The organism is Mucilaginibacter sp. FW306-07-L (genome assembly GCF_058782065.1).
This window is the reverse complement of record NZ_JBYSXI010000003.1, coordinates 170,149-285,491: the sequence shown is the minus strand read 5'-3', so window position 1 is coordinate 285,491 and position 115,343 is coordinate 170,149. Positions and strand designations below refer to the sequence as shown.

Annotated in this window: 112 protein-coding genes and 1 tRNA gene (2 of these 113 only partly in view); 63 read left to right on the top strand and 50 right to left on the bottom strand. The window is 44.9% G+C overall.

Going from position 1 to position 115,343, the window contains the following annotated elements; translation table 11 throughout:
* Positions 1–92: the start of a hypothetical protein gene (locus AC3WJC_RS16405; protein ID WP_492400196.1), read on the bottom strand. The gene continues 313 nt to the left of window position 1, outside the view; only the first 92 of its 405 coding nucleotides appear in the window; it begins with the start codon at positions 90–92; its stop codon lies beyond the left edge, outside the window.
* A gap of 182 nt (positions 93–274) precedes the next feature.
* A protein-coding gene (prfB, locus tag AC3WJC_RS16400; protein ID WP_492400195.1) for a peptide chain release factor 2 occupies positions 275–1,364 on the bottom strand; the annotation gives its coding sequence in 2 pieces (ribosomal slippage) (positions 275–1,303 and positions 1,305–1,364; 1,089 coding nt in all).
* 165 nt (positions 1,365–1,529) lie between these two features.
* On the opposite strand from prfB, the gene pgi reads away from it, so the two are divergent.
* The gene (gene pgi, locus AC3WJC_RS16395; RefSeq protein WP_492400194.1) at positions 1,530–3,176 is read left to right on the top strand and encodes a glucose-6-phosphate isomerase; all 1,647 of its coding nucleotides are present in this window, start codon (positions 1,530–1,532) and stop codon (positions 3,174–3,176) included.
* 77 nt (positions 3,177–3,253) lie between these two features.
* Here pgi and lepB read toward each other — a convergent pair whose 3' ends face one another.
* From lepB to AC3WJC_RS16360, 7 genes are all read right to left on the bottom strand, one after another.
* The gene (gene lepB / locus AC3WJC_RS16390; RefSeq protein ID WP_492400193.1) at positions 3,254–4,351 is read right to left on the bottom strand and encodes a signal peptidase I; all 1,098 of its coding nucleotides are present in this window, start codon (positions 4,349–4,351) and stop codon (positions 3,254–3,256) included.
* 19 nt (positions 4,352–4,370) lie between these two features.
* Positions 4,371–5,123 (bottom strand): 4-hydroxy-tetrahydrodipicolinate reductase, encoded by a 753-nt coding sequence (dapB, locus tag AC3WJC_RS16385; protein ID WP_492400192.1) that lies wholly within the window; start codon positions 5,121–5,123, stop codon positions 4,371–4,373.
* 35 nt (positions 5,124–5,158) lie between these two features.
* Positions 5,159–5,836 (bottom strand): DUF5683 domain-containing protein, encoded by a 678-nt coding sequence (locus AC3WJC_RS16380; RefSeq protein ID WP_492400191.1) that lies wholly within the window; start codon positions 5,834–5,836, stop codon positions 5,159–5,161.
* A gap of 107 nt (positions 5,837–5,943) precedes the next feature.
* Entirely contained in the window at positions 5,944–7,038 is a 1,095-nt protein-coding gene (locus tag AC3WJC_RS16375; protein ID WP_492400190.1) for a lysylphosphatidylglycerol synthase transmembrane domain-containing protein, read from the bottom strand.
* A gap of 3 nt (positions 7,039–7,041) precedes the next feature.
* Complete coding sequence (locus AC3WJC_RS16370; RefSeq protein WP_492400189.1) at positions 7,042–8,460, bottom strand: alkaline phosphatase family protein; 1,419 nt, start codon at positions 8,458–8,460, stop codon at positions 7,042–7,044.
* Between the two features lie 145 nt (positions 8,461–8,605).
* Complete coding sequence (locus tag AC3WJC_RS16365; protein WP_492400188.1) at positions 8,606–9,526, bottom strand: ParB/RepB/Spo0J family partition protein; 921 nt, start codon at positions 9,524–9,526, stop codon at positions 8,606–8,608.
* A 3-nt stretch (positions 9,527–9,529) separates the two neighbouring features.
* Positions 9,530–10,333, bottom strand: coding sequence for a ParA family protein (locus AC3WJC_RS16360; protein WP_492400187.1), 804 nt, complete (start codon positions 10,331–10,333; stop codon positions 9,530–9,532).
* Between the two features lie 228 nt (positions 10,334–10,561).
* Between AC3WJC_RS16360 and AC3WJC_RS16355 the strand changes: the two genes are divergently transcribed.
* On the top strand, positions 10,562–11,083 hold the full coding sequence (locus AC3WJC_RS16355) for an NADPH-dependent FMN reductase (protein ID WP_492400186.1): 522 nt from the start codon (positions 10,562–10,564) through the stop codon (positions 11,081–11,083).
* Positions 11,084–11,284: 201 nt separating this feature from the next.
* On the opposite strand, the gene purD is transcribed toward AC3WJC_RS16355, so the two are convergent.
* Positions 11,285–12,559, bottom strand: a complete 1,275-nt coding sequence (gene purD / locus AC3WJC_RS16350) for a phosphoribosylamine--glycine ligase (RefSeq protein ID WP_492400844.1) — start codon at positions 12,557–12,559, stop codon at positions 11,285–11,287.
* A 134-nt stretch (positions 12,560–12,693) separates the two neighbouring features.
* On the opposite strand from purD, the gene AC3WJC_RS16345 reads away from it, so the two are divergent.
* The 8 genes from AC3WJC_RS16345 to AC3WJC_RS16310 all read left to right on the top strand — a co-directional run bounded on the left by AC3WJC_RS16345 (position 12,694) and on the right by AC3WJC_RS16310 (position 20,885).
* On the top strand, positions 12,694–13,242 hold the full coding sequence (locus tag AC3WJC_RS16345; protein ID WP_492400185.1) for a hypothetical protein: 549 nt from the start codon (positions 12,694–12,696) through the stop codon (positions 13,240–13,242).
* 142 nt (positions 13,243–13,384) lie between these two features.
* Positions 13,385–16,696: a preprotein translocase subunit SecA gene (secA, locus tag AC3WJC_RS16340; RefSeq protein WP_492400184.1), complete on the top strand. Its 3,312-nt coding sequence runs from the start codon at positions 13,385–13,387 to the stop codon at positions 16,694–16,696.
* Positions 16,697–16,910: 214 nt separating this feature from the next.
* Positions 16,911–17,360: an SPOR domain-containing protein gene (locus AC3WJC_RS16335; RefSeq protein WP_492400183.1), complete on the top strand. Its 450-nt coding sequence runs from the start codon at positions 16,911–16,913 to the stop codon at positions 17,358–17,360.
* Positions 17,353–18,537, top strand: a complete 1,185-nt coding sequence (locus tag AC3WJC_RS16330) for a M20 metallopeptidase family protein (RefSeq protein ID WP_492400182.1) — start codon at positions 17,353–17,355, stop codon at positions 18,535–18,537. Before AC3WJC_RS16335 ends, AC3WJC_RS16330 begins: the two co-directional genes overlap by 8 nt.
* 35 nt (positions 18,538–18,572) lie before the next feature.
* Positions 18,573–18,959, top strand: a complete 387-nt coding sequence (locus tag AC3WJC_RS16325) for a hypothetical protein (protein WP_492400181.1) — start codon at positions 18,573–18,575, stop codon at positions 18,957–18,959.
* Between the two features lie 22 nt (positions 18,960–18,981).
* Positions 18,982–19,917, top strand: a complete 936-nt coding sequence (locus AC3WJC_RS16320; protein ID WP_492400180.1) for a hypothetical protein — start codon at positions 18,982–18,984, stop codon at positions 19,915–19,917.
* A gap of 150 nt (positions 19,918–20,067) precedes the next feature.
* Positions 20,068–20,415, top strand: a complete 348-nt coding sequence (gene rplS, locus AC3WJC_RS16315) for a 50S ribosomal protein L19 (protein WP_492400179.1) — start codon at positions 20,068–20,070, stop codon at positions 20,413–20,415.
* Positions 20,416–20,498: 83 nt separating this feature from the next.
* A complete protein-coding gene (locus AC3WJC_RS16310) occupies positions 20,499–20,885 on the top strand; it encodes a helix-turn-helix domain-containing protein (protein ID WP_492400178.1) in 387 nt (128 codons plus the stop codon).
* Between the two features lie 25 nt (positions 20,886–20,910).
* Here the strand turns inward: AC3WJC_RS16310 and AC3WJC_RS16305 are convergent, their stop codons facing one another.
* Positions 20,911–22,215: a hypothetical protein gene (locus tag AC3WJC_RS16305; protein WP_492400177.1), complete on the bottom strand. Its 1,305-nt coding sequence runs from the start codon at positions 22,213–22,215 to the stop codon at positions 20,911–20,913.
* A 140-nt stretch (positions 22,216–22,355) separates the two neighbouring features.
* Between AC3WJC_RS16305 and AC3WJC_RS16300 the strand changes: the two genes are divergently transcribed.
* Entirely contained in the window at positions 22,356–23,117 is a 762-nt protein-coding gene (locus AC3WJC_RS16300; protein WP_492400176.1) for an SDR family NAD(P)-dependent oxidoreductase, read from the top strand.
* Between the two features lie 71 nt (positions 23,118–23,188).
* Here AC3WJC_RS16300 and AC3WJC_RS16295 read toward each other — a convergent pair whose 3' ends face one another.
* The 4 genes from AC3WJC_RS16295 to AC3WJC_RS16280 are packed head-to-tail and all read right to left on the bottom strand — an operon-like array spanning position 23,189 to position 25,868.
* Positions 23,189–23,890, bottom strand: a complete 702-nt coding sequence (locus tag AC3WJC_RS16295) for a phosphatidylserine decarboxylase family protein (RefSeq protein ID WP_492400175.1) — start codon at positions 23,888–23,890, stop codon at positions 23,189–23,191.
* Between the two features lie 33 nt (positions 23,891–23,923).
* Complete coding sequence (locus tag AC3WJC_RS16290; RefSeq protein WP_492400174.1) at positions 23,924–24,727, bottom strand: phosphatidate cytidylyltransferase; 804 nt, start codon at positions 24,725–24,727, stop codon at positions 23,924–23,926.
* On the bottom strand, positions 24,724–24,936 hold the full coding sequence (locus AC3WJC_RS16285; RefSeq protein ID WP_194103515.1) for a putative signal transducing protein: 213 nt from the start codon (positions 24,934–24,936) through the stop codon (positions 24,724–24,726). Before AC3WJC_RS16285 ends, AC3WJC_RS16290 begins: the two co-directional genes overlap by 4 nt.
* On the bottom strand, positions 24,936–25,868 hold the full coding sequence (locus AC3WJC_RS16280; protein ID WP_492400173.1) for a CPBP family intramembrane glutamic endopeptidase: 933 nt from the start codon (positions 25,866–25,868) through the stop codon (positions 24,936–24,938). The genes AC3WJC_RS16285 and AC3WJC_RS16280 overlap by 1 nt, the downstream gene beginning before the upstream one ends.
* A gap of 42 nt (positions 25,869–25,910) precedes the next feature.
* Here AC3WJC_RS16280 and dusB point away from each other — a divergent pair, with 42 nt between their 5' ends.
* On the top strand, positions 25,911–26,903 hold the full coding sequence (gene dusB / locus AC3WJC_RS16275) for a tRNA dihydrouridine synthase DusB (RefSeq protein WP_492400172.1): 993 nt from the start codon (positions 25,911–25,913) through the stop codon (positions 26,901–26,903).
* Between the two features lie 51 nt (positions 26,904–26,954).
* Positions 26,955–27,341 (top strand): Co2+/Mg2+ efflux protein ApaG, encoded by a 387-nt coding sequence (gene apaG / locus AC3WJC_RS16270; RefSeq protein ID WP_492400171.1) that lies wholly within the window; start codon positions 26,955–26,957, stop codon positions 27,339–27,341.
* Positions 27,342–27,574: 233 nt separating this feature from the next.
* On the opposite strand, the gene AC3WJC_RS16265 is transcribed toward apaG, so the two are convergent.
* Complete coding sequence (locus tag AC3WJC_RS16265) at positions 27,575–28,303, bottom strand: zinc metallopeptidase (protein ID WP_492400170.1); 729 nt, start codon at positions 28,301–28,303, stop codon at positions 27,575–27,577.
* 250 nt (positions 28,304–28,553) lie between these two features.
* Positions 28,554–28,739, bottom strand: a complete 186-nt coding sequence (locus tag AC3WJC_RS16260; RefSeq protein WP_492400169.1) for a CsbD family protein — start codon at positions 28,737–28,739, stop codon at positions 28,554–28,556.
* Positions 28,740–29,101: 362 nt separating this feature from the next.
* On the opposite strand from AC3WJC_RS16260, the gene AC3WJC_RS16255 reads away from it, so the two are divergent.
* From AC3WJC_RS16255 to AC3WJC_RS16235, 5 genes are all read left to right on the top strand, one after another.
* Positions 29,102–29,512, top strand: coding sequence for a hypothetical protein (locus AC3WJC_RS16255; RefSeq protein ID WP_492400168.1), 411 nt, complete (start codon positions 29,102–29,104; stop codon positions 29,510–29,512).
* 250 nt (positions 29,513–29,762) lie between these two features.
* Complete coding sequence (locus AC3WJC_RS16250; protein ID WP_492400167.1) at positions 29,763–30,176, top strand: hypothetical protein; 414 nt, start codon at positions 29,763–29,765, stop codon at positions 30,174–30,176.
* On the top strand, positions 30,140–30,970 hold the full coding sequence (locus AC3WJC_RS16245; protein ID WP_492400166.1) for a sensor histidine kinase: 831 nt from the start codon (positions 30,140–30,142) through the stop codon (positions 30,968–30,970). The genes AC3WJC_RS16250 and AC3WJC_RS16245 overlap by 37 nt, the downstream gene beginning before the upstream one ends.
* Positions 30,936–31,577 (top strand): response regulator transcription factor, encoded by a 642-nt coding sequence (locus AC3WJC_RS16240; protein ID WP_492400165.1) that lies wholly within the window; start codon positions 30,936–30,938, stop codon positions 31,575–31,577. The genes AC3WJC_RS16245 and AC3WJC_RS16240 overlap by 35 nt, the downstream gene beginning before the upstream one ends.
* 29 nt (positions 31,578–31,606) lie before the next feature.
* Positions 31,607–32,677, top strand: a complete 1,071-nt coding sequence (locus AC3WJC_RS16235) for a PA0069 family radical SAM protein (protein WP_492400164.1) — start codon at positions 31,607–31,609, stop codon at positions 32,675–32,677.
* A 375-nt stretch (positions 32,678–33,052) separates the two neighbouring features.
* On the opposite strand, the gene AC3WJC_RS16230 is transcribed toward AC3WJC_RS16235, so the two are convergent.
* Positions 33,053–33,796 carry a zinc ribbon domain-containing protein gene (locus AC3WJC_RS16230; protein ID WP_492400163.1) on the bottom strand — a complete coding sequence of 248 codons (744 nt, stop codon included), beginning with the start codon at positions 33,794–33,796 and terminating at the stop codon, positions 33,053–33,055.
* Positions 33,796–34,893 (bottom strand): Nif3-like dinuclear metal center hexameric protein, encoded by a 1,098-nt coding sequence (locus tag AC3WJC_RS16225; protein ID WP_492400162.1) that lies wholly within the window; start codon positions 34,891–34,893, stop codon positions 33,796–33,798. Before AC3WJC_RS16225 ends, AC3WJC_RS16230 begins: the two co-directional genes overlap by 1 nt.
* A 144-nt stretch (positions 34,894–35,037) precedes the next feature.
* On the opposite strand from AC3WJC_RS16225, the gene AC3WJC_RS16220 reads away from it, so the two are divergent.
* Positions 35,038–35,472, top strand: coding sequence for a MarR family winged helix-turn-helix transcriptional regulator (locus tag AC3WJC_RS16220; protein WP_492400161.1), 435 nt, complete (start codon positions 35,038–35,040; stop codon positions 35,470–35,472).
* Between the two features lie 30 nt (positions 35,473–35,502).
* Positions 35,503–36,768, top strand: coding sequence for an MFS transporter (locus AC3WJC_RS16215; RefSeq protein ID WP_492400160.1), 1,266 nt, complete (start codon positions 35,503–35,505; stop codon positions 36,766–36,768).
* A 103-nt stretch (positions 36,769–36,871) separates the two neighbouring features.
* Here AC3WJC_RS16215 and AC3WJC_RS16210 read toward each other — a convergent pair whose 3' ends face one another.
* Positions 36,872–37,234, bottom strand: coding sequence for a TM2 domain-containing protein (locus tag AC3WJC_RS16210; RefSeq protein WP_492400159.1), 363 nt, complete (start codon positions 37,232–37,234; stop codon positions 36,872–36,874).
* 244 nt (positions 37,235–37,478) lie between these two features.
* Here AC3WJC_RS16210 and AC3WJC_RS16205 point away from each other — a divergent pair, with 244 nt between their 5' ends.
* Entirely contained in the window at positions 37,479–38,432 is a 954-nt protein-coding gene (locus AC3WJC_RS16205; RefSeq protein WP_492400158.1) for a hypothetical protein, read from the top strand.
* A complete protein-coding gene (locus AC3WJC_RS16200; RefSeq protein ID WP_492400157.1) occupies positions 38,429–39,034 on the top strand; it encodes a hypothetical protein in 606 nt (201 codons plus the stop codon). The genes AC3WJC_RS16205 and AC3WJC_RS16200 overlap by 4 nt, the downstream gene beginning before the upstream one ends.
* A gap of 78 nt (positions 39,035–39,112) precedes the next feature.
* On the opposite strand, the gene AC3WJC_RS16195 is transcribed toward AC3WJC_RS16200, so the two are convergent.
* Entirely contained in the window at positions 39,113–39,481 is a 369-nt protein-coding gene (locus tag AC3WJC_RS16195) for a DUF1304 domain-containing protein (RefSeq protein ID WP_492400156.1), read from the bottom strand.
* Between the two features lie 122 nt (positions 39,482–39,603).
* Between AC3WJC_RS16195 and AC3WJC_RS16190 the strand changes: the two genes are divergently transcribed.
* The 4 genes from AC3WJC_RS16190 to AC3WJC_RS16175 all read left to right on the top strand — a co-directional run bounded on the left by AC3WJC_RS16190 (position 39,604) and on the right by AC3WJC_RS16175 (position 42,851).
* Positions 39,604–39,677: transfer RNA gene (locus tag AC3WJC_RS16190), tRNA-Pro, on the top strand.
* Positions 39,678–39,781: 104 nt separating this feature from the next.
* Entirely contained in the window at positions 39,782–40,264 is a 483-nt protein-coding gene (locus tag AC3WJC_RS16185) for a hypothetical protein (RefSeq protein ID WP_492400155.1), read from the top strand.
* Between the two features lie 170 nt (positions 40,265–40,434).
* Positions 40,435–41,790, top strand: coding sequence for a Gfo/Idh/MocA family protein (locus tag AC3WJC_RS16180; RefSeq protein WP_492400154.1), 1,356 nt, complete (start codon positions 40,435–40,437; stop codon positions 41,788–41,790).
* A 20-nt stretch (positions 41,791–41,810) separates the two neighbouring features.
* Complete coding sequence (locus tag AC3WJC_RS16175; RefSeq protein ID WP_492400153.1) at positions 41,811–42,851, top strand: DUF6807 domain-containing protein; 1,041 nt, start codon at positions 41,811–41,813, stop codon at positions 42,849–42,851.
* Positions 42,852–42,877: 26 nt separating this feature from the next.
* On the opposite strand, the gene AC3WJC_RS16170 is transcribed toward AC3WJC_RS16175, so the two are convergent.
* Positions 42,878–44,149, bottom strand: a complete 1,272-nt coding sequence (locus AC3WJC_RS16170) for a DUF1501 domain-containing protein (RefSeq protein ID WP_492400152.1) — start codon at positions 44,147–44,149, stop codon at positions 42,878–42,880.
* A gap of 17 nt (positions 44,150–44,166) precedes the next feature.
* The gene (locus tag AC3WJC_RS16165) at positions 44,167–46,065 is read right to left on the bottom strand and encodes a DUF1800 domain-containing protein (RefSeq protein WP_492400151.1); all 1,899 of its coding nucleotides are present in this window, start codon (positions 46,063–46,065) and stop codon (positions 44,167–44,169) included.
* Between the two features lie 152 nt (positions 46,066–46,217).
* Here AC3WJC_RS16165 and AC3WJC_RS16160 point away from each other — a divergent pair, with 152 nt between their 5' ends.
* The 4 genes from AC3WJC_RS16160 to lnt all read left to right on the top strand — a co-directional run bounded on the left by AC3WJC_RS16160 (position 46,218) and on the right by lnt (position 52,055).
* Positions 46,218–48,596, top strand: coding sequence for a TonB-dependent siderophore receptor (locus AC3WJC_RS16160; RefSeq protein WP_492400150.1), 2,379 nt, complete (start codon positions 46,218–46,220; stop codon positions 48,594–48,596).
* A gap of 157 nt (positions 48,597–48,753) precedes the next feature.
* Positions 48,754–49,479 carry a YebC/PmpR family DNA-binding transcriptional regulator gene (locus tag AC3WJC_RS16155; RefSeq protein WP_492400149.1) on the top strand — a complete coding sequence of 242 codons (726 nt, stop codon included), beginning with the start codon at positions 48,754–48,756 and terminating at the stop codon, positions 49,477–49,479.
* Between the two features lie 15 nt (positions 49,480–49,494).
* Positions 49,495–50,169: a 16S rRNA (cytidine(1402)-2'-O)-methyltransferase gene (rsmI, locus tag AC3WJC_RS16150; RefSeq protein ID WP_492400148.1), complete on the top strand. Its 675-nt coding sequence runs from the start codon at positions 49,495–49,497 to the stop codon at positions 50,167–50,169.
* Positions 50,170–50,420: 251 nt separating this feature from the next.
* A complete protein-coding gene (gene lnt / locus AC3WJC_RS16145; RefSeq protein WP_492400147.1) occupies positions 50,421–52,055 on the top strand; it encodes an apolipoprotein N-acyltransferase in 1,635 nt (544 codons plus the stop codon).
* Here lnt and AC3WJC_RS16140 read toward each other — a convergent pair.
* Genes AC3WJC_RS16140 through AC3WJC_RS16120 form a run of 5 tightly spaced genes read right to left on the bottom strand, consistent with a single transcriptional unit; the run spans position 52,036 to position 58,824 of the window.
* On the bottom strand, positions 52,036–52,890 hold the full coding sequence (locus AC3WJC_RS16140) for an N-acetylglucosamine kinase (protein WP_492400146.1): 855 nt from the start codon (positions 52,888–52,890) through the stop codon (positions 52,036–52,038). The genes lnt and AC3WJC_RS16140 overlap by 20 nt on opposite strands.
* Positions 52,887–53,267, bottom strand: coding sequence for a response regulator (locus AC3WJC_RS16135; RefSeq protein WP_492400145.1), 381 nt, complete (start codon positions 53,265–53,267; stop codon positions 52,887–52,889). The genes AC3WJC_RS16140 and AC3WJC_RS16135 overlap by 4 nt, the downstream gene beginning before the upstream one ends.
* A gap of 39 nt (positions 53,268–53,306) precedes the next feature.
* On the bottom strand, positions 53,307–54,623 hold the full coding sequence (locus AC3WJC_RS16130) for a TolC family protein (protein WP_492400144.1): 1,317 nt from the start codon (positions 54,621–54,623) through the stop codon (positions 53,307–53,309).
* Complete coding sequence (locus tag AC3WJC_RS16125; protein ID WP_492400143.1) at positions 54,623–57,751, bottom strand: efflux RND transporter permease subunit; 3,129 nt, start codon at positions 57,749–57,751, stop codon at positions 54,623–54,625. The genes AC3WJC_RS16130 and AC3WJC_RS16125 overlap by 1 nt, the downstream gene beginning before the upstream one ends.
* The gene (locus tag AC3WJC_RS16120; RefSeq protein ID WP_492400142.1) at positions 57,748–58,824 is read right to left on the bottom strand and encodes an efflux RND transporter periplasmic adaptor subunit; all 1,077 of its coding nucleotides are present in this window, start codon (positions 58,822–58,824) and stop codon (positions 57,748–57,750) included. Before AC3WJC_RS16120 ends, AC3WJC_RS16125 begins: the two co-directional genes overlap by 4 nt.
* A gap of 177 nt (positions 58,825–59,001) precedes the next feature.
* On the opposite strand from AC3WJC_RS16120, the gene AC3WJC_RS16115 reads away from it, so the two are divergent.
* Complete coding sequence (locus tag AC3WJC_RS16115) at positions 59,002–60,798, top strand: M61 family metallopeptidase (RefSeq protein ID WP_492400141.1); 1,797 nt, start codon at positions 59,002–59,004, stop codon at positions 60,796–60,798.
* A 147-nt stretch (positions 60,799–60,945) separates the two neighbouring features.
* On the top strand, positions 60,946–61,101 hold the full coding sequence (locus AC3WJC_RS16110; protein ID WP_492400140.1) for a lmo0937 family membrane protein: 156 nt from the start codon (positions 60,946–60,948) through the stop codon (positions 61,099–61,101).
* Positions 61,102–61,230: 129 nt separating this feature from the next.
* On the opposite strand, the gene AC3WJC_RS16105 is transcribed toward AC3WJC_RS16110, so the two are convergent.
* Together AC3WJC_RS16105 and ku are read right to left on the bottom strand one after the other, a co-directional pair.
* A complete protein-coding gene (locus tag AC3WJC_RS16105; protein ID WP_492400139.1) occupies positions 61,231–61,788 on the bottom strand; it encodes a YciE/YciF ferroxidase family protein in 558 nt (185 codons plus the stop codon).
* A gap of 177 nt (positions 61,789–61,965) precedes the next feature.
* Positions 61,966–62,736 carry a non-homologous end joining protein Ku gene (gene ku, locus AC3WJC_RS16100; RefSeq protein ID WP_492400138.1) on the bottom strand — a complete coding sequence of 257 codons (771 nt, stop codon included), beginning with the start codon at positions 62,734–62,736 and terminating at the stop codon, positions 61,966–61,968.
* Positions 62,737–62,871: 135 nt separating this feature from the next.
* Here ku and AC3WJC_RS16095 point away from each other — a divergent pair, with 135 nt between their 5' ends.
* Positions 62,872–63,942 (top strand): serine hydrolase domain-containing protein, encoded by a 1,071-nt coding sequence (locus tag AC3WJC_RS16095; RefSeq protein ID WP_492400137.1) that lies wholly within the window; start codon positions 62,872–62,874, stop codon positions 63,940–63,942.
* Between the two features lie 93 nt (positions 63,943–64,035).
* Positions 64,036–64,833 carry a carboxylesterase family protein gene (locus AC3WJC_RS16090; RefSeq protein WP_492400136.1) on the top strand — a complete coding sequence of 266 codons (798 nt, stop codon included), beginning with the start codon at positions 64,036–64,038 and terminating at the stop codon, positions 64,831–64,833.
* Between the two features lie 2 nt (positions 64,834–64,835).
* Here AC3WJC_RS16090 and AC3WJC_RS16085 read toward each other — a convergent pair whose 3' ends face one another.
* The gene (locus tag AC3WJC_RS16085) at positions 64,836–65,216 is read right to left on the bottom strand and encodes a VOC family protein (RefSeq protein WP_492400135.1); all 381 of its coding nucleotides are present in this window, start codon (positions 65,214–65,216) and stop codon (positions 64,836–64,838) included.
* Between the two features lie 181 nt (positions 65,217–65,397).
* Here AC3WJC_RS16085 and AC3WJC_RS16080 point away from each other — a divergent pair, with 181 nt between their 5' ends.
* The gene (locus tag AC3WJC_RS16080) at positions 65,398–68,259 is read left to right on the top strand and encodes a M16 family metallopeptidase (RefSeq protein ID WP_492400134.1); all 2,862 of its coding nucleotides are present in this window, start codon (positions 65,398–65,400) and stop codon (positions 68,257–68,259) included.
* A 56-nt stretch (positions 68,260–68,315) separates the two neighbouring features.
* Here AC3WJC_RS16080 and AC3WJC_RS16075 read toward each other — a convergent pair whose 3' ends face one another.
* Positions 68,316–68,903 (bottom strand): hypothetical protein, encoded by a 588-nt coding sequence (locus tag AC3WJC_RS16075; RefSeq protein WP_492400133.1) that lies wholly within the window; start codon positions 68,901–68,903, stop codon positions 68,316–68,318.
* 61 nt (positions 68,904–68,964) lie between these two features.
* Between AC3WJC_RS16075 and AC3WJC_RS16070 the strand changes: the two genes are divergently transcribed.
* The 4 genes from AC3WJC_RS16070 to AC3WJC_RS16055 all read left to right on the top strand — a co-directional run bounded on the left by AC3WJC_RS16070 (position 68,965) and on the right by AC3WJC_RS16055 (position 76,172).
* Positions 68,965–71,517 carry a ligase-associated DNA damage response DEXH box helicase gene (locus AC3WJC_RS16070; protein WP_492400132.1) on the top strand — a complete coding sequence of 851 codons (2,553 nt, stop codon included), beginning with the start codon at positions 68,965–68,967 and terminating at the stop codon, positions 71,515–71,517.
* Positions 71,518–71,831: 314 nt separating this feature from the next.
* Positions 71,832–74,243 carry a TonB-dependent receptor gene (locus AC3WJC_RS16065; RefSeq protein WP_492400131.1) on the top strand — a complete coding sequence of 804 codons (2,412 nt, stop codon included), beginning with the start codon at positions 71,832–71,834 and terminating at the stop codon, positions 74,241–74,243.
* Between the two features lie 212 nt (positions 74,244–74,455).
* Positions 74,456–75,073 (top strand): nicotinamide riboside transporter PnuC, encoded by a 618-nt coding sequence (pnuC, locus tag AC3WJC_RS16060; RefSeq protein WP_492400130.1) that lies wholly within the window; start codon positions 74,456–74,458, stop codon positions 75,071–75,073.
* Between the two features lie 7 nt (positions 75,074–75,080).
* Positions 75,081–76,172, top strand: coding sequence for an acyl-CoA dehydrogenase family protein (locus tag AC3WJC_RS16055; RefSeq protein WP_492400129.1), 1,092 nt, complete (start codon positions 75,081–75,083; stop codon positions 76,170–76,172).
* 3 nt (positions 76,173–76,175) lie between these two features.
* Here the strand turns inward: AC3WJC_RS16055 and bshC are convergent, their stop codons facing one another.
* The 6 genes from bshC to rpmB form a co-directional block, all read right to left on the bottom strand.
* Positions 76,176–77,777, bottom strand: coding sequence for a bacillithiol biosynthesis cysteine-adding enzyme BshC (gene bshC, locus AC3WJC_RS16050; protein WP_492400128.1), 1,602 nt, complete (start codon positions 77,775–77,777; stop codon positions 76,176–76,178).
* Positions 77,778–77,822: 45 nt separating this feature from the next.
* Positions 77,823–79,160, bottom strand: coding sequence for a 30S ribosomal protein S12 methylthiotransferase RimO (gene rimO, locus AC3WJC_RS16045; RefSeq protein ID WP_492400127.1), 1,338 nt, complete (start codon positions 79,158–79,160; stop codon positions 77,823–77,825).
* Between the two features lie 110 nt (positions 79,161–79,270).
* The gene (gene ftsY, locus AC3WJC_RS16040) at positions 79,271–80,236 is read right to left on the bottom strand and encodes a signal recognition particle-docking protein FtsY (protein WP_492400126.1); all 966 of its coding nucleotides are present in this window, start codon (positions 80,234–80,236) and stop codon (positions 79,271–79,273) included.
* 272 nt (positions 80,237–80,508) lie between these two features.
* Entirely contained in the window at positions 80,509–80,670 is a 162-nt protein-coding gene (locus AC3WJC_RS16035; RefSeq protein WP_492400125.1) for a DUF4295 domain-containing protein, read from the bottom strand.
* Between the two features lie 64 nt (positions 80,671–80,734).
* A complete protein-coding gene (gene rpmG / locus AC3WJC_RS16030) occupies positions 80,735–80,917 on the bottom strand; it encodes a 50S ribosomal protein L33 (protein ID WP_228952841.1) in 183 nt (60 codons plus the stop codon).
* Between the two features lie 70 nt (positions 80,918–80,987).
* A complete protein-coding gene (rpmB, locus tag AC3WJC_RS16025) occupies positions 80,988–81,221 on the bottom strand; it encodes a 50S ribosomal protein L28 (protein WP_194101732.1) in 234 nt (77 codons plus the stop codon).
* 201 nt (positions 81,222–81,422) lie between these two features.
* Here rpmB and acs point away from each other — a divergent pair, with 201 nt between their 5' ends.
* Positions 81,423–83,327 carry an acetate--CoA ligase gene (gene acs, locus AC3WJC_RS16020; protein ID WP_492400124.1) on the top strand — a complete coding sequence of 635 codons (1,905 nt, stop codon included), beginning with the start codon at positions 81,423–81,425 and terminating at the stop codon, positions 83,325–83,327.
* A 344-nt stretch (positions 83,328–83,671) separates the two neighbouring features.
* Here acs and AC3WJC_RS16015 read toward each other — a convergent pair whose 3' ends face one another.
* Positions 83,672–84,142 (bottom strand): DUF4293 domain-containing protein, encoded by a 471-nt coding sequence (locus AC3WJC_RS16015; protein WP_492400123.1) that lies wholly within the window; start codon positions 84,140–84,142, stop codon positions 83,672–83,674.
* A 134-nt stretch (positions 84,143–84,276) separates the two neighbouring features.
* Here AC3WJC_RS16015 and truA point away from each other — a divergent pair, with 134 nt between their 5' ends.
* Together truA and AC3WJC_RS16005 are read left to right on the top strand one after the other, a co-directional pair.
* Positions 84,277–85,029: a tRNA pseudouridine(38-40) synthase TruA gene (gene truA, locus AC3WJC_RS16010; RefSeq protein ID WP_492400122.1), complete on the top strand. Its 753-nt coding sequence runs from the start codon at positions 84,277–84,279 to the stop codon at positions 85,027–85,029.
* 108 nt (positions 85,030–85,137) lie between these two features.
* Positions 85,138–86,946 (top strand): ABC transporter ATP-binding protein, encoded by a 1,809-nt coding sequence (locus tag AC3WJC_RS16005; protein WP_492400121.1) that lies wholly within the window; start codon positions 85,138–85,140, stop codon positions 86,944–86,946.
* A 6-nt stretch (positions 86,947–86,952) separates the two neighbouring features.
* Here the strand turns inward: AC3WJC_RS16005 and AC3WJC_RS16000 are convergent, their stop codons facing one another.
* Entirely contained in the window at positions 86,953–87,189 is a 237-nt protein-coding gene (locus AC3WJC_RS16000) for a hypothetical protein (protein WP_492400120.1), read from the bottom strand.
* 225 nt (positions 87,190–87,414) lie between these two features.
* Between AC3WJC_RS16000 and AC3WJC_RS15995 the strand changes: the two genes are divergently transcribed.
* The 6 genes from AC3WJC_RS15995 (at position 87,415) to AC3WJC_RS15970 (ending at position 92,338) form a co-directional block, all read left to right on the top strand.
* Positions 87,415–88,293: a cell division protein FtsX gene (locus AC3WJC_RS15995; RefSeq protein WP_492400119.1), complete on the top strand. Its 879-nt coding sequence runs from the start codon at positions 87,415–87,417 to the stop codon at positions 88,291–88,293.
* Between the two features lie 42 nt (positions 88,294–88,335).
* On the top strand, positions 88,336–88,605 hold the full coding sequence (locus AC3WJC_RS15990; RefSeq protein WP_492400118.1) for a DUF3098 domain-containing protein: 270 nt from the start codon (positions 88,336–88,338) through the stop codon (positions 88,603–88,605).
* Positions 88,605–89,399 carry an undecaprenyl-diphosphate phosphatase gene (locus AC3WJC_RS15985; protein WP_492400843.1) on the top strand — a complete coding sequence of 265 codons (795 nt, stop codon included), beginning with the start codon at positions 88,605–88,607 and terminating at the stop codon, positions 89,397–89,399. Before AC3WJC_RS15990 ends, AC3WJC_RS15985 begins: the two co-directional genes overlap by 1 nt.
* 72 nt (positions 89,400–89,471) lie before the next feature.
* The gene (gene truB, locus AC3WJC_RS15980) at positions 89,472–90,194 is read left to right on the top strand and encodes a tRNA pseudouridine(55) synthase TruB (RefSeq protein WP_492400117.1); all 723 of its coding nucleotides are present in this window, start codon (positions 89,472–89,474) and stop codon (positions 90,192–90,194) included.
* 63 nt (positions 90,195–90,257) lie between these two features.
* The gene (locus AC3WJC_RS15975) at positions 90,258–91,184 is read left to right on the top strand and encodes a bifunctional riboflavin kinase/FAD synthetase (protein WP_492400116.1); all 927 of its coding nucleotides are present in this window, start codon (positions 90,258–90,260) and stop codon (positions 91,182–91,184) included.
* 80 nt (positions 91,185–91,264) lie between these two features.
* Positions 91,265–92,338 carry a DUF2157 domain-containing protein gene (locus AC3WJC_RS15970; RefSeq protein WP_492400115.1) on the top strand — a complete coding sequence of 358 codons (1,074 nt, stop codon included), beginning with the start codon at positions 91,265–91,267 and terminating at the stop codon, positions 92,336–92,338.
* Between the two features lie 52 nt (positions 92,339–92,390).
* Here the strand turns inward: AC3WJC_RS15970 and AC3WJC_RS15965 are convergent, their stop codons facing one another.
* Positions 92,391–92,954 (bottom strand): type 1 glutamine amidotransferase domain-containing protein, encoded by a 564-nt coding sequence (locus AC3WJC_RS15965; RefSeq protein WP_492400114.1) that lies wholly within the window; start codon positions 92,952–92,954, stop codon positions 92,391–92,393.
* A 111-nt stretch (positions 92,955–93,065) separates the two neighbouring features.
* On the opposite strand from AC3WJC_RS15965, the gene AC3WJC_RS15960 reads away from it, so the two are divergent.
* Positions 93,066–93,248: a hypothetical protein gene (locus AC3WJC_RS15960; RefSeq protein WP_492400113.1), complete on the top strand. Its 183-nt coding sequence runs from the start codon at positions 93,066–93,068 to the stop codon at positions 93,246–93,248.
* 70 nt (positions 93,249–93,318) lie between these two features.
* Here AC3WJC_RS15960 and AC3WJC_RS15955 read toward each other — a convergent pair whose 3' ends face one another.
* Positions 93,319–94,326, bottom strand: coding sequence for an aspartate-semialdehyde dehydrogenase (locus AC3WJC_RS15955; protein WP_492400112.1), 1,008 nt, complete (start codon positions 94,324–94,326; stop codon positions 93,319–93,321).
* A gap of 212 nt (positions 94,327–94,538) precedes the next feature.
* Here AC3WJC_RS15955 and AC3WJC_RS15950 point away from each other — a divergent pair, with 212 nt between their 5' ends.
* The 3 genes from AC3WJC_RS15950 to AC3WJC_RS15940 all read left to right on the top strand — a co-directional run bounded on the left by AC3WJC_RS15950 (position 94,539) and on the right by AC3WJC_RS15940 (position 99,659).
* Complete coding sequence (locus tag AC3WJC_RS15950; protein ID WP_492400111.1) at positions 94,539–95,486, top strand: NAD-dependent epimerase/dehydratase family protein; 948 nt, start codon at positions 94,539–94,541, stop codon at positions 95,484–95,486.
* 128 nt (positions 95,487–95,614) lie between these two features.
* Positions 95,615–97,414 carry a DEAD/DEAH box helicase gene (locus AC3WJC_RS15945; protein WP_492400110.1) on the top strand — a complete coding sequence of 600 codons (1,800 nt, stop codon included), beginning with the start codon at positions 95,615–95,617 and terminating at the stop codon, positions 97,412–97,414.
* Positions 97,415–97,631: 217 nt separating this feature from the next.
* A complete protein-coding gene (locus AC3WJC_RS15940; protein ID WP_492400109.1) occupies positions 97,632–99,659 on the top strand; it encodes a S8 family serine peptidase in 2,028 nt (675 codons plus the stop codon).
* Here AC3WJC_RS15940 and AC3WJC_RS15935 read toward each other — a convergent pair.
* Entirely contained in the window at positions 99,656–100,144 is a 489-nt protein-coding gene (locus AC3WJC_RS15935; protein WP_492400108.1) for a hypothetical protein, read from the bottom strand. The two genes, AC3WJC_RS15940 and AC3WJC_RS15935, sit on opposite strands and share 4 nt — an antisense overlap.
* Before the next feature lie 630 nt (positions 100,145–100,774).
* Between AC3WJC_RS15935 and AC3WJC_RS15930 the strand changes: the two genes are divergently transcribed.
* From AC3WJC_RS15930 to AC3WJC_RS15920, 3 genes are read left to right on the top strand one after another with little or no spacing between them, the layout of a single operon-like run.
* Positions 100,775–100,963: a hypothetical protein gene (locus AC3WJC_RS15930; protein WP_492400107.1), complete on the top strand. Its 189-nt coding sequence runs from the start codon at positions 100,775–100,777 to the stop codon at positions 100,961–100,963.
* 27 nt (positions 100,964–100,990) lie between these two features.
* On the top strand, positions 100,991–101,131 hold the full coding sequence (locus tag AC3WJC_RS15925; RefSeq protein WP_492400106.1) for a hypothetical protein: 141 nt from the start codon (positions 100,991–100,993) through the stop codon (positions 101,129–101,131).
* 33 nt (positions 101,132–101,164) lie between these two features.
* Positions 101,165–101,326: a hypothetical protein gene (locus AC3WJC_RS15920; RefSeq protein WP_492400105.1), complete on the top strand. Its 162-nt coding sequence runs from the start codon at positions 101,165–101,167 to the stop codon at positions 101,324–101,326.
* 79 nt (positions 101,327–101,405) lie between these two features.
* Here the strand turns inward: AC3WJC_RS15920 and lpxB are convergent, their stop codons facing one another.
* Both lpxB and surE read right to left on the bottom strand, forming a co-directional pair.
* On the bottom strand, positions 101,406–102,518 hold the full coding sequence (gene lpxB, locus AC3WJC_RS15915; RefSeq protein WP_492400104.1) for a lipid-A-disaccharide synthase: 1,113 nt from the start codon (positions 102,516–102,518) through the stop codon (positions 101,406–101,408).
* A gap of 17 nt (positions 102,519–102,535) precedes the next feature.
* Positions 102,536–103,306 carry a 5'/3'-nucleotidase SurE gene (surE, locus tag AC3WJC_RS15910; RefSeq protein WP_492400103.1) on the bottom strand — a complete coding sequence of 257 codons (771 nt, stop codon included), beginning with the start codon at positions 103,304–103,306 and terminating at the stop codon, positions 102,536–102,538.
* A gap of 89 nt (positions 103,307–103,395) precedes the next feature.
* Here surE and hisS point away from each other — a divergent pair, with 89 nt between their 5' ends.
* Positions 103,396–104,949: a histidine--tRNA ligase gene (hisS, locus tag AC3WJC_RS15905; RefSeq protein ID WP_492400102.1), complete on the top strand. Its 1,554-nt coding sequence runs from the start codon at positions 103,396–103,398 to the stop codon at positions 104,947–104,949.
* An 18-nt stretch (positions 104,950–104,967) separates the two neighbouring features.
* Here the strand turns inward: hisS and AC3WJC_RS15900 are convergent, their stop codons facing one another.
* Complete coding sequence (locus tag AC3WJC_RS15900; RefSeq protein WP_492400101.1) at positions 104,968–106,149, bottom strand: redoxin domain-containing protein; 1,182 nt, start codon at positions 106,147–106,149, stop codon at positions 104,968–104,970.
* A 35-nt stretch (positions 106,150–106,184) separates the two neighbouring features.
* Complete coding sequence (locus AC3WJC_RS15895) at positions 106,185–107,366, bottom strand: formimidoylglutamase (protein WP_492400100.1); 1,182 nt, start codon at positions 107,364–107,366, stop codon at positions 106,185–106,187.
* A 196-nt stretch (positions 107,367–107,562) separates the two neighbouring features.
* On the opposite strand from AC3WJC_RS15895, the gene AC3WJC_RS15890 reads away from it, so the two are divergent.
* Positions 107,563–108,522, top strand: coding sequence for an NAD-dependent epimerase/dehydratase family protein (locus AC3WJC_RS15890; RefSeq protein ID WP_492400099.1), 960 nt, complete (start codon positions 107,563–107,565; stop codon positions 108,520–108,522).
* Between the two features lie 61 nt (positions 108,523–108,583).
* Here the strand turns inward: AC3WJC_RS15890 and AC3WJC_RS15885 are convergent, their stop codons facing one another.
* The gene (locus AC3WJC_RS15885) at positions 108,584–109,816 is read right to left on the bottom strand and encodes a M57 family metalloprotease (protein WP_492400098.1); all 1,233 of its coding nucleotides are present in this window, start codon (positions 109,814–109,816) and stop codon (positions 108,584–108,586) included.
* Positions 109,817–110,097: 281 nt separating this feature from the next.
* Here AC3WJC_RS15885 and rpsL point away from each other — a divergent pair, with 281 nt between their 5' ends.
* The 4 genes from rpsL to rpsJ all read left to right on the top strand — a co-directional run bounded on the left by rpsL (position 110,098) and on the right by rpsJ (position 113,657).
* Positions 110,098–110,511, top strand: a complete 414-nt coding sequence (gene rpsL / locus AC3WJC_RS15880) for a 30S ribosomal protein S12 (RefSeq protein WP_079717716.1) — start codon at positions 110,098–110,100, stop codon at positions 110,509–110,511.
* An 18-nt stretch (positions 110,512–110,529) separates the two neighbouring features.
* Positions 110,530–110,997, top strand: a complete 468-nt coding sequence (gene rpsG, locus AC3WJC_RS15875; RefSeq protein WP_194101706.1) for a 30S ribosomal protein S7 — start codon at positions 110,530–110,532, stop codon at positions 110,995–110,997.
* Positions 110,998–111,092: 95 nt separating this feature from the next.
* Complete coding sequence (gene fusA, locus AC3WJC_RS15870; RefSeq protein ID WP_492400097.1) at positions 111,093–113,198, top strand: elongation factor G; 2,106 nt, start codon at positions 111,093–111,095, stop codon at positions 113,196–113,198.
* Positions 113,199–113,351: 153 nt separating this feature from the next.
* Positions 113,352–113,657 (top strand): 30S ribosomal protein S10, encoded by a 306-nt coding sequence (gene rpsJ / locus AC3WJC_RS15865; RefSeq protein ID WP_022830652.1) that lies wholly within the window; start codon positions 113,352–113,354, stop codon positions 113,655–113,657.
* A 77-nt stretch (positions 113,658–113,734) separates the two neighbouring features.
* On the opposite strand, the gene AC3WJC_RS15860 is transcribed toward rpsJ, so the two are convergent.
* Positions 113,735–113,932, bottom strand: a complete 198-nt coding sequence (locus tag AC3WJC_RS15860; RefSeq protein WP_492400096.1) for a hypothetical protein — start codon at positions 113,930–113,932, stop codon at positions 113,735–113,737.
* Positions 113,933–114,091: 159 nt separating this feature from the next.
* On the opposite strand from AC3WJC_RS15860, the gene AC3WJC_RS15855 reads away from it, so the two are divergent.
* Positions 114,092–114,253: a hypothetical protein gene (locus AC3WJC_RS15855; protein WP_492400095.1), complete on the top strand. Its 162-nt coding sequence runs from the start codon at positions 114,092–114,094 to the stop codon at positions 114,251–114,253.
* A 9-nt stretch (positions 114,254–114,262) separates the two neighbouring features.
* Here AC3WJC_RS15855 and AC3WJC_RS15850 read toward each other — a convergent pair whose 3' ends face one another.
* Positions 114,263–114,895 (bottom strand): hypothetical protein, encoded by a 633-nt coding sequence (locus AC3WJC_RS15850; protein ID WP_492400094.1) that lies wholly within the window; start codon positions 114,893–114,895, stop codon positions 114,263–114,265.
* Positions 114,896–115,028: 133 nt separating this feature from the next.
* On the opposite strand from AC3WJC_RS15850, the gene AC3WJC_RS15845 reads away from it, so the two are divergent.
* On the top strand, positions 115,029–115,343 hold the 5' end (the start) of the coding sequence (locus AC3WJC_RS15845) for a prephenate dehydrogenase/arogenate dehydrogenase family protein (protein ID WP_492400093.1). 945 nt of this gene lie beyond the right edge of the window; the window shows 315 of its 1,260 coding nt (coding positions 1–315); it begins with the start codon at positions 115,029–115,031; its stop codon lies off the right edge, out of view.

The following is a 115,343-nucleotide window of genomic DNA, read 5'->3' as shown; positions in this document are numbered from 1 at the left end:
ATATGCTTTACATAATCATATTCGGCTGCTAAACGACGGGGGCAGCTATCAGGGGCTACAAGTAATACGTTTTTAAAGCGTTGTCGTGTCATGCTCAGTTAATTAGGGACGATAAAATTAAACTGTATAAATCACAATATCAAGCATTTATTATTTAAAAGGTATTAATTCTTAAATTCATCTCATAAATGCCAAAGCTTATTAAACTAAAAAAGCCCTTAATTTATTGTTAAGGGCTTTATAATATTCAAATTTGATGCGATTAAATCGTCTGTTACTTGTCGCCGCCAAACTCCATCAGGTAGGCCTTTAAAAAGTCGTTAAGGTCGCCATCAAGCACGGCCTGGGCGTTTGATGTTTCATGGTCGGTACGTAAGTCCTTCACCAGTTTGTATGGGTGCAACACGTAGTTGCGTATCTGCGATCCCCATTCTATCTTCTTCTTATTCCCCTCAATGGCGTTGGTAGTTTCCATACGCTTGCGCATCTCAATTTCATATAATTGTGACTTCAGCAACCGGATGGCGTTTTCCTTGTTCTGCAACTGCGAGCGCGATTCCTGATTTTTGATAACAATGCCCGATGGTTTGTGATACAAACGTACGGCAGTTTCAACCTTGTTCACGTTTTGCCCGCCTGCACCGCCCGAGCGGAAGGTTTCAAACTCAATATCGGCAGGGTTAACCTCAATCTCAATGGTATCATCCACCAACGGGTATACATATACCGAAGCGAATGAGGTATGGCGCTTGGCATTGGCATCAAACGGCGATACGCGCACCAGGCGGTGCACTCCATTCTCGCCTTTAAGGTAACCATAAGCAAAATCGCCCTCAAATTGCAACGTAACGGTTTTTATGCCGGCCACATCACCCTCCTGCGAATCCTGCTCGCTAACCTTGTAGCCATTTTTTTCGCCCCACATAATATACATACGCATCAGCATGCTGGCCCAGTCGCAGCTTTCGGTACCACCGGCACCGGCGGTTATCTGCAATACCGCGTTCAACTGGTCTTCCTCGGCCGAGAGCATGTTTTTGAATTCCAGTTCCTCAATGGCTAAAACAGCCGCGTCAAACTGCTCCTTCATTTCGGCCTCGGTGGCATCCCCACTCTGTTGAAATTCGTATAATACCTGTGTATCATCAACTATAGATGCCACGCGCTGGTAAGCATCGGTCCATATTTTTTTGGTTTTGATGGATGCCAGTACCTTTTCGGCTTCTTTGGGGGCGTCCCAAAAGTGCGGGCCTATGGTAATTTCCTGTTCTTCGTTCAGTTTTTCAAGCTTGGCATCAATGTCAAAGATGCCTCCTCAGGGAAGCTGTTCTATCCCTTAAATCCTGTATCTGTTCCTTGGTCATACGGCAAATATAAAAATTTGTAAACGTGGCTAAGGCCAAAAGGGTTTTATGTTGATTTAAAAATGCGTGCTTAACATCATGCTGTTAAAAACGTGACGTGCTGTTTACTTAAAATGCTTTTATAAGAAACTCAAAAAGCTAAATTTGTCAAAAACATTAGATCATATGCTACCTTCAACTGATTTTACTACAACCAACGCGTTCAAGTATCTTACTGATCATTATATAGATATCGCCCCTAAAAGCCTCCGTGAGCTTTTTGCCGGTGATACTGAGCGTTTCAGCAAGTTCTCTATCCAATTTGAGGAGATTTTGCTTGATTACTCTAAAAACCGGATAGACGATGAGACCATTGCCTTGCTGATACAACTGGCAAAGGAATGCGGCGTTAAGGATGCCATTGAGGCCATGTTTAATGGTGAAAAAATAAACGCTACCGAAGGACGTGAGGTTTTACATACCGCCCTGCGTAACCGCAGCAATACCCCGGTTTTGGCTGGTGGTAAAGATGTAATGCCCGATGTGAACGCGGTATTGCAGCACATGAAGGAATTTAGCAACGCGGTGATCAGCGGGGAATGGAAAGGCTATACCGGCAAACCGATAACGGATATAGTGAACATCGGTATCGGCGGATCAGACCTGGGGCCGGTAATGGTTACCGAGGCTTTAAAAGCCTACAAGAACCACCTGAACCTGCACTTTGTATCAAACGTTGACGGTACGCATATTGCCGAAACTTTGAAAACAGTAGATCCGGAAACGACCTTGTTCCTGATCGCCTCAAAAACCTTTACCACGCAGGAAACCATGGCTAACGCCCATACCGCACGTAACTGGTTTTTAGAGAGCGGCGCAGTTAAGGCTGATGTTGCCAAACACTTCGCGGCGCTATCAACTAACGCCGAAGCGGTTGGCAAGTTTGGTATTGATACCGCCAACATGTTTGGTTTTTGGGATTGGGTAGGCGGCCGTTACTCGTTATGGAGCGCCATTGGCCTGTCAATTGCTCTGAGCATTGGCTTTGATAACTTTGAGGAGTTGCTTGGCGGCGCGCACGCTATGGATAACCATTTCCGCAATACGGAGTTTGAACAGAATATACCGGTGATATTAGCTTTGATAGGCATCTGGTACAATAACTTTTTTGAATCAGAAACGGAAGCTATTTTACCTTATGATCAATACATGCACCGCTTTGCCGCCTATTTTCAGCAAGGCGATATGGAAAGCAACGGCAAGTATGTTGACCGTAACGGTAAGGCGGTTGATTACTCAACCGGCCCGGTTATCTGGGGCGAGCCGGGTACAAACGGCCAGCATGCCTTTTATCAACTGATTCACCAGGGTACGAAACTGATTCCTTGCGATTTCATCGCCCCGGCACAAACCCATAACCCGGTTGGCGAGCATCATACTTTATTGTTATCAAACTTCTTCGCGCAAACCGAAGCCTTAATGAATGGCAAAACGGAAGAAGAAGTAGTAGCCGAACTAAAGGCACAAGGCAAAAGCGAGGAAGAGATAAAAGTATTGGCACCTTTCAAGGTGTTTGAAGGCAACCGCCCTACTAACTCCATACTGGTTAAAAAGATCACGCCACATACCTTAGGCGCGCTGATAGCCATGTACGAGCATAAAATATTTGTACAAGGCATCATCTGGAATATTTACAGCTTTGACCAATGGGGCGTTGAACTGGGCAAGCAGCTTGCCGGTAAAATATTACCTGAGTTGCGTACCGAAGACGAGGTTACCACACACGATGCTTCAACCAATGGTTTGATCAATCTATATAAAGCCTGGAGATAATTACAGGATTTTATCCAAAACAAAAACGGCTTGCAATTCTGAATTGCAAGCCGTTTTTGTTGTTCACTATGTCGTGTTTATTTAATGCCTCTGAACAGGCGGCTCCAGCGTATTTTGCTGAAGAACGACTCATTGCTATCCCAACTCATCCAGATGAACAGGGCCTTGCCCACAATGTGATCCTCTGGTACAAAGCCCCAGTAACGCGAGTCGGCAGAATCATGTCGGTTATCGCCCATCATCCAGTAGTAGTTCATTTTAAAAGTATAGCTATCGGCTTTTTTGCCGTTAATGGTGATCTCGTTGCCGTTGATCTGTACCTGATTACCCTCATAAACCTGGATGGCCCGTTTGTAAATAGGTATGGTTAAGCTATCCAGCTTAACGGTCCAGCCTTTTTTGGGTATGATGATGGGGCCATAGTTATCCACGTTCCACTTATAATGCGGATCATTAGGGAAAACCGGCAGAAACGGATCGTCCAGATCGCGCGGTGTAATATTAGGCGTTACCGCTTTAATGCCCGAAAATTTACTCAACCTTTTGGCGGCATCGGCAGTCATGGTTAAGTGGCCATCGCCGTTGTAATCAGAAATATGCAATTCCTTATAAACATCGGGGTTATAATCGCCGCCGCTGGTTGTGCTTACCGTATAATCGGTTTGTCCTTCCGGTGGATTTGGGGCCATTTTACCATTAATATACACCTGCGCGTTTAATAGAGCAAGCGTATCGCCCGGTTCGCCCTGGCAGCGTTTAATATAGTTCTCGCGCTTATCTACCGGGCGGTAAAACGGCGAATCGGCCTCCATCGGGTAGTTAAATACCACTACATCGCCACGCTTAACATCTTGTAAACCTGGCAAACGGTAATATGGCAGCTTAATGCCATCCCAATAAGCCTTGGTGCCCAAAATCGGCATGGTATGGTGTGCAAAGGGGAATGAGATGGGGGTAATGGGCATACGCGCGCCATAATTTACCTTGCTTACAAACAAAAAGTCGCCCACCAGCAGCGAACGCTCCATAGATGGGGTAGGTATGGTGTAAGCCTCAATAAAAAAGGTACGTATCAACGTGGCGGCAATTACCGCGAATAATATGGCATCAAACCACTCGCGGCCGGCACTTTTTTTCTCTTTGCGGTCTTTCTTCCGCCAAAATCTCCAGTTCATTATTATTATCTATAGCTGATTAAATATCAAAGTTAAACATGTCATGCACCGTATAAAAACCTTTTTTGTGCTGCAGCCACTCGGCGGCTAACACCGCGCCCAGGGCAAAGCCGTTGCGGTTATGGGCGGTGTGCTTAAACTCAATGGTATCCACCTCCGAATCGTATATCACGGTATGGGTGCCGGGCACGCTGTCAATACGGTGCGATTCGATCAGCAACTGCTCCGGTTTCAGGTTGTCATTAGCTACCGCAGGATCTTCAGAGATCAATATATTGGCCCATTCCTTTTTGCTGGCAACATTATCCAGTATCCCTTCGGCAATGGTGATGGCCGTACCGCTTGGCGAATCGAGCTTTTGGGTGTGGTGTATTTCTTCTACCTGTACATCATAATACGGGTAGTTGTTCATGATTTTGGCCAGCAATTGGTTCACCTTAAAAAACACGTTTACACCCACGCTAAAATTTGAGGCATACATTACCGAGCCATTGCCTTGCAGGCAGCTTTGTTTTACAGCGGCTATATGATCGTACCAGCCGGTTGTGCCTACTATTATGGGTACGCCCGCTGCAATACAGGTATCAATATTATGTAGTACCGAGCCGGGTGTGGTAAACTCAATGGCGGCATCGGCTTGTTGCAGGTTCTCTGCCGTAAGTTCGTGCAGGTTATCGTTATCTATCTTTAAAACAATCTCGTGATTACGGCCGGTAGCGATCTTTTCAATGATCTTACCCATTTTACCGTAGCCTAATAGCGCAATCTTCATTCTTTAGTGTGATATTTTTGCCGTTAAGTTAGCATTTAAAAGGCAAAGGTAACTTTTATAGCCGGAACAAATGCTGTGTTAAAGTTACCGGCATACATAGGCTGCCCTATAAGTCCCGGCCGCACCCTGAAAGAGAGGTTATCATCCATACTGTACGAGTGGATGAACTTGGCATCAATATAAGCATCTATCATTTGTATGCCCCAGCCGCCCAGCATACCTAATATGGCTAAATCGCGGTTACGGCGGTAGCTGTTTACGGCGTTCTCCACAAAGGTATCACTCGCGGTGCTGAAGGCCTGGTATTCGGCATAATACTTATCACCGGGATTAGGCTGCTCGCCGCGGCGGCGGTACTGCGCTATGGTTAAAAATTGGTTGTAGTAATTCTGATTAAATATGATAGCCGACCCAATGAGCCCCAGGCCGCCGTAAATAATAGGCACTTTCCACCATTTATGGTTATATACCTGCCCCCAGCCGGGTAATATTAGCGAGTGAATAACCGCCTTATGCGGACTATGCAAACTATCGGGCTGGTTTTTAAAATTATCGCGAACGGCTGATGGTTTTAACGCTATGGGTTTGGCAGGCCCCTTTTTTACTTTGTTGGTATCAGCAGATTTTGCTACCCCGGCAGTATCAGGGTTTTGCGCCCGCGTACCTACCGTTAAACCGGTAAGCAATAAAAGGATAAACAGCGTTTTATACATTATCAGTCAAATCTATAAATACTGCGGCATTATCTGAAAAAAATAAATAACCGGCCGCTATCTATCAACACTAAAAAAGACTAATTATTACAGGTACTTTAAAATTATCATTTAGCGGTTGAATACTTTACCGATTGCTTTCGCAGCAAACTGATCACCACATAAGCGCCCACCATGGCCGGGATGAATAATAAAAACGAGCGTTGCAGCAGCGTAAATATCGGGATAGCTGTTTTGGGTACTATTTTACCGAACAATACCGATATACCTACCTCGGCAAACCCACTGCCGCCGGGGCTTGGCGCAAAGTAGATCATGAACTGGATAAGTATCTGTATCGAGATAACCTGTATCAGGCTGGTATGAATACCCAGGCCTAATAATATCACATACTGCAAACAGTACTTGTTTAAATAAAGCACAGTGGTTATCAATATACTTAACGGAAACAACCACGGGTTTTGCTTGATAATCACGCTACAGGTTTGCTGATAGCGCGCTATGTTAGCGCCCGATTTTTCGGCCCACTTATATAAATTCTCTTTTTTCTTGGGGAATATCTTGGAGAGCAATACCGCGATCTGTTTAATGGCGGCACCTATCCAAGCAGGTTTCCAAAAGGCTAATAAAAAAGCCACTAAAAACAGCAGGAAGAAAATAAAGCCGTATTGCAGCATGGCCGGTACTATACCGCTTACGTAGCTGGTATCCATCAGCATAATGGCTATAAAACCTGCGGCAGGCATAAATATCAGCGTAGCGCCCATGTTGATAAGGCTTACCGCAAAGGCATCAATAAAGGTAACGCCGTTGCTGGTGTATACATAAATTTGCGCGGGCCCGGCACCGCCATGCGCGGGCGTTACCGCCCCCATAAACATGTTGGCCACATTGGCCCTGAAACTTACCCATTGTGATACACTTGGAGCCAGTTTTTGTATGTAGATATGGTTACGCCAACCACCGAGCATCAAATCAACAAACAGCATAAGCAGGCATATCACAATGTATTTGCCCGATATGTGCGACAACGCCTTTACCGTATCGCCGGTGTTGTTATAAAAAAATATGCCCGCTATGGTGATGATGGTAATGAGCGCGAACCAAAGTGTGCCTTTTATGATCAGCTTTTTGTTAAAAACAGATTCTTTTTCGGGTTCATTTTCTTCGGCGGGAGTGGGTGTGGTGGGGTTAGTTTGCATGGTTTAAAATAGCGGTTCGCCTTGAGATGATTGTGGTGTGATGCCTTTCCATTTCAAAATGGTATTGAACAGGTCGGCAGTGCGGGCCGGGTGTGTGGCCCAGTCCTTTTGATTATAAATTAGCGGCACGTGCATGTGCAGCCTGTGCAGCGAACCATGCGAGCCCACATGCTCCGGGTATTCCCAAAAGTCGCGCAGGTCATGCCCCAGGCTGGCGCTCAATACAATATCGCCCGCCCGGCGGCTTTGAAACAGTTGATGGATCTGGAACAACGCATCAGGGTATTCGCCTTCAAAGGTAGCTTCCAGCGCCGCGCGGTGGCCTGTTACCGTAACATCGCCACCCAGTTTAAGGGTGTCGGCAGTTTCGGGGCGATAGCTGTATGTTTCGCCTTCTTTTTTTATAAAGGCACGCCCATCCTGGTTTTGTACATAATACGTATTTTCGGCTTCGCCACGATAGGTAGAAAAGTCGATAGCGTTCTCGTTAAGCAGTTTATCAAAGCGCTCCTTACCCATCAGCTCAAATATCTGCTTTTCGCGCAGCACATGGTCACCCTCATGATTAAGCAGGTGTACCGCGCCAAAGGAGTTGCCCGATATCATCACCGCTGATTTTGGGTTGCTTTTCCAGATTACCGGGTAGTAAACCGATTTGAGGCCGTTGTTGGTAAACCAGTCGCCCACATCTAAATGGGTATGCGTTGGGGTAAGGCCATGGTCGGAGGTCATGATAAACAACGTATCGTCCCATTTACCTTGTTTTTCTAACAAGGCCCTTGCTTCGCCCAGACTGTTGTCAACTATTTTGTATGCCTCGATAGTACGTTCATCACGTACATGGTGATAGTGTGAATCCCAGTCAACGCTCGGAAACACCGCGAACAGAAAGTCAAAATCCTTGCCAGATTGCAGCATCTCCATCACGCGCTGATGACCTTGGTTATCTACCGGGTGGTGGCGTTTCCAAAAGTGCGCGCGGGTATATAATAAACCCTTGCCCTTTTTACCCAGGTCATACTCATCCTTTACATTACGGGTTATCATGTTGTACAGGTTGTACGATTCGCCCATCAGCTCAAACAGCGTAGGCTTATCGGCAGGCATGTCCGTATTAAAAAAGGCAGCTTCGGGCCCGCAGTATGACCGCATGGCCATTTTGTTCCAGCGAGTGCGTTTAAATTCCTGTTTATCAAACCAGCGTATGCCGGTAATACCCATAGTGCCGGGGTAATGTCCCGTTAAAAAAGGCAGGTATGCCGGCCCAGTGGTAGACGGAAAGCAACTTGTGGCCTTGCGGTAAGTGCCTTCGTCAATTATTCGTTTAATATTGGGCAGGGTGCCATTGGCAATAAGCTCAGGCATTATTTCGCTGTGAGCACCGTCAACCAGGTAAAAAAGTACCCGTTTTTTATTTGTCATAAATATTTAAGTAAAACTTAAACGACAAAAAAAGGCTGATGTTGCCATCAACCTTTGCTTTATAATCTAAACTGATTTTGTTTTAATGCAATGTGTTTAAGCGCGCTTAAATATAGCAAAATTAGTAATTCAAAATTTATATGGATTACCAATCCAGCATTTCGAGTATCCGGTTCAGGTCATCTTCAGACAGGAAAGGTATCTCGATACTGCCCTTGCCTTGTGCGCTCATTTTCAGCTTAACACGGGTACTGAATTTGGAGGCCAGCTCGTCCTGAATTTTTTGCACCTGGAAGCTTAACGGCTCCGGTTGTTTGCCTTCCTTTTTAACGGTATTGCGCTGTGCCTCGCGCACCATCTCCTCGGTTTTGCGTACGGACAGGTCGTTGTTAATGATTTGCCGGTGAAAGTACAGTTGCTGTACCGGGTCGGCCACGCTGATCAGCGCTTTAGCATGCCCCATCGATATCTCCTCATCCCGCAAGGAAGCCTGTATGGCAGGTGGCAGCTTTAACAAGCGCAGGTAGTTGGTAACGGTAGAGCGGTTTTTGCTTACACGGCCGCCCAACTCTTCCTGTTTCAGGTTAAGCTCATCCAGCATCCGCTGAAAGCTTAACGCCACCTCAATAGCATTCAGGTTTTCACGCTGAATGTTTTCGATAAGCGCCATCTCCAGCATCTGCTGGTCATTAGCGGTGCGCACATAGGCGGGTATGCTTGTAAGGCCTGCTATTTTGGAAGCACGTAAACGGCGCTCGCCCGATATAAGCTGGTAGCGGTTATGCCCCGCCTGGCGTATGGTTATGGGTTGAATAAGCCCCTGTAGCTTGATTGAATCAGCCAGTTCGGCCAGTGCCTCGCTGTCAAACTCGGTACGTGGCTGGTAGGGATTTACCTCTATCAGGTCAATATTGATTTCATTAACCGAGCCTAAACCGCCGGCCTCTGAAGGCTGGGTAGCGGAGGATGGGTTTGTTGTTCTTTTATTCGGAAGTACATCAACGGAGTCATCATTCAGCAGCGCACTTAATCCTCTGCCCAGGGCCTTTCTTTTTTCTGAACTCATGTATTATATGATCTCTGTTGTTTCCTGTAGTTTACTTTTAACCAGGCCGTTTTTGCTTACTATTTCGCGGGCGAGGTTAAGGTAGTTAATGGCTCCCTTGCAGTTGGCATCGTGCATAATTACGGATACACCAAAACTCGGTGCTTCGCTCAGGCGGGTATTGCGCTGAATAATGGTATCAAAAACCATATCCTCAAAGTGGGTACGTACCTCTTCAACCACCTGGTTTGACAGGCGCAGCCTTACATCGTACATGGTAAGCAAAATGCCTTCGATCTCTAATGTAGTATTCAGGCGGGATTGAACGATCTTGATGGTGTTCAGTAACTTACCCAAACCCTCAAGGGCGAAGTATTCGCACTGTACGGGTACAATTACCGAGTCGGCAGCGGTTAGGGCGTTTATAGTTATAAGGCCTAATGATGGTGAGCAATCAATAATAATAAAGTCATACTCATCGCGCACACTGTCAAGCACCTGTTTCATTTTGTACTCGCGGCCGGTAAGGTTTATCATTTCTATTTCGGCACCTACCAGGTCAATATGCGCGGGCAGCAGATCGAGGTTGGGCGTTTCAGTTTTCTGAATGGCATCATGCGGGTCGATCTGGTTAATAATGCATTCGTAGATGCTGGCTTTTATATTACGCGGGTCAAAGCCAATGCCCGACGTAGAGTTGGCCTGCGGGTCAGCATCAACCAGCAGGGTTTTATATTCAAGTACGGCTAAACTTGCGGCCAGGTTTATGGATGATGTGGTTTTACCCACGCCACCTTTTTGGTTGGCCAAAGCTATTATTTTACTCATGCTTTATTTTTCCTTTACAATAGACTTATAATAACGAAGAATAGCTACATAAATTCTACCTTCGCAATGGTTTTTTACCGGATGCTAAGATAAACAATAAAACTTATCCGAAATCCACAGTAAATGCCAACTTACAAACAAAAATTAACATATTAATGCTTTAAACAGGCTGATATAACCGTTAAGCCATCAGTTGTTTACAGGTGTTACAAAACAAGCAGCATTACCGTGATCACCATTATATCATCAACAAACCGCGAGGGCAGCGCCACCTTAAAACTGGCCGGGTATTATAAAAAAAGGCTGATAGAAAAAGGGGAGAAGGCCCGTGTATTCTCACTGGAGGAATTGCCGCCCAGCCTTATCGTTACTGATCTGTACGGTAAGCGCAGCGAGGCCTTTAAGCCCATCCAGGAAATGGTGACCGCCACCCAGAAATTCATCTTTATCATACCCGAATACAATGGCAGTTTCCCCGGTATATTAAAGGTATTTATTGACGCCTGCGCCTGGCCCGATAGTTTTTACGAAAAAAAGGCCGCGCTGGTAGGTGTATCATCAGGCAAGTATGGCAACATTCGCGGGGTTGACCACTTTACCGGCGTTTGCAACTACATGCACCTGCACGTGTTGCCATTAAAGCTGCACATTCCGTTAATAAGTAAGGAGTTTGATGCCGGGGGCAACCTGTTTAATACCGATACGATAAAGTATACCGAGGAACAGTTGGATAAGTTTGTAAAGTATTAAACCCCTCCTAAATCCTCCCCTTGGGGGGGAGATTTTACACTAATTTACAAAACTGTCATTTCGACCGAGGTACGAGGAGAAATCTGCCTGCGCGATATTAAAGCGACAGATTTCTCGCTACCGCTCGAAATGACAGTTTTATTTAAATAAAAATCAACGCCATCAAAAAATCAAAAACCAATCAACGGTCAAGGGCTAATTTTATACCAAATCAAAGCCGATATCTTTCCTGAAGTAAACGCCATCGTAATATATACGGCTGGCATCGGCAGTGGCTTGTTGCAGCGCGTCGAACATGTTATCCTGTAAGGTAGTTATCGCCAATACACGGCCGCCAGCAGTGCGTATATCCTCGCCAACGAGTGTAGTACCCGCGTGGAAAACAATGGAACCGCGGATGTTCTCGATGCCGGTAATGGTTTTATCTTTCAGGTACTCGCCCGGGTAGCCGCCAGCTACGCACACTATGGTAGCCGCTACTTTGTTGGATATGGTAAATTGCTTGTCGATCAGCGTACCTTCGGCAACGCCTTCCAGCAGATCAACAAGGTCGCTTTCAATACGTGGTAATACGCTCTCCGTTTCAGGGTCGCCCATGCGGCAGTTGTATTCAATTACATAAGGTTCGCCGCCGCAATTCATCAAGCCAATAAAAATAAAGCCTTTATAGGGTATGTTATCCTGCTTTAAGCCTTCAACGGTTGGGATGATAATGCGCTCCTCAACCTTTTTCAAAAACTCCTCATCGGCAAACGGCACCGGCGAAACAGAACCCATGCCACCGGTGTTCAATCCGGTATCGCCTTCGCCAATGCGCTTATAATCTTTAGCAGATGGCAGCACCTTATAGCTGTTACCATCGGTGAGCACGAATACCGAAAGTTCAATGCCCTGCAAAAACTGCTCGATAACTACCTTTGAGCTGGCCGCGCCAAATTTGGCATTGGTCAGCATTTCGGTAAGTTCCAATTGAGCTTCCTCTAAAGTAAGGCAAATTAATACGCCCTTGCCTGCGGCAAGTCCGTCGGCCTTTAACACTACGGGCAGGCCTAAAGTTGGCAGGTATTCAAATCCTTCCTGTAAAGTTTCGCGGGTAAACGTGCGCGATGCCGCTGTAGGCACCTTATGGCGCTCCATAAATTGCTTGGAGAAATCCTTGCTGCCCTCTAATTGCGCGCCTTCAGCCTGCGGGCCGATCACCGGGATGTGCTTGATCTCATCATCAGCCAAAAAGAAATCGTGAACGCCTTTTACCAGCGGCTCCTCAGGGCCTACCAATACCATATTGATGTTGTTGTCCAATACAAATTGTTTAATGGCGGCAAAATCGGTAGCCTTAATATCAACGTTGGTACCGTATTGCCCGGTGCCGGCATTGCCGGGAGCAATAAACAGCGATTCGCATTTTGAGCTTTGCGACAATTTCCAGGCGAAGGCACTTTCCCTTCCGCCCGAACCGAGGATCAGGATGTTCATGCCCGCAAAGATACTATTTTGACCTATAGATAAGTTATATACTGAAAGCAGATTGACGGGCCGGGCTATTGCCGTTATTCTGCCTGGCATTGGGTGTGTTTTTTTATTAGCCTTATACCATTACCTTTATAATTATGGAACGCAAGCCTCACAAGTTTGAAAAACTGCCCGTGTACCAAAAGGCGCAGGAGATTTTTGATTTGGTAGATATTATTGCCGAAGCCCTGAAAGAGGATGATATGAAAGAACACCTGGCTACGCAGATGCTGAGCAATGCCGCCCTGATACAAGCCAAAATAGCCGGTGCCGAAGGTGGTGGTTTGTATTCGCTGCGGATGCAGAATGCCGTATTGATCAAACTGGCTGTTCAGGATATGTTCAATGCCGTATCCTTTGCCTCCATGGTAGATATTAATGAAGAAGATTATGTGCAGCTTATGCGCGATAAGGTGGAGGAGTTCAGGCTGGTTTTTGTGGATTGGATACGCGGCTTTGACAAAGGTTATGACATCCCGGATAACTGGGCCATCCGCTTTGATACCAGCACCCCCGAACAGGAAAAGCTGGAAGAACTGATGTTTGACGAGGAAAAGTTTTTTGAAGGCTTTGATGATGAGGGGTTTGAGGACGATGACGATCAGGGCGATGATGAGGAAGATGACAAGCCCGGAGACAAAATTTAAAGGCGTGTGTTAACGGCTTTTTAAGCTTTGATGTCAATAAGCCCGGTTAATCTAAAAAATCTTACATTTGCCTGTCAAAATGGCTTTGCAATGTGCTGTGGCGCAATTGTTGAGTTTATGAATCATAGCTATTTAAAAATATATGTTAGATTTTTTCAGTAAGCTTTTTGGGAGCAAATCAGAGCGCGACGTAAAAGGCATTAATCCTATAGTTGATAAAGTAAAGGCCGAATTTGCCAAGCTTGACGCCTTGAGCAATGATGAACTTCGGGCTAAAACCATACAATTTAAACAAACCATTCAGGAAAAACTGGCCGGAATTGATGAGCAGATTTCTGCCATTAAGGAGCAGACAGATAATAACCCTGATTTAGATGTAAGCGAAAAAGTTGAGCTTTATACCCAACTGGATAAGTTGAGTAAAGACCGCGATAAAGAGCTTGAAGTAGTGCTGATGGAGATACTGCCGGAAGCATTTGCCGTGGTTAAAGAAACTGCGCGCCGCTTTTCAGGCAACCCAACCATTGAGGTTACGGCTACCCAGTTTGACCGCGACCTGGCATCCCGCAAAAAGAACGTAATTATACATGGCGATAAGGCCATTCACCACAATACCTGGATAGCCGCCGGCAACGAGGTTACCTGGAATATGGTGCATTATGATGTGCAGCTTATTGGCGGTATTGTATTGCACCAGGGTAAAATTGCCGAGATGGCCACAGGTGAGGGTAAAACATTGGTAGCTACGCTGCCTGCTTACCTGAACGCGCTGGCCGGCCAGGGTGTGCATATTGTTACCGTGAATGATTACCTGGCCCGTCGTGACTCGGAGTGGATGGGGCCGCTGTATGAATTCCATGGCCTTTCTGTTGATTGCATTGACAGGCACGAGCCAAACTCGGATGCACGCCGCCGTGCTTACCTGGCCGATATTACTTTTGGTACCAATAACGAGTTTGGTTTTGACTACCTGCGTGACAATATGACACGCAGCCCTGAAGAATTGGTACAGCGCAAGCTGCACTTTGCCATGGTAGATGAGGTTGACTCCGTATTAGTGGATGATGCCCGTACGCCGCTTATTATTTCGGGCCCTATACCGCGTGGCGATGAGCATGAATTTTATGAGTTAAAACCACGTATCGAGCGTTTGGTTAACGCGCAGCGTAACTATATTACCGGTATTTTAAATGAGGCTAAAAAGCAGATTAACGATGGTAAAACCGGCGTTGATGACGGGGGCTTGGCTTTGTTACGCGCACACCGTGGTTTGCCTAAAAATAAAGCCCTGATCAAATTTTTAAGTGAAGGTGCTAACAGGCAGGTGCTGCAAAAAACCGAAGGCCATTACATGCAGGACCAAAACAAGGAAATGCCAAAGGTGGATTCGGAGCTTTTCTTCGTTATCGACGAAAAAAGCAACTCGGTTGAGCTGGCCGAAAAAGGTATTGAACTGATCACCGCGTCTGGCGAAGACCCGCATTTCTTTGTAATGCCTGATGTAGGTACAGAGATAGCAGCCATTGAAAAATCAGACCTTGATCCGGAAGAAAAAATTGCCCGTAAGGATGCCTTGATGCGCGATTTCTCGATCAAATCAGAACGTATACACTCGGTAAATCAATTGTTGAAGGCTTATACCCTGTTTGAAAAAGATACCGAATACATTGTTGACGACGGAAAGGTTAAAATAGTTGACGAGCAAACCGGCCGTGTGCTGGATGGCCGCCGTTATTCGGATGGCTTGCACCAGGCTATTGAGGCTAAGGAGAATGTTAAGGTTGAGGATGCTACCCAAACCTTTGCTACGGTTACCCTGCAAAACTATTTCAGGATGTACCATAAGCTTTGCGGTATGACGGGTACTGCAGTTACCGAAGCCGGTGAGTTATGGCAGATCTATAAGCTGGATGTGGTTGAGATACCAACCAACACGCCAACACGCCGTGAAGACCGCCAGGATCTGGTTTACCGTACCGTACGCGAAAAATACAATGCCGTTGCCGATGAGATTGTTAAACTGACACAGGCAGGTCGCCCGGTGCTGGTAGGTACAACCTCTGTTGAAATATCTGAATTATTGAGCCGCATGCTTAAACTGCGCGGAATAAAACATAACGTACTCAACGCCAAAATGCACCAAAAGGAGGCTGATATTGTGGCCGAAGCAGGTAAGGCAGGTACCGTAACCATTGCTACCAACATGGCAGGCCGTGGTACGGATATTAAGCTGGGTGCTGGTGTTAAGGAAGCCGGAGGTTTAGCCATCATCGGTACCGAAAGGCATGAATCCCGCCGGGTTGACAGGCAGTTGCGCGGTCGTGCAGGCCGTCAGGGCGATCCGGGTTCGTCACAGTTCTTCGTTTCGCTTGAGGATAACCTGATGCGTTTGTTCGGTTCAGAGCGTATATCAAGCCTGATGGTACGCATGGGTATTGAAGAGGGCGAGGTAATTCAGCACTCCATGATCTCCAAATCCATAGAGCGTGCGCAAAAGAAAGTTGAGGAAAACAACTTTGGTATACGTAAGCGTTTGCTGGAGTATGATGATGTGATGAACTCACAGCGTACCGTTATTTACTCAAAACGCAAAAACGCCCTGTTTGGCGAACGTTTGGATGTGGATATTAACAACACCATTTTTGATGTGGTTGAAGATATTGTTACCGAATACAAAGAGGCCAACAACTACGAAGGCTTTAAGCTGGAAGTGATCCGCATTTTCTCGGTTGATGTTGAACTGAGCGAAGATGAGTTTGGCAGCATATCATTAAACAACCTGGTTGATAAAACCTTTGGTGAGGTTACTGATTTCTACAAACGTAAATCAGATGCTATTGCCGCCCAGGCATATCCTGTATTAAAGGATGTGTATGAAACCCGCGGTGCACAGGTTGAAAATATAGTAGTGCCGTTTACGGATGGCGTTCATGGTATTCAGATAGCTGTTCCGCTTAAAAAAGCGGTAGAGAACGAAGGCCACGAGGTGATCAAATCGTTTGAAAAAAACGTAGTGCTTTACCTGATCGATGATGCCTGGAAAGAGCACCTGCGCGAAATGGATGAGCTGAAACAATCTGTACAAAACGCGGTTTATGAGCAAAAGGATCCGTTGCTGGTTTACAAGTTCGAGGCTTTTGAACTGTTCCGCCAAATGCTGGCCAATGTGAATAAGGAGCTGGTGAGCTTCCTTTTCCGTGGTGGTATCCCGGTGCAACAGCAACATCCGGAAGAAATACGTGAAGCAAGGCCGCAGCCTAAAACGGATATGCGCCAGATAAAAGCCTCAAAGGCGGAAGTGGTGCAGGAAAGTAACGGCGTACCAATGGACGATACCCGCGAACTGGAAAAAGCAACCCCGGTACGCGTTGAACAGAAAATTGGCCGCAACGATCCATGCCCTTGCGGGAGCGGTAAAAAATATAAAAATTGCCATGGCATAGGCCTGGCGTAAACAAATAACAAACCTCATTGTCATCTCGACGAGGTACGAGGAGAGATCTGCCGCTTTACTATGAACGCGGATAGATTTCTCGCTATCGCTCGAAATGACAGAAATGGTGAATTTAGTTTTTAACAAATTTGTCATTTCGACGAGGTACAAGGAGAAATCTGTAAGCTATTACTATGGTAGCAGTAAGAGATATATCCGACAGAAAGCAACAAAAATGAATAACACAGCATCCACATACAAAGCAGTATTTGCCAAAGTAGCCGGGTGCTGTGTTTTTTTTATGCTGATAGCCCTTGGCGCATCCGCGCAGCGGGGCCGCGTTGAGGTGGTGAAGGATGCGCGTGTTGATACGCTGATCAACCGCTGGGCTGATCTGAACAAGGGTGGTGGTGCACGCAGCTCGAACTTTGGTTACCGTGTGCAAATATTCAACGGCTCAAACCGTAAAGAGGCGTACAAAGCTCAAAACCGCTTTCAGGATATGCATCCGGATATGCGTACCTATATCAGCTACCGCGACCCGAACTTCAGGGTTCACGCGGGCGATTTCCGGACCAGGCTCGAGGCACAGAAAATGCTTGAAGAGCTGAAGCCTTATTTCTCGGCCATGTTTGTTATCCCCGGTAAAATAAATCCCCCTAAATTAGATACTGCTAATGATTAAGGAGCAAATACAGGAATTAGCCAAAACTATTTATGATGATGTGGTAGGCAACCGCCGCCACTTGCACGCCAACCCTGAACTGTCTTTTCACGAGATACAAACATCGGCCTTTGTAGCACGAAAGCTGGAGGAGATGGGTTTGGAATATCATAAAATGGCTGATACCGGTTTGGTAGCCCTGATCAAAGGCGATAAACCATCAGACAAGGTGATTGCCCTGCGTGCCGATATGGATGCGCTGCCTATTGTGGAGGCTAATGATGTACCTTACAAATCGCAAAACCCGGGCGTAATGCACGCTTGCGGGCACGATGTGCATACTTCATCACTATTAGGTACGGCAAAAATACTTACGCAACTTAAAAGCGAGTTTGGCGGTACCGTTAAACTGATATTTCAGCCGGCGGAAGAAAAACTGCCCGGTGGTGCCAGCCTGATGATACAGGAGGGCGTATTGGAAAACCCTAAACCGGATGCGGTATTAGGCCAGCATGTTATGCCGCTGATTGATGCCGGTAAGGTAGGCTTTCGTGCGGGCAAGTACATGGCCAGTACTGATGAATTGTATGTTACGGTAAAAGGCAAAGGCGGCCATGGCGCGCAACCACAACAAAATGTTGACCCGGTAATTATTACCGCGCATATATTAACGGCCCTGCAACAGGTGGTTAGTCGCTTTGCTGATCCAAAGAGCCCGTCGGTATTGTCATTTGGCAAGGTTATCGCCAACGGTGCTACCAATGTTATCCCTAACGAGGTTTACCTGGAGGGTACCTTCCGCACCATGGATGAAACCTGGCGGCAGGAAGCCCACAAGCGCATGAAAAAGATGGCCGAAGGCATTGCTGAAAGCATGGGCGGCAGTTGCGAATTCAATATTATGAGAGGTTATCCGTTCCTGATCAATGAAGAGAAACTGACCAATAATGCCCGTTCGCATGCCGAGGATTATTTAGGTAAAGAGAACGTGCTCGACCTGGATATATGGATGGCCGCTGAAGATTTTGCCTACTACTCACAAGTAGCCAATAGCTGCTTTTACAGGTTAGGCACCCGTAACGAGGAGCGGGGCATTACCTCATCAGTACACACCCCAACCTTTGATGTTGACGAAACCGCGCTGCAAGTTAGTACAGGGCTGATGGCCTACCTGGCAGTTAAGCAGTTGGGTAATTAATAAGTGTGGTGATTATCAGAGCGTTGATGTTTATAATGTTAGTTCTGAGCATCGATGCAAAGGCTCAATATAAAGCGTCTTTCATTAATAAGATAAGGCAAACGGACCGCATAGAGTTGCATTTTATCAAACTGAAGAAGCCAATAATTTATAAAACTACTAATGCTACTCATTTATCTTTTTTCAAAGATCAGATTACAAAGGCAAAAAACAACTCAGGCTTAAACTGCGATAGCACTGTAGAAATACTTTATTTTAGTAAAGGGGTGCAAATATTTAAAGCATATTTTTCATCTCTTGCAACAGGTGGGCACGGTGGTTCAAATGTTGCCTTTTCTACATCTAACTCAAAGGTGTTATCTCAATCTACTTATAATGTAGGGATGCTTGTTGATGAAGTATATTACGAAAAAACTAAATAAGCCAAATAAATTATAATTCGCTATGGCATTTAAAGGATCAGTCGTATTTCTTCTATTCTTCTTATCCTCTTATGCCAGCGCCCAGCAAATATCCCGCTACGATCCGGATACGATAAAAACCATCGTGCTGGATTCGGTGATCAATATCAATTCGCACAAACTGAATGTGCAGGATTTTATTGATGCCGTAACTACCGATACCAGTTTTTACAAAGCCTTTCAAAGTATGCGGCAATACAGCTACATTGCCGAGAACAACATTTACACTTACGATAAAAAGGACCGGGTAAACGGCATGATCTACCGTAAGATGAATTACACCCGTGCCGGTGGCAAGCCTAAGGTTGAATACCTGGCAAAAAGCGACAGCGGCACGGTTTATAAAAAGAACGGCAAGTACCAGTTGTATACGGTCGAGATGTTTGATTATTTGTTCAGCAATACCTACAACAAGCCATTGGCCGCACCGGGCAATAATTCAAAAAGCGATGGCGGCAAAAACGCATCGTACAAAGGCAAACTTAAAACGCTCATCTTCAGGCCGGGTACCAAAGTTAGCGGCATACCATTTATCAGCGATAAAACAGAGATATTCTCGCCCGAGCTTAAACAGTTTTATTATTACCAGTTTGCGCGCGGCACTTACCTGGATAGCATACCCGTATACCGCTTTAAGGTGATCCGCAAGCCCAGTACCGCCCCCGGCGATGTGATGATCAATGAAATGACTACTATTTTTGATACACGTACCTTCCAGATCATGGGCCGGTTTATTGATATGAGTTTCAGCAATATGTTTGTGAGCTTTAAAGTGCGGATGAATATTGAAATGAATAATTTTAATGGCGAACTGCTGCCGGTAAAGGTAAGTTACCAGGGCAATTGGGATGTACCCCTGCATAAGGAGGAGCGGGCCAGTGTTTTAATTACCCACACCGGTTACCGCCGCGATAACTAAAGTGCTTAAAAACAGCCTAACAGGCTGTTTTTTGTGGATAAAACAATAATTGTTGAAATTTTTAAAATCTGTTTTTTAATAACAGAAAAATTGCCTATACTTGCAATCCAATTTTTACGGGCTAAAAATTGGATTTAACGGCTAAAAATCATGGATTTAGTAAAATTTGTAGAAGAGCAATCAGTAGTAAAAAAGCAAGTTCCTGTATTTAAAGCAGGTGATACTGTTACTGTGCATTATAAAATTAGAGAAGGTAACAAAGAGCGTGTTCAGCTTTACCAGGGTGTTGTTATTCAACGTAACAGTGTTGGCGTATCTGAAACTTTTACTGTACGTAAAGTATCAAACGGCATAGGTGTTGAGCGTATATTCCCGATCAACTCACCAAACATTGACAAAATTGAGGTTAACAGCTACGGTAAAGTACGCCGTGCTAAACTATACTACCTGCGCGCGCTTACCGGCAAGGCAGCACGTATCAAATCAAAACGCGTTTAATTATCGCCTCCGGGCAAAAACATATAAAACCTTTCTGTATTTATTGCAGAAAGGTTTTTCTATTTTAGTGTTTTACCAACGCGATGGCTACTGTACCGCTAAAATACCTCAACCGTAAGGAAGAAATTTTTCAGAACTATTTACAGCAGATAGATAAGCATATTGATGATGTGCTTGAGGGTCGCGTTGAAGAAATGTTCGAGCTGCGCGATCTGGCCGCATTGCTGTTCATCCACCCCACCCATTTAAGTAATGTAATAAAACAGCATACCGGCCTGCACCCTTGTTATTTTTACGAGCAAAAACTGGTTAATGTAGCCAAAAATATGCTGGCTGACCCTGAACTTTCTATTGCCGATGTCGCACGTAAGCTAACTTACGATCCCTCTAACTTTACCAAATGGTTCAAGTTTTTTGAGCACATTACCCCATCACAATACCGCAAACAGTTGCAGCAGCAGGCAATTTGAGTAAGTAAATAAATTATAAAGACAACTATTTCTTTACCAGATCAGCAGGGTTAACCTCATGGCTCAGTAACTGCCCGAATAGCTCCCAGCGTTTGGCCGGATTTTTAGCGGTGCCGCCATTACGTTCTATATGCTCCTTCACCAGATCCTGCCCGTAATTATAATTGATTACATAGCTGCGGTACTTTTTGATAAACTTAACCGACTTGTTGGCCGTTTCATCATCCATTAAACAATATTTGCGCAACCATTGCTGGGCCTTGCTGTCGCTCATTTCATCGCTTAAAATACCACGTGCGGCTTCATTGCGGGCATAGTTCAACTTGCCGCGTATGGCAAGGGCTTTAAAGTAAAGATCAACGTCAGCGGTATCTAAACCGGCAAGCGGCAGCAATACATTGCGTGTAAAGTTCACCTTATCGTTACCCGGAAAGGCCACTTCAATACCGTAGTTAGCACTGCCTTCCGCAATTAACGATTGCGGACTAAACAGCGGGTACAACGAGATCTCCACCCACTTTTTATCATTATACAGATTTTTCTCCAGCAGCATATTATATACATGGTGGCCGGGATAGCTCTCATGGCTGCCTACATCAATGGCGCGGTCAATATAAATATCAAGGTCGGTATTAATTTGTACATCGCTGTGATACTTGCCCTTGTACCAATTATAACCCGACCATGGTTTATCCTTCACATATTCCAGCGTAAACGCTTCACCGGCGGGTAACTTATAATGGGCGAGAGTGCGCTTGCGTGCCTCCGCAATAGCGGCTTTCATTACTGCGTCAACCTTATCTTTTGGAATAATGAATTTTTTAGCCAGGCGTTGAAAGCGGTTGCTTACGTTGCCTTTGCCGGGCAAAATACTGTCGAGTTCGTCTAACTGCGCTTTAAAATAATCTTCTTCATAAGTAGGGGCCTTAACGCCGAACAACTGTTTTGACTCTTCATCAAAAGGCAGATACTCACCTGAGAAAATGCGGATACGCTCGCCGAAGGCTATGAGTTGGTTGTACATCCAGTCGGCACGCATGCGGTTTGAATCAACCACCGCACCGCGGGACACATCCTTCAGGTCGTTCATCAAAATATTAACTGATGCCAGCAAACTATCCTTAGGGAAGGTTTCGCCAGCCGGGGTTTTTGGTTTCAGCGAATCCGGGCCGTAGTAAGCATCTACAAAATCCTCATCGTATTGGCCAATGGTCAATCCCAGTTTTACATATTGCGCGGCAAGCTGATTGAGTTTGCTGTTTTCCTGCTTTTCGCCTTGTGAGCACGAGAGCATAAACAGTACGGGAATTACGATCAAAAACTTTTTCATAGATGTTGCAAATGCCAAATAAAGGGGCAAAGATGTTAAAAAACTGAAACAGTCACCATTTAAACTGAAACTATCACCATAATTTACAACACATAAAGGGGCACTTTTGTATTAGTAATTATAAAAAAACTATCAACATTATGGAAAAAACGAATAAGATAGCCCTTGTAACCGGCGGTAGCCGCGGTTTGGGCCGTAATACAGCGCTTAAACTGGCGCAGGATGGGCATAACGTGGTGCTTACCTACCATAGCCGTAAAGAGGAAGCAGAGCAAGTTGCTGCGGAAATAGAAGCATTAGGTGTTGGCGCGGTAACCTTGCAGTTTGATGCCGGCAATACCAAAAGTTTTGAGGCCTTCAAAACCGAACTCCTTGAAACAATTAAGGCCAAGTTCGGTGCTGAGCAGATCAACTTTTTGATCAACAACGGCGGTATCGAATCATACGCCATGTTTCCGGATGCTACCGAAGAAGCATTTGATAACCTGATGAATGTGCACTTTAAAGGCGTTTACTTTTTAACGCAAAAGCTATTGCCGGTACTGGCCGATGGTGGCCGCATCGTTAACTTCTCCACTGGGTTGGCAAGATTTGTAACGCCGGGATACTCAGCTTATTCATCTATGAAAGCGGCTGTTGATAACCTTACCCGCTACCTGGCTAAAGAACTTGGCAGCCGCGGCATCACCGCCAATAGCGTAGCGCCAGGGCCAATTGAAACGGACTTTACCAAAAAGACCTTTGAGCGCCCCGGAACTAAAGATTACCTGGTATCACAAACATCATTAGGCCGTGTTGGCCAGCCGGATGATATTGGCGGCGTGGTGGCCTTTTTGTGCAGCGATGCAGCCGGTTGGGTAACCGCTCAGCGTATTGAGGCATCAGGCGGGTTGTTCATTTAATATTATTCACCGCAAAAAAAGAGCGACAAGGTTTCATCAACCTGTCGCTCTTTTTATATTTATAAGTTTGCTTATACTGCCTTAACCAAGGTAGCCCTAACCGGCTCAACTACGGCAGGCAACTCAGCCAATACGGTGCGGCCGCCTTTTACTACTTCGCCAATGCTTACGTTGATCTTTGTGCCTAATGGTAAAAACAGATCAACCCTTGAGCCGAACTTGATAAAGCCGAACTGCTGGCCCTGTTCAACTTCGTCGCCCTCTTTTACATACCATACAATACGGCGGGCAAGCGCGCCTGCAATCTGCCGAAACAATACCGGTACGCCGGCATGATTCTCAATTACAATGGTAGTACGCTCGTTTTCGGTTGATGATTTTGGATGCCAGGCCACCAGGTATTTACCCGGATGGTATTTAAAATATTTTACAACGCCCGCTATGGGGTTACGGTTAACGTGTACGTTTATAGGCGACATGAATACCGAAAGCTGTATCCGCCGGTCCTTTAAAAACTCGGTTTCCTCGGTTTCTTCAATAACTACCACTTTGCCGTCTGCCGGGCATAATACCTGGGTTTCGTCAGTAGCTATGCGTAGCGTTGGGCTGCGGAAAAATTGTAATATGATAACAAACAGCAGGAAAGATAAAATATAAATAACCCATTTTAATGCATAGGCCTGCGGAAAGTAAAACTGTATGCCGGCGTTCAACACAAAAATGAACAATATGCAAAGGGCGATAGAGGTGTAACCTTCTTTATGGATGGTCATGACGTATTATATATGGTTTATTATGGCGTAAAGCTACGCATTTGTTATGAAGTAGAGGTAAGCATAAACAATAGGCGCGGCTAACAAAAGGCCGTCAAACCTGTCAAGCAAGCCGCCGTGGCCGGGCAGTATACCACCGCTATCCTTTACGTTGATGCTACGCTTGAACATGGATTCGATCAGATCGCCCATAGTGCCGAACGTGCTGATCAATATACCTACTGATACCCATTGCTTCCAGTTATACTCGGCATAGTAATGACTTAAAATAAGGGCTACGCCCGCAGTAATAATGATGCCGCCTATAAAGCCCTCCCAGGTTTTTTTAGGTGAATGGCGCGGAAACAGCTTGATGCGGCCCAGTTGGCTGCCTACTAAATACGCACCGGTATCATTAGCCCAAAGCATCAGCAAAAAGCCTAATGGTAAATGGAAATTGAAGCTGCCGCCAATAAAGGCGATGGCGTGGAAAAAGGTAAACGGTGTAATGGTAAACAGCAAGCCTAAAAAGCAGTAAGCTATATTGTTGAACGGCGTTTCAGACTTTTTATAAAGCTCCTGTATATAGATGGAGCCCAGCAACACCGGCAGCAGAAACAATAAAAATTTTGACGAAACGTAACACTGCGCGGCAAACACTAAAAAAACAAACAGGCCATTAAGCAAGCCGGTATAGCGATTGGGGTCGGCAGTGCCTTGTTTAACCAGGCCGTTAAACTCGTGCAGGCAAAAAACGCTCAGCAATAAATAAAACAAAGTGAATACCACACTGCCAAGCAAAACAGAGCCCAGCATTACTATCACGAAAAAAAAGCCGGTAATGGCACGTAATCTCATATATTAATTTGATTGAGGATCATGATCTCAATGGCATGACTAAAATCCTCCTGATGTACATAAACCTCAATGTTGCCAAAAGCCCGGTGCGATGAGTCCTGCCGGTTAAGCAATACCGCATCTATCTGGTGCTCGGTAAGCACCTGTTTAATAATCTCCGATTGATAAAAGTTAAATGAAGTAAAAATTTTTACCCAGTTTTTTTCCATTAATACTCAGGGATGGTCCTTTTGCCCGATGCAACATTTTTAAAAATCCGGAACAAAAATAATATAATTATAAAGCTGATTATATACAGCGGATAATTAAAAATATGTTCGCTGTTAGGATCGATGTTTGATTTTTTATTCTGATAAAAATAAGTGGCTAATACCGCGGCCCCGTTATTTATAAAATGCGCCAAAACACCGGGCCAGATGCTACCGCTATAAGCTGCCATGTAGCCAAAAAGTGCGCCCAGCATTAAGCGCGGTAAAAAGCCAAAAAACTGTACGTGCATAGCGCTGAAAATAACAGCGGTTATCCATACGGCGGCGTGTTTGTTTTTCGTCCACTGCCCTAAAATGGTTTGCAGGCAACCACGAAACATAAACTCCTCGCCAATAGCGGGCAATACGGCCACTATCAGCATGGATATCATTAAATGGCCAATGGTATCAAGCTGTAAAACAGCTTCAACCATACGGTTGGTGTCATTTTCTGAGCTGCGCATCCATCGTTCAACACCTTTTAAAAATTCAGGTAATACCATTTGCTGGTTAATGTTTACCAGCAGTTCCATCACCGGGAATGAGAAAAGCATAATGCCGATAACAAGCGGTAACAGCAGCCCGTTAAAACGGGTGTCCGGCTTTATATACCCATCAACATCATAAACAATAAAGCGTGCAAAATACACGGCCGGGGCCAAAAACATACCTATGGTAGTACCTAAAGCCAAAGCTATTTTAAGCGAATTGATCACCTCCTGTGGTGAGCCTTTACCCACGCCGCCCATTTGGCTGATGGTATTGCTGCCATACAGCAGGGCTATAATAGCGAATGAGAGTAAATTGGCGAGAATGGTAAACGCAACACAAACCAGTATTAAGTAGAGTAATTGCTTTATGGGTTTTATATGATAGTCAGTGCTTTGTATCATGTTTATAAAAAATCGTATTTTTGCAGGGCTTAAAGATAAGGCATGTCTGTACGAATAGGAAATATTGATTTAGGGGAGTTCCCGCTGCTGCTGGCACCGATGGAGGATGTGAGTGATCCGCCGTTCCGTTACGTGTGCAAGCAAAACGGCGCGGATATGATGTACACGGAGTTTATTTCATCCGAGGGTTTGATACGCGATGCCGCCAAGAGCATCAAAAAGCTGGATATTTTTGAGTACGAACGCCCGATAGGTATACAGATATTCGGCAGTGATATTGACCACATGCGCGAGGCTACCGAGATTGCCACACAAGCCGGGCCCGACTTGATGGATATTAACTACGGTTGCCCGGTTAAGCAGGTGGCCTGCCGCGGTGCAGGTGCCAGTTTACTACAGGATATTGATAAAATGGTAGCCATGACCAAAGCAGTTGTTAAGGCTACCCATCTGCCCGTAACGGTTAAAACCCGCCTGGGCTGGAATGATGATACCAAAAATGTTTACGAGGTTGCTGAGCGTTTGCAGGATGTAGGTATCAAGGCGTTAACCATACACGGCCGTACCCGCGCGCAAATGTACAAGGGCGTGGCCGACTGGAGCCTCATACGTGATATTAAAAAGAACCCGCGCATACAAATCCCTATTTTTGGTAATGGGGATATAGACTCACCGAAAAAAGCTGCCGACTGGCGGTTGGAGTATGAAGTAGACGGTATGATGATCGGCAGGGCATCAATTGGTTACCCCTGGATATTCAGGGAAGTGAAACATTTTTTTAAAACCGGTGAATTGCTTGACGGACCTACCATTGCCGAGCGTGTTGAAGTTTGCCGCACACACCTGGAGAAATCAATTGAGTGGAAAGGTCTCAAAACAGGCATTTTTGAGATGCGCAGGCATTATTCAAATTATTTTAAAGGCATCAATCATTTTAAAGAATACCGTATGCGCTTGGTTACTGCGGGCACTATTGATGAGGTGCAGGATATACTTGCAGAGATAGAATTAAAATATTCGGCAGAAATGGTGTGATTTTTGCCCTATTGATTTTTTAAATTTGACAAACTCCAATAATCTTTGATCATGGTTACCACGATAACAGACGGCGTGAGGGTTTCTGTTGAAACCATATACCAACCCGAATATTCTAACCCGGCGAATGAGCACTTTATGTTTGCCTATAAAATATATATTGAAAATATGGGTGAATATGCCGTTCAATTAATGAGCAGGCATTGGCTTATATTTGATTCAAACGGAGCAAAACGCGAGGTTGAAGGCGAGGGCGTGGTAGGCCAGCAGCCGGTTATTGAGCCGGGCAGCTCGCACGAGTATGTATCAGGCTGTAACCTTAAAACAGATATGGGCAGTATGAAGGGCGAGTACAATATGGTACGCTTGCTGGACAACGCCCAGTTTGATGTTATTATTCCCGAATTTCAACTGATAGCGCCTTATAGATTGAATTGATTTTTAGAATTAAAAGTCAAGAATTAAGATGATAGCGGTGTAATAATAAGAGATACATTAAAAATTAAATAACAAAGAAAAAGCCTGGCTGATGATTTCAGTCAGGCTTTTTTCGTATTGTATATTGATTTTATTTCTAAGACTATAAAGTAGAACGCCCGATTGATAATTCAACCAGGCGTTCTACTTTATAGGTCGTAATTCTTGACTCTTAATTCTTCATTCTCAAAAAATCAATCTCTTCTTCCAAACAAAAATTGTGCATAGTAAAGCAGTGTTGCTAATGCGCTCAGCGCTGCTACCACGTAGGTCATGGCGGCCCACCAAAGGGCATCCTTGGCTTGTGCATGCTCCTCGTTGGTTTGCATTACATTGTAATTGTTATTTAACCAGGCCAGGGCGCGTTTGCTGGCATCAAACTCTACAGGCAGTGTTATAAAACTGAAGGTAGTTACCAACGCCAAAGCGGCTACGCCTATAGCCAATACCCAAGGAATTTTCGCAAAAAACAATAGTAATATGCCTATGGTAAGCGTCCATTGCGTAAGCGTTGATGCCACGTTGATGACCGGTACCATAGCTGATCGGAAGGTTAACCAGCTATAGGCCTTAGCGTGCTGCACAGCATGCCCGCACTCGTGCGCGGCAACAGCGGCGGCGGCAACACTGCGGCTGTGGTAAACATCAGGGCTCAGGTTCACTGTTTTGTCGGCGGGGTTATAGTGGTCAGTTAACTGGCCTTCAACGGATATCACGCGTACATCGCTGATACCATGATCTCGCAGCATACGCTCGGCAATCTCAGCGCCTGACAGGCCTGACAGTAATCCGATCTCCGAATACTGCTTAAACTTGCTTTTAAAGCGCCATTGTACTATAAAGCTAACAACGGCAATAGCAAGCATCAAAAATATGGCAGAGTTATAGGTTACAAATCCGGTTACTAAAGCTAAACTTATCATCTCTAAATTCTTTTATAGTAAGATATATTCAAAAAGCATTCCGCATTATTTGCTACGCCTGCCTTGTGAAACGACAACGCTGTAATTAACTTTAATTAACAAATACGGAAGCGGCGAATTCATCAAAGCGACATAAAGGCGCATAATGTAATGTCAAAATAGCAGGTTGCTAGTGCCTTGTGTGGTGTGTTATGAATAAGCAGGCATTTTAATAAACCCCGCATTTTTCTCCGGGGCCTGCTGTATGATTTTATAAGCTATTGATCCATTTTACCAGATCCTCACGGCTTTTGCCCAGCTTTTGTTGCAGGCGGCCAAGCGTTTCATCGTCTTTACCTTCTTCGTGTTTCAGGTCGTCATCGGTTAAATCACCATAGGCTTGTTTAATTTTGCCTTTCAGCTCGTTCCAGCCACCTTTTACTTCTAACTTATCCATAACAATGTTTTTTAAGATGTATATTAATAACATACGGCGCGGCACATTGTTTTTTGCATGGCTTTGTGGCCTGGTTTAAAAAAAGAAAATCCCCCATGCGGTTAAAGCACGGAGGATGATCTTTGTATAAGCAGAAAAATACCCCTATTTTTTTATATGATATGAACCGGCATGCTGTCGCATATCATACCTCTGCTGTTGCAAATATCTACCTGAAGCTCTAAACAGCCAATACCCACTTCACGGTATTTTGTATGCATTATGCCCGGTGTAAATACCGTTAAAAAACGGTATGCGTAATTTTTTAGGCGTTTGTAGCTTTACCGGCATTCAACCCCCTTTTTCAATTTAATATTATTTAGATGCCCGATTCTCCAAAACCCGATACTACGAAACAGCAGCTTGAAACATTAATAAAATCATATCAAAACACAGTTAAACGCATCCGTAAGGGAGATGATAGTGGTGTGGCGAGTGATTATGATCCGGATTTTGATTCTAAAAGCGTTTGGTTTCCGCGTAACGCTGTTGAACAGCTTTTTAATGATAACAATGCTGATGGTTTACGCGTATATTTCGGCGTGCATGATGCTGACCAAATGCCAACACCTTATGATGACAGGCTTACAGTGGTATTGGTAGCAACCAAGCTGGTAGACGGTATAAATAAGGATCAGCTTAAAGATAGCACCGCACACGCTGCTGATGATTCAGGTAGCGGAGCAGGCTACGCTTTGAATCACGCGGCCGTTTGTCCGCCAAAGTGCGTTTAAATGTAATATGATTGAATACTTATATCTTTTTTTTGAACTACTGTCCTTAGTAGTAGCAGCAATTCAATACAAAAAATTGTCAGGTACAAGGTATGCGCTTTTTTTGCCGTATTTGTTATTTATCTGCGCGTATGAGGTTTGCTCACTTTTTCACTTATTCATCATTAATCAAAACAACGCGTGGATAACTAATATAATCATCACTATAGAGTTTACCTTCTTCAGTACGTTTATAGCCAGGCTCTTACCCATGCCTTTGCAAAAAAAGGTTGTTAAAGTTATTATTGGGTTGATCGCCTTTACGACTATCAATATAGCTTTTATACAAGGGTTTTGGAATATGGCAACCATAACCATCATACTGCAATATATTATGCTTATCGTGTTAGTTTGCATATATTTTTACCACCTGATGCATCAGCATGCTGATGAAGAATTATCGCTTATACATATACCCGATTTCTGGGTGAATACCGGGTTGCTTTTCTTTTGCCTGCTCGAATTTTGTTTCTTTTGCGCCTTTTCATACATGACATCACGCAATAGTTATTATTATCTTGATTTATGGATCGTGATAGCTAATATGGCCAACTTTATTTTGTATTCTTGCCTGTCAGTATCCTTTTTATGTTTCAATCGCAAGAAAATGTCGTACTCATCATAGTTGGTACCATCCTGCTTTTGCTGATGGGGATGTTTATTGTAAGTTTTATGTTCTTTTATCAGAGAAAACATAACGCTTATATTAATGAGCGATCACTTTTGCGCCTGCAATTCAGCGAGGAACTGTTAAAAGCCCAGATAGAGATACAGGAGCAAACCCTTGCCCACATCAGCCGCGAGATACATGATAACATCGGGCAGGTGCTGTCATTCGTAAAACTGTCCCTGGCATCCTTAAAAACGCTTGATGAACAACAGCGGCATCAAAAAATTGATGATAACCGGGAACTGATTGCCCAGGCTATCAGCGATCTGCGTGACCTATCAAAAAGCCTGAGTTTTGAACGGATAACAACCATCGGTTTACAAGATTCTATAAAAGCCGAACTTGACCGCGTTAACAAGAGCGGCCTCCTCAGTACAAAGTTAACCGTTGATGGCACAGCCTATTCGCTGGGTGCGGAGCGCGAACTGGTATTGTTCCGCGTTTTTCAGGAGGCGTTAAACAATACCCTGAAATACGCCAATGCGCAAAATCTGAATATAAGTTTGAATTTTACTCCAAATCTGTTTATTTTGGCTATTGAAGACGATGGAGTGGGTTTTTTGGTAACGGACAAGTTGAATGATAACAGCGGTTCGGGACTGAAAAACATGGAAAACCGGGCGGCGATTGTTGGTGGTTTAGCCAAAATTGAGAGCATGCCCGGTAATGGTTGCAGTATTAAAATATCGCTTGACCCCTTAGCAGAACAAAAATATGTTAACCGAACCCATCCAGATAGCACTGGTTGATGACCATAGGCTCTTCAGGAGCGGTATAGTTTCATTAATAAATAATTTAGGAGGATTTCATATCCTGTTCGAGGCCGCTAACGGCGAGGAGCTTACCCGCAAAATATCGCCCAAAAACAAACCCGACGTAGTCCTGCTTGATATAAATATGCCTGTGATGGATGGTATTGAAACAGCTAAATGGCTGCGTGATCACTATCCGGAAGTATGCATTATTGTACTCTCTATGTTTGAGGATGCCGAAAAGGTGTTGGCCATGGTGCGGTTGGGCGTGAAGGGCTATCTGCTTAAAGACGCGGAGCCTGCTGAATTTGAAAGCGCCCTTAAACGTGTTGCCGAAGGCGAAGTATATTACCCTGATTTTGTTACCCGCCATTTAATTAACAGCTTTAATGAGCAGGCCGCCAATGTTAAGCTTAACAGCCGCGAGCTGGAGTTTTTACGCCTGGCCGGTACTGAGCTTACCTATAAGGAAATAGCCGACCAGATGTGTGTAAGCGCACGTACGGTTGATGGCTACCGTGATCAGCTTTTTGAAAAACTACAGATAAAGAGCCGGGTAGGGCTGGTTTTATATGCCATAAAAAATAAGATGATCGAGTTGTAATTTGCTAATTATTTTAGCAAATTTGTGCGATGGCACATGAGGATAATCCGGATTTTTTTAAGGGAAGAGGCGCACAGGTAAACACCCACAACAAATTTTTAAAGAGCAAATACGTACTGGAGCATATTGAAGGGCTGGATGAGCCCTTGCTTGAAAATACGGCTACACAACTGTATGAGGAGTCGCCCAAGAAAATTGTAAGCGAATCAAACAGCCCGGATTTGAGCCACATGCACTCTATTAACCCTTACCAGGGGTGTGAGCACGGCTGCATTTATTGCTATGCCCGCAACAGTCACGAATATTATGGCTTTAGTGCCGGGCTTGATTTTGAGCGTAAGATCATTGTAAAGCGTAACGCGCCGGAATTATTGGAGCAGTATTTTAACCGGAAGAATTATGAGCCGGTGTGCATTGTGCTTTCAGGCAATACAGATTGCTACCAGCCCATTGAACGGAGGCTGGGCATAACCCGCCGCTTGCTTGAGGTGTTTTTAAAGTACCGTAACCCGGTAAGCTTTATCACGAAGAATAACCTGATACTGCGCGATATGGATATCCTTGCCGAAATGGCCAAGCTTAACCTGGTGCATGTAAACGTATCTATCACCTCGCTTAAAGAGGATCTGCGGCAAAAGCTGGAACCCCGTACTGTTACCGCCACCGGCAGGCTGGCCGTTATTCAAAAGCTATCGCAAATTAATGTACCGGTTAGGGTAATGGCGGCACCCATCATCCCCGGCTTAAACAGTAACGAGGTGCCTAACATTATTAAAGCCGCTGCCGACCGTGGCGCCGTATCTGCCGGGTTTACCATTGTGCGGCTTAACGGCAGTATTGCCGAAATATTTACTGACTGGATAGAAAAGGCTTTTCCTGATCGTGCAGAAAAGGTGCTGAACATGATTCGCGCCTGCCATGACGGGCAATTGAATGACAGTAATTTCGGCAGGCGTATGAGCGGCGATGGTAAGATAGCCGAATCCATACACCAAATGTTCCGCATGGCCTGCAACCGCTTTATGGCCGGCCGCGAAATGCCGCCCTTTGATTACTCGCACTTTACCCCCAGGAATGGTAAGCAGACGAGTTTGTTTTGAGCCTGTTTATTATAAAACATTCATTACGATGTACGAAGCAATCCCATTGAGCAAATCATGTGGGAATGTCCTAAAGAGATTGCTTCGTACCTCGCAATGACGTTTACTATAATGTCATTCCGAACGAGGTACGAGGAGGAATCTGTCGCTTTGCTAATGAAGAGGTACAGATTTATCGCTACCGCTCGAGACGTAACTATTTAGTGTCATTCCGAACAAAGTACGAGGAGGAATCTATCGCTCGCTCTGCTAATGAAGATGTACAGATCTCTCACTATCGTTCGAGATGACAAGGCGTTTATGGTGCTACAGTAATCGGCAAAAACAAAAAAAGCGCCTTGTGGGCGCTTTCCAATTTCATATCTAAATTTCAATTTATGCTTCTTCTGATTCTAAAGCCATTTGCTCATCAACCAGGATACGGCCGCAATGCTCGCAAACGATAATTTTTTTGCGCTGACGGATATCAGACTGGCGCTGAGGCGGGATCTGGTTAAAGCAACCTGAGCATGAATCGCGCTGAATGGTTACTACGGCCAATCCGTTTTTAGCGTTTTTACGCAGGCGGTTGTAGGCGGTAAGTAAACGCTCTTCAATATTAGGAGTAGCTTTTTCTGATAGGGCAAGCAGTTCGTTCTCTTCTTTTTCAGTTTCGGCAGTAATGGTACCCAATTCTGCTTTTTTTGCTTCCAAATCAGCTTTGCGTGCTTCCAGATCAGCAAGTGCTTTTTCGTAAACCTGGGTTTTGTTGCTTATTTCAAAACCAAACTCACGAATTTTTTTCTCGCTCACCTGTATATCAAGGCCTTGTATTTCTATTTCTTTAGAGATCGCGTCATACTCACGGTTGTTCTTAACATCGTTAAGTTGCGCTTCGTATTTTTTGATGTTCGCCTGGGCATCCTTGATCAGGTTTTTGCGGTTAACAATCTCGTCTTCCACATCGTCAAGCTCGTATTTAAGCTTTTGAATGCGGGTTTCAAGACCGGCAACATCATCCTCAAGGTCGGCTACCTCTACAGGCAGTTCGCCGCGCACCTGGCGTATTCTATCAATCTTAGTATGTACTGTCTGAAGGTCGTATAAAGCTTTAAGCTTTTGTTCAACGGTTTGTTCCATTAAATAAAATATTTGACGGGGTTCGTATTTATCGTTGTTAAACGGACGGCAAAGGTAGCGAATTTTTTCTGAATAATTTCAAACAATAATTGCTGCGTAAATTGCTCACTTTCAAAATGTCCGATATCGGCTATCACTATTTTGCCATCGGCATCAAAAAACTCATGGTATTTATAATCTGCTGTCACAAAAACATCGGCTCCGGCAGCTATGGCCTGCTTTAATAAAAAGCCCCCGGCACCGCCGCAAACCGCCACCTTTTTAATTTCACGGCCTCGTAGTTCGGTATACTTTATAACGCCGGTTCTCATTCTTTCTTTAAGTAACCGTAAAAAATCAACCTCGCTCAAGGCTACATCCAGCTCGCCTATCATGCCCGAGCCTACCTGGTAGTGCTGGTTGGAGAGTGTGTACAGGTCATATGCTACCTCCTCATACGGGTGGTTTAAAACCAGCGCCATCAGTATCTTGCTTTCCAGGTTGGCCGGGTATATGGTTTCTATACGGAGTTCAGCCTCATGGTGTTGGATGCCGGGCTCGCCCACGTAAGGGTTGGTGTCATCATTTCCCTTGAATGTACCTGTACCCTCGGTGCCAAAGCTGCATTCGCTGTAATTGCCAATGTTACCGGCACCTGCGGCAAACAGGGCGTTCTTTACCCGCTCGGCATCATTAACAGGCACGTAAGCGACGAGCTTTTTAAGCAAGCCGCTTTTTGGGGCAAGGATGCGGGTGTTTTTAAGGCCCAGCATCTCTCCTATTTTAGCGTTTACGCCGCCGGTAATATTATCCAGGTTGGTATGTATAGCATAGATGGCAATATCATGCTTAATGGCTTTTTCAACCACGCGTTCTACGTAAGTTCGGCCGTTAAACTTTTTTAATCCTTTAAACACGATGGGGTGGTGCGATATAATTACCTGGCAACCGGTGCTGATAGCCTCGTCAACCACAGTCTCGGTACAATCCAGCGAGATCAATGCCTGGTGCACTTCTTTATCCGGCCGGCCAACAATGAGGCCTGCATTATCATAATCTTCCTGGTAAGCCAAGGGGGCAAGGCTTTCAAGATAGTTAGTGAGTTCCGCTAATTTCATCCAACTAAATTACTATTAAAAGCTGTTACAGGTACCTGCCGGCATAATTATTTGTATTTGGTTATGAGATGTGCATGACAGATAAAAGTAAAATGAATTGTACCTTTGTAAGGTAAACTTACAAGTTAAGTTTGTTAATACAATATGGATAGCAACACAAGGCAACTGGCATCGCAACTGCGCGAAACCACAACAAGGCTGGTAAAAAAGCTTCGTAAAAAATCAGCAACAGGTGAGGGGCTTTCGCTAACCGAACGCTCAACCATTGCCCTGCTCGATCATCACGGCCAATTGCTGCCCAGTGAGCTGGCCTCAATGGAAAAAATCACCACGCAATCCATGTCGCAAATACTGAACCACCTGTTGGAGCTGGGTTACATCAACCGTGAACCATCGCAAACGGATAAAAGGAAAGTGATTATTTCCCTGACAGACAAAGGGCGCGAAGTGCTTTACCGGGTACGCAACGAGCGTGAGGAATGGCTGCACATTGCTATAACCGACCTTTGCCCGCCAGAAGAACAGGAACTGCTTAACAATGCCCTGAGTTTACTAAAAAAAATTATTGAACACGAATAGATACAAACATACGGAGGGATAGGAAGATAGATGAACATCAGTACATTTAACGCGTTTAAGAGCCACAATTACAGGCTTTTCTTTTTTGGCCAGTCGTTTTCATTGATTGGTACCTGGATGCAAAAAACAGCGGTTAGCTGGGTGGTATACGGCCTAACCCATTCAGAGTTTATGCTGGGCGTAACGATGTTTGCCAGCTTGTTTCCATCTTTCATCCTTTCCTTTTTAGGTGGCGTTGCCGCCGACCGTTACGACAGGTACAAACTGCTGCTGGTTACCCAAATCGCCTCTATGGTGCAGGCCCTGTTGCTTACCCTGCTGGTTTACTTTAAGCAGTACGAAGTTTGGCAAATCATCTCATTAAGCGTAGTACTTGGTATCATCAATGCCTTTGATGTGCCTGCACGGCAATCGCTGGTGTACGAAATGATTGACAATAAAGAGCACCTGCCCAATGCTTTGGCGCTTAATTCATCCATGGTAAACCTGTCGCGCCTGATAGGGCCGGGCATAGCCGGTTTGCTGATTGAAAAGTTGGGCGAGGATGTGTGTTTCGGGTTAAACACGCTGAGCTTTATTGCCGTAATTGGCTCATTGCTGATGATGCGCCTGCCCAAATATGTACCCAAGCCGCATAATAAGGATGTGGTGGCCGACCTGAAAGAAGGCTTTACTTACATTAAAAATACCCCATCCATAGGTTTTATATTGCTGATGCTTTGTTTGATGAGTGTGCTGGTGCTGCCATTCAGTACTTTGATACCGGTTTACGCGCGCGATATTTTTAAAGGCACGGCATCAACCTTTGGCGTTATCGACAGCGTGATCGGACTGGGTGCTTTTGCCGGAGCTATCTTTTTAGCATCGTTAAAACCGGGGAGTAACCTGAAACTAATACTGGCTATTAACACGCTGGTATTGGGCGCGGGCCTGGCCCTGTTCTCGCACGAGGGTAATTACCCCATTGCCCTGGTGTTTGCCATGGTTAGTGGTTTCGGCATGATGTCGCAGGTTACCATCAGCAATACGGTGATCCAGACCACGGTTAGTCCGGATATGCGGGGCCGTGTGATCAGTTTTTATGCCATGGTGCTGTTTGGTTTGCAACCAATAGGCGGCTTGCTGATCGGTACCGTATCGCAATATATCAATGCTAAAAATACCCTGCTTGCCGAGGGTATTGCCGCCCTGCTGATAGGTGGTTTGCACCTGTACTTTTTACGCAGGCAAAAGCACAACAATAACACACAGCAATTGGCACCGCCGGTTAAAATGCAGCAGGCATTAAATACATAGTATTTGGTTTGCTATAAAACAGCAAAGCCGGCAAGCATAATAAGCAGGCCGGCTATTTTTATGATGGCCAAAGCAGCGGTTAAACTGCCCGGCTGTATTATATTTATTGGTACATTTTAGCCATGTGGAAACTTTCGTAAGCCATTTGCTTATTGTACTCGTTGGTGAGGTTTTTATGATTAACAAGGTCAACGATGGTGCCTATAAAGCACAACCCTGCGGTAAAGAAATATAGAAGGCCCATCCCGATCTGTCCCAGTACAAAGCGGTGAACACCGGCAAACCCAACAAAACCTAACAGGCTTAGCAACAATATATCCTGCGCGTTTTTGCGTTTGGTTGAGTAGATGCTGAAGAAGCGGTTCTTCTGCTGTTCGTCAAGCTCGGCAGTGGCTTGTTGTAAAAACATAACCTCTTCGGGCGTAATGCCTGAAAATGCGTAATATGGATCGTTCGGTGAGTACATGGCTTTCAGTTTTGAGTGATTTGATTAATTTGTTGATATAAAGGTACGTTGCAACCCTACATCAGCCAATGTAAAATAGGTTAACAGATTAAGGTAGTCGGTAAGTGTGGTTTTTTTGGCGGTGAAAAGAGGGGGGAGTTAGATACAGGCTTATAATAATAAAATAAAAATCACTAACAAAATATAATAGTTTATAAATATTTCACTAACATTACTTTATAAGACAAACCTAAATTTTTTTATCATGGCTCAAAATAATAAGGACGACATTAGTATAAATCTCAATTGCTACTTAATACGATTTCGAAAAAAGAACATAAGGGAGGTTTATTATAAAGTCAGCGAAGCCTTCTCAAATAAGGCGTTCAAAATTATAATAAGAGATTTTGTAAAGTTTCTTGAAACAAGAACTTATAAAACCGTCAATGGCGACAGAATACTTTATTTGCAACAATCCTTGTCTGCAAAGAGCACTTATTATTCAGGAATTATAAAAAAAGGATATAGTGGACAGGAAACATCTATTGATGAAATTGATGCTAACAAAGCCAAGACTGTTGGAACAATAAATGTTAACCAATACAACTCATCACCTTTTTATTTCTTACTAGCTCAGCCAGATATAAGTTCTAAGTATTTAATTTTTCTTTCCCAGAGTTATAAGCAATATGGTTTTAAAGAATTGTTTGAAGAAGCTTTTAAAGAATTCTTTAAAACAAAAGTGACAGAAGAATATGTTTGTGAATTTAGTACTCTTTCAATAGCAAGCCTATTTGATAAATATGTTAGAGAGGGAGACATAAGAAAAATTCGGTTTAAAAAACATGGATTAAATCAAAACGTCGAAAATCTTTTATCAAGTAAAGAATACAAAGAAGATTTTGACGTTGAGATATCTATTCAAGCAAAAAAAAGAGGATTTATAGGGATAAAAGAAAATATCAGAGCTAAAAGCGGTTCCTTTATTGAAACTGTTAAAATTGAAAATTTCGATTACGATCAAGTATTTGCGGATATATCTTTTGGCGGTCGAAAAAGAGTTTTAAATATTACTCGTCCCGAAGAATTTAGTGCATCATTTGACCTAACAGATTCGTGTGATATTAATCAGCTTACCAAGCATCCAAATTTTACAAAATTAGATTCTGAGGCAATATCTCTATTGAAAGAAGAAATTGTTCCTAACATAGACCAATGAAAATAATTGATAGAATCAATATTGGCTTAATAGTTAAAAAGCATAAAGAAACTTTCTATAATTATAGTGAAGCTAATGTTAGCGGGGTTTACAAGGCTACGATAGCAGACAAAATAGTTTTTGTCTGGTCTCCAATCCTCTTTTCTTTTTTGACTGTACTGTTCGGAATAAATCTCACAAGTGATTATATTAATATCATAATCACGTCTTTATCTATTTTCGTAGGCTTACTATTTAACTTGCTAGTTTTGATATTTGATGTCGCAAAAAAACAAAGAGAGAAAATAGATCAATCTGAACAACAAGAAGAAATTATTCCTCCAAGAGAATTGGCTAAATACCAATTAATAAAAGAACTTTATGCAAACATCTCTTTTTCGATAGCATTATCTATATTTTCGATAATCGCCGCAATGCTTCCAACATTAAAACCAAGTATGATAATTGAGTATTTAAAATGCTTGTGTTATTATTCCACGATCAAATTGGTGTACATAACAGTAACCAATGTCATTGCAATTGCTTTAGTTATAGAATTCATCTTAGTTTTATTGATGATATTGAAAAGATTTTTTTTACTGTTTAGCAGCGAAATGGAATAAATTGATCTTATATTTCTAAATTCTATTCGGAATTTGGCGCAATGTAATATTACGCTGTCAAAAAGCTTGGTGCTGGTTTTATTTACTCAGCCAAACGAACAACATAGCCAGCAATGCCGGCATGGCCTGCATAAAAAATATCTTTTTTGATGCGGTAAGCGCGCCGAAAATTCCTGCAACCGCAACACACCCTAAAAAAAACAAGCGGATATGAATTGCCCATTCCGCGTCGTCAATCAAAAATGACCAGGTTAACCCTGCAACCAGGAAGCCATTGTAAAGGCCTTGATTAGCTGCCAGGCCCTTGGTGGGTTTAAATAATTCCGGGGGCAATGATGTAGAAAACACCCTTTTACCCACAGTTTCCCAGGCAAACATTTCCATCCATAAAATATAACAATGCTCTATTGCTACAAACGCGGTAAACACAATTGATAAAGTAACCATTGTAATTTTTTAATGTTCCGGCTCGACTTATAAGCATTGAATTTAAGCTTTTATTTTGACAGGCCGTCTGAATGTCTCTTTATTTTAAAATTTCATCCCAACCTATATATTTGCACTCCATTCGGGATGTAGCGTAGCCCGGTATCGCGCCAGCATGGGGTGCTGGAGGTCGGAGGTTCGAATCCTCTCATCCCGACGTTTTTTGCAAGAAGCCACTTACAAACAGCAAGTGGCTTTTTTTATGCGAATAGGTTAAACTCTTCATCTTCTTTGCTGTCAATACTGCATAACGTTCAACCTATGACCATAAAGAAACTTTGCCTTTTTCTGCTGCTTTTTATTAGCGGATTGGGTGCCACTAACGCGCAAATCCGTAGTACATCAACCAATGTTAACGTTTTTGGTGATACCATAATTACTTACAGCGATGGGTCTTCCGTTAAAAAATCAACCAATATTTTTGGTGATAAAATTGTAACTTTAAACGAGAGTGATAAAAGCGTAACTGAAATCAAAACAAACGGCTTTGGTAATACCACCAAAAAAATTACTACGCCCGATGGGGAAACCACCCAATCTTATTCTTATTCAAAAGAGGTTAATGTATTTGGAGACAATGTTATTAGATATAGTGATGGAACGTCGGTCAAAACGTCAAAAGATATTTTTGGTGATAAAACTATAACGGTTACCCAAAATGGAAAAACGGTAAAAACTATAAAAGTTTCTACAGATGTTTCAGGTAATGAAATACAAACCGTTACCAAGGCTAATAGTGAATAAACCGAAGCTGCCCAAAATTCCAATTGGTATCAATTCAGCGTAACTAACCTCTCTTGTAATATTTTTATAGCGGTTGTAGCTTTTTTACTAATTTAACTGATATTTGATAATAGCTCCTATCTATCAGGGCTTTTAACCAATATTTAACCTACAATACGCAATCCTAACCTATGGAAAATTCTCGTCGTAACTTTATCAGGCAGGCATCTGTGGCCGGTGCCGGCATTTTACTCAGCAATACGGCATGGTCTGCTAAGAGCTATAAACGCATCATCGGCGCTAATGATCGTATTCGCGTGGGCGTGGTTGGCTTTGCCGACAGGCACCGCAGCTCGCACATCCCGGCTTTCATGAACCACTACAAGGAGCTGAATTTTGAGGTGGTTGCCGTGTCAGACATCTGGAACAAGCGCCGTGATGAAGGTGCCGCCATCTGGAAGCAAAAAATGCAGAATGATGTAAAGGCTTATCGTAATAACGAGGAAATGTATAACGCCAAAGTGGTTGACGCGGTGTTTATCAGCACGGCCGATTTTCAGCATGCCCGCCATACCATTGAGGCCGTAAAAGCCGGATGCGATGCTTATGTAGAAAAGCCCTTTGCCGAAACGATGGAGGATAACCGTGCCGCCCTTAAAGCGGTTAAGGAAACGGGCAAAATAGTGCAAATAGGTTCGCAGCGCCGCAGCGGTACCAATTACCACGCGGCAAACGAGTTTATCCGCTCGGGAAAGTTCGGGCCGATCACCATGGTGGAGCTTACCTGGAACGTAAACCAGCCCGGCAGGTGGCGCCGCCCTGAACTGTTGAGCCAGTTAAAGGAAGCCGACACCGATTGGAAGCGTTTTATCATGAACCGCCCTTATGAGGCATTTGACCCCCGCAAATATCTGGAATATCGCTTGTTCTGGCCATACTCGTCAGGTTTGCCCGGGCAATGGATGAGCCACCAGATTGATACCGTGCACTGGTTTACCGGCTTAAAGCATCCGCGCAGCGTGGTAGCCAACGGTGGTATTTACCAGTGGAAGGATGGCCGCCGCAATTGGGATACGCTGATGGCCGCGTTTGATTATGGGCCGCTGGATGATATGAGCAAAGGCTTTCAGGTAACGTTTGGTTCGCGCATGCACAATGGCGATGAAAACCCGGCCGAAATTTATTACTCAAACGGCGGTGAGCTTAACCTCATCACCAACAAAATATCACCTAAAGGCGGCTTGACCGAAAAAATGGCGGCTGCCATGGGCATGAAGGCGAATTTACTGCCTGATGTGGATTTGAAAAGCAGCGAAAAGGTGGTGGCATCAGCCAATACAGGCGGTGATATATTGACCTCCAACCACATCCGTAACTGGATGGAATGTGTACGCAGCCGTAAGCAGCCAAACGCGCCGGTTGAGGCTGGTTACAGCCACTCCATAGCCAATATCATGACTACCGCGGCGGCCCACACCGGCTCAAGGGCTACTTTTGATGAGGCCAAGCAGGAAGTAATGGCTAATGGCAAAGTATTTAAATTTTAATCTCGATCTATTATAGCAATATGGGAGCATTAAAAACTGCTGGATTGAGCATCTGCGCAATACTGTTATCTGTTACGGTCATGGCCCAAAACCAGCAGGTGAGCGTTGTAAAAGCGGCTACAGGCAATAAGGTTGATATTAAAATTAATGGCAAGCCCTTCACCAGCTTTCTGTATCCCGATTCACTCGAAAAGCCGGTCCTCTACCCTTTGCATACCGCCGACGGACTGGTAGTTACCCGTAGTTTTCCGCTGGATAAGCGCAAGGGCGACCCGAACGATCACCCGCATCATATCGGGTTATGGTTCAATTTTGAGAATTTGAACGGGCTCGATTTCTGGAATAACAGCTACGCTATACCGGCTGCCCGTAAAAAGCAATACGGTTGGATCCGTACCGATAAGATCATCGAAATGCAAAGCGGTAAAACCGGTGTACTGGTTTATCATGCTAACTGGACTAATCAGGCGAAGGACGTGATTGTTGAGGAGACCACTAAATTTGAATTTAGTGGCACGGCCGATCAACGTATAATTGACCGTACCACCACGTTAAAGGCGGTACAGGATGCCACGTTTAAGGATGCCAAAGATGGCTTACTTGGCCTGCGCCTGGCACACGAATTACAGATACCTACCACAGAAGATCAAAAATTTACCGATGATAAAGGCATCGAAACGGTTGTAAAAGGCGGCACAGATAAAATAGCCAACGGCAACTACCTCACCAGCGAAGGAAAAACGGGCGATGCCGCCTGGAGTACCCGAGGAGTGTGGTGCAAGGTATTTGGTAAGATCGGTGCCGACTCGGTGAGTGTGTGCATCATCGATCACCCTAAAAACGTGAATTATCCTACCTTTTGGCACGCCCGTGGCTACGGTTTATTCTCGGCCAATCCGCTTGGCGAAAAGGTATTTACCAACGGCAAGTCAGAGAAAAACCTCATGCTGAAAAAAGGCGAATCTGTAACGTTTAAGTATCGTGTGGTTATTAGCAATGGCAACAAAACACTGAGCCCGGCACAGCTTAATACATTAGCAGCGGGTTTTGCGAAGAAGTAAAATTTTTTAAGGGTGATGAAAGGCAATTAAGCATTCATCACCCCAATGCGGCTGCCTTTCCAATCCGGGAATAATATTTTGTCATTCTTTAACAGCAGATGCTTATCAGCTACTTCGCTGAATACGCTGCGGAAATCGGTAGTAACGGCAAGGTCACGGCCATCTTCCAGGTTTTCAACCGCGAGGGTATCCAACTTGCCATGTACTTTGCCGCCTGCTACATCGTTGCCTAAAATAAAGTTGCATGATGCACGGCCATGATCGGTGCCACCGGTGCCATTTTCGTGTACGGTACGGCCAAACTCGGTCATGCTCATCACCACTACATCATCCTGCAAGGCAGCCAGATCATGCCAAAAGGCCATAATGCTTTCGCTCAGATCGGTTACATTCCGGGCGAAAATACCGTTGGCTGTACCCTGGTTAAAATGGGTATCCCAGCCGTTTGATTCGGCAAAAGCTATTTCCAGTCCCACATTCATCTTGATAAGCTGCGCGATTTGCTTTAGCGAATTACCTAATGCTGAATTAGGATAAGTCACCCCATTGGCCGGTTTATAATTCTTCACATCGGTTTTTTGCAGCATTTTAACAGCCTCAAAACTTTCGCGCCCGGTTTGCTGCAACAAGCCCGATGCGGTTTGATCGTACAGATCCTCAAAGCTTTTGGCTGCCAGGTTAGCACCTGCCGGTTTGCCGCGCATCTGTATCGCAAAATCCTGCAGGCTGCTGATGGCTAAGGCCGGGTTATCACCATAAAATGAACGGGGCATTGCCGAGGTAAGGCTCACCGCAGTAAACGGCGTAGCGGCATCATGCCCTAATAGACCCGCGGCACGGTTAAGCCAGCCGCTTGATGTGCTTTTACTAAATGGCGTGCCCGATTCCATATAGTCCTGCGCGTCAAAATGCGAGCGGGTGGTGTTAGGCGAACCGATGCCATGCACTATGGCCAGTTGCTTATCCTTAAAGGATTGTTCAAAGGCTTTCATGGCCGGGTGCAGGCCAAAGTGCCCGTCCAGGTCGATCAGCGCGCCGTTGCCATTGGTTTTGGCTGCCGACATAAACAGGTTGGGCCTCGCTTTTTGCAGGTATGTATCGGTAAACGGCGTAACAGCCATCAGGCCATCCATCGCGCCCCGCTGAAAAATGCAGACCAGTATTTTTTTATTTTTATACAGGGGCGATCGCTTTTCACTGGCCGCAGCTTCGGCAATAAATGCCGGTATGCCGCCCATCAGGCCAACACCAAAAAGCGACAGGCCGCCCGCTTTTAAAAATCCTCTGCGTGTTAACATCGTTTATCCTCCATCAATTATCGCCGCTGGTACTCGGGCGAACCAATTATAATGCCCGCAACTTGGGCCAGCATGGCGCTGTTGCCATTAGCCTGGATTGCGGCGCGGGTTTGTTTTTTTGTATCGCGTTTTATGGTACTATCGGCACCGGTAAGCGCGTCAGTAGCTTTAGGGGCTACTTTAGCCGAAGCGTTGTTTACCTTCTCAACCAGTTCAGGGTCGTTTAATAGTGGGGTAAGGCGCTTAATGGTGGCTGCCGGGTCGCGTTCGGGCATAATCAGGTTGCAATAAGCGGCAAGTGCTGCCTTGGTACTTTCGGGCTCATGGTTATTGTTTAAAGCTTTTAAATTAACCTTTACACCCGGTATGCGGCCTGACGTTAATGCCAGCCCGAAATTCATGCGACTAAGCAGTGAGCCGGTGTTGATCCAGAACTGCCCCTTATCCGGAAAGCCAGTAGGTGCCTGGTAGTAGTACATTTTTTCACCCATTTTATTTATCCAGTTATATAGCTGGTAGGGTTGTGTTATGGTAGCATTCAATCCGCGCACCGCGCCTGTAGCCAGTTCAAACGGTGATTTTGTTTTTTCTCTCACCGCATCCTTCGCCCAAAATTCGGGCGCGTTCACCATAGTAATCAGCACCTCTTTTATGTTTCCGTTAGATGACTGAAAGGTTTTGGCCATTTTATCGATCAACGTTTGCGGCGGGTTATCGCTCACAAAGCGTACCGCCAGCTTGCGCGAAATAAATTTTGCAGTAGATGGATGATGCGCCAGCATATCCAGCAGTTCAACACCCTCAGCATATCCGCCTGCTTTGAATTGCTTGCCTAACACTGTTTTGGTACCGCCATCGTGCCGGTTGGCGGCAAATAAAAAATCACCATCGTGTACATAGCCACGTTTTTGCAATTGCTCCGGGCTTAAATTGGTAACACCGTTTTTAGCCTGATCGGCATATTGCCCCAGAGGGTAGATAGTCCAGCCGGTAAGCACGCGCGCGGCTTCGGTAACATCGTGCTGGGTATAGCCGCCATCAACACCCAGTGTATGCAGTTCCATTACCTCACGGGCATAGTTCTCGTTCAGGCCGCGGGTATTTTTCTTTTTTGGGGGAGCCGTCATCATGGTACTATCACCGCTCATACGTTTCGGGCGTGTGTTGGTTATGCCCCCGGCTTTTTCGCCCACACTGCTAAAGTTATCCAGGTAGTACAGCATGGCCGGCGCTTTGGCTGTCGCCAGTAATAGATTGCCGAACTTGCCTAAAGCGTTTGGCCTGATCGCATCCCGCTCGTAAGCGGGAATAAACTGGGCGCAATTGCCTTTATTAATAGATACGTTAAAATGATTGAACCAAAACGAGGTCATTACCTCCTGCAACTGGTTGTTACTGTAGGCCGCCCGTAAAATCTTTTGGTTGATGAACGCTCTGAAAAGCTCCTTTTCGGGTTTCAGGCCGTTCTTTTTCATGTACTCGTCAATAGCTGCCTGGTATTTTTTGCGGTCGGTTTTTACGGAGTCCTTGTTAACCGCGCCGTCTTTAACGGCCATACGTAACAATTGCCCGTTTTTGGGATATTGCTTAACCACTTCGGCATTGCTTAATTCCAGAGTATTGTAAGCTTTAAGCATTTGGTTTAGCGAGTCGTCAGGCAGCGAGGCGTTAAGTTGGTCGGCAAACCATTTTTCAAGCCCCTCATCGGCAACGCGATTAATCTGGCCTGGGGTAGCGCCATAAGTAAACCGGCTTAATAAATGCGCCGCGGCCTGCTGTTTGGTGAGGCCCGCTTTGGCATAGGGGAATTTAATATCAGCATAAGGGCCAACCTCTTTTATAAAAAAGGCAGATAGGAGTATTAAAATAAACGAAAGCAATACTCCTGTCGACAGGTATTTCACCGATTTTTTCATAGGCTATGATACGATAACGTTTATGACTGTCTGATTATCATATGGTTTAATATAAATTATTAGTATCTATTTAGATTATTTCTAAATAACTCTTGACGTTGTTATGATATTTCCTTTTCTTTGCGGCTGATTTAGACTAATTACAAATAATAATGAAAAAACTTTTTACTCTTTTTACAATATTGCTTGCCGTTGCGTCGGCCTATGCCCAGCAGCAGTTTGGCAGTGTAAGCGGCACGGTAACTACCAGAGACGGGAGCCCGGCAGTTTACGTATCCGTCGGCATTAAAGACCACAGCAATGGTAACATGACCAATGATAAAGGCCAGTTTCGCATAGGCCGTTTACGTGCGGGTACTTATACGTTGGTGGTATCGGCCATTAACTTGGGCAGGCAGGAAAAAGAAATTGTTATTAAAGCGGGAGAGAACACGACCGAAAACTTTGTGCTTGATATAAACAACGCGCAATTACAAGAGGTAGAGATCAAAGAGAAAAATAATAAGATCAAGATTGATAACCCTTCACAATCTTTGCGTTTAAATGAGCCAGTGCTTGAAGCCGCTCAGAATATCCAGATCGTATCAAACACCGCTATCCGCGATCAGCAGATCATCAGCATGAGTGATGGCTTGATCCGTAACGTGAGTGGTGCCGTACGCCTGGAACACTGGGGCGATCTGTATACCAATATCACCATGCGTGGTTCACAAATCCAGGCTTTCCGTAATGGTTTTAACGTGGTGAACTCCTACTGGGGCCCACTTACCGAGGATATGAGCTTTGTTGACCATATCGAGTTTGTTAAAGGCCCGGCTGGTTTCATGGTATCAAACGGCGACCCTGCCGGTTTGTATAACGTGGTAACTAAAAAGCCTACCGGCCAAACCAAGGGCGAGTTTAGCCTGACCAGCGGGAGCTTCGGCCTTTACCGTGCAACGCTTGACCTGGATGGTAAATTGAGCAAGGATGGCAAGTTTTTATATCGTTTAAATCTTGCGGGCCAAAAAAGAGGCTCACACCGCCCGTATGAAGATAATAACCGTATAGTTATCGCGCCGGTAGTATCATATCAGTTTGATGATAAAACTAAATTGACCGCTGAATATACATACCAAAATGCCCGCATGACCAACGTAGGTTCATATTATGTATTCGGATCTGAGTATGCCAAATACCCGGTGGATTTTACCCAATACCAGCCAGGCTTGCCACTTACCAATATTAACGATCACAGTTTATTCCTGAAATTGGATCATAAACTTAGTGATAACTGGACCTTCGCGGCCGAAGCATCGTACTTTAACTATACTCAAAATGGTGCCTCAATGTGGCCCGACTCTATAAAAGGAGATAAAATTTATCGTTATGTAGGCCTTTGGGATGCTAAAAGCGAAATGACCATGGCCCGCGGTACATTAACCGGCGATATAACTACCGGTGCTGTACGTCACCGTATTTTGGGCGGTATTGATGTAGGTACTAAAACTTATTTTGCCGATTGGGGTCAATCACATTCGCTTGATACATTAAGCGCTCCCTTTGATAACCTGAACCCTAACTATGGCCCGCCATCAAACGGTTTCCCTGTTTGGGATCGTACACAAAACCTGGAAGCCCGCGCGGTTAAGGCAGGCGGTACACAAACCCAGGAATATGCCGGCTTTTACGCGCAGGACGAATTAGGCTTTTTAGATAACATGATCCGTTTAACGATAGCCGGCCGTTACACTTATGTTAAACAGAGTTATGGCGGGGCTTTCGTAGATGCGAAAAAGGTAACTCCACGCTTGGGTTTAAGCGTATCAGTTGATAAGCAAACTTCAGTGTATGGTTTGTATGACCAGGCATTTGTACCACAAGCCGGTGCAAGGCTTATTAACGGGGGTACGGTAAAACCAATAACCGGCAGCAATATAGAGTTTGGTATCAAGCGTGATTGGTTTGGCGGACAGTGGAATACCACCTTCGCTATCTATCAGATCACTAAAAACAACGAAGCTACGCCAACTTCAAACAGCACTCCGGGTAATCCAATCAGTATGTTGTTAGGGCAGCGCCGTGCTAAAGGTATTGAGTTTGATTTGAGAGGCGAAATAGTATCCGGCTTAACCCTTACGGCCAACTATGCGTTAACAGATTCAAAAGTAACAAGCGTTGGCGATGCTACAGATGGATCTGTAAAAGTTGGCGATATTGTACCGGGCTATTCAAAACATACCATTAACGGTTGGTTAAATTACAAATTGCAAAGCGGCCCGTTAAAAGGTTCAGGTGTATCTGCCGGGTTTACCGGTTTGCTTGACCGCGCTACCGATATCTGGAGCCCGTCAACCGTGCGCCTGCCTGATTACTTTAAAATTGATGCCGGCCTGTTTTGGGAAGGAAGCAAAATGCGTATCAGCGGTAACGTGTTTAACGTGGCTAACAAATACCTGTACAGTGGCTCGTACTACAGTTGGCTAAATGCCTACTACTGGCAAACAGAGGCACCGCGTAATTACCGCCTCTCTGTTTCATACCGTTTTTAATTTGATTTGATTTTTTAGCAAAACCCCGGCACAACGCCCGGGGTTTTGTTGTTTATATATGTGGCCTGGTAGTGCAAAGCGGTGAATACAAACCCACATAAATAATTATATTTGCACGCAAAAAACTCCTGTATAACAGCAGGCTTTTATATATACCATGGGAAGAGCATTTGAATTCCGTAAAGAAAGAAAATTTAAGCGCTGGGCCAAAATGGCGGTGCAGTTTACCCGCCTGGGCAAAGAGATAGTAATGGCCGTTAAGTCTGGCGGGCCAAACGTTGAAACTAACTCGCGCCTGCGTACCGCGGTACAAAATGCCAAAGCGGTTAATATGCCTAAGGATAGGGTGGAGGCCGCCATTAAACGCGCCTCAAGCCGTGATGAAAAAGATTATGATGAGTTGGTATATGAAGGTTATGCCCCGCACGGTATTGCCATACTGGTTGAAACCGCTACCGATAACACTAACCGTACCGTTGCTAACGTACGCAGCTACTTTACCAAATTTGGCGGCACCTTGGGTAAAACCGGTTCCCTGGATTTTGTGTTCAACCGTAAATCGGTATTTACGTTTGAGCCCGGCGACCGCGACCTGGAAGAACTGGAATTTGAATTGATAGATGCCGGTTTGGAAGATCTTTTTGTGGAAGCTGACGAAGAGGGTAAAGACATTGCCGTAATACATACCGCTTTTGAAGATTTTGGCAAGATGCAAAAGGCTCTTGAGGAACTGGGCATCGAAGTGAAATCGGCCAAGTTAGAGCGTATACCGGTTACCACTGTTGATGTAACCGAAGAGCAGGCCGTTGAAGCCCTTAAAATAGTAGATAAGCTGGAAGAGGACGACGACGTACAAGCTGTTTACCATAACATAGCAGGCTAAGCCCGCATCCCTAATATGGCAGGTAAGCTTTTTTTGGTACCCACACCCATAGGTAACCTGGAGGATATCACCCTCCGGGCTTTACGCGTGCTTAAAGAAGCTGACCTGCTGCTTGCTGAGGACACCCGTACTTCGGCACCCATGCTCAAGCATTTTGATATTCATCAAAAGGTTTTCGCGCACCATCAGCACAACGAGCACCAATCGTCCAGCGAGATCATTCGTTTTTTAAAGGAGGGTAAAAACATCGCCCTAATCTCGGATGCCGGAACGCCCGCCATATCTGATCCTGGTTTTTATCTGGTGCGCGAGGCCTTAAAACACGATATTGATATTGAATGCCTGCCCGGCGCTACGGCTTTTGTGCCCGCGCTGGTTAATTCAGGCTTCCCAACAGACCGATTTTGCTTTGAGGGCTTTTTACCATTAAAAAAAGGCCGCCAAACCCGTTATAAAAATTTAGCCGACGAAGAGCGTACCATTATACTGTATGAGTCGCCGCACCGTTTAATAAAAACGCTGGATGAAATGGCCCTGCATTTTGGTGCGGACAGGCTGATTTCCGTATCGCGCGAGCTGACCAAAATGTTTGAGGAAACCGTGCGCGGCACAGTAGCTGAAGTAAAAACGTATTTTGAAACGCACCCGGTAAAGGGAGAGTTTGTGATATGTGTTAAGGGGAAGGAGTAATACCTCTCCTAAATATATATTCCTTGTCATATCGAACGAGGTACGAGGAGATATCCGTCGCTTTGTTAAGAACGCTTGCAGATTTCTCGCTATCGCTCAAAATGACAAGAAAATAAGATAAGAGCGTCATTGCGAGGTACGAAGCAATTCTTGCGCGATTTGTCTTACAGAATGTCCTTAAAGAGATTGCTTCGTACCTCACAATGACGAAATATCAATAAAAAAGCTAACCTACCGTGTAGCATCTCAAAATGAAAAAAAACATATTCCTATCCATATTATCAGGCCTGTTGCTTTGGATAGCCTGGCCGCCTACGCAATATACCTCATTTTTGCTGTTTATTGGCCTGGTGCCTATGCTGCTGGCTATGGAGAACATTATTCAGTCGGCTGCTACTGAAAAGGGTAAAAAGCTATATTGGACCACCTTTATCGGCTTTTTTATATGGAACACGCTGTCTATTTACTGGGTATATAATTCCTTAAAGGATGCAGGTACCGTGGCTGCCATATTTATCAGTTTGGTTCCATATTCTTTAGGCCCGTTGCTGATGTCGCTGTCTTGCTGGATGTATTACCGGTTGCGGTTAAAAATATCGCGCTGGCGTGCGCTGGTAGGTTTAGTTATATTTTGGATGGGCTATGAATACCTGCACCAAAACTGGGATCTGAACTTTCCGTGGATGACGCTGGGTAACGGTTTCGCCGTATCGCATAGTTGGATACAATGGTATGAATACACCGGCGTTTATGGCGGTACCATTTGGATTTGGGCAGTGAATATCCTGGCGTTTCAGCTCTACATCGGCCTTGCCGAAAATAGTAAACGTACTGCCCGTATAAAACTTGGCGGCGCGTTGGCAGCCGTTGTTGTAGTGCCTTTGTGTTTATCACTCTATCAATATTATAGTTATGAGGAGCAGCCCAACCCCTCAAATATAGTGGTGGTGCAGCCTAATATTGACCCTTACGGCAAATCAGGTTCTATACCTCATGCGGAGCAGTTAAGAATACTCACCCATCTGTCCGACTCGCTGGGGCAACCCAATACCGAATATTTTATATGGCCCGAAACCGCTTTATCCGCCGAGATGGATGAGGACGGCATACGGAGCAATGCGCAATTTCAGCAGGTACAGCAATTCATCAGCAAATACAAAAACGGCAACGTACTTACCGGTGCCGAAACCTACAAGCTATATACTACGCGCAAAACCACTTCGGCCCGCCCCGCGGATGCCAGCGGAAAAATGTTTTATGATAGCTTTAATACAGCATTAAACATCGAGAACTCGGCAGAGGTGCAAACCTATCACAAATCAAAACTGGTACCCGGCGCAGAGGAGTTGCCCTTTGGCGATTACCTGTCTTTCCTGAAACCGGTGTTTGAGCACCTGGGCGGCAGTACAGGCGGGTATGGCAAGCAAGCCGAGGCAGGTGTGTTTTACTCGCAAAGCGGTATCGGTGCCGACCCGGTGATCTGTTACGAATCCATCTGGGGCGAGTATGTGGCGCAATCGGTTAAAAAGGGAGCACAGTTTATCGCTATTATAACCAATGACGGCTGGTGGGAAAACACCTCCGGAAAAGATCAGCACCTGGATTATGCCAAACTACGCGCTATTGAAACAAGGCGTTGGGTGGCACGGTCGGCCAATACAGGTATATCCGCATTTATTAACCAGCGTGGCGACATTGTTCAGCATACCGGCTGGTGGGTGCAGGCGGCCATTAAACAGGATATCAATTTAAATTCAGACCTTACCCTTTATACCCGCCTGGGCGATTATCTGCCTAAAGCGGCAAGCGTGTTAACGGTTTTGGGGATATTTTATATTGTATTTAATCTGCGACTGCGCAAAAGGGTTAAGCCTGCTCGCGGTTAAGCACAAACTCCACCAGATCGTTAATAGGCTGGCGTATAATTTTACCCGGTTTAATGTTGTTCTCTGCCAGCAAGGCTTTGAGTTCATCAGCAAAAACATAAGCTACCGAACCTACAAAGTGGCATTTGTATTTATGATGCTGTGGGTAAGGCTTAATGTTGGTTTCAATAAAATCAAACAGCAGGCGCTTTATTAAGGCCTGCGCGTAATCGCTTTGGCGCACCCGGTGCAAAAACTTAGTGAATGATGCCAGGTATGAATTTGCCTTGGGCATACGGTACACATTTTTTATAAGGCTTTCTTTAGTGAGCTTGTACGTTTCTTTAAACTGCGCCTGTATGTCAGCAGGCATGTTGCCGTACAAATAATCAGTAACCAGGGCTTTGCCAAAGGCTGTGCCCGAGCCTTCGTCGCCCAGTACAAAGCCAAGGCCATGCTGCCCTTCGTGAATGTCGGTACCATCAAAAAAGGAGATGTTTGAGCCGGTACCTAATACGCAGCACAAGCCTTTTTCATGCCCACAGGTAGCATACGCCGATCCAAGCAGATCACTATCCACACTAACAAAGGCGTTAACAAACAACTGGCTTAACGCGTTTGATACGATCTCGTGCCTGTCAGGACTGGAGCAGCCCGCGCCAAAAAAATAAACTTCCTTAACGTTGGCGGCATGGGCTAACAGATCACCGGCCTGGCTTTGAATGATCTTAACGATCTCTTTTTCCGATAAAAAGTAGGGGTTTAATCCGTCGGTTTTAAAAGCGTTTGGTTCTGAACCGGAAACGGCCAATAGCCAATCCGTTTTTGATGAACCGCTATCAGCAACTAATATCATGTACAAATATCCTCGAGTACCTGGAAGGTAAGCGGCTTATGAATAAATTGGGTAATGTATTTATTATCAGATGATTTGCGCATATCGGTAGGGTCAAGCGATGAGGAAAGCATATAAACTTTTATATTCTCCTTATCAATCTCCAGCTTATCATACTCCTGCAAAAACTCAAACCCGCTCATTACAGGCATGCGTATATCCAAAAATATAACATCAGGTTGCACTTTACCATCACGCAGCGCGTCAATAGCTTCAGCCGGCGATTGGTAAACCACAATCTTTTCGGCAAAGTTGGCTGACTCTAAAATCCGGCTCGTGACAAAGTTATCAATGTAATTGTCATCAATCAGCAAGCAAAATTTAAAAGAGGGATGCATTATTCAAAACTAATGTTTTAAATAACATCTTCCACATTTTTATTTAATATCTATTTTATTAGTAAGCTGTTTTAAAGTTACTTCGGCCAGTTTAGATTGATATTGCGCTGCTGAGAACCTTGATTGCGCATCAAGGTAAACCCGTTGCGCTTCGCGTATTTCGAGCGGGGTTATATTGCCCAGCCGGTACTTTTCCAGCGAGAGGTCAAGGTTGCGTTTGGCCAGTTCGGTATTGACCTGCCCTAATTTTATCAATTCCAGCCCGGAGGTATAGCTGATGTAAAAATTGCTTATGGTAGCCTCGATATCCTGCTGGATCTGCTTATAATTTAACTCGGCATTCTGTATCTGCAATTTGGCATTTCGCTCGCGCCGCCATTGGTTAAAGCCATCAAAAATATTCAGAGACGCGGTTACGCCGTAGTTAAAGCCACGCGCGTTTTGTACACGTGCAAAGCCCGCGGGGTTTTTACTATCGCTGATGGTATAGCCGGAGGTAACCGCGATCTGCGGATAGCGTGTCGCCTTTACCTGCCGTAAATTGATCTCGGCGAGGCGTTTGTTGATCTGTCCGGATAATATGGCCGGGTTTTGCACCTGTGCCTGGTTAATAATATCGCCCAGTTTAAGGCTTTCATCTACAATAATGGTATCGGCAACTACAAAATCAGTTTGTACATCGCGCATCAGCAATTGGTTTAACTGAATTTTGGTATACCTGAACTGCTGGATCTGATTAATCAGGTTGGCCGTATCCAGGTTGGCATTTACCAGCGCGGTATTAACCTCAAGCTTTGAGGCGCTGCCTACCAGGTACCTGTCGTTAGCGTAACGGGCCTGCGTGCGCGAGGTAGCCAATACGCCGTTAAGCGCCCTGATCTGCGCATCCTGACTGATCAGGCTATAGTAAGTAGTTATTACATTAGCTACCATGCTCTGCACCGTATCGCGCAAACTAAGCTGGCCAAGTTTGTTCTGCTCTTTAAGCTGATCGTAGTTGGCAAACATGGCAAAGCCATCAAAAATGGTCCAGTCCAGGTTTACGCCGTAGGTAATGCCGGTGTTACGGGCGTTGGTAATATTGTTCACGGTACCATCTGCACGGGTTTGCCGGGTGGTTTGAATGCTGTTGCTCGATGTTACATCGCCGGTTACATAGGGCAGTATACCCGCGTTGCCAAGGCTTACATTATTTTTAGCTATAGCCGCGTTGTTTTGTGAAATTTTAATGCTGAAGTTGTTTTTAAGCGCCAATTCAACCGCCTCCTGCAAGGTCAATTTTGGCGGGGTTTGCTGCGCGCGCAGGCCGCATACCCATACTATCATTAATAAAAATATAACTAATCTCTTCGTCATTACAGGTTCTCTATCAGTTTGGGTTGATGTATGGGTTCTTCTGCTTCGGGTTCATGATCCGGGTCGCGGCGTTTTTTAGGAGCCATCAGCAGGTACATGGTTGGTATAACATACAGCGTAAGCACAAGCGAAAACAACATGCCACCCATAATAACTATACCTAACGATACCCGGCTTTTAGCACCCGCGCCAAGCGCGAAAGCGATAGGCACAACACCTAATACTACGGCAAGGCTCGTCATTAAAATAGGGCGCAGGCGTGATGTAGCAGCTTCAACAATGGCCTCATATTTTGATATGCCGTGCTCCATACGCTGGTTAGCGAACTCCACGATCAGGATACCATTTTTTGTAACCAAACCCACAAGCGTAATAATGCCGATTTGCCCGAAGATGTTATACGTTTGGTTAAACAGCCAGAGGCAAAGCATAGCACCTGCCAGGGCCATTGGTACGGTGAACATCACAATCAGCGGATCAAGGAAACTTTCAAACTGCGCAGCAAGCACCAGGTAAATAAGCACCAGCGCGAAACCAAAGGCGAATATGATGCCCGAGCCGCCCTCGGCATAATCTCGTGACGGGCCTGTAAGCGCTGTACTGAATGATGGGTCGAGATATTTTTTGGCAATGCGGTCCATCTCTTCCAGTCCATCGCCAATAGTTTTACCCGGTGCGAGGCCTGCCTGTACCGTAGCCGATTTATAACGGTTAAAGTGGTACATGGCGGGCGGGGCAGAGCTTTCAGCTACTTTAACCACGTTATCTAACTGTACCAGATTACCGCGTGAGCCGCGTACATAAATTGATTTCATGTCCAGCGGCTGATCGCGGTTGGCGCGGTCAACCTGGGCTATGATCTCGTATTGCTTGCCGTTCATCAAAAAGTAATCGAGCCGGCCGGCGCTGTAATACATTTGCAAAGTCTGTGCTATATCAGCTACCGATACGCCCAGGTCGCGGGCGCGGTCGCGGTCAGTAGTTACTCGCAGTTCAGGCTTGGTAAATTTGAGGTTAACATCGGTACCCTGAAAAACCGGGCTGCGCTGTACTTCACTAAAAAAATCAGGCAGCACTTTGCGGATCTTATCAAAATCCTGGTTCTGGATAACATACTGCACCGGCAAAGAGTTACGGGCACCGCTACCGCCGCCGCTTATGGTTTGCTCCTGCGATACCAGTGCACGGGCATCAGGCATTTTGGCAAGCTTGGCGTTGAGCCAGTCGGCAATTTCCTGTTGCGAGCGTTCACGTTCATCAGGCAGCACAAGGCCTATACGCCCAAAACCGGAGTTGGCCGAACCCGCGCCGCCGCGTGATGGCGATATGATCTCCAGGTTTACATTGGCTTCGGGTATCGAGTCGGTAATCAGTTGTGCCAGGTTATCCATGTACTTGGTCATGTACTCATACGTAGCACCCTCAACACCGGTAACGTTATAACGCAGCATGCTGCGGTCATCCAGCGGAGCAAGTTCTGACGGGATAGCTTTAGAAGTAAAAAAGAACACCGCTATACCTACCGATACCACCAGGATGGTTACGGCAACCCATTTACGCTTCATAAAATTGGTAAGCGTTTGGGTGTAACTGCTGGTCATATTCACAAAAAACGGCTCGGTTTTTAAATAAAAGTTTGATTTCTTTTGGTCCTTGCGGATCATGATCACGCTTAGCATCGGTGTTAAGGATAACGATACAAAGGCCGATATCAGCACCGCGCAGGCCACCACTACGGCAAACTCACGGAACAAGCGCCCGGTAAATCCCTGCAAAAATATGATGGGTAAGAAAACGGCTGCCAACGTAATAGAGGTTGAAATAACCGCGAACAGGATCTCAGCCGATCCCTCAAAGGCGGCTTTGCGTACGGCCATGCCTTCTTCTATCTTTTTAAAGATGTTTTCAGTTACCACGATACCATCATCAACCACCAAACCTGTGGCCAGTACAATGCCCAGCAGGGTAAGAATGTTTACCGAGTAGCCCAGCATGTACATCACAAAAAAGGTACCCACCAGTGATACAGGGATATCGATCAGCGGACGGAAAGCGATAAGCCAGTCGCGGAAGAAAAGGTAAATGATGATGACCACCAGCACAAACGACAAGATCAGGGTTTCCTCAACCTCCTTGATAGATTGTTTGATGAACTTGGTATTATCCATCGTAACCTTGAGCTGAATATCAGGCGGTACATCTTTTTTGATCTGCTCCAGGCGGCGGTAAAACTCATCGGCGATCTCTACATAGTTAGCCCCCGGTTGCGGCACCAGGCCAAGGCCTACTTTAGGCACACCATCCTCTTTAAGGGCGGTTTGCTCATTAGATGAACCTAATATGGCATACCCCACATCGCGCAGGCGTATCACCCGGTTGCTATCGCTGCGGATGATCATGTTATTAAAATCATCCTGCGTGCGCAGCTTGCCAATGGCGCGTATGGTTACTTCGGTATTGTTGCCTTCCAGCTTACCGGCAGGCAGTTCCACGTTCTCCTGTGCCAGGGCGGCGCTGATGTCTGTTGCGGCAAGCCCCATAGCGGTTAATTTGTTCGGATCGATCCATAAACGCATGGCATACTGGCGCTGGCCTAATATATTGATGGAACTTACACCGGGTATGGTTTGCAAGGCTTCCTGTAAATCGTTCTCGGCGTAATCATTGATCTGCATAATGTTACGCGTGTTGCTGCTCACAATCAGCGTAATAATATTATCGGCATTAGCATCAGCCTTGGTAACCACCGGCGGGGCATTAATATCCTGCGGTAATTGCCGCTGCGCTTGCGATACCTTGTCGCGAACATCATTAGCGGCGGTCTCCAGGTCGGCATCCAGCTCAAACTCAACGGTAATGTTGCTTGAGCCAACCGAACTGGTTGATGATATGTTGCGGATACCCTGCACCCCGTTGATCGCTTTTTCAAGCGGCTCGGTGATCTGCGATTCAATTACATCGGAGTTGGCACCCGAGTAGGAGGTAGATACGGATATGATCGGCGGATCAACCGACGGAAAATCACGTACACCCAGGTATTGGTACCCCACAATACCAAATATTACAATGGTTACCGACATTACAGCCGCCAGTACGGGCCTTTTGATACTTATTGACGATAAACTCATTTCGTGCTCACCTTTTGAACTTTAACCGGCGCTTTTTGCCTCAACTGTATAATGCCCGATATAATTACGCTGTCGCCATTTTTCAGCCCTTTGGTTATCTCGATCTGGGTATCGGTACGCAGTCCGGTTTGTACTTCGCGCTGTACGGCCATGCCGCTATCCACTACAAAAACATAATTGGTTTTAATATCAGGTATTACGCTTTGTGTAGGTACCATAATGGTTTTGGGTATCTGATCGAGCGCGAGGCTTATTTTGGCAAAGCTACCCGCGGTGAGCGCGCCATCCGGATTGGCGGCACGGGCACGCACGGTAATGGTGCGCGAGTTTACATCAACCGATGGCTCAATAGCGTATACCGTGGCGCTGAATGTTTTGGCCGAACTTTCGGTGGTGAAATTCACCTTGCCGCCAGCCTTGATCAGCGGTAAATATTTTTCGGGAACGGAGAAGGTAAGCTTAGCCGGATCAATATTAACCAGCGTAGCAATAGGTGTTTGCGGCGATATATAGCCCCCCGGACTAATATTACGCAAACCAATAGTACCCGAAAACGGTGCCCGGACTTCGGTACGGGTTATTTGCGCCTTAACGGCATTGCTTTGTGCCTTTAGCGCGTTGTACGATGCCAGCGAGGTTTGGTACTCCTGTTTGCTGATGGCTTCCTTCTCTAATAGTTGGCGGTTACGGTTCTCGTTCTCTTTGGCTAAGGCTACATTGTATTCATTTTGCGCCAGGGAAGCCTGCAGATCCTGGTTATAAATTTTTACCAGCAACTGCCCTTTTTTTACACGGCTACCCTCTTTAAAATAAATGCCGGTAACATCGCCCGAGGCCTGGCTTACCAGGTTAACCTGCTCATTGGCGCTAATGGTGCCGGTAATATCAATAACGGTATTCAGTGTGGTATCATGCGCAAGCAATACGTTAACCGGTACGGGGCCACCCTTGCGGCTTTTACCCCCGCCTGCCGCACCCTGTGTTTTAGCGGCACCCTCGCCAAAAAACTTGTTATATAACAGGTAACCCAACAGCAGTATCAGTAGGGTATAAATAAAATATCTGATCTTCATAAATTTACAATATGCCTCAAGGCTTAGCGAAGTTGTTACCGGGTGTTTTTTAACCGGTAATATCTGTAGCAAAATAATCGCAATTGGCTTACAAAAGGTTTTATGTATCAACCATTTTACATCTTATTTGTGTTACAAAAACTTTATAGGGCAGGGCAAAAATTTATAAATTGCCGGATGAAAAATATTCTGTCGTTTATTTATAGTTTTTTAATACTGAATTTAATGAGCATTACTGCCGATGCGGCACCTGCGGCTAAGATCAGCTATACGGTTACTTTTCCGGAAGCACAAGCCCACTACGTTGATATTGAGATGAAACTAAGCGGACTGGCGCAAAAAACCACTAACCTTAAAATGCCCGTTTGGACTCCCGGATCATACCTGGTGCGTGAGTTTGCCAAAAACGTGGAGGGCTTCACCGCCTGGAACGCGGGTAAGGAGATAGCCTCAGGCAAAGTGAACAAAAACACGTGGCGTATTAATACCACCGGTATGAGCGAGCTTACCGTTAAGTACCGGGTTTACGCTAATGAAATATCGGTACGTACCGCTTTTATCGATGCCTCGCACGCGTTCCTGTCAACATCCGGCTTGTTTTTATATCCTCAGGGGATGCTGGATCAGCCATCAACCATTAAAATAGTGCCTTATAAAGGTTGGACAACCGTTTCAACCAGCCTGAGCCCGGTAGGTGCCGACCAGTTTACGGTAACTGCCCCTAACTACGATATCCTGTTCGATTCGCCGATAGAGGTAGGTACACAGGATGTGTTTGGCTTTAAAGCGGCAGGGGTAAACTACGAGGTAGCCATGTACGGCGGCGGTAATTACGATAAGGAGCGCCTTAAAGTTGATATGGCCAAGGTGATCGAGCAGCATACCAAAATATTTGGCGAAAACCCTAACAAACGTTATGTATTCATTGTACACAACTTTCAGCGCGGCGGCGGCGGGTTGGAGCATTTAAGTTCGACCGTATTGGGTGCTTCGCGCGATGGTTACAGCACCGAGCGGGGTTACCTGGGCTTTTTAGAACTGGTATCGCACGAGCATTTTCACCTGTGGAATGTAAAACGCCTGCGCCCGATAGCCCTTGGCCCGTTTGATTATGAGAACGAAAATTATACCACTAACCTGTGGATAGCCGAAGGTTTTACCGCCTACTATGAGTCAAAAGCTACCCGCCATGCCGGACTAAAAACCGGTGAGGCTTACCTGGCCACATTGGCTACTAGCCTGAGCAATCACGATAACCAGCCGGGCAGCAAGATACAATCAGCAGCCGAATCGAGCTTTGATGCCTGGATCAAGTTTTATCGCCCCAACGAAAACTCCAACAACTCAACCATATCTTACTATGGCAAGGGTGCTATAATTGCTTATATGCTCGATCTGGAAATACTGAACAGCTCAAACGGACAATACTCGCTTGATGATGTGATGAAGTATATGTACAACGAGTATTACAAGCTAAAAAAACGCGGCTATACCGATGCTGAATTTAAGCTTGGCCTCGAGAAATTTACCGGTAAAAAACTGGATGATTTCTATAAAAAATATGTTACCGGTGTTGATATGCCGGATAACGCGACTTATTTAGGTTACGCGGGCTACAAAATAACCGATGAACTTGCCGGCAGCAATGTGCCGTCATTGGGCATCGCCACATCAGTCGCGGGCAACCATATAATGGTAACGGCGGTTAGCCGTAATTCATCAGCCTGGGTGGATGGTATCAACGTAAACGACGAGATTACCGCTGTTGACGGCAATCCGGTTACTGACCCGGCAGCCCTTACCGCTAATAAACATGTAGGCGATAAAATTAATATAACCGTTATACGCGATGGCAATCAACTGGTACTACCGGTAACCCTGCTAAAAAGCGACCGTGTTAGATATAAAATTGAACCCGTTGAAAACGCAAGCACAAAACAAGCAGCCATTGCCAAAAAATGGCTTAACTTATAATATTTGCAGCAAATACTGTTTGCAAAAAAGGGCGTTAGCGATAAGCTAATGCCCTTTTTGTATAAATTATCAGCTTAATGTCAGTTCGGCACAGTTTGTGGTGATGTGTAAATACATCTATCAATGTTTAACTAAAATATAAAAGCTATGAGATCTCTACTGTATATTATTGCTGTAATCCTGATAATAGGCTGGGCAATTGGTGTATTCGCTTACACCGCGACAGGTATTATTCACGCGTTATTGGTAATCGCTATTATCGCTTTATTACTGGGCGTTATCCGTCGTGATAGGGTAGTATAATAACTATTACTTACGAGTAGAGGGGAGCAGCAATGTTCCCCTTTTTTATTGGGTTTTAATTTTTAGCACCAAAAAAGCCGCCTCTTTTCAAAGGGGCGGCTCAATCATAAATCAAACTAATCGCTAAAACTATTTCTTTTCGCTTTTAGCATTTTGGTTAATGCCGGCTTCAGCAATCTCGGTCAGTAAACCATCGGTTTTCTTTTCTTCCTGCAGGGTTGCATCAAGCAGTTCAACAGCTTCGCTGTAGCCCAAAGTGGCTGCCAGGGTTTTTAATGTACCATAAGAAGCGATTTCGTAGTGCTCAATCTTCTGTGCGGCTGAGATTATACCGGCATCGCGGGTAATGCTGCCATCCTCGGTATCTTCAATAATTGATTCACCTTCTTTCAGTAAACCTTCCATTGCCTCACATTTTTTAGCGGCGGCTTTTTCTTCAATGGATTCAAAAACTGATTCAAGGCGGGTGATCTGGTTTTCAGTTTCTGCCAGGTGTGTTTCAATAGCGGTACGCAACTCGTCGGACGTTGCGGCCTTTGCCATTTTAGGCAGCGCCTTTGCCAGGTGTTTCTCTGCCCAGTAAATATCTTTTAACTCGTCAACAAATAATTCGTTCAATGCTGATTCTTCCGCTATTTCTGTGGTTTCGGTTTCAGCTTTTTTTGCTTTTGCTTTTGTGGTTGCCATAATTGTAGATGTTTTTTAATTAAAGCATCTAATACTATGCCACATAATTAACTAATAGGATATATATTAAATTATTTATATAATAGCTTCAACCAGACAAACCACTACTTCAGAAAAATGTATTGTAAATTTAATGCTGTATGTTTTATTCTACAAAGTTGTATGCGTCAAGATTATTTAGGCGCCTTTCTTGGCTTTTAAGCTACCCATTAACTGCTCATACAAATCGGTTCCTTTTGTTTTTTGAGGTTTAAGCTTTTTAATGGTCGGGCGTTTGCCTTTGGCCTTGGCGTGGATAATTTTCAATAATTCCTCATGATAATCATCCTTGAATTTAGATACATCAAAGTCTTCAGCATACTGGTTGATTAATGCCAGGCCTACATCCAGTTCCTTTTTGCTGATCTTTACATCATCGGCTATGTTAAGGTCTTCGGTACTGCGTATCTCCTGCCCGAAACGGATCTTGGTTACCACTAGTACATTTTCAACCGGGTGCACTATACACAGGGTTTCGGTGCTGCGTAGTACAAAGCGTGCAAGCCCGGCTTTTTTTGATTTGATAAGCGCCTGCATCAGCAGGGCGTAGGCTTTATTGTTCTTGGTATCGGGTTCGGTGTAGTAGGATGTTTCGTAAAACATCGGGTTAACATCGGCAATATCTACAAAGCTTTCAATTTCGATCACCTTACTTTTTTCGGGCGCGGCATCTTCAAAATCACGCTCCTCGAGTATAATATAGTCCTCATCCTGTTTGTAGCCTTTTACAATTTTGTCGTAAGGTACTTCCTTGTGCGTTTTTTCGTTAACGCGCTGGTATTTAATGCGCGAGTGGTCGCGGCCGTCGAGCATATCCAGATCAAGCGAACTGCTTTGCACGGCCGAAAACAGTTTAACGGGAATACTTACCAACCCGAACCCTATTGAACCTTTCCATATTGATCTCATAACAAAGTGATTAGTGCTTAATTATAACTCCGATTATGCTAAAAGGGTTTTAGTGAGAATCCTTTTAGCATGAGTTTAAGTTCTTATTGTTGTAACCGGCTACGCAGAAATGCATCTTATTGATAAAGCTTAATAATGAAGAAAATATCTGTCGCACTATTGCTGTGTGTTTCAAGCCTGTTGGCAAGTGCACAATCACCCAACGTTAGTCATGTTGTAGAAGAATATAGTCAGCAGCATAACTTTAACGGTACGGTGCTGGTACAAAAAAATAGTAAGATACTGTATCATGCCAGCTTCGGGCTTGCCAACCGGGAATTTAAAGTTCCGGTTACTAATGATACCAGGTATAAAATTTGTTCGATCACTAAATCATTAACGGCTGTTTTAATACTCCAGCTTTATGAGCAGGGCAAAATTGATCTGAACGAAAAAATATCAGCTTACTTACCGGACTATACGGGCGAAGCGGCAAATAAGGTATCGGTACATCAATTGCTGAATCATACTTCAGGGCTTGCCAATACGGATACGGTTAAAAGTATAGCAAATGCGATAAAGTATGGTGTTGGATTATACAACAAGCCATACACGGCTGATCAGTTAGTGAAAAATTTTTGCTCGGGCAACTTAGTCAATAAACCGGGTAGTAAATTTGATTACAATAATGGTGATTACTTTGTACTGGGGAGAATTTTAGAGAGCGTATATCATAAACCATATCAGGAAATTCTACAGGAGCAAATACTAACCCCCTTGGGCATGCAGGGTTCAGGTTTGCTTTCACAGGATAAACTGGTTGATGGCTTAGCCAATACCTATTTTTTAAGGAATGACATCAATAAATTAGTTCCTGATTTCCCGGTATATAATCAGGATTGGTATGCGGCAGGCGCCATGTATTCCAATACCTCAGATGTGCTGAAGTTTTTTAATGCGCTTTTTGCCTTGAAACTTATTAAAAAGGAAACATTGGCACTGATGCTTAAACCCGGTTTAGATGATTATGGTTACAGCGTGTGGATAAGGGATTACAAAGGGCCAAACGCCAAGTATAAGCGTATGGAAAGATATGGCAGTATTATGGGGGCAAACACCGTAGTGTTCCGTTATTTAAATGAGGATTTGACCATCGTAATTTTAAGCAATACCAATTTAACAGATTTAGGCGGCTTTGCTTTGCACATAGGAAAAAGTGTTTTTTAGCTTGGATACATGCGGTTTTTGCTAATGGCAATTTTATTTGCCATTATTACGTTTACTTGTTGATCTCCGGATCATCCAACTTAATACCATAACATGATCAAAAAATTAAGCAGCCTGCTTTGTGCACTAATATTTTTAACCAGCGCGTTTACCCACGCGCAGGATAAAACTGCGTTTGATAAAGGCCTTTACGCCGAAAAAGGCGATACCCTTAAATACCGCATACTTTTCCCCGTACAGTTTGACCCAAATGCCAAATACCCCTTGATTATTGTGCTGCATGGCGCAGGCGAGCGTGGTGATAATAACGAGTCGCAACTGGCGTATGGCACCAAACTGTTTCTATCGCAGGAAGTTAGGCAGCAGTACCAGGCTATTGTGGTTTACCCGCAATGCCCGGCGGATAGCTACTGGTCAAACGTTGATATTCAAAAGGATTCCTTATCCGGCAAGCGCAAATTTTATTTTCAGGATGCCAAGGCCGAACCAACCAAGGCCATGAAAGCACTGATGGGTTTAACCGAGGAATTACTTGACAAGCCTTATGTAAATAAAAAGCAGGTGTACATTGGCGGCCTGTCCATGGGTGGCATGGGTACATACGAAATGCTTCGCCGTAAAACCAAGGTGTTTGCCGCGGCCTTTGCCATTTGCGGGGGCGATAACACGCTTAACGCCAAGATATACGCCAAAAAAGTGCCATTATGGATATTTCACGGGGCTAAAGATAACGTAGTACCGGCCGATCACTCAGAGGTAATGGTAGCCGCCATACGTGAAGCAGGCGGCGACCCGCGTTATACCGTTTACCCTAATGCCACGCACGATAGCTGGACCCAGGCTTTTGCCGAGCCGGATCTGCTGCCGTGGCTGTTCTCGCACAAAAAATAATTTTACAGGGCAGATGTGATCCACCAGGTGTTGCCGAACGGATCGGTAACGCCCGCGCTGCGGCCATAACTTTGGTCGGCCGGGGGCATAATGCTTTGCGAGCCTGCATCGAGTGCTAATTGATAAGCGTTATCACAATCGGCTACGTAAACAAACATACCGGCATTTTGCACGCCGTATTCCTCAGTAGCTTCGGCAAACATAATTGTGCTGCCTACAATGCTTACCTCACCGTGCATCAGCGTTTGGTCGTCGCGCAGGGTGCGGGTTTTCTTTTCAGCATCAAAAACAGCCGAGGTAAAATCGAAAAATTTTAAGGCTTCTTTTAAAATAAGGTAAGGCATTACGGCCTGGTAGCCCTCGGGCATATTTACTTCTTTCATAAACAGGTGGTTTTAAGGTTTAACAACGGTATTGAGATACTGTTGGGTTAAATTTGTGTGACTGAAAAGTTTAGGATTTGTTAAATAGTAACTTTTTTGGTTTTCGTTTCAATATAGCGTTTAATTTACTAATTTTCGGAACTAAGTTTTTCGTTGTTAGATACATGTCCCTAATTTAAATATGCGTATTGATTTTAAACTATCGGTTGCGGCGCTGGCCCTATGCGTTGCTTCAACCGGAGCCCTTGCACAGGTAAAGAAAAAGCCTGCGCCATCGCCAAAACAAAAACCGGCAGACCTTGCAGCACAGGTAAAAGTAAGTACATTGCCTGTTGATAAAGATGTTATTATTGGTAAACTGCCTAATGACTTAACCTACTATATCAGGCAAAACAGCCAGCCGCAAAACCGTGCGGAGTTGTACTTGGTAAACAAAGCCGGATCGATATTAGAAACGGATGCGCAGCAGGGCCTGGCCCACTTTACCGAGCATATGGCCTTTAACGGCACGCGCGATTTCCCGAAGAATGCCTTGGTTAACTACCTGCAAAGTTCGGGCGTGAAGTTTGGTGCCGATTTGAACGCTTTTACCTCATTTGATGAAACTGTTTACCAGCTACCCCTGCCAACAGATAGCGCCAAGGTATTTGAGCGTGGTTTTGATATACTGGCCAACTGGGCAGGTTATGTATCGTTCGATCAAACGGAACTGGATAAAGAGCGTGGCGTGATATTGGAAGAACTGCGCCTTCGCGGCAAGAACGCGCAGGAGCGCCTGCAACAGCAGGTATTGCCAACCATGCTGAGCAACTCGCGTTATGCTACCCGTTTGCCAAAGGGTAAAGAGGATATCATCAAGAATTTTAACCTGGCTACCATCAAAAGTTTTTATGATGACTGGTACCGCCCCAACCTGCAGGCGGTAATAGCCGTTGGCGATTTTGACCCGAAGCGTGTGGAGCAATTGATAAAAGAGAAATTTTCGCAGCTTAAAAATCCGGCATCGCCAAAACCACGTACCGAATACCCTGTGGCCAGCACGCCGGGTACCAGCGTAAAATTCGCTACCGATCCGGAGTTTCCATACACTGTAGCGCAGATCATAGTTAAGCTGCCGGGTACCGAAGTACGTACCACAACGGATTATATGCAAAGCATGCGTACCGGTTTATTTAACCAGATGCTGAATGCCCGTTTGAATGAATTAGTGCAAAAATCAAATCCGCCGTTTTTATATGGCAGCGCCACGTATGGCAACTTTATCGGTAAGCAGGATGCCTTTACATCTGTAGTGGTTGCCCGCCCCGGCGAACTGGAAGTTGCTGTTAAAAGCCTGGTTGCCGAAACAGAGCGTGCCCGTAAGTTTGGCTTTACACTAACGGAGTTTGAACGCGCCAAGCAAAACGCGCTGGTACAAATGGGCGATGCCTTTAAAGAGCGAGACAAAACCCGTTCATCAAACTTTGTGAGCGAGTACCAGCAAAACTTTTTAAATGGAGCGGCAATACCCGGCATAGCCTGGGAATACCAATTTTACCTTGATAATATCGACAAGATAACCCTGCAGCAGATGAACGCTATGGCTGCCAGGTTTATTTCAGGGCAAAGCCGGGCGGTTGTTGTACAGGCTCCGGACAACGAAAAGCCAAAACTGCCTACCGAAGCTGTATTATTAGGCTGGATAGCTGAGGCCGGTAAAACCGTTACCGCTTATGTGGATAATGTAAGTACCAAACCGTTGATCGATAAAATTCCGGAAGCAGGAGAAATTGTGGATCAAACCCGTGATGATTCTATCGGCGTAACGACACTTACCTTTAAAAACGGTGTAAAAGCCATACTAAAACCAACTGACTTTAAAAATAACCAAGTGATATTAACCGGTTATAGCTATGGCGGTACATCGCTGGTAAGTGATGTTGATTATACCTCGGCTAATATGGCATCAGGCGTGGTTGGCAGCAGTGGTGTAAGCGAGTTTAACCAGATACAACTGCAAAAAATGATGACAGGCAAAAGTGTATCTGTTGAGCCTTACATCAGCGATTATACGCAGGGCTTTAGCGGTAACGCTACGACTAAGGATCTGGGTACGGCTATGGAACTGGTTTACCTGTATTTTACACAACCCCGTAAGGATAAGGATATTTGGGATGCCAACATGAGCCAATATCGCTCCCTATTGGTTAACCGTAACCTCGACCCGAACAGCGTATTTCAGGATACGGTATCAGCCGTGCTTAACCGGTATAACTTCAGGGCGATGGTACCAAGTGTTGGCCGTTTGAACACGGCTTCGCTGGATAAGGCGTATGATTTTTATAAAAACAGCTTTGCCAATGCCAATGGCTTTGTGTTCACTTTTGTAGGTAGTTTTGATATTGACGCGGTTAAACCATTGCTGGCCACTTACCTGGGCAGCTTACCATCAAGCGAAACTAAGAAAACTTATAAAGACCTTGGCTTGTACCCGCCTGCCGGCATCGTAACCAAAACGGTTAACAAAGGCATCGGCGAAAAAAGTACCGTACAACTGGTATTCAGCGGAGATTATGAGTACACCGAATCAAACAACATGCAGCTTGACGCGCTTGAAGAAGTGCTGAACATTAAGCTGATTGAGCGCCTGCGCGAGCAGGAAAGCGGGGTGTATGCACCGGGTGTACGTTCCATGTATCAAAAAATACCGGTTGGCAGGTACAGCTTTACCATCAGCTTTGGCTGCGCGCCCGAAAATGTGGATAAGCTGATAGCCGCTACTATGGATGAGATCAACAAGATTAAAACCACCGGTGCACAAGCTACCGATATTCAAAAGTTTAAGGCAGAGGATATGCGCTCAAAACAGGTGCAACTGCGTGAGAACTATTTTTGGGCAGGCTACCTGGCCAGCGGCTCACAGTATCAGCTTGACCCGCACCGCATATTGCGCTACCCTAAAACGGCCGAAACAGTTACCGTACAAAGCACTAAGGATGCTGCCAATAAATATCTGAGCGGTAAAAATTTGATCAAACTGATCCTGATGCCTGAAAAGAAATAAGGCATCGGATACAGATAAAAAAAGCGGCAGATCCACAAGGTCTGCCGCTTTTTTGATTAATGGATATCAAGATAAGAACCCGCGCCTTCATTAGCCGGATGCACCGTTATGGCAACGCATTTTTTGCTTGTACTGTCAATATCAAAGGTGATCCCTTTTGCATTATCATCAAACACAAGTACGCCTTTCTTAGCCGCTGTGGCGTTGTCAACGGGCTTTAGCTGATAGGCTTTTTCTATATCCGTAAGCATTGTTCCGGCGGCAACGCCATCTTTTGTTTTAAACCACGGAGAATTCACCATGATGAGCTTGATCCGGCTCACCTCGTCATTTCCCATATTGCGGCGGGCAAAAACGGCGGTACGGTATTTATGGGCATCCTTGCTATACCAGGCCATCAGGCTGCTGCCCATGGCCGCGTCGGACGAGTCGGGTTTGCCCAATTTAGCCATAGCGCTATCCACCGGTAAACCGATGCTCAGGTGGCCTATGCCTTTTCCGGGGGAGATCAGTTGGTCGGGTTTAACCTCGGTTTCAACAGCAGCAGTAGTGTCTTTTGCCGCGCTATCGGTCACTTTCTTATCTGCCGGACTGTTACAGGCAAACAGCAACGGAACGATCATTATTAAAAACAATTTTTTCATGAATAACAGAATTGGTGTGGTATAATAACCATTTGCCGCTTATTTTGTTATTTGCATTGATATGAGCACGCCCGGCCAAAAGGTAATACAGCAATGGTACAAGCAGAAGAACTGGAAACAGTTTCCGTTTCAAAAAGAGATGGAGGCTGTTTACCTGGACGGCTATTCGGGTTTACTGAACGCGCCAACGGGCAGCGGTAAAACCTACGCGCTTTTTATGCCTTTTTTGGCCGGATACATCAACCAATATCCTGATACCTGGCAAACCCGTAAGGATAATGGCTTGCTGATGATGTGGATAACACCGCTGCGCGCGCTTACCAATGATATCCGTAAGGCCATGCAGGAAGCCTGCGACGAGATCGGCCTGCCCTGGAAGATAGCCAGCCGTACCGGCGATACCTCCGCCGCCGAAAAGCAGGCCCTCAAAAAAAAGCTGCCCGAAGTACTGCTTACCACCCCCGAAAGCCTGCACCTGATGCTGGCTCAAAAGGAATATCCTAAAATATTCAAGAGCCTGCAGGTAGTAGTGGTTGACGAATGGCACGAACTGCTGGGCACCAAACGCGGCGTGCAGGTGGAGCTGGGGCTGAGCAGGTTGAAGAACCTGGGCAGGGCCCTCCCCCCCGGGGAGGGCCGGGGTGGGGTACGCATCTGGGGTATCAGCGCGACCATTGGTAATCTTGAACAAGCGGGAGAGGTGTTATTAGGCAATACTTTCCCGAAGGAAAACATACGCATGGTGCGGGCGCATGTCGAGAAAAAGCTGGATATACATTCGGTGATTCCGGATAATGTGGAGAGCTATTCGTGGACCGGCCATATTGGCGTGGCGTTGCTGCCGCAGGTAATGGCTATAGTGGCCAAAAGCAAAACCACGCTGATATTTTGCAATACGCGATCACAATCGGAAATATGGTATCATGCCATTTTAGATAATTACCCCGAATACGCTGGTGTAATGGCCATGCACCATGGTTCGCTGGATAACGAGCTACGCAACTGGGTAGAACAAGCCTTACATGCCGAAGCATTGAAGCTGGTGGTATGTACCTCAAGTCTGGATCTGGGGGTGGATTTTCGCCCGGTTGATACGGTGGTGCAGGTTGGTAGTCCGAAGGGGGTGGCGCGTTTTATGCAGCGGGCAGGGCGAAGCGGGCACCACCCCGGTGCTATATCAAGAGCATATTTTGTACCCACACACTCGCTGGAATTGTTGGAAGGGGCAGCCTTAAAAGAGGCCATTAAACGTGGCGTATTTGAAAGCCGCGACCCTATGCTGCTCACCATGGATGTGCTGGTGCAATACATGGTTACCCTCGCCGTGTCAGATGGATTTCGAGCTGATGAATTGTTTGAGGAGGTTAAAACTACCTATGCCTTTGCCGATCTTACCGCTAACGAGTATGGGCAGTTGCTTGATTTTATTACCCGCGGCGGCAAAACTCTGGCACAATATGATGAGTTTTTAAAGGTAGAAGTAGAGAACGGACTGTACAAAGTGAACAGCAGGCGGGTGGCTATGCGCCACCGGCTCAGCATCGGCACCATTACCAGCGAAATGTCGATACGGGTAAGCTGGCTGAGCGGCGGCTCGCTGGGTACTATTGAAGAGGGTTTTATAGCCAAACTAAAGCCGGGCAATACCTTCTGGTTCGCGGGGCGTAGCCTGGAGTTTGTGCGGGTGAAGGAAATGACGGCCTACGTTAAAAAATCAACGGCTAAAAAAGGATTGATCCCCAGTTGGGCGGGTGGCCGTATGCCGCTGTCGTCACAACTATCGGCCGTATTTCGGGATAAGCTGGATGAGGTATCGCACGGCGTAGAAAAAGATATTGAGGTAAAAGCCCTGAAGCCTTTGTTTGAGATGCAAAACAAACTCTCGCACTTGCCGCAAAGCAACGAGTTTTTAATTGAGTCGTTCAAATCACGGGAGGGGCATCACCTGCTTTTTTACCCGTTTGAGGGTAGGCTGGTGCATGAGGGTATGGCATCTATATTGGCTTACCGGATCACCAAGGTTAAGCCTGCCAGTTTCTCCATCGCCATGAATGATTATGGCTTTGAACTGCTTGCCGATGAGGATATCGCAATCGAGGAAATATTGGAGGATGCTGATTTTTTTTCCTTAGATAACCTCTTGGATGATATTCACAGCAGCCTGAACGCCAATGAAATGGCGCGCCGTAAGTTCAGGGACATAGCGCACATTGGTGGTTTGGTATTCACCGGCTATCCCGGTCAGCAGATCAAGAACAAGCATTTGCAGGCATCAACCTCGCTGCTGTTCGAGGTGTTTACCGAGTACGAGCCGGATAACCTGCTGATACGGCAGGCCTTTAACGAGGCACTCTCCTTCCAGTTAGAGGAGTTCCGTTTACGGGCGGCCTTACAGCGCATTGCCGGGCAAAATATCATACTAAAGCACATCGAAAAACCAACCCCTTTTGCTTTCCCCATCATGGTAGATAACCTGAGCCGCGACAAGCTCACCACCGAAACCCTGGAAGAACGCGTGGCCAAAATGGCCCGCCGATATCATCTGGATGATGATGACGAACAGGCCAAACGCCCCTCACGCAGGCAGGGAATCGTTCGTAAAAAAGGCTTTTAGGTGCTTAATTTTTCAGTATAGCTGATTTTTGATATAAAAAACTATATTTGCCACCGTAATTCTCAAGGGGTGCCTTGCTTTGGTCAAATAAACTAACTGCAGTTAGTTTGCCAAACTGAAAGACAGGCTGAGATCATACCCATTACTTAAAGTTGCAGGAATTAGTAGCAGTATTCACCACTCACTATTCACCCTTCACTTGAGTATACACCTGATCCGGATAATGCCGGCGTAGGGAGAGGTAATAAGTTAAGTGTACTGCATGTTCGCCCTGGCTTGCAGATGGTTTAACGCAATATTTGTACTAAAACACATTGAAAAATTTATTTGCGGCGATATTCGCCCTGCTGTTGCCCTGCGTGGCATCGGCCCAGTTTTCCGTATCCGGAAAAGTAACCAACCAAAATGGCGAGGCATTGCCCGGCGCAACGGTAAGCATTGCATCAGCACAACAAAACACCGTAACTGATGCCTCCGGCCAGTACAAGGTAAGCCTGGCAACGGGCACTTACGCCGTGGTGGTTAACTACATCGGTTATCAGCAAAGCACCAAAAACATTGCGGTTCGTGGTAATCAAACGCTGAATTTCACCCTCGTATCATCAAACTATACCACCGAAGAGGTAACAGTTACAGCCACCCGGGCAAGCAAAAACTCGCCTACGGCATTTACCAACCTGAGTAAAAAGGATCTTGAAAAAAATAACTTTGGCCAGGATCTGCCTTTTCTGCTTAACCAAACGCCATCGGTAGTGGTAACCTCTGATGCAGGTGCAGGCGTGGGTTATACTGGTATCCGCATCCGTGGGTCTGACCCATCACGTATCAACGTAACTATCAACGGCATTCCGTATAACGATTCAGAAAGCCAGGGTTCGTTCTTTGTGGATATTCCGGATATCGCTTCATCAGTAAATAACATCCAGGTACAGCGCGGTGTAGGTACTTCAACCAACGGTGCCGGTGCCTTTGGCGGCAGCATCAACGTACAAACCGCTACCCGTCGTGATACCGCCTATGCCGAACTGAACAACTCCGCAGGCTCATTCAACACCGTTAAAAATACGGTGAGCGTAGGTACCGGTTTGCTGGGTAATCACTTTAGTTTTGATGGCCGTTTATCGCGCATCCATTCTGACGGGTATGTCGACCGTGCTTTCTCCAACCTGAAATCGTACTTTTTAAGTGGCGCTTATTATGGTAAAAATACTACCGTGCGTGCTAATGTATTTACCGGTTACGAGCGTACCTACCAAGCCTGGAACGGTGTGCCCGATTACGAAATATTGAATAACCGCCGCTATAACGAATACACCTATAAGGATCAGGTAGATAACTACACCCAAAACCATTACCAGTTACTGGTAGATCAGCGCATTTCTGATAAACTATCCTTCAGCGGGGCATTGCACTATACCAAAGGAAAAGGTTATTACGAGGAATTTAAAGAAGCGGATTCAGTGAAAAATTATGGATTAACGCCGGTTATTTACGGCAGTGACACCTTGGCCACCAGTGATATTGTTCGTCGCCGTTGGCTGGATAATGATTTTTATGGTGTTACCTATGCTCTTAAATACCTGCCTACCGATCAACTGAACATGACCTTAGGTGGCGCTTATAACGAATATAAGGGTGCGCATTACGGCAACATCATTAATAGCAGTAATACCATCAACGTGCCATACAATCACGAATACTATCGTGATGATGCCAAAAAGAATGATTTTAACATCTTCGCCCGTGCCGAGTGGAATTTGGATAAATGGCTGTTATATGCCGATATGCAGTACCGTTACATTTATTACTCGTTCCTTGGGTTTGACAGGAACCTAAATAACGTACAGCAAAGCGCTGCGTTAAATTTCTTTAATCCGAAAGCGGGGGTAACTTATAAAATAGATGGCCAAAGCAACGTGTACGCCTCATTCGCGGTAGGTAACCGTGAGCCTAACCGTGATGATTACACCAATTCATCGCCCCAAAGCCGCCCTAAGCACGAAAACCTGAAGGATTTTGAGGCTGGTTACCGTATAGCCACCCCGCGCTTTACCGGGGGCATTAACGGGTTTTATATGTTATATAATAATCAGCTCATAGTAACCGGGCAGCTTAATGATGTAGGCTCCGCCATTCGCCGTAACGTGAAAGACAGTTACCGTGCCGGTGTTGAATTTGATGGCCGTGTGAAAATAACCGATCAACTGGCTTGGGGAGCAACAGCCACCGTAAGCACCAACAAGATCAAAAACTACGGGCAGTTTTTTGCGAAGGATGATAAAACGCAGGTAGAACTACAACTGGAAAAAACGACCATCGCGTTCTCACCTTCATTTATAGGATCGAGCGAGATAAGTTATTCACCTATAAAAGGCGGGGAGATCGCTTTGCTAAGCAAATACATCAGCAGCCAGTTTTTGGATAATACCATGAATACCAACCCGGCGGGCTACACGGTTGATGAAGAAAGCGCCTTAAACCCTTACGCCGCCAACCGCCGCATAAGCGGCTATTTTGTGAATGATGTAAGGTTGCGTTACAATTTTAGCACCAAGGCCGTTAAAAATATCGGCATCGGCTTGCTGGTGAACAATGTGTTTAACAAAAAGTACGAGGCCAGCGGTGCCACCTACCCGGGTTTGAGCGGCAGCAATATTTATAATTACAATTATTACTATGTACAAGCCACCAGGAATTTCCTGGCATCGCTGAGTTTGGCATTTTAAACCCTCCTAAATCCTCCCCAAGGGGGAGGACTTGAATTAGCCTTTAGGAGAATTTAGTTGGGTTAGAAAATAAATTAATACACGTCATTGCGAGGTACGAAGCAATCTCTTTAGGATATTCTTCAGGCCAATCGCTTCAGAGATTGCTTCGTACCTCGCAATGACGATAGTGGATATTAAAGCCTTCCCTCGAGGAGGGTTGGGAGGCGTAAATGCAACACTGGATAGAACTATTCCTCACACAAATAAAAGAAACCGGACCGCTGCAGTGGATTGCCACCGTATTTGGTATGGCCGAGGTACTGCTGGCTAAGCGTAATAATATATTGCTTTATCCGGCGGGTATCATCGGTATTGTATTGTCGTTGTATTTGCTGGTGGATGTTAAGCTGTATGCCGAGGCCGCGTTGAATATGTATTACCTGGTAATGAGTATTTACGGATGGATATACTGGATGCGAAAGCGCGACGAACCGCCTGTGCAGATCAGCTATGCAAACCGCAGCGAATGGATTGTTACTCTTGCCATCAGTTTAGGAGGATGGGCGGTACTATACCTCCTGTTAAAACACTTTACTCCTTCGGATGTGCCGATACTGGATTCCTTTGTATCATCAACCGCATGGGCAGGTATGTGGTTGCTGGCCAGGCGAAAAATTGAGAACTGGGTATTGCTCAACATTAGCAATTTTGTGGCGGTGCCCCTGTTGTTTTATAAAGGTCTGCCGCTTTTTGCCTGCCTTACCATCTTCCTGTTTATGGTAGCTATATTTGGTTATATCGATTGGAAGAAAAAGCTGGACGGTAAGATCAACGTAGCCGCTAATTAAATTACCTATGCATCCATCTACCTTGTTAAAACCTGAATGGGTTGAAATCATACGCAGCCACGTGCCCGAAGCGGAGAAGAGCGGTAAGCTGCATCCGGCGCAGTTGGCGCTGGTGCATGAGCAGGGCTGGTTCAAGTTTTTAGTACCTGCAATTTACTCAGGACTTGAACTTAACCTGCCCGATCAGGTTCACCTGGAGGAAAGCCTGGCCTGGGCCAATGGAAGTTTAGGCTGGGTAGTTACCCTGTGCAGCGGCGCGGGTTGGTTTGGTGGTTTTATTGAGCCGGATGCCGCTCACGAAATATTCGCTCACCCGCAACTTTGCCTGGCAGGCAGCGGTGCGCCAAGCGGCACAGCAACTATTACCAATGGCGGCTACATTATTAACGGCGAATGGAAATATGCCAGCGGTATACAACACGCTACCTATGTAACCGCCAACTGCGTAATAAAACAAGGCGACGAAACCGTATTGAATACCGATGGCTCACCGCTGATTTTGCCCTTTGTATTTAACCGGGAAGATGTTACCATACAATCGGCATGGAAATATGTGGGCATGATGGCTACCGGCAGCGATGCTTACCGGGTAGATAATCTGTTTGTAAAAGCTAACCGTTGTTTTAAGATAGATGCATCGGCAGCCCAAGTAGATGGGGCGTTATACCACTACCCATTTATGCAGTTAGCCGAAGCCACACTGACGGCGAACATGAGCGGCATGGCCCTACACTTTACCGATTTGTGCGAAACCTTGTTTGCCGATAAGCCTTTTCGTGGCCGGTACAATGCCGTGCAGCAACATAAGGTACAGCAGCTATTGCATGAAAGCATCGATAAACTAAACCAGGCCCGTGCTAATTTTTACATGGCGGTTGATGCATCATGGCAGACTGTAAGCCAAAAGGCTGACAGTGCCGCGGCATTACAGGCTGTCAGCAAAACATCGCATACCCTGGCTACACTTGCCCGTAATATTGTAGATGAGCTATATCCTTACTGCGGATTGATAGCCGCCAATCCGGATACGGAGATCAACCAGGTATGGCGCGATCTGCATACGGCCAGCCAGCATAGCTTGTTTACTTTTAGTAATTGAAGCTTACTCCGAAAGCACGGTGAACTTAAACTCCAGCGGCTCAAAGTGTTTGATCAGCTCATCGATAAACTGTTGCCCCCACTTTACGTAGAATAAACCGAAGTTTTCGGCACGCTCCTGTAAGCTGTTTTTGGGGAATAGCTCAGCCTTGATCTGCTCTACCTGTTCCAAGCGGGTATGGTAGTTTGATCTTTCGGCTTTCACCAGTTTTTTCTCCAGGTTTTCGATGGCATGTTTAAGCCTTGAGCTTACCGCTTCGGTTGATGGGGCAAGGGTTGGGTCGATCTTTTGGGCGCGTTGTTTTATCTTTTCAAAAACGGCTTGTAGTTGCTGCCATTCCTCGTTAAGGGAGAGGGTATGGTCGCTGTGTTTTTTTACCCAGTCGTTTTTGATCAGATCGGTAGGTTTAAACAGGTCTGCCGGCGAAAGCTCCATCTGCTCAATTTTGGCCGATGTTTTTTTAGGGATCACCAGGCCGGAGTTACGCAGTATCAGTATCGGGAAATCAACCCCGTAATGTTCAAAGTTTGATTTTAGTTCGAGCCAGTAAACCACCTCCGCGCCACCGCCAATGTAGGCAATGTTGGGTAATATATATTCCTGGTAAAGCGGGCGCATTACCACGTTCGGACTAAAGCGTTCAGGGTGCTCCGCAATTTCAGCTTTTAGTTCGGCCTCGCTAAAAGCGATTTCGGTATTCAGTACCTTGTAGGTATCGTCCTCAAAAACCAGGCGTTCGCGCAAACCATCCAAAAGGTAAAAAAAGTTGATCTCGCGCGGGTTTACCTGTATGCTTACACCCAGCTTCTGCAACTCTACGTTGGTTGCGCTAATGTGCTTAAAGCTGTTTTGCTCAATAATATCACGCTCAATTACAGGTGCGAATTGCTTTTTAAAGGCGATATCATCTGCGTCAATAACCACCAAGCCGTACTGCCCAAACAAGGCGTTCACCAGGTAACGGGTAGCATCGGCCAGTTTATCAAAACCGGTGTAGGCTTTTTCAACTATTTGTGCTAATGGCAGGGCATAGTTCTCTAAACCCAGCACACCTTTGTATTGGTTAAGTGCCTGGCGCATACTATCCGGGTTAATACGCCCGGTAGCGCCCGATGCCTCATACCACCAGTGTACCTTTTTGCCGCCTATGTTGGTATAGTTTATCTCGGCAAAATCATGGTCTTCACTGGCCATCCAGTAAACGGGCACAAAGTTTTTATCCGGAAATTGCGCTTTTAGTTGTTGGGTAAGCTTAATGGCCGTTACTATCTTATAAATAAAGTATAGCGGGCCTGCAAAAATATTAAGCTGATGGCCGGTAGTAACGGTGTAAGTATCTGCCGATGAAAGTTCCTTTACACGTTCAAGCGGGGCTTTGGTCAGTTCGCCATCAATATGTGTAATGGGATTATACTGGCGGGTGAGTACATCAACCAACACCTGCCTGTCGGCAATTACGTTTTTAGCGGCCAGCAATTGTGCAAAGCCATCCATATCCGGGCTGTGCTCATAAAAAGGGCGAAGTGCCGGGGCATCGTCCACGTAATCAATAACCGTTTGCGAAAAGAAACCGGCATCCTTATAGCTGATACAATTAGCATCCATCAGCCCAAATGTAAACGATTAAGATAAAAGAACCGAACGTTTAATTTATTTTACAATTTGTCCATAAAGGTCAAAGTCCTCTGCATTGTCAATTTTTACGTTAACAAAGCCGCCTACGGTAGCGTAATTAACGTTGGCATCGATCAACACCTCGTTATCCACCTCGGGCGAATCAAACTCGGTACGGCCAACAAAATAGCCACCATCCTTTTTGTCGATCAGTACTTTGTAGGTATTGCCAATCTTTTCCTGGTTCTTCTCAAAGGATATGCCTTGCTGAATTTCCATAATGGCATCGGCACGTTCCTGCTTTACTTCATCAGGTACATCGTCCACCAGGCTATGGGCATGGGTTTTTTCCTCGTGCGAGTAAGTGAAACAGCCCAGGCGATCAAAACGGGTATCCTCAACCCATTGAGCCATTTCTTCAAAGTCCTGCACAGTTTCGCCGGGGTAGCCGGTAATCAACGTAGTACGCAGGGCGATGTTGGGCACCCTGTCGCGGATCTCGTTCACCAAGTCAATAGTTTTTTGCTTGGTGATGCCACGGCGCATGGATTTTAACATGTTATCCGTAATATGCTGCAATGGCATATCCAGGTATTTACAAACGTTCTCGCGCTCGTTTATCACATCCAGCACCTCCATCGGGAATCCGGAAGGGTAGGCATATTGCAGCCTGATCCACTCCACGCCATTCACGTCAGACAAGCGGCGGATCAATTCGTCCAGGTTGCGTTTGCCGTACAGGTCAAGCCCGTAATAGGTCAAATCCTGGGCGATCAATATCAGTTCTTTAGTGCCGTTTCTTACCAATGTTTTAGCCTCATTAACCAATTCCTCCATCGGTTTGGTTACGTGCTTGCCACGCATCAGCGGGATGGCGCAAAATGAGCACGGACGGTTACAGCCCTCCGCGATTTTAAAGTAAGCGAAATGCGACGGCGTGGTCAGCAAACGCTCACCGATCAACTCATGACGATAGTTAGCACCAATAGAAGTCAGTACATCCTGTAAGTCATTGGTACCAAAATAGGCATCAATATTAGGTATCTCGGCCTGTAGCTCGGGTTTATAGCGTTCAGACAAGCAACCGGTAACGATAACCTTACCTACCTTGCCCTGCTCTTTCAGTTCGCTATATTGTAATATGGTATCGATAGATTCCTGCTTGGCATTATCAATAAAACCACAGGTGTTGATCACCACAATATCATTGCTGCTAACCTGATCAGCCTCATGAACCACATCAAAAGCATTGCCTTTTAGCTGGCCCATCAGCACCTCCGAATCGTAGATGTTCTTAGAGCAACCTAACGTAACCACGTTCACACGCGGTTTGCTTATTGATGGTATCGATCTGTTAATTTCCTTAGTCTTCATATTGCCAACCCGTCATTGCGAGGAACGAAGCAATCTCTTTTAGTATTTGCCCTGTAATGCGGGGAAGGAGATTGCTTCATTGAGCCTCCCCGCAATGGCATTATTTTTTATTACGATTTAAATAGACTATCTACAAAAGCCTTGCGGTCAAATAATTGCAGGTGGTCCATGGCCTCGCCTACGCCGATGTATTTAACCGGTATTTTAAACTGATCAGAAATACCGATCACAACACCGCCTTTGGCGGTACCGTCGAGCTTGGTAAGGGCAAGGGCATTTACGGCCGTAGCCTCGGTAAACTGTTTGCACTGTTCAATGGCGTTTTGGCCGGTTGAGGCATCCAGCACCAGCAATATCTCGTGCGGGGCACCGGGTACCACTTTTTGCATTACGTTTTTGATCTTGGTAAGCTCGTTCATCAGGCCTACCTTATTATGTAAGCGGCCCGCGGTATCAATTATCGCCACATCATCGCCATTTGATACTGCCGAACGCAGGGTATCATAAGCAACGGATGCCGGGTCAGACCCCATGGCCTGCGCTACTACTTTTACGCCAACGCGTTCGCCCCAAAGTTTGATCTGGTCAACCGCCGCAGCACGAAAGGTATCGGCAGCGCCTAATACTACCTGGCTGCCCGCCTGTTTAAGCTTATGCGCCAGCTTACCAATGGTAGTGGTTTTGCCTACGCCATTAACGCCAACCACCATAATTACATAGGGTTTATGGCTGCCGTATTCAAAGCTGGCAAAATCATTACTATTGTTTTCGGCAAGCAGGTTTTGTATCTCATCGCGCAGCAGGGTGTTAAGTTCTGAGGTATTTACATACTTATCGCGGGCTACACGAGCCTGTATACGTTCAATAATTTTAAGGGTGGTGCTCACGCCCACGTCTGAAGTAACCAAAACTTCTTCCAGGTCATCCAGCACATCATCATCAACGGTTGATTTACCGGCGATGGCCTTGGTTATTTTGGAAAAGAAGTTGTCCTTGGTTTTTTCAAGCCCGGTATCAAGCGCTTGCTGTTCCTGTACGGTATTCTCTTTTTTCTTGAAGAAATCAAATAAACCCATAATTATGTGCAGATATTATAATGTGCAATATGTAAATGTGCAGATTAAAAGCTAAAAACACGCAATCTGCAAGAATCTTTACATTTATGCTATACTTATGCCCTTGTATGTCATGCTGAGCCTGTCGAAGCATTAGCGGGCTATTTCCCCACTGCGCACATCCCTCGACAAGCTCAGGATGACACCCGTGCTATTGCCCGGTACAACAAAAAAAGCCCTCTCGTAAATATACAAGACGGCTTCTGTAACATATCAGAACTTAAAGGAGCTAATTAAGATTTAGCTTCGCTGATAGCGTCCTTAACGTGATCGTTATGAACGATAAGTTCTTTGAAAGTGTAAGCACCGGTTTTTGCTGATTTAACAGCGGTGATCACTTTAGAATATTCTTTGCCTTTACCTGTTTTAAGGGTTGCAACTACTTTCTTTGCCATCTGTTTTAATATTTATGCCGATGTATGAATGTGGCTGAAAAAGCCTTATCAAACAATAAGCTAATTACTTAATCTCTTTGTGAACTGTTGTTTTACGCAGAACCGGGTTGAATTTTTTTAACTCAAGCCTTTCAGTTGTATTTTTCTTGTTCTTGGTGGTAATGTAGCGAGACATGCCTGGCAAGCCGCTTTCCTTGTGCTCAGTGCACTCCAGTATTACCTGAACTCTGTTGCCTTTTTTAGCCATGGTATTTTTTTTATTTGGTTTATAGTTGCAGCAAATGTATTAGCGGCAGGCTACTTACCAGTTCAATCTATTAAATATAACCTTTTTTAACAAACTTGTTTATACAAGCAGTTATACCATTTTTGCTGATGGTTTTAACAGCGGAAGTAGATACCTTTAAGGTTATCCATTTATCTTCTTCAGGGATGTAAAACTTTTTAAGTTTTAAGTTAGGATAAAATTTACGCTTGGTTTTAACGTTCGAGTTTGAAACGTTATTACCGTTCATATATCCTTTACCTGTTAAATCACAAATTCTTGACATGACAAATAGTATTAATTACAACCTCTGTTTTAAAGAGGAGTGCAAATATCAGAATTTTTTGATTAACAGACAATAGGGATGTGGAAAATTTTTAAAAATCTTTATAATCAGTACAAAAGCATGTTGAAAACTGTATTTTAGGCCAGTTAGTTAACCCCGTGGCTAATTATATTTATAAACCGATTTTAACTTATTAAACCGATGAAGATCAACTCGTTTGAGCAATACGAGCAAGCCTACAAGCAAAGCGTTGAACAACCTGAACAATTTTGGGCTGATGTTGCCGATAACTTTAGCTGGAAGAAAAAATGGGACAATGTACTACAATGGAATTTTAAAGATCCGGATGTTAAATGGTTTAGCGGGGCCAGGCTTAATATTTCTGAGAACTGCCTTGACCGCCACCTGGAAACCAATGCCGATACCCCGGCCATTATTTGGGAACCTAACGACCCGACCGAAGATTTCCGCGTGCTTACCTACAGGCAACTGCATGATAAGGTATGCCAGTTTGCCAATGTGTTAAAAAACAACGGTGCCAAAAAAGGCGATCGTATATGTATTTATATGCCTATGGTGCCTGAACTGGCCATAGCTGTTTTAGCTTGCGCCCGCATAGGCGCTATCCATTCGGTAGTATTCGGCGGTTTTTCTGCCCAATCCATTGCCGACCGGATAAAGGATGCGGAATGTAACATCGTGATCACCTCTGACGGGGCTTACCGCGGCAACAAGGATATACAAATGAAAAACGTGATTGACGATGCGCTGGTGCAGTGCCCGTCGGTTAAGCGTACCATTGTACTTACCCGCAGCCGTACCGCCGTATCTATGATAAAAGGCCGTGATGTTTGGTGGGAAGATGAGATCAAAAAAGTAGAAACACAGGGAAACCCTGAATGCCCGGCTGAGGAAATGGATGCCGAGGATATGCTGTTCATCCTGTATACATCAGGCTCAACCGGTAAACCTAAGGGGGTTGTGCATACATGTGGTGGTTACATGGTTTATACGGGTTACACATTCGCTAACGTATTTCAGTACAATCCCGGCGAGGTGTATTTTTGTACGGCTGATATTGGCTGGATAACCGGGCACTCTTACATTGTTTACGGGCCGCTGTCGCAAGGCGCTACAACGCTGATGTTTGAGGGGGTGCCAACGTACCCTGATGCGGGTCGTTTATGGGACATTGTAGAAAAGCACAGCGTAAATATACTTTATACCGCGCCTACGGCTATCCGCTCGCTAATGAGTTTCGGGCTTGATTTTGTAAAGGATAAAAACCTTAGCTCGCTCAAAAAGCTCGGTTCGGTAGGTGAGCCTATTAATGAGGAAGCATGGCACTGGCTTGATGACAACATCGGCCATAACAACTGCCCTATTGTTGATACCTGGTGGCAAACTGAAACCGGTGGTATTATGATAACGCCTATAGCAGGCATTACCCCAACTAAGCCGGGCTATGCCACCTTGCCTTTACCGGGTGTGCAGCCTGTATTGGTTGATGAAAATGGTAAGGAGATTGAAGGCAATGGTGTAAGCGGTAACCTGTGCATCAAATTCCCGTGGCCGGGTATGCTGCGTACTACCTACGGCGACCACGAACGCTGCCGCACCACCTATTTTGCTACGTATGATAACCTGTATTTTACCGGCGATGGCTGCCTGCGCGATGATGATGGATTTTACCGTATCACCGGGCGTGTTGATGATGTGCTCAACGTATCAGGCCACCGCATAGGTACCGCCGAGGTGGAGAATGCCATCAATATGCACAGCAGCGTAGTTGAATCGGCCGTGGTGGGTTATCCGCATGATATTAAAGGGCAGGGCGTATACGCTTACGTGGTTAGTCCGGATATGCATGAAAACCCTGATCTTACCCGTAAGGATATTATCATGACCGTATCACGCATTATAGGCCCCATAGCCAAGCCTGATAAAATACAGTTTGTAAGCGGTTTGCCTAAAACACGGTCAGGCAAAATTATGCGCCGCATATTGCGCAAAATAGCCGAGGGTGATACCGCCAACCTGGGTGATACCTCAACATTGCTCGATCCGGCAGTGGTGGAAGAGATAAAGCAGGGGGCTTTGAAGTAAGAGATATATCTGCTCAATTACGTCATTGCGAGGCACGAAGCAATCTCTTTAGGACAATCTTATAGATAAGTCGCTCGGGGATTGCTTCGTACCTCGCAGTTTACAGCAATTACGCGTTTTATTGATTTCCTAAAATTGAAGAGAAATTAAAGCACATCCAAGCACAGTTCATCACCTGTCCTCAACTTCTTTTGTGCGAACAAAAGAAGCAAAAATCGCCGGCTGTTTAATTTTCTGTGAAAGGCAGTGCACCTACCTGCTACCCGAAAATTAAAAGGCCGGAGGATGCGGTTATCATTGTTTTGTGCTTTTGTTTTGTGTTATGTATTGATAAGTAGATATGACTATCTTAACCTATCTGCCGAGCGAACCAGCTTTTCATCGCGCTGTATGGCGCGTGCGGCCAGTATTACCAGTATAATAGCTATCGAGCTTAGGAACATACCGATGCCCATATTGCCAAACTGCAATTCAATGCCGCCTTCAACAACGCCTTTAACTGTTTGCGCCATCCAAAAGCTAAAGCCAATAATTACCAATATGGTGCTGTAGCACAATGCTATTTGCTGCTTGCGTTTTTTGTAAAAAAAGATGACCAGCGTAGGCAAAATGGCTACTACCGCAGCTAATATTTTAAGTGCTGTAAATACTATATTATAGCTTTTACCATCGGTTAATTGCTGGTAAACACCCTGTATGTTCACGTTTGATATGGTGCCGTTGATATTTACATTATTAATCAGCGGAAAAACATATAAGCCCAGCAATATCAGCGTAGCCAGAAACAGGTAAACGGTTTGTATTCTTTGTAACATATTTAAATGGAATGTGTGTAATTAACTTACGCAGCAAAGATAGAATTGTTTAATAATTGCCTGCGTTTTATTTGTAAACAAGACTTTACCCTAACCGATCAATATCCGCATAAACAATTACTACCTTTGCCTGCGTGACCACCCAACGTTACTTTATTGAACTCGCTTATGATGGTACGCGTTATCACGGCTGGCAAATACAGCCTAACGCCATAACCGTACAGGAGCTTTTGAATAAAGCGCTCAGTACAGTATTACGCCAGTCAGTTGAAACCACCGGTTGCGGCCGTACGGATACCGGGGTACACGCCACAGAGTTTTTCGCGCATTTTGAGGCGTCCATGGACCATAGACTATGGACAATGGACGGCATTGGCAAAGGCATTAACGCCATACTGCCTACTGACATCGCCATAAAAAAAATAATACCTGTACCTACCGATGCACATGCGCGGTTTGATGCCACCTTGCGCTCGTACGAGTACCGTATTCATTTTAATAAAGATCCGTTCAGGCACAATTATTCCTGGTTGGTTAAGGACAGGCCTGATATTGGGATGATGAATGAGGCGGCGAAGATTTTGATGGAATACACCGATTTTAGTTGTTTCAGTAAATCAAATACACAGGTAAAAACCAATAATTGTAAAATAAGCAGGACCGAGTGGGTGGAAAACGGCAGTGGTATTGTTTTTCATATATCAGCCGACAGGTTTTTGCGTAACATGGTTAGGGCTATAGTGGGCACGCTGATACAGGTGGGCCGCAAGATAATTGAACCCGAAGCCGTGCGCGCCATAATTGAAAGCAAAAACCGCAGCGAAGCCGGAACATCGGTACCCGCCTGCGGGTTATATTTAACAGAAGTAAAGTATCCGTTTTTGTAGAATTTCGAAATTCGAATTTTTGATTTCGGATTTTGAAAGACAGTTGATAGCGTATTAATTACAAAAAAATAAATTCGACATTGAAAATTCGAATTTCGAAATAAATATATGGCAGAAGTTACCGGAAAAGCGCTTGATTGGAAATTGCTGGGCAGGGTGATGGGGTATGTAAAACCCTATCAAACCACCTTTGTGGTTTCGTTGGTGCTTACCATTTTTTTGGCCGTGCTTGCACTTGCGCAGCCTATCCTGATCGAGAAAACGCTGGATAACCATATCGTTACCGGTAACTATAACGGGCTGGTATTTATGGTTGGCCTTATGCTGGCGCAATTGCTGGTGCAAACCGTGGCGCAGTATTACCAAACCTATTTAACCAGCGCGCTTGGGCAATCGGTTATTCGCGATCTGCGGATCGACGTATTTAACCACATTACCACCCTGCGTTTAAAGTATTTCGACCGTACACCTATTGGTATGCTGATTACCCGCACCGTGTCTGACCTGGAAACCATTGCCGATATCTTCGCCGAGGGGCTGATCTCCATTATGGGTGATATGCTGTTGCTGTTCGCTATAGTAGGCTATATGTTTTGGCAGGATTGGAAGCTGGCCTTGATAACCCTGCTGCCTATGCCGCTGTTGCTTTTGGCTACCTCAATATTTCAGTCGGCAATTAAATCCGCCTTTCAGGATGTGCGTACACAGGTGGCACAATTGAATACCTTTTTACAGGAGCATATTTCAGGCGTTAGTATTGTACAGTATTTTGCCCGGGAAGACCAGGAGTTTAGAAAGTTTAACGAGGTGAACGAAAAACACCGCGACGCGCACATCCGCAGCAACTGGTCGTACTCCATCTTTTTTCCGGTGATCGAGATATTGTTTGCCGTATGTATAGGCCTGCTGGTTTGGTATGGCTGTAAACGTATCTTAACGGATGAGCAGCTTAACTCGTTATCCGCGTCAAAACATGGTATTACAACCGGCACCATTGTAGCGTTTATTACGTTGCTTAACTTATTGTTCAGGCCCATAAGGCAACTGGCCGATAAGTTTAACACCCTACAAATGGGCATGGTGGGTGCCGACCGCATTTTCAAAGTGTTGGATACTGATGAGGTAGCGCAAAACGAAGGTTCACTAAAACCCGCCGTATTAAAGGGCGACATTCGTTTTGATAAGGTATGGTTTGCTTATAATGATGATAACTGGGTACTGAAGGATATCAGTTTTCATGTTAAGCCTGGCGAAACGCTGGCGTTGGTTGGCGCTACAGGCGCAGGCAAATCATCAACCATAAACATACTTAACCGTTTTTATGAAATAGGTAAAGGTGAGGTAAGTATAGACGGGCAAAGTCTGAACAATTACGAAGTGAACTATCTCCGCTCGCGCATTGCCACGGTAATACAGGATGTGTTTTTATTTAGCGATACCATTGCCAACAACATCAGCCTCAACAATCCGGCGATAACGCGTGAGCAGGTTATAGCTGCCGCAAAGGATGTGGGCGCGCATGAATTTATAGAGCGTTTGCCGGGAGGATATGATTATAATGTGCAGGAACGTGGCGCTACATTATCAGCAGGGCAGGCACAGCTTATCTCGTTTATTCGTGCAATGGTTTATAACCCGGCTATATTAGTTTTGGATGAAGCCACCTCATCAGTTGATACGGAAACGGAGCACCTGATACAAAACGCCATCCAAAAACTGATGCAAGGGCGTACGGCGATTGTAATAGCGCATCGCCTGTCAACCATACAAAACGCTGACAACATCATCGTGCTCGATCATGGCGAGATCAAGGAAATGGGTACACACCAGCAACTACTACGTATTGATGGCGGCTATTACCGCAAACTGTACGACCTGCAAATTAATTCAACAGGCATCAGCCGCGATATTTTATAGTATAAGTTAGTCGGGTTGCACCTGGCCTTTATCCATGCCTTCTTCGGCAGGCGGATTTTTAACCGGCTCAACAGGTTGCTCTTCATTCTCGCGCTGTTTGGCAATATTTTCCTGTTCGGGTTCATCGGCGTTATAAACCTTGTCTTCCCTTTTCTTTACAGTTTCATGCCCGTTATCATTGGGTCTGTCAGTAGGCGTGTCAGACGGTGAAGGCTTTTGATGGTCGTTTGCTGGCTTTGTCATACCATAATAAACAGGTGTTATTATATATTGTTTAAGCACAATAGGGTAATTAAAGATGCCTGATAGCGTTAATTTTTGTTAAACACAGGCAGTTGTACAGGCAAAAGAATATTTAATAACATATAAACTTTTACCTTTATAGCAGGTTTGTTAATTTCGCCACTTAGCCTTTGCACTTAGGTGCAGGGCATTAGGTATAAAACACATCAAATCTGTAAGTGATCAATGGAAGAATTTGAAGCAAGCGCATCGGCCCAGAAAACCAAATCGATATATATATCAACCGTATTTGGTTTGGCCATGGTATTATTGATGATTGGCTTACTGGGTTTGATACTGGTACATGCCAACAACCTTTCGCGCTACGTGAAGGAGAATATCGTGCTCAATATATTTGTTGATGAATCAGCCCATGAGCCTGATGTGCTTGAACTGCAAAAGCAGCTTGAAAGCAATGTAATGGTAAAGCAAACCCAATACGTTACCAAAGAGCTTGCCGCCATGCACTTGAAGGAGGACCTGGGCGAGGATTTTGTAAAATTCCTGGGTTATAACCCGCTTTCCGGCTCGCTGGATGTGTACCTCAAAGCCGATTATGCCAATAACGCAAGTATCGAAAAATTTAAAGCCACCCTGCTTAAAAACCCGTTGGTTAAAGAGGTTAAGTACCAGCAATCATTGGTTGATGATATGAATAACAACATCACCTCTATCAGTTTGGTGATCCTGGCTTTCGCGGGGATATTTATTGTAGTATCAGTAGCGCTTATTAACAACACCATCAGGCTGGCTATTTATTCGCAAAGGTTCCTGATCAAATCAATGCAATTGGTAGGGGCTACCAAATCGTTTATCCGCAAGCCTTTTATTGCCTACGGTATATGGCATGGCTTATTGGGCGGCTTAATAGCCATCATTATTTTAATGGGCACGCTGTACTTTGCCCAGATGCAGATACCTGACCTCGTCGTACTACAAAACTATACCGAATTCGGGCTGATATTTTTAGGTGTAATAGGTTTAGGCGTATTTATTTCGGGCCTGAGTACTTACCTGGCTGTAAACAGGTTTTTACGTTTAAAAATTTATCAGCTCTACCGTTAACAAAAACAATCATATCACTCCATAAAACAATTAACAATACGCATGGCACAACAACCAGCAAAACCGGTTACCGGCTTCAGGGCTGCCGCTAAAATTACCGAGCCAGAAACACCTGTGAGCTTTATTTTTAACAAGGATAATTATAAGCTGTTCATCCTTGCTATAGGCATTGTGGCCATAGGTTTTGTGCTGATGGCCGGCACTACCGATATTTACAGTACTACCAAAATTGTTATAGCACCCGTAGTTGTGCTGGCAGGCTTTGGCGTTGGGTTTTACGCTATATTACGTAACCCGGCTAACAAGGCATGATCAATATGGTGCATGTCATCATCCTCGCTATTATTGAGGGGCTGACAGAGTTTTTACCCGTATCGTCAACCGGGCACATGATCATCGCTTCATCGGCAATGGGCATCGCGTCCGATCCTTTTATCAAGCTGTTCACTATCGCCATACAATTAGGTGCTATCCTATCGGTAGTAGTGTTATATTTCAAACGTTTTTTTCAGTCAACCCGCTTTTATTTTAAGCTGATAGTAGCTTTTATACCCGCTGCTATATTTGGGTTTTTATTAAGCGATGCTATTGATAAATTGCTTGAAAGCGCTTTAACCGTAGGCATCACCTTGTTTTTAGGAGGTATTATTTTATTGTTTGTAGATAAATGGTTTAATAAACCACTAATAACTAAAGAAGAAGATATAACCTTTCCCATAGCGTTAAAGATCGGATTTTTTCAATGCCTGGCCATGATACCCGGTATGTCGCGTTCGGCTTCAACCATTATTGGCGGTATGACGCAAAAGCTTAGTCGTACCGCGGCTGCTGAGTTTTCGTTTTTTTTGGCCGTGCCTACCATGTTTGCGGCAACCGGTAAAAAACTGCTCGACTATTATAAGGATGGCCATACGTTTACCGGCGACGAAATGAAATTTATGCTGGTTGGTAACGTAGTTGCATTTGTTGTTGCTTTGCTGGCCATTCGCACCTTTATTGGTTTTTTGGAGCGCAAGGGTTTCAGGCTATTCGGTTGGTACCGCATTGTTGTAGGTGGCATCATCATCGCCTTATACCTGGGCGGCCACAACCTGGAAGTGATTTAAAAATAAATTACCCATATTTGTACTAAATAGCGATGGATGTTTATCCATCGCTATTTTTGTTAATACAATTACGTGAAAGAGAATTATACCAACATACAGGAGTTTGCCGAAGGGCAATTGCTGCTGATCAACAAGCCTTATCAGTGGACGAGCTTTGACGTGGTGGGCAAGCTGCGCAACGCCTTTAAGCCATTAAAGCTAAAGGTTGGCCATGCCGGTACGCTCGATCCGCTGGCTACGGGGCTGCTTATCATCTGCACCGGTAAAATGACCAAGCAGATCGACACCTTTCAGGCCGAAGAAAAAGAATATACCGGTACATTGGTGTTGGGTGCTACTACGCCATCATACGATATGGAAACCGAGGTTGACCAAACTTTCGATATCAGCGATATATCTGTTGAAGGTATGCGTGCGGCTTTAGGGCAATTTATTGGTACCATACAGCAATACCCGCCGGCGCATTCGGCCATTAAAATCGATGGCGAACGCCTGTACGAAAAGGCTCGACGCGGTGAGGAGGTAGAGCGCCGCGCCCGTGAGGTTACCATAGCCGAATTTGAACTGACCCGCATTGAACTGCCCGAAGTGGATTTCAGGGTAGTATGCAGCAAGGGTACTTATATCCGTTCCCTGGTGCACGATTTTGGTGCTGCCCTGGGCAATGGGGCTTACTTGTCGCGCCTACGCCGTACCCGTAGCGGAAACTTTAAAATTGAGGATGCCCGCGAAGTGATGGAAATGGTGAATATTATAAGGGATCTAAAAAATCAGGAACCTGTAGCCGAACAGTAAAATTGCTTTTATGTTACCTGTAAAAGCATCTACCTGCAAGGCTATCAATTACATTTGTGTTTAATGAAGATCTACCATCATATTGATGAATTTACCGCTATTAAAAACGCCGTGGTTACCATTGGTACTTTTGATGGCGTACATATAGGCCACCGCAAAATTATAACAGGGTTGAAGGAATTGGCCGCGGCATCCGGTGGCGAAACGGTGATCCTGACTTTCTTTCCGCATCCGCGGATGATATTGCATCCGGAGGATGAAAGCCTGAAACTGATCAATACCATACAAGAGAAGGCCGAACTGCTGGAACAGTTGGGGATAGATCACCTGATCATTACCCCGTTCTCGCGCGATTTCTCTAATCAATCTGCCGAGGAATACATACGGGAGATACTGGTAAACAAGATAGGCACCCGCAAGATCGTGATCGGCTATGACCACCGTTTTGGTAAAGACCGGCAGGGCAGCCTGGCTGATCTGCTGCGTTTAGGCCCGGTATATGGTTTTGATGTGGAGGAGATACCCGAGCAGGACATTGACGATATTGCCGTAAGCTCAACCCGTATACGTACCGCATTGCTGAATAATGATATTGAACATGCCAATTCGTTTTTGGGGTATCCGTTTTTTATCACCGGCAAGGTAATGCGCGGCGATCAGATCGGCCGTACCATAGGCTACCCAACGGCAAATATCCTGATAGAAGAACATTATAAACTTATACCGGCTGATGGTATTTTCGCGGTAAAAGTTAAGCTAAAGGACCAGGAATATAAAGGTATGGCTTACATTGGCCAACGCCCAACCATTAACGGCATTACCCGTAATATTGAGGTGAATATATTTGATTTTGATACCGAGATATATGGCGAGCAGCTACGCATGGAGTTTTATCATTACGTGCGTGGTGATATCAAATTCGCCTCGCTTGATGAACTGACCGCCCAGTTGGCTAAGGACCAGGAAGCGGTGTTGAAATTGCTTGAATAGAAGCAGTTGCATATTAATTAATTTTATAATACATTTAACATCATGGCCATTGTAAAACTGGTATGTTGAAATAAATACCAATGTCTAAGTTAAATCTCGATAAGCAGGAAAGTGAATTTTTGAACAGTGCCATTGCGCACTGGGAAAAAGAAGGCATGCTGGATGGCGAACAGGCTAAAAAACTCCGCTCGTCATACGAGGTTAAGGGGTTTGACTGGATGCGGCTGGCCAAGTATTCCTTTTGGATAGCACTGGCTTGTGGTATTATCGCTATCGGGTCGCTGATTATTAACGATACTGTTGTTAGATGGCTGCAGCAATTATATTACACACCTGATATTGTAATTAGTATTATTGCCGGTACAGCCGCGGGTATCTTCTATCAGCAGGGCCGCAGGCGCGAACGTATACACCCCGAACAGGTTTTTAGTAATGAAGCGCTGATATTTACCGGTGTGTTGTTTACCGCGTGTTGTATTGCCTACCTGGGCAAAACGTTTGATAATGGTTCGGGGCATTATTCATTGCTTTTTCTGTTATCGGTATTTATATATGGCTTTTTGGCCTGGCGTATGGATTCGAGCTTGATATGGCTGTTCTCACTGATATCCCTTGGTAGCTGGTTCGGTACCGAAACCGGTTATCAAACCCGTTGGGCTGATTACTTTTTGGGCATGAACTATCCGCTGCGCTTTGTAGTGTTTGGTGCCTTGCTGGTAGCGGTTGTTTACCTGCTCCGCTCAAAAAAATGGTTCGAGCGGTTTTGGGAGCTTACGTATGTCGTAGGCTTGTTATACCTTTTTCTTTCCCTGTGGATGCTGAGTATATTTGGTAATTACGGTAACGTTGATGCCTGGTATCAGATCAGACAGATCAGCCTGTATTACTGGGGTATTATTTCGGCGGTTATCGCGGGTGGCTTTTTATGGCAGGGGCTTAGAAATAAGGACACCATAGCCCGCGAGTTCGGTATCACCTTTTTGCTGATATTCATCTACACCAAGTACGTGGAGTACCTTTGGGATCATATAGATCATACTATATTTTTTGCCATACTTGGGCTTTCTTTCTGGCTCATTGGCCGTAAGGCCGAACGGATCTGGAACATCCGCAGCGCGGAAGATAAAAAGCACGATAATGTTATTAATGCATAAATGAAAAAGGGACGCTATAATCATCCCTTTTTCATTTACCTATCTTTTTTACTTAGCTCTGTATAGCATCCTCATGTATGCCTTCGGCTATTTCTTCAATGGTTTTACGGTTAAAAGCATCCAGGTCATCCGGCGTACGGCTGGTTACCAGTCCTTTGTCGCTCACTACTTCCTGGTCTATCCATTCAGCACCGGCGTTCTTTAAATCAGTTTCCAGTGATGGGTAGGAGGTTAGCGTACGGCCTTTTATTAAACCGGTTTCAATTAATAATTGCGGGCCGTGGCAAATAGCGGCTACGGGTTTGCCCTCATCTAAAAATGCTGATGCAAAAGCCACCGCATCTTTATTCAGGCGCAGTTTATCGGGGTTAAGTACACCGCCCGGTAATACCAGCGCGTCATAATCATCCGGACTGGCATTGCTCAATTCAACGTCAACATCTACTTCTATGCCCCAGTCGGTATTGTTCCATGCTTTTATTTTGCCGCTTTTGGGCGATATGATATGTACGGTAGCACCTACGGCTTCCAGCGCTTCCTTAGGGCTGGTTAACTCCACTTGCTCAAAACCTTCTTCGGTAAGGATAGCCACCTTACGATTACTTAATGTTGCCATAATAGCTGTATTTTTTAATTTGTAATAAACTTAATTAACTAAAGTAATTACAGGCAACAGGCAATAATAGTTTTAAACTTTCTTAATTTGGCGGCTCAATATCACCCTGCCATGACGAAGAGATACATCATCATGTTTATTATTTACACCGCTATAATGGCCGGTGTTTACACTGTTATATTTGATCAGCAATTTACGGTAGCCTTTATTAAGAGTGTAATAGCGGGTGTGCTGTTTGTAGGCATATACCACCTGCTTACCCGCTGGCTGAGTAAACGCAGCCAGGGTTCATAAAAAAGGGATAACCAACCGGCTATCCCTTTTTTATATTTCAAGTCCCCCCTTTGGGGAGATTTAGAGGGGTCTACGCCTCTACCGCGTTCCCTATCAAATTTTTAGCAGCTAAATACTCCGCAATCTGCACCGCATTGGTAGCCGCGCCTTTGCGCAGATTATCTGATACGATCCAGCAGTTCAGGGTATTGTCCTGTGTCTCGTCACGACGGATGCGGCCTACAAAAACCTCGTCCTTGTCATGCGCGTCAAGCGGCATCGGGTATTTCAGGTTGGCGGTATCATCAACCACTACCACGCCCGGCGCAGCGGCTAACAGTTCACGAACTTCGGCCAAATCAAAATCATTCACAAACTCAATGTTTACCGACTCGGAGTGGCCGCCCATTACCGGGATACGCACGGTAGTAGCCGTAACCTTAATACTGTCATCGCCCATTATTTTTTTAGTCTCGAGGATCATTTTCATCTCCTCTTTAGTATAACCGTTCTCGGTAAACACGTCAATCTGCGGAATCACGTTCAGGTCAATAGTATATGGGTATGCCATTGGGCCTTCAACGCCGTTACGCTCGTTAAACAACTGGTCAACCGCTTTAACACCGGTACCGGTTACCGATTGGTAGGTTGATACCACCACGCGTTTAATTTTATATTTATCGTGCAGTGGTTTTAAAGCTACTACCATTTGTATGGTTGAGCAATTCGGGTTAGCTATAATTTTATCTTCGGGGGTTAATACATCGGCATTAACTTCGGGCACAACCAGTTTTTTGGTTGGGTCCATACGCCAGGCTGATGAGTTATCAACTACCGTGATACCGGCCTCGGCAAATAAAGGTGCCTGGGCCAATGAAGTACTGCCGCCTGCTGAAAATAAAGCAAGATCCGGCTTCTGTTTAATCGCATCCTCAACAGAAACCACCTTATACTGCTTACCCTTAAAAGTGATCTCTTTACCAATACTTTTTTCTGAAGCTACGGGGATTAATTCTGTTACCGGGAAGTTGCGTTCTTCAAGAACCTGCAACATTTTAGTGCCCACTAAACCAGTGGCACCTACTACTGCGATTTTCATTGTTTTAAAAAATTGTTTTTGTGAAGATGGTATGGATGCAACACAACATCTTCTGTTTGTTGAATAAAATAGTGTAACTGGGTCAGTTAACAAATTCAAATATCAGCAAAAAAACTCATAAATGCTGATTGTTTGGCTAATAACATTTGATAATACGTTTTACCAATGTTATCACAATTCTATTTTTTACATTTGCGGCATATTAACACCTGATGACCGAAATGATTTTAGTAATTGGTGCCAACGGGCAAATTGGCACCGAACTGGTAACCGCTTTACGTACACAACATGGCGATGGCCAGGTTATCGCGTCTGACCTTCATCCGCCAAAAAACGCCGGCAGCAACGGCCCCTTTGAGCAGGCAAGTGTAACAGATGCGGCTGCTGTACGCGCCATATTTGAAAAGTATAAACCAACCCAGGTTTATTTGCTGGCAGCTATATTATCTGCCGTAGGCGAACAAAAGCCAAAGCTTGCCTGGGATTTGAACATGAACGGTTTGCTAAATGTGCTTGACCTTGCTGTTGAGTTTAAAGTAGCCAAGGTTTTTTGGCCAAGTTCTATAGCGGTATTCGGCCCTAATTCACCAAAACAAAACACCCCGCAATATTGCGTAATGGATCCAAACAGCGTTTACGGTTTCAGCAAGCTGGCGGGTGAGCGCTGGTGCGAATATTATTTCGAAAAATACGGGCTGGATGTACGCAGCATCCGTTATCCTGGCTTAATAGGCTGGAAAGCCGCGCCTGGCGGCGGTACTACTGATTACGCCGTGCATATTTTCCACGAAGCGTTGGCAAAAGGTGAATACCAAAGCTTTCTATCCGCAGATACGGAATTGCCGATGATGCACATGGATGATGCTATTCGCGCTACCATTGGTTTGATGGATGCCCCGGCTGAAAACCTTACCATCCGCTCATCATACAATCTGGCCGGTGTAAGCTTTACTCCGGAGCAATTAAACGAGGAGATCAAAAAACATATTCCCGACTTTAAATTATCTTATTCAGAAAACGATCCGCGGCAGGCTATTGCCGATAGCTGGCCAAAATCAATTGACGATAGCCAGGCACAACAGGACTGGGGCTGGCACACGGAATTTGACTTGCCCCGCTTGGTTGAAGATATGTTATTGAATTTGAGGAAAGTAAAATAAATAGTCCCGGCTTTTAAGTTAAATATCGTTATTTCAAACTCAAGTTAAAATAGGGGTTTGGAATAACCATATTTATTCATATCTTTGCGCCCGATTTGGCAATGTCGCCAAGTACGTTATTTAAATTCATGAACCCATTTATTCAACTGGGAATCCGTCATGATATTGTTAATGCCATCTCTGAGTTAGGATTTGAAAATCCTACGCCAATCCAGGAACAGTCAATTCCGGTATTGTTAACAGGCAGCAACGATTTTGTCGGATTAGCCCAAACCGGGACCGGTAAAACTGCTGCTTTTGGCTTGCCATTATTAGAGCTACTGGACTTCGACGAAAACTATCCGCAAGCGCTTGTTTTATGCCCAACTCGCGAGCTTTGTTTACAAATTACTAACGACATTAAAAACTACGCAAAAAACGTTAAAAACGTTAATGTGGTAGCGGTTTATGGCGGTGCAAGTATTTCTGACCAGTTACGTCAGATTAAACGCGGTGTGCAGATTGTTGTTGCTACACCTGGCCGTATGCTTGACATTATTAACCGTAAGGCGATTGATTTTTCGCAGGTTAAATATGTAGTGCTGGATGAAGCTGATGAAATGCTCAACATGGGCTTTCAGGAAGACATTGACAGTATATTATCGACCACGCCGGACGATAAAAAAACATGGCTGTTTTCAGCTACCATGCCTTCTGAGGTTAGAAGGATTGCAAAAAAATACATGACAGATCCGTTCGAGCTTACCATGGGTGAAAAAAACACCGGTAACGTGAACATTGAGCATGAGTACTATGTAGTGCGCGCACGTGATAAATATGCCGCATTTAAACGCATTGTTGATTTTAACCCTGAGATTTTCGGTATCGTATTTTGCCGTACCAAAATTGAAACTCAGGAAATTGCCGAGGCCCTGATAAAAGACGGTTACAATGCCGACTCTTTACACGGTGACCTTTCGCAGCAACAACGCGATAAGGTAATGAAACGCTACCGCGAGCGCAGCCTGCAATTATTAATTGCTACTGACGTTGCCGCACGTGGTATTGACGTTAATGATGTTACACACGTTATTAACTACTCATTGCCTGATGAGATAGAGAACTATACACACCGTAGCGGCCGTACAGCACGTGCCGGTAAAACAGGTGTATCTATCGCCATAATCCACGGTAAAGAATTGGGTAAAATTCGCCAGATTGAGCGTGTTATCGGTAAAAAGTTTGTTAAAGCTGAAATACCAACAGGCTTTGATGTTTGCGAAAAACAATTATTTGCCCTGGTACACAAGGTACATAATGTTGAAGTGAATGAGCAGCAAATTGAGCAGTACATTCCGCGCATTATGGCTGAGTTTGAAGATTTGAGCAAAGAAGAGATCATCAAACGTTTTGCTTCGCTTGAGTTTAACCGCTTTTTGGATTACTACAAAAATGCTCCTGACCTGAATGCCGCGTTTGAAGACAGGCCTTCAAGAGACGGCGCGCAAGGTGACCGTGGCAGCCGTGGTATGCGTTCAGACTATACCCGTTTGTTCATCAACTTAGGCTCGGTAGACGAGTTTAACCGTGGCGACCTGTTGGGTTACATTTGTAACAATACCAAGATCAGCGGCCGTACCGTAGGTAAAATTGATGTTAAAGGTGTTTACTCTTTCTTTGAAGTAGGCAACGATGACGTAGATAAAGTGTTTGAAGGCTTTAAAAGCGTTGAATTTAACGGTCGCCCGGTACGTATTGAAGTATCAGGAGACGGTGGCGGCGGCGAGCGTCGTGGCGGTGGTTCAGGCTACAAAAAACGCGAAGGTGGCGGTGGTTTCCGCGAGCGCGGTGGCGAACGTCGTGACGGTGGTTCAAAAAGTGGCGGCGGTTTCCGCGATTTTTCCGGCAAACGCCGTGAAGACCGTACCGAACGCCGTAAACGTTATTAATATTTAATAACAAGATATAGCTGCTCATTTAGTAAAGTGGGTGAGCAGTATTTTTTAGTTGGTTTAGTTTGACGAGCCCTTTTGCGATAAGCGAAAGGGCTTTGTTGTTTAAGGCTATTAAATTATTGTTGCAGTAAATAATATTCTATATTTTCATTTAAATTGCAAAATATTCATAACCACTTATTTCTCAATATAAAAATACCGATACCGCTGCATGAAACGCCTTTTACCGGCAATAGTATATTGCTTTATATCTGTTTTATTAGCCGGTGAGGCATTTGCACAGCGTAACCTGGTAAATGATATACAAAGAAAAAATCTCGAAAGCTTTTCAAAACAGTTAGCGGCATCCTACGCTTCCGGAAAGCAAAGGGCCCTGGCTTTAGCGCCATCAAAAAACTGGGTAATCCGTAAAGTAACCACGGGCGGCAGGATAATAGCACTGCAAGGGGTAAATAGCTTAGGCTTCCCCCGCTTTTTACGTACCAGCAATACCGAGGCGGCGGCAGCTACACGTACCAATACGGTACAGCCCGGTGGTGAACTGGGTTTGGATCTTTCGGGCACAAGTACAACCCTGTCTAAGAAATTGGCTATATGGGATGGCGGCACCGTTTACCGCAACCACCAGGAATTTTCCGGTAAAAATATTACCATAGGGGTTAACCAAACCGGTGCCGTTGAACATACTACCCACGTTGCTGGTACCCTGATCGCCAGGGGCGTTAATCCGGTAGCTCAGGGTATGGCTTTCGGGTTGAATACCTTACAGTCGTTTGATTTTGATGATGATGTTGCCGAGATCAGCAGCAATGCCGCCGGATTACTGGTATCAAACCACTCGTATGGTGATATTGCCGGTTGGGATTTTGATAATGGCCGCTGGACCTGGTATGGCCTGCCCGGTGATGATGAAGATTACCTGTTCGGGTTTTATGACGAACGCGCCCAGGCTTGGGATAAAATAGCTTTTGAAGCACCGTACTACCTGATTGTGGAATCGGCAGGTAACAGCCATGCCTATACCGGGCCATCAGTAGGTTCAACCTATTATGGTTATGCGAGCCGCACCGATCAAAGCATTGTGGAAAAAGGGCCGCGCCCGGCAAACATCAGCAGCAATGAGGCTTATGATGTGGTATCAACAACCGGCAACGCCAAAAATATACTTACCGTGGGCTCAGTAAACCGGCCTTCGTCAAATGGAAATTATACTGTATCCAGCTTTAGCAGTTGGGGCCCTACTGATGATGGGCGGGTAAAGCCGGATATTATGGGTATGGGCTCAGCGGTGGTATCAACATCGGCATCGGGCTCAAGTGCATACAGTACCTTATCCGGCACATCAATGGCATCGCCCAATGTATCAGGCTCCATAATTTTATTACAGGAGTACTATGCACAATTGCATAACGATAGCGCCATGCGCGCCGCCACCCTTAAAGCCCTGGTATGCCATACCGCTTTTGACGCGGGTAACGCCGGGCCTGACTATATTTACGGCTGGGGTGTGCTTGATATGCGTAGCGCCGCGCAAACTATTACCAATAATGGCACAAGTACCTACATCCGCCAAAGTACACTGCAACAGGCACAGGTTGAAAGTTATACATTGATAGCAACCGGCAATGGCCCGTTATGGGCAACCATATCATGGACTGACCATGAAGGTACGGTAGCGGCTGCGGGCACACTTAACGAACGCTTGCCCAAATTGGTAAATGACCTGGATGTGCGCATCAGCAGCAGCGCGACTGGTGTGGTGAACCCCTGGGTGCTTGACCCGGCAAACCCGGCATCGGCAGCAATAAGGGGTGATAATGTGGTTGATAACGTGGAGCAGGTATACATTCCGGCAGCCGTTGCCGGTGAAACATACACCGTATCCATATCCAATAAAGGTATACTGCGTACCGGCAGGCAGAATTATTCGCTGATTATATCAGGCGGGCGCATCTCCCAAACCAATATCACAAATCCCGGCGAAGGTCTTACGGTATACCCTGTGCCCGCAAGTGAGTACATCAATGCCATGCTAAACATTAAGGCAGCAGGCAGCGTACGTGTACAGTTAATAGATATAAGCGGCAGGATAGTTTATGATAACAGCCGGGCAGTTCAGCCGGGTAATTTTAACACCCAGATAGGGGTAACAAACCTGGCCTCGGGTACCTATGTATTAAGGTTAACAGCCGGAAGCCAGGTTGAATCAAGAAAGGTATTGTTAGTAAGGGCTAACTAAAAGGTATATTTTATACCCAGGCCCGGTGCCAGGTCAAAGAAGGGGCCTGCAAGTTCTACGCGTGGGTTAAGGTCAAGGCTTATACCAATAGGTGAGTTGGGAATAACATATTCTAAACCCAGTACGCCGTCAGCGCCTATCAATAGTTTGCTATCCTCAAAAACCTCATCGCCGCCAAGTTTTTTGTATTTGCCCGCGCCAACCGAGCCGGCGTGCGCGCCAAAGCCATAGTAAAATTTTAGTTTATCCGTATTAAATGCCGGTTGATGGATCTCATATAAGCCGGTTATCACCAGTCCGCCACGCCTGATACCCAAAATGCCTTCAAGCGCTGTGCTCTCATTGGTAAAATGCTTTACGGAAATGCCGTTCTCGTATCCGCCGAATTTAGCGCCAACAGCGGTGCTGTAATCCTGCGCTTTGGCAGTATCTGCAACAAATAATAATGTTAATGCCGAAATTAAAAGTAATAGTGTTTTCCTCATCGAATGCTGAATTGTTTCTGCAAATAAACGGCATATTAAATGTTTTATGTTGCCACGATGCAAAAAACAGCTTTTTCTATAGCTAAACGGGTAGTTTACAGTTCAAAATCTTTAAACGGCCGGTAATTTAAAACCGGTCAATTGATTCTATGAGTTTCATTTTTAACAGATAGCGTATTTGCTTATTGATGATATAAAAGATGATGCGGTCATTAAACTCACTATAACTCATACTCTATTCAATGTGATGAGGTTTGTAAATATTGGAGGGTAATGAATTATAAGAACGTGTTACAGCATCGGACAACCTATTATAAAGTATGAAAACTTACTATCTGTCTATACAATTGTACACCTTTCAGGACAATTGTATGACAGTGTATTGTTCGGATAAGCGCTTGCTGTTATCCCCCCATAAAAATCTTAAAAAAATATTTTTTGACCTTTTGAGGCGACAGGTTGTAATACAAATTTATACAACATTGTATGCTATTAATTGCACTATTCGCTTCAAAAGGCTGGTTTTAATTCTTTTTTTACAGATCGGGTTACCGGCTTGCCGGGCTCCATTACAGGGTTTGGCCATTTGGCATTGTATTGGAATAACATCAATCACAAAACGTCAGCATTATGGTTGTCAACGGGAATAAAAACAATGCGAACGCCGAAGAGGAGCAAAGTTGGGAAAACCCCACTAACCCTGAAAAGCCGGCCGACTCACGTGACCAGGAGCAACTGGAACGTCAGCTTAAAGAGGCCGAACGCAGAAAAGACAACCTGAGTAATGAAGACGAAGAGGAACGAACAAAAAAGAACTAATTAACTGACAACAAAAATATTCAACTTATGAAAACTTACAGAAAACCATCAACAAGCAAACTGGTAGCCAAGTTTGATAACGAGTTAAAAGCGCTTTTAATGAGTGATCTGAAAGCGATCAAACAAGCGAAAAATCAATTTGTAAACAACGGCTTATCAGCTGCCTAATAAATAAAGTATTCAACCTTAAATCATCTACCCATGAAAAACATAAATACTAAACCGGCAACAAGCAAATTAGCCGCTAAATTTGATAGCCAGCTACGTGAAATGTTAATGCAGGATCTGCAGGCTTTCAGAACCAAGCACCCTAAAACAAGCAACAACCAGGAAACCGAACAACGCAACTTGTCGGCTGCCTGATCATCATATACATCTACCTATAAATTGTTTTTTCACATCACCTATGAAAAACGCAGAGCCTTGCAATTGTTGCAGGGCTCTACTTTTTTGCGGTGTATTTAATGATGAGTGCCGCCGTTTTGGCTGAAGCACCCGGTGTGCCCATCCTTTCGTCAAGCAAATCGTAATTATTCAGCATCTGCTGCCGGTAAGCGTTATCGTTCAGCAAGCGGTTCAGTTCAGCATATATTTCCTGCGGATTGCATTGCTGCTGTATCAGCTCCCGTACTACCGGTTTGTCCATGATCAGGTTTACCAGCGATATGAATTTTATTTTGATCACCATGCGCGCTATGCCGATGGTAACGGCGTTGCCTTTATAAACCACTACCTGCGGTACATTGAACAGGGCGGTTTCTAAAGTAGCCGTACCTGATGCTACAACAGCCGCCTCGGCGTGTTGCAGCAGATCATAAGTAGCGTTAAATATAACGGGTATGTTATGGCCTTTTAAGTAAGGCTGATAATAGGCCTCATTGAATGACGGCGCCCCGGCGATCACCAACAGATGGCCGGGAAAACGTGCCTGCATAGCCACCATATCGGGCAGTAAATGATTGATCTCCTGTTTACGGCTGCCGGGCAGCAAGGCGATTATGGGCTTGCCCTCCAGGTTATTATCCTGTAAAAAAGTAGCCGATGGTTTAAACGCGGCGGCGGCATCAAGTAAGGGGTTGCCTACGTAATCAACCTGCATATTCCAGCTCTTGTAAAAATCGACCTCAAACGGCAGAATGCAAAACATGTGGTCTACCATTTTTTTAATGTTGAGCACACGCTTTTGGTTCCAGGCCCAAACTTTTGGGGATATATAGTAGCATACCAGCAAACCATTCTTTTTGGCGTACTCGGCTATCTTCATGTTAAAGCCGGGGAAGTCGATCAGGATTAGCACATCCGGCTGCCAGTCCGTGATATCCTGCTTGCACTGCTTCATGTTTTTGAGGATGGAGCGCAGGTTAAGCGCCACTTCCACAAAGCCCATGTAAGCCATATCGGCATAATGTTTTACCAGGGTGCCACCTTCGGCCTGCATCAGGTCGCCGCCAAAATAACGGAACTCCGCCTGGGCATCCTGCTCTTTAAGTGCCTTCATCAGGTTAGCTCCATGCAGATCGCCCGAGGCTTCGCCGACTACCAGGTAATACTTCATACGGTAAATATCAGCAATTAATCGTTAAACTTCCAGCTATTCAACACCGGTATAGCGTGGTGGGCGGTCATGTCAAACTGTACGGGTACTACCGATACATAGCCATTCTCCAAAGCCCAAACATCGGTATCCTCACCCTGATCATTCAGTTGGAAAACCCCGGTTAGCCAATAGTAGGGGCGTTTATGCGGATCCATGCGCTCATCAAATTCCTCGGCCCATTTGGCATTGGCCTGGCGGCATATCTTTATTCCTTTTAACGGCGTAGCCGGAAAGTTCACATTAAGCAGGGTAGCTGCAGGCAAGCCATGCTCCAATACTTGCAGGGCAATTTGCTTTACATATTTAACGCAGGGTTCAAAATCAGCCTGCTGGGTATAATCATCCAGTGAAAAACCTATGGATGGGATGCTTTCGATAGCGCCCTCAACCGCGGCCGACATGGTGCCCGAATATAAAACGTTGATGGAGTTATTTAGTCCGTGATTAATTCCGGATACACACAGATCAGGCTTTTTACCTTTAAAAACCAGGTTTACGGCCAGCTTAACGCAATCAACCGGGGTGCCCGAGCATTTGTACATCTCGATGCCTTCGTACAGGTCTTCCTTATCAAAACGCAACGGCTTGCCAATGGTAATAGCATGCCCCATGCCCGATTGCGGACTATCAGGCGCAACAACCACTACGCGGCCAATATCATTCATGGCATAAATAAGCGCCTTAATGCCCGGCGCGGTGATGCCATCATCGTTCACTACCAATATGGTTGGCTTATTCTTTTTCATAGGCTGCAAATCTACTATTTAATATTGACTCGCTTCCGCGCGCGAAGCAAAGCCGAGTTGAGTCAGCGGAATTTTTTTACCTTTGCCGCATGGCATCCATCAAACCATCCGTACCAAAGGGTACCCGTGATTTTTCTCCGGCCGAAATGGCAAAACGTAACTTTATTTTTGATACCATTAAGTCGGTTTTCCGTAAATATGGCTATCAGCAAATAGAAACCCCCGCTATGGAGAGCTTAAGCACATTAACCGGAAAATATGGCGATGAGGGCGATAAGCTAATGTTTAAAATTTTGGATAATGGTGATTTGATTGATTCGTCATTATTACAACAATTTGCTACGCTTACAAATTCATTGAAGAAAAGTGGATTGGAGTTAGGAATAAAGCCAACTGATAATGAAATTGGGTACTCATATAAAGATCAAGCAATAATATACAGTCCTGTCAATGCTAAGTCATTACAAGAAGCGTATATTACAGTAAGTAACAATGAAGATGAAATTGGAAAACTGAATAAGGAAACTAATCAAAAACTAATTGAAAAAGTTTCTGGAAAAGCCCTGCGTTACGATCTCACCGTTCCATTTGCACGCTATGTAGTGCAGCATCAAAATGATATTACCTTTCCGTTTAAGCGTTTCCAGGTGCAGCCGGTTTGGCGTGCTGACAGACCGCAAAAAGGGCGTTACCGAGAGTTTTACCAGTGTGATGCCGATGTGGTAGGCTCTGACTCGCTGCTTAACGAAGCGGAGTTTGTACAGATTTACGATGAGGCTTTAAGCAAGCTCGGACTGAAAGATTTTACCATCAAGATCAATAATAGAAAAATACTATCGGGCATCGCCGAGGTTATTAATAAAAGCGATAACATAATTGACCTTACCGTTGCCATTGATAAGTTGGACAAGATCGGACTGGATGGAGTTACCGCTGAATTGATCACTAAAGGCTTTACCGAAGAAGATATTGAAAAGCTAAAGCCGGTTATCTTGCTGCAAGGCTCGAATACCGAAAAGCTGGCCAGCCTGCGCGAAGCACTGGCCACATCAGCAACCGGACTTAAAGGTTGTGATGAAATTGAAACGGTATTGAATTTTATTAATGCCGCGCCGCTACAAAAAGCTATGCTTGAACTGGACATTACCCTTGCTCGTGGACTAAACTATTATACCGGCGCTATCTTCGAGGTTAAAACAAACGAGGTGCAAATGGGCAGCATTGGCGGCGGCGGCCGTTATGATGACCTTACCGGCATGTTCGGCTTAAAAAACCTTACCGGCGCAGGCATCAGTTTTGGTGCCGACCGTATTTATGATGTAATGGAAGAGCTCAATCTTTTCCCTACTGAGGCGGTGCAAAGTACCAAGTCACTGATCTGTTGTTTTGATAAGGATGCCGAAGCATACGCCTGGCCGCTATTACAGCAACTGCGCGCGCAGGATATCAAGGCTGAACTTTACCCGGCCGGTGCCAAAATTAAAAAGCAAATGGATTATGCCAATAATAAGCAGATAGCTTATACCATATTAATTGGCAGTGAGGAAATTCAAAGCGGGCAGCTTGCCTTTAAAAACATGATCACCGGCGAACAGCAAAAGCTAACCGCCGGTGAAATTATTGAGGCGTTAAAGCAGGCCTAAGCCAGTTTTAACGTTTTGTTACGATTTCTTTTTACCGCCCAATAGTTCGGCAAGCTTTTCGTCAAGGTCGTCGCCGCGCAGGTTTTTGGCGATGATCTTACCATCAGGCCCTATCAAAAAGTTTTGCGGGATGGAGCGCACGCCGTAAAGCCCGGCGGCTTCATTGTTCCATGATTTAAGGTCGGATACCTGGGTCCATACCAGGCCATCCTGTTTGATGGCTGCCAGCCAGGCGGCCTTGGCGCTTTCCGCATCAAGCGACACGCCTAAAACCGTAAAGTTTTTATCCTTATATAAGTAATAAGCCTTAACTACATTCGGGTTTTCCATACGGCAGGGTTTGCACCATGAGGCCCAAAAATCAATCAATACATATTTTCCTCTGAATGAGGTTAGGCTTACCGGCTTGCCGTTCACATCATTCTGTGTAAAATCAGGTGCTACGGCACCAATGGCAGTGCTGCGTAAACCCTCAAGCGCGTGCTGAATAGCTTTGCCGCCGCTTGAGTTCTTTAACTCATCGCTTAACTTGCTGAACAAGGGTTCAATCTCTGATGGTTCCGGTGATGGGCCACCCAACGAGCTTACCGCCAGCAGGCTGATAAAACTGCCGGGATTTTCAGAAATGAAATTTTTCATTACCGATTTTTGCTCGGTTTGCAGTGCTTTGTATTTGGCCTGCATACTGTTTTGAAAAGATGCCGAATTTTTTTGCTGCTCAGTAGCGGCTGCGGCTTCGGCATTTATTTTTTTAGCCTTTTCGTTGATAGGCTTCAGCAGGTCAACCAGCTTTTTATTATCATCATTTACCTGGGAGCCGTTGATGGTGGCTTTGCTTATCGAGTCGGTACCTATAATGGTAAAGCTTTCCTTACTGATAAAAAATGGCAGCATCTCGGCGGTTTTTGATGCCCCGCCATCCGGAAAGTTCAGGTCAACATATCGGCTAAAACCCAGCCCCCGGCGATCAATAAATAAGGTAGCGTTGGTAGGTTCTATAATTCGCCCGTTAAACTCAAAGGTACCGTTGTTAATATTGGCCGAGTCGGTTATATTATTATCGCCTACGCGGTAAGCCAGGTAGGCTTTGGCAGGCGCATTTAGTTTGCCCAGTTTTCCGTTTATTTTAAAAGGCGCATCGCTTTGCGCAAAAGCCATTACCGGTAACAACAGGGCAGCGGCCAAAATAAATTTTTTCATTAACTGATTAACGTGTAAATACCGGCCTAATTGTATCAGGCCAGTTTTTGGTAAGTGCGCCACCACAAGTCGGGCATTTCGCCGGATACGGCGGTTTTATAATCTTCATAACGACAAGGCACCAAATGGAAACGTTCGTTCATGGAGCCATGCGTAGGGTAGGGCACCTGCATCCACCAGCGGTCGGATTTTTTGCTTTTTACAAATACCAGCTCATGGTCGTCATGCTTCAAACTGGTTTTGTAGATCAGGTATTGCGATTTGGGGTTCAGCGGGAAATCTCGCTTGCGGTTATAAAAGCCATCCACAAAACACCACACCATCTGCGCCAGCAGCATAGCGGTTTGGCCATTGCTGTCATAAGCGGGGTTGTACTCGTAAAAACCTATCGAGGTTAACTTATCATTAAAGCCGGCATACCGGCATAGCTGGCAGGCTTCCTCACCGTAAAAGCCGTTAGGGGTAGCGTTAACATTACCCATAGCCTCGGCCGAGCGTATGGCTGAAATATCAAAACTGATCATGTTAGCATTGCGGATGATGGGCTCGGTAACGGCAACCTGACTGCTCAGTTCACCCAGGCGGTGCACATCAAAATACAGTTTCTCCATTACGCGCAGGCTTTCCTGGCTTGTAAAATAGGTTTGATACCCCAGGTTGCTGAAATTGAACAGGTAGTTGGGCTCATGCAAAAATATTTTGCTGAGGTACGATGCCGATGTAGTTTCGATACTGCCGTGATGCGGATCATCCTCAATATCAAAATGCGAATCGATCACTACCAAGTCTACCTTCTGTTCCAGTTTCTCGTAGCCGAGATATTGGGCGTAGGTCAGATCCTGGCTGCCGCCGATGATCAAAGGCAAAATATCCTGCTTAATCAGTTCCTCAACTACTGTTTTAAGGGCGTAATAGGTATCGGTAACCGCCGCACCTTGCCTGATGTTGCCTAAATCAACAATCTTGGTATTGTAATTACCTTCATTAAGAATGTACAATTTTTCGCGCACATGATCCGGGCCATGCGAGCAGCCGTCGTTATTATCAGCATTACGCCCTTCCTGCACACCGATGATCGCAATGTCGATCTTTTGCTCCAGGTCAGGAAAATCAACCGAGTAATGTTCGATCTTGCTGCCTAACTGACTGGTGTAATAGCCCTTTTTCGGAGTAATACGTTTCAGGTCTATCGGTGTAAAAAAATCGGCTAATGACATATATTTTTAATGTGCGGATGTGCAAATGTGCGAATTTGTTTTTGAACGAGAATTTGTCTGAACCGGAATTTTTAGAATTAATGAATTGGCAGAATGCTAATCATCTCAAAATTCTGTTAATCCTGTAATTCAGGAAATTCTGGTTCAAGATAATTTCAGACAAATTCTGCTTCAGAATATTTTGCACATTTGCAATATGATCTTAATAACAGGTGCTACAGGTTTTTTGGGTGCGGAGGTTGCTTTGCAATTGGTAAGCCAGGGCGAACGAGTGCGTTGCACAAAACGTGTAACCTCGGTTATTCCCGAAATACTGAAGCCTTACACGGCACTGATTGAATGGGTGGTTGCCGATATACTGGATGTGTTTTCGCTGGAGGATGCTTTTGCCGGTGTTACGCAGGTTTATCATGCCGCAGCATGGGTATCGTTAAAGCAAAAGGATAAAAAACCAATGATAGCCGCTAACATTGCGGGTACAGCCAATGTGGTTAACCTATGCCTTGATAATAGGTGCAAATTAGTGCACGTAAGTTCCATAGCGGCATTAGGTTTGGCAAAGCCGGGAGAAGTTATTAACGAGAATACGCATCTGGATGTAAGTACCGAAACGGATGGCTATGCCATATCAAAGCTGGAAAGCGAGATGGAAGTTTGGCGTGGCATTGCCGAGGGGCTGGATGCCGTGATCGTTAACCCATCGCTCATTATCGGTATAAATGCAGGTGATGAAGGTACCGGCCAGATTTTTAACACGGTACGTAAAGGACTAAAATTTTACACCAGCGGCACCGCCGGGCTGGTGGATGTGCAGGATGTAGCCAAATGCATGATAGCCTTGATGAACAGCGATATTACTGCCGAACGTTTCATTATCAACTCCGAAAATATGGCTTACAAACAAGTGGTTCAGGAAATAGCTCAAGGCTACGGTATACCTGCCCCCGCAAAGGAAGCCAAACCCTGGATGATGAACCTGGCCTGGCGTGCCGCCGCGTTTGTTGCCGCCATTACCGGTAAAGATCCTTTTTTGGATAAAATAGCCGCGCAGTCAGCCGTTGCCATAAAGCAATTTGATAATTCAAAAATCAAAAAGGCGATCGGGATCGAGTTTAAACCGGTTAGCGAGAGTATCAGGGAGATTTGTGCTAAGTGAATTTAGATAAGGCCTGTATAAAGCCTTTTGGTATTAAGGCTTTATACAGGCCGGGAGTTATTTAGTAGGCGTAAAATTGTACGCCCTCATAAACATATGTGCCGGTGCCGTTTATAAATTCGTTTTGGTTTTTGGTATAAAAGTGATCTCCAGTTTGTGTGTTGTAATAGCCGTATACAGGTACAGCGCCATTTATTGCCGAAGCGTAAGCATAAAAAGCTATGCGTTCATAAACATAACCCGAATAAGAGCCTAAGTTTTTTGTATAATAATGATCTCCGCTATTTGAGTTGTAATAACGGTAAACGGGTGATGAGCCGGATATTTGACTTGTTGAGGCAAAAAAGCCTACACCTTCAAATAAGTATGTGTTATTGCTGCCTTGCGAAAGCTCGTAATAGTTGCTTGTATAAAAATGATCGCCATTACCTACATTGTTATATCTGAAAACAGGTGACATGCCTGTAACAGGCGGGTTTTCAGGATAAATAAATTGTACTGCTATTTTATCATAATCAGATAGCTGTGTAGCGCCGTAAGAACACTCTCCGCTATTCATTAACGAAACATAATCATAACCGGTAGGTGTACCTAATATATGGGTGGTATTATACTTTGCTCCATTACCTGTAGTGCCGGAGCTTGCATCGCCTACGGCAAACCAGTTGGTATGAGCCAACCCTATTGTATGCCCTAATTCATGGGTTACAGTACGCTGCCTCTGATCGAACGACATGCTTGCAGTAATTGCCAGATTGATCCATATTTGATTACCGGGTACTCCATTCATTGGATAATAAGCCGCACCGCATGTGTTTGAACCCAGGGCGCCATTAGTAATTGTAACGTTAGGCAGCGCGTATGGCACACCCTGGCCATTATGTATAAAAAACTTTACCCTGCAGTTAGGTACATTATTCCATTGCGTTATGGCCGAATTTATTTCGTTTACATAACTACTCATTGAAGGGTCAATTTTGATAATAACGCTTGATAAAAGGCCTAAGTAATTTTGTGATCCATATTGATCTACACGCAGCTTGGATGCGTTTTTCTTCAGCATTTCGGTAACCTGTTTCTTTGAAAACAAAATATCTTCATTAACAAGATAATTTTCTCCGATATCCTTGATCTCTGATTCACGAAAGCCGAGAGATTTGATGTAATCAATTACTGTTGTAACCGGCTTTTGCGGAATAACATCCTTTTTAGCGGATTCATCCTTTTTACATGAATTAAGAATAAAAAGCATAAGGCATAACAATATGCCATGGCGTAATAACTGGTTTCTCATAATGATAATGTTTAAATTGAAACCAAATATAATCAATCATACCATATTTTTTTATAGTTAATAAATAATTTAAAGGAAATATAACTGATGGGATTTTATGCAATTACTGTTTGTTAGATGCAACAGCTTATTTTAATTTTTTAATATAAAAGCTACTCATTCATTAAGCCCCGTTGTTAACTACTAAAATATTTTCAATCAGGCACTTGTTAATAAAAAAAATTGACCTACCTTTGCAGTCCTTAAAATAGGAATAAAACTGTAAAGAAACAAAGCAAGAAATGCCTACTATTCAGCAATTAGTTAGAAAAGGTAGAGTAGCTCTGGAAGACAAGAGTAAGTCACCAGCGTTGGACAGCTGTCCACAGCGAAGAGGCGTGTGCACCCGTGTGTACACCACTACCCCTAAAAAACCAAACTCAGCAATGCGTAAAGTTGCCCGTGTGCGCCTTACTAACGGTAAAGAGGTTAACGCCTACATTCCGGGTGAAGGCCATAACCTGCAGGAGCACTCTATCGTGTTGATCCGTGGCGGCCGTGTTAAGGATTTACCTGGTGTACGTTACCACATCATACGTGGCGCGTTAGATACTTCAGGTGTTGCCGGTCGTAACCAACGCCGTTCAAAATATGGTACCAAGCGTCCTAAACCAGGCCAGGCAGCAGCCGCACCTGCAAAAGGTAAAAAGAAATAATAAGGAGGATAATAGAAAATGAGAAAGTCGAAACCAAAAAAGAGAATTATCCTTCCTGATCCAAGGTTCAATGATACTTTGGTAACAAGATTTGTAAACAACATGATGTATGATGGTAAAAAATCTACTGCGTACTCAATTTTTTACAACGCTGTTGATATCGTTGAAAAGAAAACCAGCGAAAGCGGTTTAGATACCTGGAAAAAAGCTTTGAACAACGTAATGCCTGCTGTTGAAGTTAAATCCCGCCGTGTTGGTGGTGCTAACTTCCAGGTACCTACTGAGGTTCGTCCGGAGCGTAAAATCGCTTTGGGTATGAAATGGCTGATCAGCTATGCTCGTAAACGTGGCGAAAAAACCATGATGGAGAAATTAGCCGGTGAGATCATCTCAGCTTCAAAAGGTGAAGGTGCCGCGGTTAAAAAGAAAGAAGATACGCACAAAATGGCTGAAGCTAACAAGGCGTTCTCTCACTTCAGGTTCTAAAAAAATTACTGAGGGATTGAATTACTGAATTATTGATTAAGTAACATTTTAGTAATCATTAATTCAGTAATTCAACAAATCAATAAATAAAAAAGATGTCAAGAGATCTTAGATATACAAGAAACATAGGTATTGCCGCTCACATTGATGCCGGTAAAACTACAACTACCGAGCGTATTCTTTATTACGCGGGCGTTAGCCACAAAATTGGTGAGGTACACGAAGGTGCCGCTACCATGGACTGGATGGCGCAGGAGCAGGAGCGTGGTATCACCATTACTTCGGCTGCTACAACCGTAAACTGGAAATACAGGGGTGATAACTACCACATTAACATTATTGATACCCCGGGTCACGTGGATTTTACCGTTGAGGTAAACCGTTCATTACGTGTGCTTGATGGTTTGGTGTTCCTTTTTTCAGCCGTTGATGGTGTTGAGCCTCAATCTGAAACTAACTGGCGCCTGGCTAACAATTACAATGTTGCCCGTATAGGTTTTGTTAACAAAATGGACCGTAGCGGTGCAGACTTTTTAAATGTTGTAAAACAGGTAAAAAGCATGTTGGGCAGCAACGCTGTTCCGCTTCAGTTACCAATCGGTTCTGAAGAGAACTTTAAAGGCGTTATTGACCTGATCAACTTCCGCGGTATTGTTTGGAATGAGCATGATAAAGGTATGACCTTTACTGAAGTGCCTATCCCGGATGATATGGTTGACGAAGCTAACGAGTGGAGAGAAAAATTACTTGAATCAGTAGCTGAGTATGACGAAAGCCTGATGGAGAAATTTTTTGACGCACCTGAAACTATTACCGAGCGCGAAGTACTTGATGCTTTACGTAAAGCGGTTTTAGATGCTAAAATTGTACCTATGGTTTGCGGTTCATCTTTCAAAAACAAAGGTGTACAAACCATGCTTGACTACGTGATGGAGCTATTGCCTTCACCAATGGATGTTGAAGGTATTGTTGGTACTAACCCTGATACCGGCGAAGAAATTCTGCGCCGCCCGTCAGAGAAAGAACCGTTCTCAGCTTTAGCGTTCAAAATTGCTACCGACCCGTTTGTAGGCCGCTTATGCTTTATCCGTGTTTACTCGGGTAACTTAGAAGCAGGTTCATACATACATAACATGCGTTCAGATAACAAAGAGCGTATCTCCCGTATATTCCAGATGCATGCTAACAAGCAAAACCCTATACCTAACGTAGGTGCAGGTGATATTGCAGCGGTAGTAGGCTTTAAAGATATTAAAACAGGCGATACCCTTTGTGACGAGAAACACCCGATCATCCTTGAATCGATGAATTTCCCTGACCCGGTTATCGGTTTGGCTATCGAGCCTAAAACTCAGGCTGACGTTGATAAATTAGGTATCGCTTTAGGTAAACTATCTGAAGAGGATCCAACCTTCCACGTAAAATCTGACGAAGAAACCGGCCAAACTGTAATTTCAGGTATGGGCGAGCTTCACTTGGATATCATCATGGATCGCTTAAAACGTGAGTTTAAAGTAGAGGTTAACCAAGGCGCGCCACAGGTTGCTTACAAAGAAGCTATCACAGGTACAGTACAACACCGCGAAACATACAAGAAACAAACCGGTGGCCGTGGTAAATTCGCTGATATCCAGGTTATACTATCACCAAATGATGAAGGTAAAGAAGGCTTGCAGTTTGTGAACGAAATCAGCGGTGGTTCAATCCCTCGTGAGTTTATCCCATCTGTTGAGAAAGGCTTTGCCGCTTCAATGACGAATGGTGTATTAGCCGGATTCCCGCTTACAAGCTTAAAAGTAAGGTTAATTGATGGTTCATTCCACGCGGTCGATTCAGACGCGCTATCTTTCGAGTTAGCTGCTAAAATGGCTTATCGCGAAGCATTGCCAAGGTGTAAACCAGTACTGCTGGAGCCTATCATGAAGATCGAGATCTTAACTCCTGAAGAAAACATGGGTGACGTTATTGGTGACATGAACCGTCGTCGTGGCCAGCTTTTAGGTATGGATTCACGTGCAGGTGCGCAGGTAATTAAAGCTACTGTGCCACTTTCAGAGATGTTTGGTTATGTAACCCAGTTACGTACCATTACTTCGGGCCGTGCAACTTCAACCATGGAGTTTGATCACTATGCTGAAGCACCTCGTAACGTGCAGGATGAAGTAGTTGCCAAAACAAAAGGTAACAGAAACAATAACTAAGCATTATATATTACACCGGTTTGCATCCAATTACAAACCGGTGTAATTAAAATAAACCGGTCATCATCTAATAAATAGCTCTTAGAGGTGGCCAATCAATAATCAAGTGAAATCAGAGATCAATCTGTGAGATCACAAAAAGTAAAATTTAAAATGAGCCAAAGAATCAGGATCAAATTGAAATCTTACGATTATAATCTGGTTGACAAGTCAGCCGAGAAGATCGTTAAGACAGTAAAGCCAACCGGCGCTGTAGTAAGCGGACCGCTTCCTTTACCAACTGAAAAGAAAATTTTCACCGTATTACGTTCACCACACGTAAACAAAAAAGCACGTGAGCAATTCCAACTTTGCTCATACAAGCGTTTGTTAGACATCTACAGCTCAAACTCAAAAACTGTTGATGCCCTGATGAAGCTTGAATTGCCAAGCGGTGTTGAAGTTGAGATCAAAGTGTGATAGTACCGGAAGATCCGAAAAAATAAAAAACAGCCATTTGCCCAAAGCGAATGGCTGTTTTGTTTTAAAGCGGTAATCTACCTGATGCAATGGTCGTGATCCTGCCAGTAGATGAGCTCGAGGTATAGTTGATTGTTTATCGCCAGTTCCGTTTTCTTTTTAGCCAGTTCATGCTCCAGTTTGGGGCCGTTAAGCGATGCGGGCAGCGATATGTACGAGATAACATTGCCTGTTTGCAGGTTAATGAAATCATAGTGTTTTAGTTCCTGTTCCATAACGTTACAATTTTAAAGTGTCCAGGAAAAATAGGTTAGTATCGGCAAAGGAAGTACTAATTAAAGATAGCTAAAATCTTTTATTAATTTCCTAATGATTAATTTATTTTCTTTAGAACATTTTGCATAGTCAAGCGGTTGAAAAGTAAACACACCATTATGGCAAAGCAAGATCACAGCAAGGAAAAAGATAGCCTGCAAATAGAGCATCCCATCAGCGAAAAGGACGAAGTAAAGGGGGCGGAAGATCGTACTGCTAAACAACAAAAGGAAGCAGAAAACGATAAAGCTGCCGAACTAAAAAAGAAATTAGATAAATAACGTGAATGACTACCGGCCCATTAAGTCATCGAGCTTATTGCGCTCGGTTTGCAGCTCACGGGCCAGTTTTTTCTCCTTTTCGTTAGCCTTGGTTTTATAGGTCTGAAACTCTTCCGAAAGTTCGTTATAGAGCTTAATGCGGTATTTGGCTTCCTGCCTGAAGCGGGTAGTGGTAACAATAACTATAGCCAGCGCAATGCCGAAACCCAGCACCAGTCCCCACATCAGCGTGTTATAAGCCGCCTTGGTAAAGCCTATACCCAACAGGTTTATCTGATCCATCTTGGTATTTGCAGCCGATATGGTTTCATCCTTAATGGTCGCCTCAGTATTGAGTTGTTTAATGGTTGCTGCCTGGCTGTTTACGGTAGCCTGCGCTTTACGCAACGCGGCGCGCTCCGTTTTTATGGTGTCCATTACATTACGGTAAAAGGCACCGATTATAGGTTGTTGGTAATTATAGGTTTTAGTAAGCAAATACCGGTATTGGCCGCTCAGGCTGCGGTCGGTATTTTGTGGTGCCGGCGCGGCAGTTTGTGTGCGTGCCTGTTTTGACGCTGCTTTTTTAGTCGTATCCTGCGCTTGCACAGCGGTAAAAAACGCTATAAAAATAATTATCGGGATAATAAATAATTTCTTCATAGGTGTAATTTTTTAGATGTTATAGTAAATATACAGCGTTAACGGCTAAAACTATGCCTGCCGTATCTGCATCCGCAATAAACGAAAATAATGTTTCATTCCGAAATATGCCGCGCATACTTATATTAGCAACATGTTAATAGGCATTATAGGTTTGGGTGATATGGGGCGTTTATACGCCAAGGCTTTCGCAAAGGCGGGTTACGAGGTATATGGATGCGATATGCCCGAAAACCGTGAAAAACTTGAGGCTGACCTTGCTCCGCATGGCGTAAAACTGCTGGACAGCGGCAGGGAGATCGCTCACCGGTGTGACCTTATTATCTACTCCGTAGAAGCTGAAAAAATTATGCAGGTAGTAGCCGAGTATGGCCCGATCACTAAATTAGGTGCTATTGTGGCGGGGCAAACCTCGGTAAAGCATCCTGAGATAACCGCTTTTGAAAAG

Bases quoted from the DNA above. Each gene is read 5' to 3' on its own strand.
- AC3WJC_RS16105 (WP_492400139.1), bottom strand. From the start codon at position 61,788: ATGGCAACCACAAAAGCAAAAGCAAAAAAAGCTGAAACCGAAACCACA.
- AC3WJC_RS16325 (WP_492400181.1), top strand. From the start codon at position 18,573: ATGTTAGTTCTGAGCATCGATGCAAAGGCTCAATATAAAGCGTCTTTC.
- rplS (WP_492400179.1), top strand. From the start codon at position 20,068: ATGGATTTAGTAAAATTTGTAGAAGAGCAATCAGTAGTAAAAAAGCAA.
- rimO (WP_492400127.1), bottom strand. From the start codon at position 79,160: ATGAAGACTAAGGAAATTAACAGATCGATACCATCAATAAGCAAACCG.
- AC3WJC_RS16015 (WP_492400123.1), bottom strand. From the start codon at position 84,142: ATGTTACAAAGAATACAAACCGTTTACCTGTTTCTGGCTACGCTGATA.
- AC3WJC_RS16245 (WP_492400166.1), top strand. From the start codon at position 30,140: ATGTTTCAATCGCAAGAAAATGTCGTACTCATCATAGTTGGTACCATC.
- AC3WJC_RS16170 (WP_492400152.1), bottom strand. From the start codon at position 44,149: ATGTTAACACGCAGAGGATTTTTAAAAGCGGGCGGCCTGTCGCTTTTT.
- AC3WJC_RS16115 (WP_492400141.1), top strand. From the start codon at position 59,002: ATGAAAAATATTCTGTCGTTTATTTATAGTTTTTTAATACTGAATTTA.
- AC3WJC_RS15925 (WP_492400106.1), top strand. From the start codon at position 100,991: ATGAAAACTTACAGAAAACCATCAACAAGCAAACTGGTAGCCAAGTTT.
- AC3WJC_RS16185 (WP_492400155.1), top strand. From the start codon at position 39,782: ATGACCATAAAGAAACTTTGCCTTTTTCTGCTGCTTTTTATTAGCGGA.
- fusA (WP_492400097.1), top strand. From the start codon at position 111,093: ATGTCAAGAGATCTTAGATATACAAGAAACATAGGTATTGCCGCTCAC.
- AC3WJC_RS16055 (WP_492400129.1), top strand. From the start codon at position 75,081: ATGCATCCATCTACCTTGTTAAAACCTGAATGGGTTGAAATCATACGC.
- AC3WJC_RS16220 (WP_492400161.1), top strand. From the start codon at position 35,038: ATGGATAGCAACACAAGGCAACTGGCATCGCAACTGCGCGAAACCACA.
- rpmG (WP_228952841.1), bottom strand. From the start codon at position 80,917: ATGGCTAAAAAAGGCAACAGAGTTCAGGTAATACTGGAGTGCACTGAG.
- AC3WJC_RS15935 (WP_492400108.1), bottom strand. From the start codon at position 100,144: ATGAGGAAAACACTATTACTTTTAATTTCGGCATTAACATTATTATTT.
- AC3WJC_RS16330 (WP_492400182.1), top strand. From the start codon at position 17,353: ATGATTAAGGAGCAAATACAGGAATTAGCCAAAACTATTTATGATGAT.
- AC3WJC_RS15850 (WP_492400094.1), bottom strand. From the start codon at position 114,895: ATGAAGAAATTATTTATTATCCCGATAATTATTTTTATAGCGTTTTTT.
- acs (WP_492400124.1), top strand. From the start codon at position 81,423: ATGAAGATCAACTCGTTTGAGCAATACGAGCAAGCCTACAAGCAAAGC.
- AC3WJC_RS16080 (WP_492400134.1), top strand. From the start codon at position 65,398: ATGCGTATTGATTTTAAACTATCGGTTGCGGCGCTGGCCCTATGCGTT.
- AC3WJC_RS16195 (WP_492400156.1), bottom strand. From the start codon at position 39,481: ATGGTTACTTTATCAATTGTGTTTACCGCGTTTGTAGCAATAGAGCAT.
- AC3WJC_RS15930 (WP_492400107.1), top strand. From the start codon at position 100,775: ATGGTTGTCAACGGGAATAAAAACAATGCGAACGCCGAAGAGGAGCAA.
- AC3WJC_RS15975 (WP_492400116.1), top strand. From the start codon at position 90,258: ATGAAGATCTACCATCATATTGATGAATTTACCGCTATTAAAAACGCC.
- AC3WJC_RS16130 (WP_492400144.1), bottom strand. From the start codon at position 54,623: ATGACGAAGAGATTAGTTATATTTTTATTAATGATAGTATGGGTATGC.
- AC3WJC_RS15950 (WP_492400111.1), top strand. From the start codon at position 94,539: ATGACCGAAATGATTTTAGTAATTGGTGCCAACGGGCAAATTGGCACC.
- AC3WJC_RS16180 (WP_492400154.1), top strand. From the start codon at position 40,435: ATGGAAAATTCTCGTCGTAACTTTATCAGGCAGGCATCTGTGGCCGGT.
- AC3WJC_RS16090 (WP_492400136.1), top strand. From the start codon at position 64,036: ATGATCAAAAAATTAAGCAGCCTGCTTTGTGCACTAATATTTTTAACC.
- AC3WJC_RS16200 (WP_492400157.1), top strand. From the start codon at position 38,429: ATGAAAATAATTGATAGAATCAATATTGGCTTAATAGTTAAAAAGCAT.
- rpmB (WP_194101732.1), bottom strand. From the start codon at position 81,221: ATGTCAAGAATTTGTGATTTAACAGGTAAAGGATATATGAACGGTAAT.
- AC3WJC_RS15995 (WP_492400119.1), top strand. From the start codon at position 87,415: ATGGAAGAATTTGAAGCAAGCGCATCGGCCCAGAAAACCAAATCGATA.
- AC3WJC_RS16365 (WP_492400188.1), bottom strand. From the start codon at position 9,526: ATGAGTTCAGAAAAAAGAAAGGCCCTGGGCAGAGGATTAAGTGCGCTG.
- ku (WP_492400138.1), bottom strand. From the start codon at position 62,736: ATGAGATCAATATGGAAAGGTTCAATAGGGTTCGGGTTGGTAAGTATT.
- AC3WJC_RS15900 (WP_492400101.1), bottom strand. From the start codon at position 106,149: ATGAAAAAATTTATTTTGGCCGCTGCCCTGTTGTTACCGGTAATGGCT.
- AC3WJC_RS16380 (WP_492400191.1), bottom strand. From the start codon at position 5,836: ATGTATAAAACGCTGTTTATCCTTTTATTGCTTACCGGTTTAACGGTA.
- AC3WJC_RS16235 (WP_492400164.1), top strand. From the start codon at position 31,607: ATGGCACATGAGGATAATCCGGATTTTTTTAAGGGAAGAGGCGCACAG.
- rpsG (WP_194101706.1), top strand. From the start codon at position 110,530: ATGAGAAAGTCGAAACCAAAAAAGAGAATTATCCTTCCTGATCCAAGG.
- AC3WJC_RS16345 (WP_492400185.1), top strand. From the start codon at position 12,694: ATGGAACGCAAGCCTCACAAGTTTGAAAAACTGCCCGTGTACCAAAAG.
- purD (WP_492400844.1), bottom strand. From the start codon at position 12,559: ATGAACATCCTGATCCTCGGTTCGGGCGGAAGGGAAAGTGCCTTCGCC.
- AC3WJC_RS16160 (WP_492400150.1), top strand. From the start codon at position 46,218: ATGAAAAAACTTTTTACTCTTTTTACAATATTGCTTGCCGTTGCGTCG.
- AC3WJC_RS16230 (WP_492400163.1), bottom strand. From the start codon at position 33,796: ATGGAACAAACCGTTGAACAAAAGCTTAAAGCTTTATACGACCTTCAG.
- AC3WJC_RS15855 (WP_492400095.1), top strand. From the start codon at position 114,092: ATGGCAAAGCAAGATCACAGCAAGGAAAAAGATAGCCTGCAAATAGAG.
- pgi (WP_492400194.1), top strand. From the start codon at position 1,530: ATGCTACCTTCAACTGATTTTACTACAACCAACGCGTTCAAGTATCTT.
- AC3WJC_RS15960 (WP_492400113.1), top strand. From the start codon at position 93,066: ATGACGAAGAGATACATCATCATGTTTATTATTTACACCGCTATAATG.
- lpxB (WP_492400104.1), bottom strand. From the start codon at position 102,518: ATGAAGTATTACCTGGTAGTCGGCGAAGCCTCGGGCGATCTGCATGGA.
- AC3WJC_RS16165 (WP_492400151.1), bottom strand. From the start codon at position 46,065: ATGAAAAAATCGGTGAAATACCTGTCGACAGGAGTATTGCTTTCGTTT.
- rpsL (WP_079717716.1), top strand. From the start codon at position 110,098: ATGCCTACTATTCAGCAATTAGTTAGAAAAGGTAGAGTAGCTCTGGAA.
- AC3WJC_RS16295 (WP_492400175.1), bottom strand. From the start codon at position 23,890: ATGACCATCCATAAAGAAGGTTACACCTCTATCGCCCTTTGCATATTG.
- AC3WJC_RS16260 (WP_492400169.1), bottom strand. From the start codon at position 28,739: ATGGATAAGTTAGAAGTAAAAGGTGGCTGGAACGAGCTGAAAGGCAAA.
- AC3WJC_RS15895 (WP_492400100.1), bottom strand. From the start codon at position 107,366: ATGTCATTAGCCGATTTTTTTACACCGATAGACCTGAAACGTATTACT.
- AC3WJC_RS16140 (WP_492400146.1), bottom strand. From the start codon at position 52,890: ATGATATTAGTTGCTGATAGCGGTTCATCAAAAACGGATTGGCTATTG.
- AC3WJC_RS15940 (WP_492400109.1), top strand. From the start codon at position 97,632: ATGAAACGCCTTTTACCGGCAATAGTATATTGCTTTATATCTGTTTTA.
- bshC (WP_492400128.1), bottom strand. From the start codon at position 77,777: ATGGATGCTAATTGTATCAGCTATAAGGATGCCGGTTTCTTTTCGCAA.
- AC3WJC_RS15945 (WP_492400110.1), top strand. From the start codon at position 95,615: ATGAACCCATTTATTCAACTGGGAATCCGTCATGATATTGTTAATGCC.
- rsmI (WP_492400148.1), top strand. From the start codon at position 49,495: ATGGCAGGTAAGCTTTTTTTGGTACCCACACCCATAGGTAACCTGGAG.
- AC3WJC_RS16215 (WP_492400160.1), top strand. From the start codon at position 35,503: ATGAACATCAGTACATTTAACGCGTTTAAGAGCCACAATTACAGGCTT.
- surE (WP_492400103.1), bottom strand. From the start codon at position 103,306: ATGAAAAAGAATAAGCCAACCATATTGGTAGTGAACGATGATGGCATC.
- AC3WJC_RS16155 (WP_492400149.1), top strand. From the start codon at position 48,754: ATGGGAAGAGCATTTGAATTCCGTAAAGAAAGAAAATTTAAGCGCTGG.
- AC3WJC_RS16305 (WP_492400177.1), bottom strand. From the start codon at position 22,215: ATGAAAAAGTTTTTGATCGTAATTCCCGTACTGTTTATGCTCTCGTGC.
- ftsY (WP_492400126.1), bottom strand. From the start codon at position 80,236: ATGGGTTTATTTGATTTCTTCAAGAAAAAAGAGAATACCGTACAGGAA.
- pnuC (WP_492400130.1), top strand. From the start codon at position 74,456: ATGCAACACTGGATAGAACTATTCCTCACACAAATAAAAGAAACCGGA.
- AC3WJC_RS16035 (WP_492400125.1), bottom strand. From the start codon at position 80,670: ATGGCAAAGAAAGTAGTTGCAACCCTTAAAACAGGTAAAGGCAAAGAA.
- AC3WJC_RS16085 (WP_492400135.1), bottom strand. From the start codon at position 65,216: ATGAAAGAAGTAAATATGCCCGAGGGCTACCAGGCCGTAATGCCTTAC.
- AC3WJC_RS16210 (WP_492400159.1), bottom strand. From the start codon at position 37,234: ATGTACTCACCGAACGATCCATATTACGCATTTTCAGGCATTACGCCC.
- lnt (WP_492400147.1), top strand. From the start codon at position 50,421: ATGAAAAAAAACATATTCCTATCCATATTATCAGGCCTGTTGCTTTGG.
- AC3WJC_RS16300 (WP_492400176.1), top strand. From the start codon at position 22,356: ATGGAAAAAACGAATAAGATAGCCCTTGTAACCGGCGGTAGCCGCGGT.
- apaG (WP_492400171.1), top strand. From the start codon at position 26,955: ATGGTTACCACGATAACAGACGGCGTGAGGGTTTCTGTTGAAACCATA.
- AC3WJC_RS15920 (WP_492400105.1), top strand. From the start codon at position 101,165: ATGAAAAACATAAATACTAAACCGGCAACAAGCAAATTAGCCGCTAAA.
- AC3WJC_RS16070 (WP_492400132.1), top strand. From the start codon at position 68,965: ATGAGCACGCCCGGCCAAAAGGTAATACAGCAATGGTACAAGCAGAAG.
- rpsJ (WP_022830652.1), top strand. From the start codon at position 113,352: ATGAGCCAAAGAATCAGGATCAAATTGAAATCTTACGATTATAATCTG.
- AC3WJC_RS16285 (WP_194103515.1), bottom strand. From the start codon at position 24,936: ATGGAAAAAAACTGGGTAAAAATTTTTACTTCATTTAACTTTTATCAA.
- AC3WJC_RS16000 (WP_492400120.1), bottom strand. From the start codon at position 87,189: ATGACAAAGCCAGCAAACGACCATCAAAAGCCTTCACCGTCTGACACG.
- AC3WJC_RS16205 (WP_492400158.1), top strand. From the start codon at position 37,479: ATGGCTCAAAATAATAAGGACGACATTAGTATAAATCTCAATTGCTAC.
- AC3WJC_RS16375 (WP_492400190.1), bottom strand. From the start codon at position 7,038: ATGCAAACTAACCCCACCACACCCACTCCCGCCGAAGAAAATGAACCC.
- AC3WJC_RS16240 (WP_492400165.1), top strand. From the start codon at position 30,936: ATGTTAACCGAACCCATCCAGATAGCACTGGTTGATGACCATAGGCTC.
- dapB (WP_492400192.1), bottom strand. From the start codon at position 5,123: ATGAAGATTGCGCTATTAGGCTACGGTAAAATGGGTAAGATCATTGAA.
- AC3WJC_RS15885 (WP_492400098.1), bottom strand. From the start codon at position 109,816: ATGAGAAACCAGTTATTACGCCATGGCATATTGTTATGCCTTATGCTT.
- AC3WJC_RS16370 (WP_492400189.1), bottom strand. From the start codon at position 8,460: ATGACAAATAAAAAACGGGTACTTTTTTACCTGGTTGACGGTGCTCAC.
- AC3WJC_RS16075 (WP_492400133.1), bottom strand. From the start codon at position 68,903: ATGAAAAAATTGTTTTTAATAATGATCGTTCCGTTGCTGTTTGCCTGT.
- AC3WJC_RS15970 (WP_492400115.1), top strand. From the start codon at position 91,265: ATGTCTAAGTTAAATCTCGATAAGCAGGAAAGTGAATTTTTGAACAGT.
- AC3WJC_RS16250 (WP_492400167.1), top strand. From the start codon at position 29,763: ATGCCTTTGCAAAAAAAGGTTGTTAAAGTTATTATTGGGTTGATCGCC.
- AC3WJC_RS16335 (WP_492400183.1), top strand. From the start codon at position 16,911: ATGAATAACACAGCATCCACATACAAAGCAGTATTTGCCAAAGTAGCC.
- AC3WJC_RS15965 (WP_492400114.1), bottom strand. From the start codon at position 92,954: ATGGCAACATTAAGTAATCGTAAGGTGGCTATCCTTACCGAAGAAGGT.
- AC3WJC_RS16095 (WP_492400137.1), top strand. From the start codon at position 62,872: ATGAAGAAAATATCTGTCGCACTATTGCTGTGTGTTTCAAGCCTGTTG.
- AC3WJC_RS16110 (WP_492400140.1), top strand. From the start codon at position 60,946: ATGAGATCTCTACTGTATATTATTGCTGTAATCCTGATAATAGGCTGG.
- AC3WJC_RS15990 (WP_492400118.1), top strand. From the start codon at position 88,336: ATGGCACAACAACCAGCAAAACCGGTTACCGGCTTCAGGGCTGCCGCT.
- lepB (WP_492400193.1), bottom strand. From the start codon at position 4,351: ATGAACTGGAGATTTTGGCGGAAGAAAGACCGCAAAGAGAAAAAAAGT.
- secA (WP_492400184.1), top strand. From the start codon at position 13,385: ATGTTAGATTTTTTCAGTAAGCTTTTTGGGAGCAAATCAGAGCGCGAC.
- hisS (WP_492400102.1), top strand. From the start codon at position 103,396: ATGGCATCCATCAAACCATCCGTACCAAAGGGTACCCGTGATTTTTCT.
- AC3WJC_RS16310 (WP_492400178.1), top strand. From the start codon at position 20,499: ATGGCTACTGTACCGCTAAAATACCTCAACCGTAAGGAAGAAATTTTT.
- AC3WJC_RS16320 (WP_492400180.1), top strand. From the start codon at position 18,982: ATGGCATTTAAAGGATCAGTCGTATTTCTTCTATTCTTCTTATCCTCT.
- AC3WJC_RS16175 (WP_492400153.1), top strand. From the start codon at position 41,811: ATGGGAGCATTAAAAACTGCTGGATTGAGCATCTGCGCAATACTGTTA.
- AC3WJC_RS16360 (WP_492400187.1), bottom strand. From the start codon at position 10,333: ATGAGTAAAATAATAGCTTTGGCCAACCAAAAAGGTGGCGTGGGTAAA.
- AC3WJC_RS16005 (WP_492400121.1), top strand. From the start codon at position 85,138: ATGGCAGAAGTTACCGGAAAAGCGCTTGATTGGAAATTGCTGGGCAGG.
- AC3WJC_RS16120 (WP_492400142.1), bottom strand. From the start codon at position 58,824: ATGAAGATCAGATATTTTATTTATACCCTACTGATACTGCTGTTGGGT.
- AC3WJC_RS15860 (WP_492400096.1), bottom strand. From the start codon at position 113,932: ATGGAACAGGAACTAAAACACTATGATTTCATTAACCTGCAAACAGGC.
- AC3WJC_RS15890 (WP_492400099.1), top strand. From the start codon at position 107,563: ATGATCTTAATAACAGGTGCTACAGGTTTTTTGGGTGCGGAGGTTGCT.
- AC3WJC_RS15955 (WP_492400112.1), bottom strand. From the start codon at position 94,326: ATGAAAATCGCAGTAGTAGGTGCCACTGGTTTAGTGGGCACTAAAATG.
- AC3WJC_RS16290 (WP_492400174.1), bottom strand. From the start codon at position 24,727: ATGAGATTACGTGCCATTACCGGCTTTTTTTTCGTGATAGTAATGCTG.
- AC3WJC_RS16265 (WP_492400170.1), bottom strand. From the start codon at position 28,303: ATGATAAGTTTAGCTTTAGTAACCGGATTTGTAACCTATAACTCTGCC.
- dusB (WP_492400172.1), top strand. From the start codon at position 25,911: ATGTCTGTACGAATAGGAAATATTGATTTAGGGGAGTTCCCGCTGCTG.
- AC3WJC_RS16225 (WP_492400162.1), bottom strand. From the start codon at position 34,893: ATGAAATTAGCGGAACTCACTAACTATCTTGAAAGCCTTGCCCCCTTG.
- AC3WJC_RS16280 (WP_492400173.1), bottom strand. From the start codon at position 25,868: ATGATACAAAGCACTGACTATCATATAAAACCCATAAAGCAATTACTC.
- AC3WJC_RS16125 (WP_492400143.1), bottom strand. From the start codon at position 57,751: ATGAGTTTATCGTCAATAAGTATCAAAAGGCCCGTACTGGCGGCTGTA.
- AC3WJC_RS16255 (WP_492400168.1), top strand. From the start codon at position 29,102: ATGCCCGATTCTCCAAAACCCGATACTACGAAACAGCAGCTTGAAACA.
- AC3WJC_RS16135 (WP_492400145.1), bottom strand. From the start codon at position 53,267: ATGCATCCCTCTTTTAAATTTTGCTTGCTGATTGATGACAATTACATT.